Genomic DNA, 114,796 nt, shown 5'->3' with positions numbered 1-114,796 from the left:
TTCGGTCCCCTCAACATTCTTAAAAACCAATGCATGAGGATGGCGGCGGCGAGCAATCCGCTGCTTCCAAGGTTCATTGCGTACAATCTCCAAAAGCCGTTACCGCGGCCGTCCTGCGCGAGGTTTATCGACGCTCAAACCCTGAAGCTCTGGCAGTCATTTCGAGCGTGATCTTATGGGGCGTGCGCTGGTATGTCGCCTACCCGGTCAGTTACCGGCAGCTCGAGGAGATGATGGAAGGGCGCGGGGTCGAGGCCGACCATTCGACGCTCAACCGCTGGGTCGTCAAATACGCGCCCGAGCTGGAGCGTCGGTTCCGTTCCCGCAAGCGGCCGGTCGGCGACAGTTGGCGGCTGGATGAGACCTATGTGAAGATCAAAGGCTCCTGGAGATATCTCTATCGGGCCGTCGACAAGGCTGGCGCCGCGGTGACTTCCTGCTGACGGCCAACCGGGACCACAAAGCGGCGTTGCGGTTCCTGCGGCGCGCGATTGGTCAGAACGGCGCGCCGAAGAAGATCACGATCAACAAGAGCGGCGCAAACACCGCGGCGATCGAGAGCTACAACGCGGAGCACGAGGCGGACATTGAAATCCGCGAAGGAAATATTTGAACAACATCGTCGAACAGGACCACCGAGCGATCAAGCGCGTGGCGCGGCCGGCGCTCGGGTTCAAATCCTTTCGCTCGGCCGCAGCGACGCTCGCTAGGGTCGAACTCATGCACATGATCCGAAAGGGGAAGTTGCAAACGACTGGCAAATTGTGCCCAGCAAAGCAGTTCTACCCACTCGCGGCGTAAGCCTCGAGAGGCCTGCTGTCGCACGTCTCGCCGTCACGCAAATTTGCGACAGAACCAGCATTTTTCGTGAAGTTTCTGTTTCACAAGCAATTCCAGCGCACGATAGCGACGACCGCCCGCGAGCACTTCGAATTCACCGGTTTCGGACGCCTTCGGCGTCGAGGACGGCGCGAACGTGGAGGCTTTGGATCAGCCCGCGCCGAGCGATCGAGAGCCTCTCTCTCGACCAATTCCTCGTCAGTGCGCCAAGCGCAGCCCTCTAACTCTACACGTAGAAAGGAGAATCACACCGGGTTAGATGCTCAACTACCGACCACTCCGGAGGGTGAAAGCCCCTCCCTGCCACACCATGCAGTGTGGGGCGGGAAGCGAACGGGTGAGGCCGACCGGGGGTTTCGGGATCGGGTGCGTTCTCGCCGAGCGTCCGACTGTGGTCGCGACCCACCACGCCCCGCATCCGGATGCGGTGGCGGCGCGCTTCTCGATCGACCCGCTTACGCCTTGCTTCGTGAGCCACCTCTCGGACGTCATCGAAGCGCGTCAACCGACGCTTTGGATCCACGGCCACACCCACGACTCCTTCGACTACCAGGGCGGGGCGACGCGCGTCGTCTGCAATCTCAAGGGGCCATGGGCCCATAAGGCCGGCGCGACGGCTAGAGAACGTGGACTTCGGGATGAAGATTGTGGAGCTTTGAAACCGTGAATGCACAGCTCGACCATCAATCGTGGCCACCACGCCTTCGGCGTGGCGGCCACCTAATCAACCCTCCGGTCACGCCATAGTCAGGTCAGAATTTTGTGAAGCTGAGGAGATCACTGGCGTCGAAGCGGTAATTGACGCCGGCTCGAACGACGTGAAAGCTGATGTCCCGCTTGCCGCCGGGGCCGCCCGCAGCGCCGCCCGAGACGTCGTTGAAGAGATACTCAGCCTTCGCCGACCAATTGCGTGCAAAGGTCCATTCGGCGCCGCCGCCCACTGTCCAGCCCGTCGCGACGCCGCCGCCGGCGCCCGCATAGGCGAAGCCGCCCGTGCCATAGAGCAGCAAGGTCGGACTAAGCGCCAGAACCCCGACGCGCGCCCGCAAAGTGCCGAACCAGGGAACAGAACGTGCGCCTTGCGCTCCCGGAAACGGGAGAAGGGGCGCAGCGCCGGCAGCGAATGCAGTCGGGTCGAACAGAGCCGGACGTCGGCCGGAGAGGGAAAGGCTGGTTCCCTGAAAATCGGTTTCGAGACCGACCACGAACAGTGGCGTCAACTGATAATTGTAACCGATCTGCGCGCCGCCGACGACGCCGCCCGCGCCGCGTTCCGGCCATCCGCCGCCGAGGTTCAGGCCGAGGTAAAGCCCGTTCCACAGAGCGGCGGGCGGGGGCGGCGGCGTGTAAACGGGCTTGCGCGAAGGAAGATCGGCGGCCCGCGTCGGTTCGAGGAGCGCGATCAGGGCGAGGATGGAGAGCGTGGGTTTTTTCATTTCCGTAAAATCCTGCTTTCGGTTTTCAGTTGGCCCCTGCCGCCACTGGACGGCAGTGGCCCGGCAGGGGATGCCCGCCGGGCACGGATCGGCGGCTCGAGAGGGCAAGAAGCCGGCCGACCGGGCGACCGCTCACTCGCGCGGCCGTTCGTTCCGACCCGGCTGCCGGGTCGGCCGTCACTTCGAAGAGGCGTCGATAGGGCGGCGCCGCTTCGTGTGAAATTTACCCACGTAATATGCGTGGGTAAATTTCACACGTCAATAGCTCGCGCGGGAATTTCGTCGCCATTCGCGGAATGTTGTCGCAGAAAAGAGTTGGTTACGCGCGCTCAGCGCCTCGGACGGCCGCCGGGACCAGGCATTCCAGGCCCCGGGAAGCCGCCAGGAGGCGCTCCGCCGGCTCCGAACGGGAACGGATCTCCAAAGCCGCCAGAGGGCACATTTCCGAAATTGGGTGGGGCCTCAGCGCCGGACCGCGACCCGCCACCGTCGCCCGCGGGCGCCGGCGCGGTTTCCTCGACGCTTTTCATCCGCTGGCGGAAATCCTTACCCGAACCCTTCTCGCCGAGGCTTTCCGAGGCGCGGAAGGTCTCGATGGACCATCCGCCGTTCCGGTCCATGGCGACGCCGATCACGGCGCGGATGACGCCATAGAAGGAGGGGTCGCGCCGCGCCGTCAGCATCGGCCCGGCGGCGGCGGCGACCATATCGCCGTCCCGTTCGACATAGGTTTCGACGAGCGCCTGTCGCACCCCACGCGGCAGCCACTCGTCAGGCGCAACATGGGAAACCTCGAAGGCTCCGGCGGCGACTGCGCCGCGCAGCGCGACCCGTTGTCCGGCCAGCGACCGCGCCGCGCCGGCGAGCGGTTGCGCCCCGATCGCCAGCCGTCCGTCCGCGTCACGCGTCACCGTGCCAACGATTTGCGCTACCGCGGCATCGACGGGCTCGACAAGGCTTGCGACGATCGTCTGATCCGGCAGGCGCAGTCCGCTGACTGCGACATGCTGTCCGACAGCCAGTCCGCCGGCGGCGACGCCACGCCCGAGTTCGACCTTCTGCCCCAGGATGCGCAGGCTGCGACCGGAGATCGATTCGATCGACCCCACCACCTCGTGCAGGATGCGGATGCGCGTCGTCGTGAAGCCCGCTTCATTGCGCTGCGCGACGAGCGACACGACATGGCCGACGCGCATGCGCGAAACATCGACCGGCTGTCCGTCTATCGTCACCTCCGCCGTGGGCGCGTAGGAAATCTTCAGCCCGTTGACGAGAATGCTGCCGAAGCCGCGGATCGTGCCGACGACGCCGGTGCCCCCCAATCCATTGTCGGGGTCGGGAAGCACGGAAATGTAGCCGGTGCCCCCGAGGCCGTTGTCCTTCGGCTTCTCTCCGGCGCGCCCGGGCGCCGCGCCGTTGGCGAGACAGGCGAAGAGAGAAGCGATCAGCCGGCGCCGGTCGAGCCGTAGAAATCCTGTCACGACGGCTCTCCCGGCTGGTTTTCCGGCGCGCCGTCGCCGCGCGGCTCCCGTTCGCGGTAGACATAGACGCCGAAGTTCCAGCGCCACTCGCCGCCGGCGTCGCCCCGGTGAAGCGTCTGCGCCTCGCGGTTGGCCGCGAGCAACGCCTCCATCGCCACTTTGCGGGACAGCGCCTCGAGCTGGCGCGCCACATCCTCGGACAGGCCCTCGTAATGGACAGCGCGCTCGAGGAAGGGCGCCGGGTTCGAGGTCACGTTCTCTACAGCCGCGGCGATATGGTCGTGCAGATTGCGGCCGAAGTAATGGAGCTGTCGATCGTCGCCGCGGTTCGGCGCGATCGCCGCCTCGGTGAGGACCACGCGGCCCTTGGCGTCGAGGACTACGATCTTGCGATCAAGCCACTCGTCGAGCACGGCTCGCGGGCGAAGATCCTTGGTGACCTCCTCGACCAGCGACTCGAAGGTGGGCCCGGAGCCCGCGCGCCGCAGCGGCGCCGGCGCGCCGTTCCTGTCCGTGAAGCGGCGGTCGGCCAGCCACAGAGCGACGATCTGGGTCGTGCGGGACAGCGAGGCCGGCGTCATGCGGACCGGAGCCCCCGCTTCACGCAGACGCCGGACCTCCTTGCGGTGGATTCCCGTCAAGAGGCTGATGCGGCTGTCGGTCTGCTCCTTGTCCGGCAAGGCGAAATCATGGACGGCGACATTGACGTAAAGCTCCCGCAGCAGGTCGCAGAGTGCTGGAAAGGTCGTGCCGCAGCGGATGAACAGCCGCACGAGCGGGCGCAGCAGGCGCGCGATCGGCTGCTGAAGCTTCTGCGCGTCTGGGAGCGCGTCGTCGCGGCTTTCGGTCATGAACCTTGGTAACCCGAGTCAAAGTGGGACACAATCCCACGACTCCTTGACGTGGGAAATTTTTACACGCATAATCCCGGGCGTGTGATGTTTTCCCACTTCGGAGTTTCGAGATGTCCCTCACGCTCCTGCCCCTGTCGGCCCCCACGCGCCGAAAGGCGTATGCCGCACCCGATATGCTGAGGCGTCTCGGTGTGGTCGTCACAATCGGCGCGAGTGCTTTCGCGTCGTCGAGCCCCCGGATCAGCGCCCAGCCGCGCCCTTCAATCCAACAATCGTGCGATGCGCCGGTGACGACGACATCGGTCGCGTTCTGCTCGCTGCGCTGAGCCCCAGGCGAAGAGAGACGGAGTCGATAATGGTTGACTACATCCGCACCGCCTTTTTCGACGAGGATCGCGCAGATCGGGGTTCTTCGGGATCCTCGCCATGCGACGGCAATCGGCGCATCGATGCATGGCTTTCGGCCTGGATCCAGGCCGAGAACCAACATCTCATATGCGACCGCGCCATGAACACTCTCGATCCGGTCACTGCGACCCTCTACTTCCGCGCGCGGGAACTCTACTGGACCGTGACGCGCGCGCTCGGCCTCGGCCATCTTCACGACGGCTCGCGCGTCCGCACTTGCCGGTCTCGCCCGCACCTTCCTGCCAATTCCTCCCCGGCGCACGGCTGCTCCCGATCCGCCGCAGGGCGGCTGTTCATCGACGTGACGCCGACACATCGCTTTGGAGGGCAGACGGGCATTCAACGCGTCGTGCGCGAGGTCGCGCGGCGCGCCCCGAGAAGCGGTTTTGCGATGCCTGTGATCATCGAAAGCGGCAAGCTTCTCTCGTGGTACGATAGTCCGGACTGGTCGAGCCCGCTGTCGTTCGCGCCGGGGGACCGACTCCTATTGCTCGACGCCTGCTGGGGCCTGACCGGGGAATACGAGTCGATCATCCACAGCCTGCGGGCGGCAGGTGGAAGCCTCGTCACCGTCGTGCACGATCTCATCCCGCTCACGCATCCGCTGGCTGTTTCGCCGCGCATGCACGCGGAGTTTCAGGAATGGTTCGACGCGATCGTGATGGAAAGCGACGGCGTCGTCTGCGTCTCGCGCAGCGCGGCTTCGGATTTCATCGAGTACGTCGAAAAACGCGCCCCTTTCGGGCGCCCCGATCTTCCTGTCGGCTGGTGGCGCCTCGGCGCCGATTTCGAAGACGAGGATCGGCGGCCCGTTTCCGCGATGGCGCAAGCCATTTTTACGGATACGACACCCTGTTTCCTTAGCGTCGGAACGCTCGAGCCGCGAAAGGCCTACCCGATCGCGCTGAACGCTTTCGAGCAACTGTGGCGCATGGGGGTCGACGTCCGATATCTCATCGTCGGCCGACCCGGCTGGCAGAGCGACGCGCTCGCTCACGACATCACGCGACACCCGGAGTTCGGTCGACGTCTGTTCTGGCTCGACCGCGCGAGCGACACGGATCTGCGATTCTGCTATCGCCACGCCCACGCGCTCGTCTTCCCTTCGGTCATCGAAGGCTTCGGCCTGCCCCTCGTCGAAGCCAACCGGCACGGCCTGCCCGTCATCGCCTCCGATCTACCGGTGTTTCGCGAAATTGGCGGCGGCCATGTCGACTTCGTGCCGCTGCTCGATCCACGCGCGCTTGCGGAGAAGATAATGGAGCTTTGCAGCCGGACTGCTGAACGAAAGATCGTCGTCGCGCCGTCATGGGATCAGTCGGTCGACAGTCTCATTCGGCTGATTCACGAAGGCGCCTACCAGGCCGGCGCGCGCATCGCCGCGAGGCAAGCCGCGATCCAGGGAGGCTGAGCGCCGAGCCATGACATCAACAATCGTCGCGACCATCCTGTCGCTCTTCGAGCCGGACTTGATTTCGACAGCGTCGAATTCGCTCATGGCGATCGACGTGGCGGGATTCATGATCGTTCTGGGAGTCCTGCTGTTCGGAAAGATCTGACGGCACACCGATTGATCATCGCGTATCGCGATGAGCTCCGGCGTAATAAAATTCGCGAGCCAAACTTGCTGGACACCGCGTTACGGCGCCACCTAACAGCAAGCTACTATGGTTGGTGCTTCCGCGCACAGCGCACCACCACGAATGCTAGTGAGACAACGGCAAGATATGCCAGCGAAGCGTGACGGCGCGCGATCGGCTGCGGCGCGACAGCGCGGTGACGGTCGCGTTCCCGCAATATCCGTCCGAGGGGGGCTGTTCCAGGGATTGATCGCGCCCGGCAGACATTCCTCGACGGTGAAGCTGCCGGCGTCAGGCCGGGTCGGCTCTACGACGGAAGTCAGATTTCGATAGTTGGCGGTGGCCACCCCCTCAGGTCGTGCTGAGAGAAAATCAGCATGGCGACAATAAGCGAGCCCAATGTGGCCAACCCCCCGCCAGTTCATGGGATTTTCACCTGTCCATTGACCATCGGCCATCTTTTGTGGACGTGTTGCCAAGGACGATCAAATGCGACGATGTACCAGTTCTACGCTGGCTGATGACAAATCAATCTGCTGGGCATTACCAACCTGGTGGAAGAAGGGACCCTTAAGATGAAAGAAGGAATGCCAACCCGAAAATCTCTCTTTGGGGAAGCGTTCAAGCTGGGAATAACATACCTGTTCCTGACGGCGTTATTATATGGCGTATCGGCATTTTTTTCGGGATCGAGACAGAGCGAAAATGGTTTTGAAGGCTTCGTTGGGCACTCCGGTATTGTCGTTCTTGTGTCCGGAGTTCTGTCATTTTCAATGATGTCGATTGCAGTCTGGCATTTTCGCGGAGCAACGATGATTTATAACATCATCACCTGCTTCTTGATATCTGCGCTCGTTTCTATCACAGATTTTTTCCTCACTCGCGAATTATGCCGGATTCTCTTCACTGAGGACAATTTGGATTTTTCCATTTCCAATAATATTAACGACTTGTTCATCTGCTGGGCAGCGTTCTTTGGCTGGTCCAGCGTGTTCCTGACGCTTCTGTACAGCTTCGATGTTAGGGATCGCGAGCGCCGATTAGCTGTGGTTCGGGAAGACGCCCTTTCCGCACAAATGAGGGCGCTGCGCTATCAGGTAAACCCGCATTTCCTCTTCAATACGCTCAACTCGATCGGGGGACTGATTGAAGAAGGCTCCGCGACACGCGCCGAGCGGATGGTGCTGTCGCTGTCGACGTTCCTGCGCACAACGCTGACGCTGGACCCGTTCCACGATGTCCGATTGTCCGAGGAACTGAGATTGCAGGAGGAGTATCTGGAGATAGAGCATGAGCGTTTCTCGGATCGGATGACCTTCCATATCGATAGGCCGGATGATGTGCGTCACGCTCTGGTGCCCAGTCTGATCCTCCAGCCTCTGATTGAAAACGCAATCAAGCATGGCGTTGGCGCGATGTCGGGCGAGGTCAGTATTTCGCTTTCCGCCCGTCGTGAGACGAACCGGTTGCTGGTGATCGTCGAGAACGACATGCCGATGGAAACGGTTAGGCCAAAGCCCGCCGGCACGGGGCTTGGGCTGAAGAATGTGGCCGAACGCCTTCGAGCGCGGTTTCGGGATGACGGGCGATTTTCGGCCGGTCTTGCCGCACCGGGCATCTATCGGGCAACGCTCGATATGCCGTGGAGGACGGAATGACCGAACTGTCGGTTCTTGTTGTCACTGCTGACCCGCTGCCCGGCGCCGGCTGAAACGACTGTTGAACAAGCTCGTCTGGGTAAACCATGTCGACGAGGCCGGCGATATCATGAAGGCCCGCGCCCTCGTAGAGGAGCGCGTACCGCACATTCGCAGGATCGCCACGCCGATGGCGTGGTCGGTCTTGGGCGCATCGCCATTCGATTTCCTACGGCGTGGATCGAGCCGCTCCGATGCACCGGTACACATTCGATGTACAGGAAAGATCGGGCTCTTGGTAAGCATTTGCTGCACGGCGACGGACGGAGGAGACCATCTTGGCGACACTGGTAAGCAGTGTGTTGCGATTTGCATGGCGCACATCATTACTGCTTGGCGCGACATGGCTCGAATTAACGCCTCGCCCCGCGCAGGCCCAGGTCTATCCCTGCCCGGCAGGACCTAGCCCGGGCGAGAGGATGGTCGGATTGAGACAGGAAGGACAAGGGGTCAGTTCCGTACCGATGTGCGCGGCTGATGCGCAACCGGACAGCGATTACCGCTCTGCCGACGGGCGCGGCTTGGTGATCCCCCCTGCGCCATGGCCTGAGAATCTCACTCCTGGATGGGGTATGGTCGTGACTTTTACCAACCGGAAGGGCAAGGAAGCCGGAAAGAACAGCAAGGATGCCTATGTCGCCGTGGTTAACCAACCGACGAGCGACGACGCCTTCACCGCCGCGGCAAGGGAATGTCTGGCGAGAGTGATGCCAGGGCATGAATCCGAATGCCCCCACAGAGGCGATGGTAGTTCCGCTACGACGCTCGCCTATGTCACCGTCTATCGGTGGCCGTCGGGAGAGCATACCTATCAGATTAACAAAGGGCGGAACATTCCTCGGTCGACCTGCGAGAGCGCCCAACAGCAGGCCAATTACCTCAAGATCGCTAGATTGAGCGGAATCGAATGCCCCATCGAGATCGTTGAGGAGCTGATTAACGGAACTCCGAAGGAATGGTGATAACTCGGCGGCCTCGCATCTAAAAGCCGGCCGAAAGCTTCTGAGGGTCACGCCCCGATCCAGCCCATAATTACATCGTCATCCCCATCATCTGAGGAAGGCGCGGCCGGCGCTCGTGACCGCGCAGGTCCCGTCATCTTTGGCGTCGAATGATCCCGGAGCGGGGGGCTACGTCATGAAAACATGGATCGGACTCTCTGTTATCGGCTTTGTGCTGGTTATAGGCATCCTATTCCTGCGTTCCGACATGAGAGGCTGGACGCCGGGGACCTGGACCGACCCAGAGACGGTCGTTGAACCGGTAGATGGAAACGACCCTCCCTTTACGGTCGCCGATTGCCTGCTGGGTACGATTGACCCCTATCAGACGCCACGCGGCCATGATTACGGCGACATAGCGACCATCAGAGTCCTCACCTGCCGTAGCCGATCGAGCGCGGTGAAGATCATGTTTGTCTATCTGCTCCTGACCTTGAGCTATCCAGCTTATCGCTGGGCCACGCGCCGAAAGAACAGATGAAATACGGGACCAAGCGCTGGCGGAAGTCTCCTCCTCCATGAGGAACCAGTACATCCCAGACGATTGCGTGAAGCATCGGTTTGCAATCAAGCTAAGCGCATGAGACTGTCTGCATTCATTTTGGTGACCGGGATAACGGCACAAATTGCGCCGGCAGGCGCAGAGGAAAATCTCTGGGGCGCCATAGCCCTCGGCGGCAATGGTTTCGGCGCGAGCCGTGGACGTCCGGACGAAAACGCCGCGATCTCGGGGGCTCTCCGCCAGTGCGAGGAAAGCGGTGGTGCGGGCGAATGCAAGATCCGGCTGACCTACCGCAACCGGTGCGCCGCCTACGCCTCCGGTGACAATCGGGAAGTCGCTATCGCTTATGCCGACACGATGGAGAAGGCGAGCAAGCTCGCGCAGCGCAGTTGCTCGGAAGCGACCAAGAACTGCCGTATCCAGTATGCGGCCTGCAGCGTTCCCTCCTCCTTCAACTGACAAGTTATCGGCAACCGAATTCGGATCGACGACATAATCCGGAATAATTTGCAAGGCGGGGCGCATGATGGACGGTTCCAACCTCGAGGACTGAAATTCAGCATCTCCGGGCGCAACGCCTTATTTGTCCTTCACACGGTTTCTTGCACATCGGCCGTGAGCGATGCTGGTAAAACTCGGCCTGAAGAGGCCGCCAGGATGGATTTCTCGCGCTCTGCTTCGGGCGTCAAAATGGTCGATAATCCCTGAAAATCGCCGCTCACCGGATTTCCGCAGTCTCGCTACGAGCTTGCGACAACCTCTTCGCCCTTGCTTGCGACCATCAGCGCCTGCTGTAACGAATATCCGCGACGAGTTCCCAGCAATCTTTGGTCGGGTCAAGAAGCAATCGGCCATCGACTCGCCTTCCCGGACGGTAAGGTTTGCCGTCGAGATCATACGCCGTCCCCAAACTCTCCTCGCCCACGTACGGTCCGCGGTAATGCACGCGCGTCCAGTCGACGGAAATTTGATTGCTCTGGCTCTGATTGAACTCCATCATCACATATTCATCTTTGTCGCCGGGCTTCGCCGGAACGGCCGATTTCCAAAAGAAATCGAACGTCTGGATGGGAAATTTGTCGTAACTCTCTTTCGGAATCGCGCTCTTCCTCGTCTCGCTGTTTTCGCCGCGCTCTGCATAATCGATCTGAGGCGCGGCGTATTTCTTTCGCACCGCTGCCGATCGGATCATTGCCCAGAACAGCTCTTTATAACTCCGGGACTGGCACGCGAGCGTCGCCTGTTCGAGTTCATGCTGTTCGAGTTCGGCAATTGGATTTTCGGCGCCGCCCCATGCCGGTCCGGCAGACAGGATTTGAGGCAACGCCAGAGCGACCAAAAGGCGGGCGAAGGTTGAAGAGAAGGCGGGCATTATCCACTCATGTCTGATTTTGCTTTCCTGTCGAAGCTATCGTCGGTCCGGGTCGAAGTTGAGCGTAAAAGCGAACCGGTACGTCGTGTATGTTGATGGCATGTAGCGCTGGGAATATCCACGGATAGGACGGCTTGCGCGAGGACTGGCGATGTCTCGAAGACGATGGCGACAAATCGCCACGGTCGGCTTTGTAGCCTGTTCATATTGCTTTTGGCCGTCCGCACCGGGCTTTGCCGGACTCGGCGGCCGCGATGAAGCAGCTTTGGACTATTTGACCGAATACAGCGCGCAAATCGCACCGGAGGACAAAGTGAGCAGCAAGGGCGAGGCCTTGTTCGACGCGGTCGCTATTCTCCTGCAAGACCACTTCAACGCAGGCGCCACGTTGACGATGAACAAGGAAACGAGCACGGCTATCGTCGACGGCAATCCGTCGCGGCTGGCGGACGTCTACCGCGACAAGAGCAACGGACGGTCGCGGATTCCTGTCGGAATCTTGGACGGGGCCCCGCGCGAGGGAATTGAAGCTGCGGAGACGCCGCGCCCGTTGCATGAGATTCCGCTGCAATATCGCGGAAAATGGGCCTATTCGGCGCATGATTGCACCGCAGGAGAATCGACCGCCATCCTCGCAATCGATTCCGAAGGTCTGCATCAGGCGGAAGGGGAAATGATCGCTCTCGGGGTCCTCCCTAAGGGGAGCTCGCGCCGTACGATTTTTATCAACGCTCGAAATTCGGGTGGCGAAGGAGAATGGGATTCTACGGAGGAGTTTACGCTTTCATCCGATGGCGCCGATCTCGAATGGCGGAGGGTGCGGCCCGATCCATCGCCGGTCTCGCGATTGTTCCGTTGTCGATAAAGCTGCGCATGAAGCAGCGCCACAAGTGGAAAAAACAGTTGGGAGACACAGGTGATATCGCGACGAGCGCTTTTTCTATGTCCCTTTGTCGTCGGCGTCATGCGCCTCGCGGCCGGGGACGTTAGCTGCGACAAGCGCGGCGACAAGGCATGAAGCTGCGTGGCGGATGGGGGGCTCTCACTCGCAAAGTTTCAATGTGACGCGCTCTCGACCGGCTTCCTCCATCACGAGCGTTTTCTTCTCGTCCGAGAGGCTGAGCTGATAGAAATGGCTTTCGCCTTGTCGAAGCGGGCGCAGTTCGACGAGCATCTCGGCAGCGTTCCGCTCCCTCTCGGACGAAATGACGATTTTGCGTTTCTCCGCCAAAGCGGCTTCTACGTCTCGCGGCGTCATCGTCTCCGGCGTTCGGACGTAAGCGCCAGCGACCACGAGCGGGCCGGATTTGGTGGAGATGCGATCGGCGGCGATCCAGACGAATCCGTTGGGAGTCCGGTCCGGGAGCGCGGCCCGGCGCGGCGCCTCGCCGCAGATTTCCGGACGCAGGGCCCAGGCGCCGAGGAAGCCCGGCAAGATGCGGGAAACATCCAGAGGCGCATAGGCTTTGCGCGCCCCCCAGGCGCCGGCGACCACGATGCCGCTTTCGTCCACAGTCACGCTGGACGACGCGGCGTAAGCGGGTGAGGTCGCCAAGAGGATGCCGACGAGAAATCGTTTCAACCTATTCGACATCGGGAGACCTTCCGCGTTCACGGAGTGGCGCAGGGAAGCTTGCGCATCAGGTGGAGCGAACCGGCCCGGAGGGCGCGCGTTTCGAAGACAACCGTCGGCGTCTCGACGCGGATCTGCGAAGCGTCCGTGAAGCTCTTGACCTCTTCGCGCGTCAGACGCCCCGTTTCCAAAGTGCCCGAGCCTGTCACCAGAATGGGCACGCGCTTGAACTCCTTGTCCATTTCGTCGATGAGGATGACCGTCCCCGGCGCGCCGAAGTAATACGCCTTGTTTTTCATATAGGCGGTTTCCTCCTCGCCCGAAGCGTCGGAGCCTAACGGCGCGAGTTCTACGAGGAATCTCCAAACGCTCTTTGCGGGGTCGATGCGGTCGCAGCCGAGTGCAAAATTCGGCATCAGGTCCCGCGGACCGGACTTATGTTTCGCATCGAGAAAATACAAGCGGACACCGCCGCCCCATGCGTGTTCGTCGATAACCCATTCCGATCGAGCGCTCGAGTCGATGACCTCGAGTTTTTCCCGAGGGGAGGCCGCTACCGAGAGCGACGCGAGAATCTGCAAGCCAGCGATAGCGGCGACGCACACTCGGGCGACGCGGCGCGCGGCGCGCTTTGCTTTTGGCATCTTATGATACTGGCCTTTGAGAGCGAGGGAGCGGATGAGATCGATATGCGAGCTCAGTGCGTTGCGCAGGGAAGCTTCGCATTCCTGTCGATCGTCGCCTTCAGCGCCGAGGTTCCGGATTCGAAATAGATCCTCGGCGTCTCGGCGCGGATTGCCGATGCGTTCAGGATGGCTCGGACATCATCTTGCGTCAGAGCAGCGGTTTCGAGCGCGCCGTTCCTCGGCGTAAGCGGAGTGTGCTTTATTTCCTTGTCCGCCTCGTCCAGGAGAACGAGCGTTCCCGGCGCGCCGAAGTAATATTTCATGCCTTTTTCATGGGCGATCTCGTCCCTGCTCGTGATGCCCGATCCGGGCGATGTGGCTCCCACGCGAAAGCGCCAGTAGCTCTTGGTCGGATCCTGGTCGGCGCAACCAAAGGCAAATTCAGGCGCTCCTCCGGCGAGAAAATTCAGGGAAGGCGCGCCCGCTTCCTGGCTTTGTTTCAGGTCGAACACAAAGCGAGAGCCGCCGCCCCAGTCAAAGGCCTCGATCCAATTCGCCCGAGGATCGCGTTCGACGGCTCTGAGCGGCGCCGGAGAGGCGGCCATTGCGGGAAGCGACGCGAGCATTTGAAGAGCGACGACGACTGCAAGGCGAAAGCTGGCGCCGATTGGCGTGGAAGGCGTCTTTCTGGACATTTCGCAACCTAGACGAAAGGGTAAGCGGTTAGCTTTCGCTCGAGGAGCAAAAGAGAACGGCGGGGTGATAGGTGGACTTATCGCTGTGTCGGCCGCCGAGGGGCGGCCTCGATCGGGAGCGATGCGAGACTCCGAGCCCTGCGATCGTGACGACACGGCGACGCCGCGCGCTTTGCTTCTGACATTTTACGATCCTAACTTTCGAGAGAGAGGGGGATGCCGATCGACACGCGAGCTCACCGCGCGGCGCAGGGAAGCTTCGCATTGCCGTCGATCGTCGCTTTCAGCGCCGAGGTTCCGGATTCGAAAAAAATCCGCGGCGTCTTGGCGCGGATCACGGGCGCGTTCAGGATGGCTTGGACATCGTCTTGCGTCAGAGCGGCGGTTTCGAGCGCGTCATTGCTCGGCGCAAGCGGAATGCGCCTCATCTCCTTGTCAGCCTCGCCCAGGAGAATAAGCGTCCCCGGCGCGCCGAAGTAATATTTTATGCCCTTCTCATATGCGATCTCGTCTCTGCTCGTGATGCCAGATCCGGGCGGCGTGACTCCCACTCGAAAGCGCCAGTAGCTCTTTGCTGGATCCCGGTCGGCGCAACCGAACGTAAATTCAGGACCGCCTCCCGCGAGAAACTTCAGGGAAGGCGGCCGGACATTTGTTTCGAATTCGGTTCCAGCGAGAAAATCTCGGTGCGCCGCGTCCGCCGCCAGGCTCTGTTTCAGATCAAAAACGAAGCGAGCGCCGCCGCCCCAGCTACGGTCCTCGATCCAATAATTCGACGGAGAGTCGCGATCCACGGCTCTGAATGGCCCCGTAGAGGCGGCTAACGCGGGAAGCGATGCGAGCGCGACGACGGCGATGAGGAGGGAACTGGCGCCGACGGGCATGGAAGGCGTCTTCCTTGACATTTTGTAACCTCGACGAATGAGTGGGCAGATAATGTTCGCCCGACGCGAAAAAGAACGGCTGCGGCGGAGAGATTCACCACTGTGTCAGCCGGGTTCGATCGAAAGACAGCCGCTTGCATCGCCGCCAGGAGTGAACGACGCGGACCAGCAGTCACAAGAGGAACAATCCCGCGCCGATGGGAAGGGTGACGATCGTCAGCCAGCCGCCGAGCGCCATATTGTCCAGGGTTTGTCCCACGTCCGAACCGAGGACGAGGCAGGGGTGCGGATTGCCTTCGTCGAGCGCACAACCGTTCACGTTCGCGACAAGGCCCGCGGCGAAGAGGGAGATCAATGGGAGCGAGGTGACGATAATGATCGCGACGAGCGCCAGCCCATGGCGCCAAGCCTGCCTGTCCGAATGTACGCCGGGATCGTCTGTCATGGCGGTGACCTTTCCGACATGCGCTTCAGTCATCGATGGCATAGATGCTTGCGTCGTAAACGAGTCCAATCTCCGCTCCATCCGGCGCCTGGACCCGTAGGGCGGTCCATTCCTCGCCCGCCTCCGGCCCGTTATCGATTTGCGAGGCGTTGCCAAGCTGCAGCGGACGGTATTGTCCCGCGGCCGCGGGTTCGCAACTTTGTCCGGCGAGCGAGCGCAAAAGTGTGGCGCGCAATGCTTTCGGTGTCTTTTCGTGCAGATGGGCCTTCTCGACAATAGAGACGGCGAAGGTCGCGGCTTCGTAGCTCGGGCAGCGATAGCCGCGATGATAGTCTCCGTGCGTCTTGCCGCTCAGGCGGATCGTCCCCTGGAAGGTTCCGTGACTCGGATCACCGATCCACTCTTGGAGCGATTTTTCTGAATCCCGCGCGGACGCGACGCCAAAAGCGAAAAGCAGGACGAGCAAGGCGCAAATATTTCTCATAATTTTTTGGAATCCCAGCCTCTCGGATAAGGCATGGAGCCATCCGATCCTCTCGGAATCAACCCCGCCGAAGCACCGGTACGATGCGCGCGTTGCCGCTGACAGAGACGCGGCAAATAATGCGCTATGGCGCTTCGGGGCAACGAGCACCCTCGTCAATCAGAAAGGGGCAGGACATGCGCATCGGCGGCGAGAGTGTCATTCAGCAAGGCGACGACTGCCTTGCGCGAGGGGACGTTCAACTGTCTCAACAGTTGCGAGACATGGTTGCGTACCGTGAAATGCGACAACTTCAAGCGCCGGCCGATCTCCTTATTCGACAGGTCATGCATCAAGAGCCGCAGTATGTCGCGTTGTCGTTCTGTCAGCGAGGAAAGCCTGTGCAGGAGGGAAAAGTCGCGCGCGCCGGCTGCTTCGCGCTGCGCATACAACACGCTGCCCTCCGGCAGCATATGACGCACTCGAGCAAGAATATCATCCGCATCATTCGTCCGCACCGCGAATAACACGACGCTCGCGGTCGCACTGTGCTCGATCATCGAGCGGACTCCTGAACGCCCACTGACCCGAAGGTTTGGCGCGATGTCCGAAATGTCGTATGTGTCCATGCTGAGACTTCCGCGTGGTCCCTTGCCCAACTCCGTAGCATCGCTCGAGCGAGGGTTCATTCGACTTCCGGCGACGAGCGCGAGCGCGGCGACGAGCGGCGGCAAGAATCTGCGAATGGCGACTGTGGGGGGACGAACGGCATGCCGAAGACGGCTTTGCGGGTGTCCTAGAACGCCGACACGAGTCGATGAATGGGAAGACCCTGCAGGTCGAAGAGGGAATGAAGGGTGATGAAACGATCGTCTAACGCATGCGCAATCCGTCAGGCCACCTTTCGCTTCGGCCTGATCTATTGGGTGGGCGTATTCATTTTCTCCAGCATATTATGGGGTATCGTTGGCACGGACCCGATCGAATCCGCCATTGGCAAGCTTTTGCACTATGCCTTGTGCTCGGTCATCACCGCCGGCATTTCGGCGCTATTGTTCCGCTTGCACGAGAGGCTGGTCGAGACGCGCTCCTCGGAGAATGCGCTCCCGTTGCTCGTCGCCGCTTCCTTCATCCTCTCTCTGGCGGCGGCGCCGGCCTGGGCCGCGCTTGGCTATGCGGTCTACACTCTCTGCGTCTGGCCGCAGCCCGCTGTCTTCGACTGGAAAGATTTCGGCTATGACACTGCATATGGCGCGGCGTTGTTTTTCGGATGGTCCTGTCTGTTCATTACTCTCGTTTTCGGTTTCGAGCTCCATGACCGTGAACTTAGGCTCGCCGCCGTTCGTGAGGAGGCCCTGACCGCACAGATGCGCGCGCTGCGGTATCAAGTAAATCCGCATTTTCTCTTCAACACTCTGAACTCGATCGCCGGCCTGATCGAGGAAGGATCGGCCACCCGCGCCGAGCGCATGGTCCTGTCGCTCTCGACATTCCTGCGCACGACCCTGTCGCTCGATCCCATGCATGACGTGTCCCTGGCGGATGAGCTGGCTCTGCAGGAGGAATATCTCCAGATCGAGCGCGAGCGCTTTTCCGACCGAATGGCGTTCAGCATCGACATGCCCGAGGACGTGCGCAGCGCCCTTGTGCCGAGCCTGATCCTCCAGCCGCTGATCGAGAACGCCATCAAGCACGGCGTCGGCGCCACTGTCGGCAAGGTCGAGATCGCGCTGCGCGCGCGCCGTGAGGCAAACCGGCTTTGGGTCACGGTCGAGAACGACATGCCCATCGAGGATGACGGCAAGAAGCCTGCCGGCATGGGAGTCGGATTGCGCAACGTCGCGGAACGCCTGCACGCCCGCTTTCAGGGCGACAGCTCGTTTTCATCCGGCCCGGTCGCGCCCGGCCGCTACCGGGCATTCATCGAGCTCCCGTGGCGGCTCGCATGAGCGAACTCACGATTCTCGTTGTCGACGATGAGCCGCTCGCGCGCCGCAGGCTCTTGCGTCTGCTCGCGAAGATGGAATGGGTCGGGCGGATCGACGAAGCCGCCGACGCCAGGGAGGCTTGTCGCGCGGCGGAACAATCCCGGCCCGACATTCTTCTGCTCGACATTCAAATGCCGGGCGGTAGCGGCTTCGACGTTCTCGAAAGCCTCGGACCGGAGCCGCCGGTGGTCGTTTTCGTCACCGCATTCGACCATCACGCCCTGCGCGCCTTCGAGGCCAACGCCGTCGATTACGTCACCAAGCCGATCGAGCCAGGGCGCTTCGCTCGCGCCCTGGAGCGCGCGCGGATCGCCGCGGGCGCGCGTTTTCAGACGGACCGAGTCGCCGAATTGCAGGAAACGATCGCTTCCCTGAAGCGCGCTTTGACCGAACAGCCGCAAAAGCCGACCGAGTTCTGGGTGAAGGCGCGAGGCGAATATTTGCGCGTCACGCTGGCCAATGTGATCCGCTTTCAGGCGGAACGCGACTATGTGCGCATCCATGTTCCTGGCGCGGACTATCTCTTTCAGGAGAGCCTGTCCTCGCTCGAACGCCGTCTCGACGGCGAAGAGTTCCTGCGTATCCATCGCGGAGCGATTGTGCGCCGCAGCGCCATCACGCGTATCAAGCAGGCGCCTTTCGCGGCGCTGATCGCGGTTCTGAACGACGGCTCGGAAGTGCGCGTGGGGCGGACCTATGCGCCGTCGATCCGCGCAAAGCTGATACGCACGTAGGCAAAGGCTCCCTGTGCGCAATCCCGCTCAGCGTTCGAGGGAAACACCGTTTTGCACCATCCAGTCGAGGACCTCCAGCCGCGCTTGCCGAGCTTCGGCGTTGAGCAGACGCTCCGGCGTCATAAGGAGGTAGGTCTGGAAAGTCTTGCCCTGCCGGTTGCGCGCCCCGGCTGGGGCTCCTTGTTGCAACAATCTCAGAACGCGCGCCGCGTCGTTGATTTGCGCCGCGAGATGCAGAATGGTATTGCCCATGTTGTCGGCACGGTTCAAACGCGCTCCGGCTGCGAGTAACATTTCGAACTGCCGCTCCCGCTCCCCCATCATGGCCGCCATCAAAGGCGTCCTGCCGGTCTGACCATTGCGAGCGTCGACGTCGACATGGCGCGCGAGGAGGAGACGCAAATATTCCAAATCATTCGCCATGGCAGCGAAGTGGATCGCCGTATCGCCGTCGACGCCGGGCTGCGCAGGATCGGCGCCGACATTCAGCAGCACTTGGAAGGCGAAGTGGCTTTTGTTGAGCATAGCCCATTGCAACAGCGTGACGTTCTTGTCGCCTCTCGCCTTCACATTGGCGCCAGCCGCCACGAGCGCGGCGGCGCGCTTGCTGTCCCGCTGCATGGCGGCGTCGAGCAGTGCTTCGACCTTGGGGTCGGAAAAAATCTCTGCAGCGTCGGGCGCGGCGACGCTCGCCCTCGGATAAGAGAATGAAGATGCGATCAGAGCGCCGATAAGGAAGCTCCGCCGCGACAGAGTCGTCTGCGTCATGGCGCGGACTTCCTCCAGGGCTCGAAGGTGCTCAATGTGTAGCCCGTTTCTCCACTGGTGTGGAGCGTCGCGCCTTTGCATTCCCGGAGCCGGGTCTCGAAGCTGTGGCTCGTTTCGATCTGTCCGAGATCGGTCCGAACGCGCCCATGGTGATACCAGACGGTCGCCTGATAACGGACGTTGTCGGTCCCCTTCCACTCTATGCCCGATGTTTCCAACGACGTCTCTTGGCTGGAGCCGTCGGCGTCGACGGTCTTTTCGACGATGCGTCTCTTGTCCTCGGCATATTGGCGCTCGAGCGCTTCGACACATGCGCGATGCGACGCGAGCGCTTGTGAAGATGGCCGAACAGGCAGCCTGCCGCTCGCATGGGCCGGCCACGACGCAAGAAAGATCTTGAGGCCCAAAGCAGTCGCCAGCGCTCCAGAACTCGTCAATGCCATAGACGCTGCTCCAACGACATGCGATCGGCTTCGACCTTCAACGCGTCTCGCCATAATAGGGGGACTCTCCGCCTCGCGAATCATTCGTGTGCTCTTTTAGATTTGCGCAGACGCAAACGGCGTCGACGCAATTATTGGGAAGCTCCTTGTGAACAAAGGAGCAGTCCGGCCTCGAATGAACCGTTTCCCTCTTGGTGGCGTTCTCATAGGCGTAAACGGCAGCCTTAGTGTCCAGGACTTCCATGAGCCTCAATCCGCTGTTTTGGCAGATCAGCCGCTCGATCGGCTTTTTCTGCCTTTGACAGTCGAGGCAGGACGGCACGTCGCCGTAAAACTCCGACAACTCGCCGATCGCGCGCTTAACCTTGTCGACGTCCAAGTTCGGGCAATCGACCGCAAGGGCGCGCCCCGCGACGCCACCGAAAGACAAGATCAACAGGGACAGCAACAAAGCTGTTCGCATATCATCCTCTTTTGCGGTTGTTGTTCCACGCCGCGACGAAGTCATCGAAGTGGCTCCACGCGGTTGACGCAGGACCTCTTGGTCATATCGCTCCCGGGCGTGAACAGAGAGAAGGAAAAGAACGTCTCTCCTGGGCTGTTTTTGCCGCCATCCTCGTTGCGCCCAGCGCGGACAAAGACCGGCGTCGGCGCGGCTGGAAGATCAATCCGGAAAAAGGCGGTGTGCTCGTCATCTGGCAGATCGCCATAGCCGTCCGTTTTGCAATTATCGGCGAGCGTGGTCACTGTCCCGACGCTCAACTGCCTCTGGAGAATTTCCTGATAATTGCCGCTCGGATAGAACTTCTGAAGCTCTATCGCGTGAACGCCCTTGGCGCTGTGGAAAATGACGTCGATCGAAGCGTCGCCTTCGTTTCCCTTTTTATGCGTAGCGTTCGCGCCGATTCCAACCGGAAGATCGACCTCGCCAAATCCATTCAGGCGCAGTCGTCCGCGCAAATGGTATGTCACGCTGAGATCTTTTTCGGAATCTTCGGGATAGGCGAAACCTTGCCACTCGATGTTCGAAAGCGCGGCGATGTCCTTGTCCCGCTTCCCCTGTGCGAAGGCGATGAGCAGCGTCTCGAGCGGGTTGCTCGCGTCGCGTGCGTCTACCGAAGCGCCAAGCGCCATTGCGAGAACGAAGGAAAGCGCAAAACGATATGTGCGGCAGGTGAGAGCCATGGCGTCCATCGGTTGTGAGAAATTGACTCCGAGAAGTGGGGATATTCCAGCGAGGTTATTTTTCGGACGGAAAAAGCATGAAGCGCTTGCCTTTCAGGCGGTCGGCTTTGTCCGGCCCGAGACCGCGTAAGCTGTACGGTTCTACTTCGAAGGAGGACAAGGCATAGCGGTCGGTATTGTGCAGGAAACGCCACGATCCTTTCTCCCCGGAGTCTTCACTGGCGCCCCAACGCTCGTCGCTCGTTATTTCAAGGCTATTCGAATTGATTTTCCCATTCGAAAGTCTGGTCACGACCTCGTATCCGATCGCGCTAGGCTTCTCCGCCAACTCGGATCCGATGTCGTCGGCCCAGCGAAGTTCATATACAGGCTTTGCGAAGTGCATCAGCCGGTAGCCGGAGAAAGTCCGCCACAGAAGAAACACGCGGGTCCGAGCGGCGGAATACTCACAATGGAGATCATAAATGATCGTGGCGACATTACCGCTCCGCGACGCCACGATTATCCGGTCATCCTTGATAAGGTGTGCGTTATCGGTATCGTCGCATCCAGCATCGGTGTGCGAAATTAGAAATTTACGCGCGTCTCGCAGCGTCGGAGCATCCGGCGGCAATTCTGCGCTGCAGGCCGAGGTTTGCGCGAAGAGGGCCAAGGCGCAAAGACGCACGGCGAACCGGGTGCAGATTTTGTGCGTCATGCAGGTTTTGACCATCTCGCCTGCGCTTTTTCGAAATCACTGCAACGAGGCAGGCGAGAACGCGCATGTTCATTCTTGCTCTCGGCAAGGGGCGGTCGCTGGAGAGCGCTTCGCTCGTGATTCATTTGCCACGCTTGTTGACGCAGTTGCTCAACCACTTTCGCGCCGTCGAGCCGCTGTGCCACTTGCCGTGGATGACTTCCTGTCCGTGCAGTTCCACCGCATAATCCTGCATTTCTTCAATCGACCCGAGCAGCGCCTGTGTGGAGGGGACGGCGAATATGATCATTCCAATCTTTGCGGACCAAGGCAAACTCGCATGAAAAGCGAGAACCCTCTGGATTTCCCCGGACTGGGTAAGACTGACCGTCTCGGTGCGTATGTCCGTGGTCGGTGGGATCGCCCCGCCGAAATAGGCGAGGAGCGTGCCTTTGGCTTCGCCCACCCAATCCATGATCAAGACGCCGCCATTCAACTGGAGGAACGATGCGGTGCATATCTGGCGTGAATCTTTCGGCTGCGAGTGTGAGAATTTCCACACGCCCTGCTTCAATTCGCGCAAAACAGGATCGTTCTTCAAGAGACGCTCTTCGTTTTCCTGCGCGACTTGTTTTTCCCATTGGAGAAGGGCGCGGAATTCAGCGGCATTGAAGGGAGGAGGGCCGGAATCGCCGCGACTGCTCGGCCCGGCGCCGTCACCGCCGCCATCGTCGACATCGTACATGTGGAGGCAACCCGTCCAACCGGCATTTTCTTGTCCGGGGACCATAGCGCCGCCCGGGATGAATCCTGGCGGGCAGGCGCCTTCGGCGGACGCGCGGTCGCCGCCATGGAACGCAAACGCGAAGAGGGAAAATAGGACGCCACGCAAAAATCGGAATTGTCTTGTCATTTTCGTGCCTGGTCCCTACGCCTCGCGCCATGAGGCGCCTTCCGAAGGCTCTTCGTTGTTCGGCAAAACCCCCGACCGCATCCGCCTGTCGCGGACCGGACTGCCGCGCCAAGCTAAGGGAGATGACCAAGCTGGCCAAGGCTTACGATGTACCGGTGCTTGCGAGCGGCGTCATTGTGGTATTCTCATGGGCGTGTCCGAACCGACGCCATGACCCAGCGCCACCGCACGGGTTCGTTAGGCGTTCGCCGAGGGTCATGGGCGCCTTCCTTTCAGCGCTCCTGGCGGCGCAAGGTCGATAGGATCTCGCGTATCGCGCCGACGATCGCCTCCGGCTTCTCGAGCGGAATAGCGTGACCACTGTCGACCCACACCTGGCGGGCGCCGGGATTGAGGCGGAGAATGTCAATTCGCTTTGTATTGCCGTCACGAGCGAGTTCGGAGGTTTCGGTCATCGGCGTGCTCGCGCTCAGGACCGTCACCGGCCTGCCGGTGAACGGCGGCAGGGCGAGGAGCGCCGCGCCGGTCGCCGGCAGGGCGTCTAGCTCTGCTTGCGCGACTTCTGGAGACGCCAGGTCGATGACAAGCTTGACCCATCCCGGCCATTTTTCGCGCGCGCCAGCGCCGCTCAACTGCTCGGGATGAGTCGAATCGACCGAGGCCGGCCACTTCGTTGGGATGACGGCGCGCGTAGAGTTGGACGTAAAGACCGCCGATGGAATGGCCGACCAGCACATAGGGCGGCGCGATCCCCTTGGCCCGAAGGGTCGCGCGGAGTTCCTCCACGACCGTGACGCCGTCGCGCGGCGTCGTCGCCGGCGCACTGGCGCCGATGCCAGGACGATTGTAGGCAAAGACGGTGGTTTCCGTCGCGATGTCCGGCAGAACCTTAGACCACTACTCCAATCGCCCGCCGAGTCCGTTTTCGAACACCACGGCCGGCAAGCCCTTTCCTGCGACGATGTGCTCGACCCTTCGCGCGGCAAGGACCGACGTTGCGACGCCGTCCATCGAGGCGCAGCCGCCGACAGCGAGGATCGTGACGAGAAGCGTCGCGACGATGCGGCTAGAGCGTCGAATGCGCAGCATGGCGCCCCGCATTGCTTTCTCCCGCATGCGCCGAGCCTCGACCCTCATCCTCAATCGTGCCGCGACATCGACGCCAGAACATGACGATATGCAGGGATCATCGACTGTCGATCCGATGCCCGACCAGCTTTGATTTCATTTTCGATAAGGCCTTCGAAAAACGCAACGAAGTCGTGCTTTCCCATATCGGAGGAGACAGTTCCATCGAAATCCCCGCCGGCGAACTGAATCTGAAACAGATCATCGAGCGTGATTTCCCCTTGCTCGAACTTGCTCTTGCCCCACGCCACATATTCAGCCTTTGTTATGTTCGCGAATTCCGGCTGACCAGATCTCCCCGCCGGTGATGCATTGATCTTGGCGTGCGTTACTTGCGCTTCTGCAACGTACGCCTCGAAAGAGCCAGCGAGCTGTGGCTTCTTGACAACTCTCGGCGCGGCCGACTCAGGCGGATGTGCGCCAAACGCGGGCGCGGCAATTTTCATCGCTCGTTCCTTATTGGGAAAGGCTTGGGAGACGTTGTTTTTTAAGGTCTGGCTTCAGCCTACTTCAGTAACGCTTATTTCGACGCTCGCGCCTAGATGCTCCAGAGCACCAGTACGCTATTGATCTCGGGCTAGAAGTTGCTCTCGCAGTAGGTAAGGGAACTATTGCGGTCTGCACGGCGCACGCCAGCATCTGGTTGAAATGGCCTACCGGCACGACTTCGCGAAGGTGGTTGGAAATTAGTTGAGAAGCCTCAGGGTTGCGAAATCGGCACCGTCAACTTAACGACTGTCGGTCGCACTACGAGCGAGAGGTGCGGCTCAGAGATCATGCAGCTCCGACGCCGGCTGCCGTGATTTCGCGCCAGACGGCGATCGCCTCCGCGCGATGAGAGCGGCGCGTGGCGGCTGTCTGATGTGCGGGGTGGGGAAGGTGAAAAAGATTGGCGAGCTGATCGTGGATGGATAAGAACCGTTGCGCCTGCCGAGCGGATTTGAACCGCTTCATAATCCGCTCTCGCCGTCGCGTCGGTTGATGCGAATTTTCCGCCCGGTTGTTCAACCCTTTGTGCGAGCGATGCTCGACATTCAAGCGCATATCCTTTTTCGCCGCGCCGTCGGAAGCGAGCTTGTCCGTGATGATGACGCGCGGCGTGCGAGCGGTTTTCTTCAGCAGCTTGCGCATCAGGCGTCTCGCGGCTTTCCTGTCGCGACGACGTTGCGCGAGAACATCGAGAACAAAGCCGTCCTGGTCGACGGCGCGCCATAGCCAGTGCTTTGTTCCAGCGATGGAGACGAGGACTTCGTCCATATGCCATTTATCACCGCGTTGTGACGCACGGCGCCGCATCGCGCCTGCGAAATCACGTCCGAACTTTCCAGCCCAGCGCCGTATTGTTTCGCAGGTCACGTCGACGCCGCGTGCGGCAAGCATTTCTTCGACCATACGCAGGCTCAAGGGGAAGCGAAAGTAGAGCCAGATGGCCTGCGCGATCACTTCACGCGGAAAGCGATGACGACGATAATGAGAGGGGGACAGGGCGCTGGTCATGATAACTGTTCCTACCCTGCCGCCCTCAAACCCAAGTTAATGTGACGGTGCCGTTTTACAGCTTGATTTACGACCGCTTCATGGGTCGTGGATTCTTCGATTATTTTCTGCGCCTCTTGTCGTTCCACTATGGGACCAAAGAGGAAGCGACACGTAAGGCCGCGCGAGATATCTTCCACCGGGCGTTCCCCGACGCTGACCGTGTCTTCCCAGCGCACACGACCTATTATTTCTCCGACGTCCCGCCTCCCGGGGATCTTGAGGATACGGGGCAAGCGCCAACATGGCGATAGCATTGCGAGGGGACGATGAAGGCTCCGCTCCGGTCACTCGTCGCGGCGCGCGGCCTCCGCGATTTCGGCGACGGTTTCTTCGCAGTGTTGCTGCCCGTGTACTTGACGGCGCTGGGCTATTCCTCGTCCCAGATTGGCGTGCTCGCCGGGACGGCCCTGTTCGGCTCTGCGCTGCTCACTCTAGCAATCGGCGTCCTGGGCGCCCGTTATGAACATCGCAACCTGCTGATATTCACCGCCGGGCTGATGACCTTAACCGGCGTCGCCTTTTCATTAACGCCTTGTCCTGCTCCTTGTCGCCTTCTTGGGTTCGGTAAACTCCTCGGCGAGCACGGCAAGTTTCTTCGTGCCTGTCGAGCACGCCGTTCTCGCACGCGAAGCAGGGGATGCCGACCGAACGCAAGCTTTCGCGCGTTACAGTCTCGTTGGCGGGTTGGCTGGCGCCGCGGGCGCACTGGCGGCTGCAACGCCCCATCTGCTGATGCGCATGGGATGGTCGCAGTTGGAGGGGCTCCGGGCGATGTTCGTTTCCTGTGCCGTGCTCGGCCTGGCAGGCGGCTTGCTTTACAGCCGCCTTCCATTATCTCCGTCCACGCCCCGAGCTGATCATGCCCCCGTTCTCGGCCCATCGCGCAAAATCGTCTACAAGCTGGCTGCGCTTTTCAGCCTCGACGCCTTTGCCGGAGGCTTCTTGGTCCAGTCGCTGTTCGCGCTCTGGCTCTTTCACAAGGGGCTTTCGCTCTCGGCGTCGAGCGCCTTCTTCTTCGTGTCGGGCATATTGTCTTCGCTCTCCTATCCCGTGGCGTCGCGCATCTCCAAGCGTTTCGGCTTGGTGAACACAATGGTCTTTACGCATATCCCGGCTAGCCTATGCCTTATCGCCGCGGCTCTGTCTCAATCTCTCGGAGTCACGATGGCACCGTCACATTAACTTGGGTTTGAGGGCGGCAGGGTAGGAACAGTTATCATGACCAGCGCCCTGTCCCCCTCTCATTATCGTCGTCATCGCTTTCCGCGTGAAGTGATCGCGCAGGCCATCTGGCTCTACTTTCGCTTCCCCTTGAGCCTGCGTATGGTCGAAGAAATGCTTGCCGCACGCGGCGTCGACGTGACCTGCGAAACAATACGGCGCTGGGCTGGAAAGTTCGGACGTGATTTCGCAGGCGCGATGCGGCGCCGTGCGTCACAACGCGGTAATAAATGGCATATGGACGAAGTCCTCGTCTCCATCGCTGGAACAAAGCACTGGCTATGGCGCGCCGTCGACCAGGACGGCTTTGTTCTCGATGTTCTCGCGCAACGTCGTCGCGACAGGAAAGCCGCGAGACGCCTGATGCGCAAGCTGCTGAAGAAAACCGCTCGCACGCCGCGCGTCATCATCACGGACAAGCTCGCTTCCGACGGCGCGGCGAAAAAGGATATGCGCTTGAATGTCGAGCATCGCTCGCACAAAGGGTTGAACAACCGGGCGGAAAATTCGCATCAACCGACGCGACGGCGAGAGCGGATTATGAAGCGGTTCAAATCCGCTCGGCAGGCGCAACGGTTCTTATCCATCCACGATCAGCTCGCCAATCTTTTTCACCTTCCCCACCCCGCACATCAGACAGCCGCCACGCGCCGCTCTCATCGCGCGGAGGCGATCGCCGTCTGGCGCGAAATCACGGCAGCCGGCGTCGGAGCTGCATGATCTCTGAGCCGCACCTCTCGCTCGTAGTGCGACCGACAGTCGTTAAGTTGACGGTGCCGTAGGAGAAGCCCGCGCTCGTGCACGACCTTCGACCAGCATTCGATGACCGGCGCTATAATCTCATCGACGACAAAAGACGCGGGGTCGGCTTGATAATGGTCGATCAGCTGCACCAGCAAAGGCGCCTGTCCGGGGTCGCGCCGATCTCCCGCATAGAGCGCGAAGCAGGGTATGAGGAAACGTCCGCCGATCGGCGGGTAGGCCGTTGCTTCCCGTAAGAGATAGCCCCACGCTTCTTCTCCGGCGCCAAAAATGACCCCCATGACCTCAGGCAGATAGGCAAACTTCGGTGAGTTTATGAATGCAAGCTCGCGCGTCGCGGCGACCGCGTTATGGATGTCCTTGCGCCGGAGCTTTCGTTTGAAGCGGGAGATGTAGAAAGGATAGTGGAGCTTGATGAAGTAGGCCGGAACGTTCTCCTCATCGAGAACCAGCACCGTCCGAGTCGAAGCGGTGGGGGCGACGTGAATTCGAGGAGCCTGCGGCAGTGCGCGAATGTCGATGAGCCCAGGAACCTCATCGCTTCCCCAAGTCTCAGGGTGGATCGGGAAAAGGACGCCTTCCTCTGTGAGATAGCGCCTCGAAAGGCTTAAAGGACAACCAGCCTCATAGACCGAGGCGCGTTCGGGAGGAACGAACACGGCGGCGAGATCGAATGAGGCCTGCTCGCTTTCAAGACGATAGCAGGCCGCGGCTTCGGTTCGCGAGGCGAGGACGCTGTAGGTCTTCGCCCCTTCATCGACATATCTCTCCATGTAGAGGAGAGATCGCTCGCGCTTGACGTCGTCGAGCTTCACGGCGAACCTCTATTCTACGCGTCAGCTCCTCGGCGCCACATGCATGGTGTCGAGCCCCGCTCTCAAGGCATGAGCCAATTTCACAGCGTCGTCGTTGGCCCAGAAATGAACGAAGAAGAGCCTCGGCTCGTCGTCGAGCATATGGTTATGAAGCGCTGTCACCTCAATGGCGTTGGATTGCAGTGCTTTCAGGAGCGGTTCAACTTCCCTACCTTCCGCCACGAAATCCCCGCTGATCGCCGCTTTGCCGTCTCCGGTCGGTTCGAAGTTGATGGCGATAGCTGTCCCCATAGCTGGGGCGACCGCCATGCCGCCTGCCTTGATGCTGTCGGCCCTGGGGATGCTGAACTGATAGATGCCGCTGTTGTTTTTCCCTTGGGCGCCGAGCGCCTCATCCACTTGCGCCGTGTCGAACCCGAGCTTCGGAGGTTCGCCCGCAGGGCTGGCTGATGGCTCGAAGGGAGTCTTGGTCGCCGCGAGCGCCTCGCGAACGATCCCGGCCAGTTTGGCGGGATCGCCATTCGCGTCGATATGCATGTAGTAGGTGGCGGGGCTCGCGCGCAGCAGGTGGTTATGCACGCCCGTCACTTTGACGTCGTTCGCCAGCAAGGCGCGCATGACCGGCGTCACCTCGGTTTCGGTGAGCACGAGGTCGCCCATCATCATGGTCGTACGGCCCGTGGGTTCGAATGCGATCCATCCGCCAAGCGCAAGGCCGGGTTTGACGACGACGCCATCGAGCGTGACGTGGAGATCGCTGCGCGGCAGGCCGTATTTATGCACCGTGCCGACGACCGCGGCCTTTTTGCCGATTGCAGAGTCGACTTGCGACCAATCCATTTCCGCTGAGAAAGCCGACGCGGGGATGAGTAGGCCGAGCGCCGCGACTGCCGTGAGCGCCTCTTTCATGGGTTTCTCCTTTTCGTTGATTGCCTAGATTGCCCCCGCGAGATACAGCCCCATCCCGCCTAAGCAGCAGGACGCGAGGGTTTGGAGCATTCCGATGCGAAACCGGAAGATCGCTATCGCGGCGCCAACCGAGAGAGCGAAGCTCCATGAATCCACGCTCCCCAGCACGGGCGCCTCAAACGACAGCCCGTAGCCATTCAGGGCGACGGTCCTGCGAAAGACCGTGTGGATCGCGAACCAGATGGCGAGGTTGAGGATAACACCCACCACGGCCGCTGTGATCGCGGCCAAAGCGCCCGAAAGCGCCTTGTTGGCGCGAACTCTTTCGATGTAGGACGCGCCAAGGAATATCCAGAGGAAACAAGGAGCAAACGTCACCCAAGTGGCGAGCAAGCCGCCGAGTGCGCCGGCGAGCAATGGAGGTAAATCGCCCGGCGCGCGAAACGCCGCCATGAAGCCAACGAACTGCAACACCATTATGAGCGGTCCGGGCGTCGTTTCCGCCATGCCAAGCCCGTTGAGCATCTCCGCAGGCGTCAGCCAGCGATAGCTTTCGACAGCCTGCTGGGCGACGTAGGCGAGGACTGCGTAAGCGCCGCCAAAAGTCACCACAGCCATTTTGCTGAAGAACACTGCGATTTGCGAAAAGACGCTTTTAGCGCCGCTGACGAATACGATCGCCGCGACAGGAACGAGCCAAAGCGCCAGCCAAATTGCGCTTATGCGCAGCGCGCGCTTCTTGGATGGCATCGCGTGAGAGGGCGTGGCGTCGCCCAGAAGGCTTTCGCCATCCTCATGCGCCGAGCCATGCCCAGCGGCAACGAAAGCAGGATTTCCACGCGCCGCTTCGATATAGCCGATCAGCGCGGCGGCGAGGATGATGAGCGGGAACGGCACGGCAAAGAAGAAAATGCCAACGAATGAAGCGGCGGCCAGAAGTCGCATCTGCAAGGTTTTGAGGCCGCGCCTGCCGATCCGAATAACCGCTTCGGCGACGACGGCGAGCACCGCAGCCTTCAACCCGAAGAACAGCCCCGCAACAATCCCGACATTCCCCCAAAGCGCGTAGACGATGCTGAGCGCCATGATCGAGACGACGCCAGGAAGAATGAAAAACCCGCCGGCGATCAGCCCGCCGAGGGTCCGGTGCATGAGCCAGCCGATGTAGGTGGCGAGCTGCTGACCCTCGGGACCAGGCAACAGCATGCAATAGTTGAGCGCGTGCAGGAAGCGGCTTTCCGCCACCCATTTCTTTTCCTCGACGATGATCCGGTGCATCACCGCAATCTGGCCCGCAGGTCCGCCGAAGCTCAGCAAAGCGACGCGCGCCCAAACGCGGAAGGCTTCACCTAGCGAAACGCCATGTTGGCTCGCAACGGTTTGGATATGCAGATTCACGGAGCTCTCCCTGACTTGGTCGCCGGCCAAGTGTGGGGTTCATCGGTCGCGTCTCTGCACCAACGATAAAAAGCGTCGTAAAGGGCCATACCGGCTTCGAGCTGCTCGAGATCATCCGCGTACATGCGGGAGAGGCCAAGCGACGCCGCCAGCAGCCCTGCCGCCTCTGGGGCGAGACCAAGACGGGCCGTATCCGCGCCGCGCACGATGACGGCTAACCTTTGCAGCGGCTCTATCGCCAAGCCCCATTCCTCGATCATGGTGTCGAACGTGCAACGCTCGCCCCTATGACTCCAAAACACGCCCTCCATATCGAAGGCCGCGCCCCCGAAACGCTCCGCTACTGCCGTCACCTCGGCCGGCGCGACAAACAGAAAGACGGCGTTAGGGTCGACGAAACGGCGGATAAGCCAAGGGCAGGCAATGCGATCGACTTTCGGACGCGAGCGCGTAACCCAGATCGTTCGCCCGAGAGCGTCCCGCTGAGGCAGCTTAGCCGCTTGGATGAGCGGGCCGTTGGCCTTGGCCCACGCCTCATGCCCGCCAGTCAGGATATCGGCGGACGTGGCGCCGGCCTGGCGTAGCCAGGCGGCGACGCCTTCGCTGGCGTGCCGGCCCGTTCGATCAATGACGATGACTGCTTGCCCCGCGAATTCGGCGGCCCAGTCTGCGACGGATTCCCCATGGCGACGTAACGCGCCCGGAAGGAAGCGGGGGTCGGTCCTGAAGTCCTGATCCCCGCGCACGTCGATGAGCGCGGGACAATGTGCGACTCCGATGAGACGCGCGAGCTTGTCGGGGGAGATCGAGTTGATTGACGACATAGTGCGCCCTTGGTGGAAAACCGGACGCGATTCTTGGGCATGTCGCCTCGTGGGGAGATCGCTTCCCCATGCGGCGACAATTTGCCGTCCCGCTGCTAGAAGTCAAGTCCCTATCGTAATTCAACATCTTCGGCGCGTCACCGCGACGGCTCTGGCGTCGACCTCCTGCAAGAATGCTGGGCATCGATTTTGCGGCCAAGATGATTGCCCGCGAGTTCGAAGAGCCGAGGCTCTATGTTCTCCACGCAAAGAAGCCCGATCGCACCAAGCAAATTGATCTGCGCCTGATTGTACTGGACCAACGCCGTTGCGTTTCTGAGGCGCGCTTGGTCGGCTGCGTATTGGGCCTGAAGCACGTCGATCAAAAGGCCTGTGCCAGCCAGGAGATTTTGCTGCGTCAGTCGCAGCGCCTCTTCGGCCGCCTTTACCTGCTGCCGAGCGATAGGCACGGACTTCTTGGCAAGCATGCTCGCTTGATGGGCCATCAGAGCATGAAGCGGACATCGAAATCCAGCGTAACAAATATCTCAATAATATCGTCGAACAGGACCATCGAGCGGTGAAGCGAGCGACGCGGCCGATGTTGGGCTTCAAACATTTCGATCGGCTGCTGCGACACTCTCGGGGATCGAGCTCATGCATATGATCCGAAAGGACCAGTTGCAGACCAGGGGCAAATTGCGTCCTGCGCAGCAGTTCTATGCCCTCGCGGCGTGAGCCACGTCACTCTCACACGCTCACCGCGTCCATAAACAAAGTTTGCGACAAAGCCTCCAACTTTGCTCAACCTACGTCCCAATGGCGCCGCTGGCGAGTATCAGAAATGGGAGGGCATCTCACCGTTCGTCACGTCAAGCGTCCTCTGGGCGCTCTATAGCTTTCTGCGGTCGCCGGACGATTACTGGGAGACGATCTTGACGGCGATTGCCGTCAGCGGCGACGTTGACGCCACAGCCGCCATGGCGGGCGCGATCGCCGGTGCTCGGCTCGGGCCGGCAGCAATTCCAGCGCAACTCACGCCTCACATCCACGATCGAGCAACTTGGAAGGCCTCCGATACGGCGTGGGCGATGATTTGCGGCGGGAAGCGGTGGCGCTTGTAGCTCACCGGCGGTTGAGTCACGCCGGTCGTGTCGGGCCAAAAACGCTACCCAGTCGTTAACGTAACAACGCCCCTCGCTCTAGCTCCCTTAACGATTCCACCAGCCGCCGCCGAGCGCCATGAAGAGCGCCGCAGTGTCGGACAATCTTGTCGCCTCTGCCTGGACACGAGAGAGCGAGGCCAGCAGAAACGTGCGCTGGGCGTTGAGCACAGCGATCTGCGAAACCTGACCATATCTGAGCTGCATGCGAACGATGTCGAGGCTTCGTTTTGCGGCGTCTTCTGCCTTGCGCGCGGTCGAGACGGCCTTTGCGTCGGATTGCAGCGAGCGCAATGCGTCTGCGACATTCTGGAATGCGTTGATGACCGTGCTGCGATATTGCGCGTCGGTTTGCTCCAACGCGGCCTCTGCGGCCTTCTGCTTGTTGAGCAGCGTCATGCCGTCGAAGATCGGCTGCGAGAGATTCGCCGCCGCCGTGTAGAGACCCGTGCCGGGGGCAAACAATTGTGCAACCTTGAAGGCGCTCGCCCCCACATTCGCGGAGAGAGTGATGTTCGGCAGGCGGTTGGCGGCGGCGACGCCAACCGCCGCCGAGGCAGCATGGAGGTTCGCCTCAGCCGCCATGATGTCGGGGCGCTGCGCGACGAGCTGTGACGGCAGGCTCACGGGAACAGTTGATGGCAGCGTGAAACGTGCGAGCTCGAATGTCTCGCCGGCCCCCTCGAACGACAGGCGGCCGGCAAGTGCGGTCAGAAGGTTTCGCTGGATGGCGAGCTGCTTCTCAAGCGGCGGGAGCGTCTGCTCGGCCTGCGCGAGCGCCGCCTCCTGGGCGATCACGTCCGCCTTTGCGATCGACCCGAAGGTATATTGCCGGTTCAGGATTTCAAGCGTTTCATGCAGAATCGTGATGATCGTGCGTGTCGCCTCGATCTGACCCCGGATTGCTGCTTCCTGAATGGCCGCCACGACGACGTTGGTCGTCAGCGCGAGATGGGCGGCCTCCAGCTGCCAGTTCTGCTGCGCGGTCTGCGCCACGAGGGACTCGACGGCGCGCGCGTTTCCACCCCAGACGTCGGGCGTGAAGCTGACGGTCAGTTGCTTCAGGAACAGGCCGTAGTTTGCGTTCGGCGTACTCTGCGGAATGTTGGGCACGGCCGCGCCAGTTGCGAGATTTGCCGGCGTTGGAAAGGACTGATTGAAGACCGTCTGATTGATGGAGTCTAGAGAGCGGTTATTCGACTGGAGATTGTTGCTGTCATTGGCGTTGAGAAACACCTGCGGGAAGAAGCCGCCTTTTTGCGCCTCGGCATTGTAATAAGCGACGCGCACGGCCGCCTCGGCGGCCTGTAGCGAGGGATTGTTTTGTAGCGACTCCTTCACCAGCGCGTCGAGCGGCTTGGAGCGAAAGAGCGTCCACCATTGTGCGGGGATGTCCTGGCCCTGCGCGAAACGTTGCCCCTCGCCGGGTGACGCCGCGCGCTCGGGCGTGAAGCCGGGCGCTGCCGGCGCTGGTGGCGGCGCGAAGTCCGGGCCGACCGCGCAGGAGGATAGAGCGAGGCAAGCTGAGGCGAGCAGGCTCGCTCGGCGCACAGTCGCCGAAAATCGACGTGATCTGACGCAGTCGCGTGTCATTTCACGCGCTTTCCCGCGCGGCGGCGGCGGAAACTCGCGTCTCCATGAAACGCTCAATCACGAAATAAAGCGTCGGGAGAATGAAGAGCGTCAGCAGCGTTGCGACCAAGAGACCGCCAACGATGACCGTGCCGAGGCCGCGCTGGACGTCGCTGCCGACGCCCGTCGCAAGCGCCGCCGGGAGCATGCCGACGGCGGGGACGGTTGATGTGAGCAGCACCGATCTGAACCGATCGACTGCACCGTCGAGGACGCCGTCGCGCAGCGCTGAAAGCTCGTCACCAGTGACGTCATCGTTCGCCGTGGCGCCGATGCGGCGCGTCCGGACGGAGGAGACATGGACGGCTGTGAGGCGGTTGAGATGCGACACCATGATGACGCCGTTTTGCACGGCAACGCCAAAGAGGGCAAGAAAGCCGACACCCGTGGCCACATTCAGCGTTTCGCCCGTTTCGTGCAGGGCCAGCAGGCCGCCGAGCGCTGCGAGCGGGACGATGCCGAGAATGAGCGCCGCATTGCGGAGCTTTCCAAAGGCGAAATAGAGGATGAGCAACATGAGCACGAGCACGATGCCGACGATCGTCGTCAGGCGAGACTGAGCCCTTTGCGCATTCTCGAACTTGCCGCTCCAGACAACGCTGACGGAAGCGGGATCGTGGCGAACGACTTCGACCATCTTCTTCTGCGCCTCCGCCAGATAGGACGAGAGGTCACGATCGGCATAGTCGACACGCACTGTGAGAACGCGACGCGTCTTCTCATGAGAAATCGCGCTCTCGCCGTTCTGCAAGGAAATCTTCGCGATCTGCGACAGCGGGATTTGCGCGTTGCTCGTTGTCTTGACGAAAAGTTCGCTTAGCGACTCGGGGCTGTTGCGCGACTGCGGCGGGTAGCGCACCGTCACGTCGTAGGTGCGGTCGTTGACGTATATTTGGCCGATGGAAGCGCCGCCCACGCCGACCTGGATCAGGTTTGAGACGTCGGAGACGTTGATGCCATAACGGGCGGCGGCGGCGCGGTCTATGAGAAAGGCGATCTGCGGAATCGGTGGCTCCTGCACGATCGACGACTGCGTCGTTCCGGGAACCTGTCGCAACACCTCGACAATCCCGTTGGCGATGCGGCGCGTCTCCTTCAGATCCTCGCCGAAGACTTTGACGACGAGCGCGCTGTGCGCGCCGCTCACCAGTTCGTTGACATTGTCGATGATCGGCTGGCTGACGCTTATCTCCATGCCCGGCAGTTCGGCGAGCCGTTGGGTCAGGCGCCGGACAAGTTTTTCCTTCGTTTCTCCCGCCGGCCACTGGTCGTAAGGCTTCAACCCGATCGGCGCCTCGATGTGGCTCATGGTCCAGGGATCGGTGCGGTCGTCGTTGCGGCCGATCTGCGTGATCGAATAGGACACCTCGGGAAACTCGAGAACGGCGCGGCGCAAGTCACTCGCCATTTCATTCGCCTTCTCGAAGGAGATGCCGCTCGGCAATTGCACCTGCAACCAGAGCGAACCCTCGTCGAGATTGGGCAGAAAGTCGCGGCCGATGGTCGCTCCGGCCACGACGAAACCGCCGATGGCGACGGCCGTGGCCATATAGACCGCGCGCGGCGTCTCCAGACAAAAATGCAGCGCCTTACGGTAGCTCTCCTCCATTCGCGCTAGCACGACGTTGTGAAAGGGCTTCGAGGGCCTGCGCAGGGCGAGATAGCCGAGGCTCGGAACCAGCATCAGCGTGTAGAGAAGCGCGCCGAACAGCGCATAGACGATCGTATAGGCCACAGGCGAAAAGAGCCGCGCCTCGACGCGCTCTAGGCCGAGAAGCGGCACGTAAGACACGATGATGATGATCGTGGCGAAGAAGATGGGCTTGATGATCTGCCCGACGACGAATTGCACGTCGACAACTTCAAGTTCGCGGCCGGGATTGTGTTCCCGCAGCCGCAGGATGGCTTCCGTCACGATGATGGCGCCGTCGACGATGATGCCGAAATCGATAGAGCCGAGCGACAGCAGATTGGCCGGAAGCCGCGTGAAATTCATGAAGATGAAGGCGATCAAAAGCGAGACGGGGATCGTCAGGGCAACGACGATTGCGCTACGTGGGCTGCCGAGGAAGGCGATCAACACGACGATGACGAGGACAACGCCCTCGACCACCGTGTGCCCAACCTTTGAAACCGTGGCCTCCACAAGCTCGTTGCGGTCCATGTAGGGAATGATCGCGACGCCTTGCGCCGCGAGTTGCGCGTTAAGCTCGTCCACACGGGCGTGGAGCGCTTTCAGCACCTGGGAGGCGTTTTCGCCCTTCAGCATTTGCACGACGCCCTGGATCGCGTCGGGGTTGTGGTCCTTCCCGAGCATCCCCTCGCGTTCCTGGTGGCTGTAGCGCGGAACGCCCACGTCGCGCGTCAGAACGGGAACGCCGCCATGCTCAGCGATGACGATGTTGCCGAGATCCTCCTTGTTGCGAATGAGGCCGATGCTGCGGATGACATAGGACTGCTCGCCGCGGGTAATGCGGCTGCCGCCGGCGCTGGCGCTATTCGCAACAATGGCGCTGGTGATGTCGCCAAGACCAAGGCCGTAGCGCTCTAACCCGACCGGATCAATTTCGAGCTGGAACTGGCGGGTGAGGCCGCCGAAATTGGCGACGCTCGCGACACCCGGCACCTGATTGAGCGCGGGCACGACCATCCAGCGCTGAATTTCGGACAGTTCTTCGAGATTCTTGACGTCCGACTCGAGCGTGTAACGCAGGATTTCGCCGGTGGGTCCGGTTAATGGCCCAAGGACGGGCTGGATATTGGACGGAAGCGAGACCTGGGCGATGCGTTCCAGAACGCGCTGGCGCGCCCAGTAATCCTCGACGCCGTCCTTGAACACCATCGTGACGAGCGACAGGGCGAAGGTGCTGGTCGAGCGGATGGTGAAGAGGCCCGGCGTGCTCGCCAGCGCGCGCTCCAGCGGAATGGTGATCTGCTGCTCGACTTCCTCCGCCGCAAGACCTGTGGCCTTGGATGAGACGATGACCGTGACGTCACCGATCTCCGGATAGGCTTCGACGTTCAGCCGCGTCCAGGAATAGAGTCCGTAGCCGCAGACGATGATCGTGACGAGCATGACGATCAGGCGGCGCCGGAGGGAGATTTCGACGATACGCTCAATCATTGAGAAGAATGCCGCCACGCACGACGATGCGTTGTCCCGCCTCGAGCCCGCGAACGATCGTCGCGCCCTCGTAATCGGACTCGGTCACGACCGGCTTGCGCTGGAAGGTCCAGGGGGCGGTCTCGACGAAAACGCTCGTCGTGTCGTTGACCATGAACAGCGCAGACGACGGCACGAGAACCTGCTGCGTCGCCGGCGCAAAAAAGCGCACCGTCGCAAACATGTTCAGCTTGAAGATGGCATAGGGGTTTTCGAAGGAGATGCGCACCTTGTTGCGCCGCGTGTCGGCTTCAAGGAGCTGGCTGATGATCTGCACCCGGCCGGAGTACACCTCTCCCGGATAGGCGAGAAGCGAAACCTCCACCCGCTCGTCCTTCTGAACGAACGAGAGATCCTTTTCCTGGACGCTTGCCGTCACCCAGACCTTCGCGAGGTTCGAGACCGTCATCATCGACTCGGTCGCGTTGTCGATGAAGTCGCCGGGCGCGGTTTCGAGCGCCGTGATCGTGCCGTCGATGGGCGCGGTAAGGACGATCTTTCGTTGCCCGGAGACTTGGCCGCTGTCGCCGATCACCTCGAGCCGCGCCTCGGCGCGTTTGAGCTCCGTCGTGGCCTGGCGGTAATCGTTCTGGGCCTGTTCCAGTTCACGCAGCGCGAGGCCGCCCGCCTTGTTCAGGCCGACCGCCCTTTCCATGGCGCTTTTCGTGAGCTTGACCGTCGCCCGCGCTTTTTCCGCATCAGCAACTGCTTGCGCGAGGTCGCCGGAGTCGATCGTGGCGAGCGGCTGACCCTTCTTGACGTTGTCGCCAAGCTCGACGTTGAGCTCGCCCACGCGCCCGGTCACCGGCGCGAGAATCCTCACAGTCCGGGCAGGGTCGGCTTCCACCGTCCCGGTGACCACGCGGCTGCGGCTTATTGTCTTGAGTTCGACGGGAGCGACGGCGATCCGCCCCCTGAGAGGCGAGCCCTCCAGCACAAAGATCGCGCCTCCTCGGCGCACCGTCGGCGCGTGGCTGTCCCGCGCGCTGGGACCGGCTGGCGTCCCGCCACCAGAGAGCGCTCTGGCGCCAAAGAAAGCCGACGCGAGGGCGAGCACAATCCCCGCCGGCAGCAGAAGCCTGCCACGTGGCGATAACTTGAGTTTTTCAGGAAGCGCAATCAATAGCTTTGTCTTGCCGCCAGATATTGTTTCGAGCATCGGGCGCCTGCGCTCGCCTTCGTCAACTGAACCGGTTTCGATCAATCCATTATCCATGACGAGATCATGACATTCCAGTCAGATTTGTTTCTCGATTATGACGCGTCGAAGGCGGCCTCCTGCGATTCGAGTTCACTCTGCATTCCCGGGCTAAGCGCCGAACTCCTACCCAACCTGGCGGCTTAGGAAAAACAGCGATGTCACATTAACTGGGCGCGGGCGCGTTGAAACCGATTGGCCTGATTTCAGGCGGCTGTCGTCACGGATTTCCACTCTGCCATCGCCCCGAGGCGATGCAGATGGATGGCGAAGGCAGAACGGCGGAAAGGTCGGGACGGGACGAAGAGGTCGCGGAGCGCGGAGAAGACGTCGACGAAACGCAATCCGCGCCACGATCGAAACCCCTGCATTGCTCGCTCCCGCTTTCGCAACGGGACATGAGAATTTTCGGCGCGGTTGTTCAGACCCTTGTGCGATCGATGTTCGACGCTCGGCATGATCTTCCGGCGCGCTGCGGCGTAGGAGCCGAGCTTGTCGGTGACCATGCGGCGAGGGCGGGAGCCCTGTTTATGGAGAAGGCGCTCCAGCAATCGCCCGGCGGCTTTGGTGTCGCGGCGAGACTGGACGATTTCGTCGAGGACGTAGCCGTTCTGATCGACGGCGCGCCAGAGATAGCGCTTCTCACCGTTGATCGAGACGACCACCTCATCGAGATACCAGACGTCGCGCCGACCCGGCTTTTTGCGCTTCAGGCGGGGGGCATAATCGGGTCCGAATTTCATGGCCCCGCGGCGGATGGTTTCGTAGGAGAGAACGATCCCGCGTTCGAGCAGCATCTCCTCGACAAGACGTAGGCTGAGCGGGAACCGGAGTAGAGCCAGACGGCGTGGGCGATGATTTGCGGCGGGAAGCGCTACCCAGTCGTTAACGTGACAACCCCCGCGAATGATCTCGGCATAGCCGGCCCTGTCGCCGCTGAAGCCCAGCAGCTCCCCGGCGCGTTCGACATCGTCATGGTCGCCCGTGAACCGCGGCGCCCCGAACAAGCGAAACAGCGCGTGCAGGCACCCGGCGGGGCTGAGCGCCGCCCCTGGGGCGGCGAGCAGCAGCGCGTCGCGCAAAGCGGCGTCATCCTCGCGCAGACACGCCGCTGGCGCGTAATGCGCCGCCGCGGCGAGGGCCTGGCGCGCGCGCAAGACGCCCAGGAACGGCGGCGCCTCCCCCTGCCCGCTCGTGACGACGGCGTCGAGCGCGCGGAGAGGCGCGCGCGCCCATTTCGGAAAGGCGTTTGCCGGCAAAGCCTTCGCGACGCCTGGCGCCTCGGCGGCGGCGGATGCCGGGATCCATTTTGGTCTGAGAATACGCTCTTAGGAAAATCAATCACTTAATCAGGGCCATCATCCTTGGGAATATCCATTTAATTCGAAAATATCGCTGGCCGAAGCCAGCTAACTTGAGAATTTGCGTTTCGTACCTTTTTTAAACTCGTAGGCCACAACACCGCTCCGAATCCTGCTGGCAACTGGCGCGTGCGCCGCGAGCAGCCATGAAACGTGCGAATATTAAAGCCCGATATTCTCGCGTATCATGGCTTTTCCGATTTAGATCGGATATTCTCAAGCCAAGTTGGCTCCCAACAATGGGGAACAATGTTGCCGCCACGCTAATGCGGCCCGGATTCTATCCGGCCGGCGGCGGCGAGATCTTGACCGAGATCCGCGCCCCGGGGGGAGAAGCGTCCGCTCGCGCTGAGGGAGCGCGGGGCCCTCATCGAGCGTAAGGGCGAGGCCATCGTCGCCAATCTCACCTACTCAATTGCTTGTCGAGAGACTGCGAGGCTGCGCGCGCTCTTGAACTGGCCGCAGGATAGTATTCAGCCGATGACGGAACGCCGCGCGAAGGGGCCTGAGAATATCCTCGTCGCCACGCTCCGCTACGAGCATGTGACGGAAGCCTGCGTCGCCTTCGGCCGCCTCGGCGCGAGCGCTGAGACCGTTGCGGAGGAATGCGCGGCTGAGGTCACGACTTACATCTCGGGCGCGCATCCGATCAACGCGCGTCTCGGCGATCAACTGCTGCTTCCCATGGCGCTTGGCGCGCGGGCGATTTCATCACATGCGAGCCGTCGTCGCATATGCGGACGAATATAGCGGTCATTCGGGCATTTCTAGGAGAGAGAAATGCGCTCACAGAACTGGGGACGACGAGTGGCTGGCGCAGATTCGATAGGGGCGCGAAAGCACCGATCCGTTTCACGGCAACGAACGAATTAACCTTTCGTCTCACGCTTGGCGCCGTATCGAATTCTGGCGCTTCTGGATCGTCGCCCCAGCGCGCCGCGTCGATGCTCTCGTCGACTCAGAGCACGCGAGCGCACCCGCCTCCCCTCCCGACGTCGCCCTTACACTGGCTCAGATGCGAAGACGGAATGAGAAACCCGCCTGCCAATTCTTCTTGATCTGCGGACCGTTGAGATTTTGATAGACTGGCAGTCCGGCTTCGAAAGCGATCGATGCCGCGTCGTATCCCACGAGTTTGCCATTCAACACGCCGCCGCCGAACAGCTCCACGCGCTGACCGCCATAGAAGGCCGGGTTGGTCGGCACGGCGCGGCCCGTAATTTCGGGGTCGAAACCCGAAATCTGGGATTGGGTGGCGCCGTTTACGCGGAACGTGGTCATGACGCTCGGGATCAGCGTGTAACCCACCCAGCCGTTGAATTCATGCAGATCGCCAAAGCGCCAATTTTGGGAATTTCTGGCAAGCGGCAAGCGTGCGCGATAGGACAGGCCCCAGGACCATTTGTCGATATTGCCTGCGTAAACGACGCCCGGCATAATATCGAACGTGCCGCTGCCCGGCTGCATGCCGTAGAAGGCGCGAATGTTCGGCACGGTTCCGTCGGCCTGCAAGAGATCGAAGCGCGCGGTGTTGAAGCTGAAGGGATAGGCGAAACCGAGATTGACCTGCACGCGATGCACCGGGTCCTGGTAGACTTTGTAGATCGCGCTGGTTGTGAAATCTGAAAATCCAAACGTATCGGGGTAACTTCTGCCGAGCGGCGTGATCCCGGAAGGGCCCTTGAAGGTCAGGGCTTCGAGCCGCTTCTCGGCTATCGACGCGGTGATGACGACGGCGAGATCGTCGGTGAGACCATAGGAGATCACGCCCGTCTGGGTAGCCAGCGCAATGTTCTGAGGGACGAGGCGCAGCTTTTTCGACGGATCGACCCACCAGGGGGTGTTGGCGACGATATATTGCGAGCTAACGGTCTGCGTGCCGATCAGTTGGCCGGAGAGATTCGCCCAAATCGGCGCGATCGCCAGGACGAACCTGCCTTTCGCCGGCATATCGGCGCCGAACACGCCCATCGGCGCCGGAGGTCGCGGCGCTGAAGTGGCGGGTGCTGCGGTCGCACTTTTCTGCTCGATGCTTTTGCGCGGTTCTGCCGCCAAGGCGTTTGTTGCGCAAAGTGATGCTGCGGAGAGGGCGAGCAGTAGGCTCCGCAGTCGCCAAACGGCTTTTGCGGGCGCTTCTACACGAACAGTCATTCCAACCTCGTATCCATGTTTTCCGAAAGACGACGCTCGGCAGCCCGCTCACGCTGGCCAAACGTTGAAGGGCCGAACACGGATCACTCTGCATTTACTCTATAAGTTTTATCAAGATTACCGCAGCGACAGCGGACTAGCTTCATTCTGATGAAATATCAATAGTCTGTGGTCATGGGCAAATCGTTATTAGACGGTTTCGTATAGAAATAATTCCAAGCTTAAGTCTCTTGCGTCGCGATCGTTGCACGAATGCAACGCTCGTCGGCAGCGTGTTTGCGCAAGCGCTCACCCTCCGGTAGCAAAGCGGCGGCGATCTTTTTCGCCTCCATCGCCGGCGCTGAGGTCTTCTTGATCGCGGCCTTCACAATCGCGCCGTCCATCAGAAGATCGAACTGCTGCGTGAGCAACTCGACGTCCTCGACACCCGCCGCTGCGACGAGCGCGCGCAACTGCTCTAACACGTGGCTCTTGTGATTGCGTATGATCTCAGCGAGCTTCTCGTCCGTATTACGGCTCTCCATCGCCGCGTTCATGAGCGCGCAACCAAGATAATCGTCGCGCCGAAACCACTCTTCCATAATGTCGAAGAAAGCGAGCAGCTTCTCGCGCGGAGCGCCCCGCGTCTCCGCAAGTCTCGTAAAGAACCAAGCGCGCCAGACGCTTGCTTCATGGGCGAGCGCCGCGTGGATCAACGCGTCCTTCGAGCCGTAGCGATTGTACAGCGTCATGCGCGCAACGCCCGAGGCGTCGATGATCTCGTCGACGCTTGTCGCGGCGATTCCCTTTCGGCAGCAGAGCCCAATTGCAGCCTCGAGCAGCCGCTTGTTCGCCTTCGCTTTCGCGACTGGCGCGGACTTCCCGCCTGATCGAGCGCGGACATCGCGCTTTGCCGCTGTGGGCGACACCCGGCTCGTGAGTTTGCGCGAAGATCGTCTGTTTTCCATTTTTTCTAGACCATCCGTTCTAACTTGGTGCAAGTCGTGTGCCTCATGCCATTTAATTTCAGCCTATTGCATCACATTTCGATGCAACAAACAATAGAATTGATATTCTTTATAAATTTTGTAGTCTATCTGCGAAAGGAGCCGCTCGTGATCCCTCTTCCGCTCATCGACGTCAGACGCGTCACCCACCGCTATGGCTACCATCGCGCGCCGGTCCTTGCCGACCTCAGCCTGCGGGTGGCGCAAGGCGAACGGCTTGCCGTCATTGGCCGCAGCGGCTGCGGAAAGTCCACACTGCTGCAGATCATGGCGGGCCTCGCGCATCCAACGAGCGGAGAGATTCGGCTCGCCGAGCGGCGCTACGCCACGCGGCCCATCCGCCGCACGCTGATGTTCCAGCGCCCTCTCCTCTTTCCCTGGCTCGACGTCACGGGCAACGTCGCTCTTGCGCTACGCTTCGATGGAAGAGCCCGCGAGGCGCCGGGCCGCGTCGAGGCGTTGCTCACGCAGGTGGGCCTTGCAGAACACGCGAACACGAATGTGCGCGAACTCTCGGGCGGACAGCAGCAGCGCGTGGCGCTCGCGCGCTCGCTCGCGATCGACCCCGATGTTCTTCTGCTCGATGAGCCTTTTTCCGCTCTCGATCCGTTGACGCGCAGCGATCTGCGCCGCCAGTTGCGCGAGACGCAAGTCGCATTCGGCTTCGCCATGACTCTCGTCACGCACGACGTCGACGACGTTCTCGATCTGGCCACGCGCGTCGTGGCGATGTCGGCGGATCCCGGGCGCATCGTCGCCGAATTCGACATCCCACCCGACATGGACGCCGAAGCGCGCGCCACCCTCCGTGCGCAGCTTATCAACGCGTTGGAACCCGCCACCTTTCCCTTAGCGCTCAGCGCCTGACGAGAGACGAAAAACGATATGTGCCAATCCTGCGATCAGTATGATCTCAACTACGCTGCCGGAGCTGGCGTGTCGCGCCGTCATGTGCTCGATCGCCTCGCCATGGGCGGTCTTGCGGCGCTACTGGCGGGCCTGCCAAAAACAACGCGTGCGGCCGAAAGCGACGACGACACGCTGCGCATCGGCTATCTGCCGATCACGGACGCGACGCCGCTGCTTGTCGCCCACGCCAAGGGCTATTTCGAAGAGGAAGGACTCAAGGTCGCCAAGCCGGAGCTCATTCGCGGCTGGGCGCCTCTTATCGAAGGTTTCACCGCGGGACGCTTCAACCTCGTGCATCTTCTCAAGCCGACCGCGCTCTGGCTGCGCTACGGCAGCCATGTGCCCGTGAAGGTTGTGGCCTGGGCGCACACAAACGGCTCAGCGCTTGTCGTGCAGGGCGACGGCGGGGTGCAGAGCTTTACAGATCTCGCCGGTAAGCAGCTCGCTGTGCCGTTCTGGTATTCAATGCACAATATCGTGCTGCAATATGCCCTACGCAAAAGCGGCCTCACGCCTGTCATAAAGCCCCAGAGCGCGGTGCTCGGCCCCAAGGAAGTCAATCTTCAAATCTTGCAGCCGCCGGACATGCCGCCAGCGCTCGCCGCCAAGAAGATCGACGGCTATATTGTCGCCGAGCCTTTCGACGCGTTGGGCGAGCTCAACGCTGGTGGGCGCGTGCTGCGCTTTACCGGCGACATTTGGAAAAATCACCCTTGTTGCGTCGTCGCCATGTTGCAGCCGCTGATAGAGAAGCGGCCGGAATGGGCGCAGAAGACCGTTAACGCCATCGTGCGAGCGGAAATCTACGCCTCGCAGAACAAGGAAGAGGTGGCCCAGCTCCTCTCCCGCGACGGCGCCGGCTATCTGCCGCCGCCGGCGAAAGTCGTAAGGCGCGCCGTGACCGCCTATGCGCAAGAGCCTGCCTACAAGGAGGTTATCCGACATCGCGATTGGGGCAACGGTCGGATCGATTTCCAGCCCTGGCCATATCCTTCTGCGACGCGCCTGATCGTCCAGCAGCTAAAGGAAGCAAAAATCGAAGGCGAACGAGCCTTCCTGGATAAACTCGACCCGGATTTCGTCGCCAAGGACCTCGTCGATTACGCCCTCGTCAAAAAGGCGCTGGAGCGTTACCCGGATTGGAAGCGCGACCGGAGTGTCTCGAGCGGCGACCCCTTCAGCCGGCAGGAGGTTCTCGCGCTATGAGCGCCGTAGCCGTGAGCTTCCTCGAAAGGCCGCGCGACTTGCGGCGCCGGCGCGCCATCGGCGCGCGTTTAGCGCGAGTGCTCGTCGAACTGAGCGGACTCGCGCTTCTTTTGGGCCTGTGGGCGTTCGGAGGTTGGCTGATCGCGCGCAATCCATCGACCGCCGCTTTCGCCGGCTTCGCGCCGGCGCCCGCCCTGAGCCGTCTTTACGACATGCTGCGCGACGGCTCCGCGATGGCCGCCGCGGTTCCGAGCCTTGGACGCATTGCGTTCGGCCTCCTGATCGCCTTTGCGGCAGGATCGCCGGTCGGCGTGCTCGTGGGCAGCAGCGCGCTCTTTCGCAGGGCGACGCATCTCCCTTTCCAGCTTTTGCGCATGGTAAGCCCGCTCGCCTGGATGCCGATCGCCATTCTCGCCTTTTCGACTTGGAACGCGGCAATCGTATTCCTCATCTTCGCGGCCTCAGTCTGGCCGATCATTTTCTCGACCGCGCATGGCCTGCGCAAGCTCGACCCCGATTGGTTCCGCCTCGCGCATAATCTTGGCGCGGGCAGATGGCAAATCCTACGCGCCGTCATCGTTCCGGCGGTGGCGCAGGATGTGCTCACCGGTCTGCGACTCGCGCTCGGCGTCGCCTGGATCGTGCTTGTTCCCGCCGAATATCTTGGCGTGACGAGTGGGCTTGGCTACGCGATCAACGATGCGCGCGACACCCTTGAATACGATCGCCTCGCGGCGACGGTCGTCCTGATCGGCCTCATTGGCTTCTTGCTTGACGCGCTCCTGCTTGCCGCCATCGCCCGCGTCTCCTGGACCAACCACGACTGACACGAACAAAAGGATCGCTTTCTACATGAGCAACGACGCCCCCGTTCTCACTTCCTGCCTGGCGCCGATCAGCAAGGATGGGCTCGACGCCCTCATCGCGGCCGGCAAGACCAATCCCGCGGCCATCAAGACGGTCAAATGCCGCACTGTCGCCGAAGGCCGTTTCCGCCATCTGAATTTCATTCGAGATCTCCCGCCGCACATCGTCGACGAACCGCCCACCCTTCTGGGCGACGACACTGCCCCCAACCCCTCGGAAGCGTTGCTCGCCGCGCTCGGCTCTTGTCTCGCCGTGGGCATTCACGCCAACGCCGTCGCCAATGGCGTCGTGGTGCGCTCCCTTGCGCTCGATCTTGAAGCCGACATCAACATCACTTCGGTGTGGGGAACGGGCGACACTACGCCCAAGCCCGTCGGCTTCGACGCAATCCGCGTAGCAGTTTCCTTTGACGCAGACGCTCCAAAGGAAACGCTCGACGCCCTGATAGCTCACGCACAGAAATGGTCGCCGGTCGCAAACACCATCTCCAAGCCTGTAGCCCTCTCGGTCACGCGAACGGAAAAGGCCGAGTCATGAGTCTCGCTGAACTATCGACGTCTCCTATAGGCGTGTCGAACCAAAGCAGCATGCTCGGGCGCGTGAAGGCAATCGTCCAATCCGACTTGCGCCCCCTTGCCGCGCGGATTGACGAGGACGGCCTTTATCCAGCGCATGTCCTCAAGAATCTCGGATTGGCCGGCGCTTTCGCCCAGCATCATGACGGTTTCGGCGAAGACCATGCGATTAATCTCCAAGCCGCTATCCGTGCGATGAGCTCAGTCGCGGAGGCCTGTCTCTCGACCGCCTTCTGCGTCTGGTGTCAGGATGCTTTTGGCTGGTATCTGCAAAACTCAGAGAACCTCGGCTTGCGCGCACGCTTGCAGGCAGACGCTGCGTCGGGCGCCGCTCTCGGCGGGACTGGGCTCTCAAACCCGATGAAGGCGCTTTCGGGTGTAGAGCCGCTAAGGCTCAAAGGGCGTCGGGTCGATGGCGGCTATCGCGTGGACGGTGTTTTGCCTTGGGTGTCGAATTTGGAAGACGGCCATTATTTTGGCTTCTGTTTCGAAGCGGGCGCCACGGTTGTTACGGCGATCGCCCGTCTTGGTTTCGATGGCGTCGAAAGCCGTAAAGGGGCGCAATTCATTGCGCTGGAAGGGACCGCAACGCGGGCCGTTGGCTTCAAGAACGCTTTAATTCCCGATGAAATGGTATTGTCTGACTCATTGACCCGGTTCGCCAAGCGGATCAAGCCAGGCTTTCTCCTGCTGCAAACGGGCATGACCATTGGGCTCGTCCGCAACTGCGCCGATTTGATGCGCGCCCTGCCCTCGCGTGTACGGGCCGTGAACGCCTATTTGCCGATTGGCCCGGCATCGCTGGACGAGTTCGTCGATGCGATGGAGCACGAGATCATGACGCTCGCTGAAACGCCTTCGGAGCAGGCCCCCGAATATCTACGGCGAGTTCTCGAGGCGCGGCTCGAAGGCTCCCGTCTTGCTCTCGATGCAACTCAGGCGCTGATGCTGCATGCCGGCTCCAGCGCCTATCTACGCGGCTCGATCTACAGTCGGCGACTTCGAGAGTCCTACTTCATCGCGATCGTGACGCCGGCCACAAAACATCTGCTGAAGGATATCTCTGAAAGAAACTTTTCTTTACAACACACGCTCATGCAGCCTTGACTTGTCCTTGACATGGGCAGCGGCGCCTTGCCGGCGACCGTCACGAGCGGCGCCGTGTAGGTCCCCGTTCCTTAGGTGATAGCGCCGCAGTCGGCGCTATAGGCCTTCTTGTCGTCAGGATTCGTCGTCTCGACGTCCGTCCGCTTCGTCGCGCCAACGTCAATCGGCGGCAGGGCCTGGATCTGCGCGAGAATGATCGACGCCGCCTTTTCGTCCGGCCCCTCGAAGCGATAGGACAGACCGGTTCCCTCGAGAAGCCTATCGAGCCCTTCACGCATCGAGAAAGCTCCAGAAAGCCCCGTCGTGCGTAGCATCCGCATAACACGCGCATCTAGTCATAATTGGCGATTTGGCGCGAGCGACAAGGAGACGTCTTCTCCGCGCTCCGCAACCTGTTCGTTCCAGCCCGTCCCTCTCGCCACTCCGCCATTGCCATCCATCTGCATCGCCTCAGGGCGATGCTGAGTGGAGATCCATGGCGTTACCTGGCTGAAATCGAGACCGATAGGCTTCGCTACGCCTTGAACGAGTTAATGTGACATCACCCTCGAGCCTTACGAAGCGATTAGCATCTCTCATCTGCCCACGTAGCGCACTCTGAAGATGACGCCGTTCCCGTCTTCGCTGACGAGGAGTGATCCGTCGGGCGCGACCGTTGCATCGACGGGTCGCCCCCATACCCTTGTGTCATCCACGACAAATCCCGTCAGGAAATCCTGGTATTCGCCTGTCGGTTCGCCATCTTTGAACTTCAAACGAACGACCTTGTAGCCCGTGCGTTTGGCGCGATTCCAGGAACCATGGAGCGTCACGAACGCGTCGCCTTTATAGTCGGCCGGGAATTGCGCGCCATCGTAAAAGGCGAGGCCGAGCGGGGCGGAATGAGGCTGCAGGAGAATGTCCGGTATCGTGACCTTGTCTGCGAGATCCGGCCTTGCGCCGAGATGACGCGGATCGGGATTGCCGCCGATGTAATACCACGGCCATCCATAAAAGGCGCCCGGCTTCACGCGCGTCGCATAATCGGGCGGCAAGTCGTCGCCGAGCATGTCGCGCTCATTGACGACGCACCAGAGATCCTCGGACTTCGGCCGCAAGCGTAAGCCGGAACAGTTGCGGATGCCCGTCGCATAGATTCGCTTGTTTGCGCCATCGGGATCAAAAGCGAGCACGGCGGCGCGATCGAGTTCGGGCCCCGAGCTTGCGCCAACGCCATTCTTGGCCTCGAGTTCGGCGACTTCCGCGACGGAAGGACGAACATGGCCATCCGCGACATTGCTCTTGGACCCAACCGCGACGAAGAGCGTCTTTCCATCGGGCGAGAAGGCAATGTCGCGGGTCCAGTGGCCGCTTTCCGCCGGCAGCGGACCGGCGACGATTTCGGCGGGGCCGGCCGCTTTGAGGTCCCCTTGCTTGTAAGGGAAGCGCACGACCTTCGAGACCGTTCCAACATAGACATATTGTGGGTTGGGGCCGGGCGGATAGAAGGCGACACCGTAGGGCCGCTCGAGCTCGGCGGCGAAAATCTCGCTTTGCGCGGGCTTGATATCTTCGTCCTTCATTCGAAACACGCGCACGCGTCCGGCGTTGCTCTCCGTCACGAACAAATCGCCGTTGGGCGCAAATTTAAGAACGCGCGGTCCGTTCAGCCCAGAAGCGAAAACTTCAGCCTCGAAACCCACGAGCGTTTTGAGCGCAGCGCCCTCGGGCCGCGGAACGACCTGGGAGCGCTCCGCTTTGGGCTCGCTCGCGAGCGGGCGCGGTAAATCTTGCGGGCCAATCCGCCGCCATGCGCCAGGCGCATCCGCGCGCCAGTCGCTGAAGGCGGCGGCGCCGATAAGTCGCTGATCCGTTTCCGAGCGGAGAGCCGTTACCGATAGCGCGGCGCCGCCGACCGCAGCGACGCCGATGATCGCGAGCCATCTCCTACGCATTCCTATTCGCCTTACCCAATCTATTTATCTATTCATCGACTATGATATTAATCCGCCGAACTGAGGCATTCAAGACGGGCTTACCACACATAGTCCGTATTTTCTCGCATATTCCGCTTTCCTCACGGATTACGGCCCAGCGGCCTCAGATTTATTTCTGTATTTTTATAGTGTGTTATAGTCCTATAATCATTGATGGCGGGCTTCCAGCATGAGCGCGGAACTCGCGGCGACCGAAAAAGCACAGGAAATTTTGGGTTCTGTCGTAAATTTTGCGTAAGCCTCGAGAGGCAGGGCAGCGGGCCTCTCGCGGCTTACGCCGCGAGAGCATAGAACTGCTTTGCTGGGCGCAATTTGCCCGTCGTTTGCAACTGCCCTTTTCGGATCATGTGCATGAGCTCGACGCCGGCGAGCGTTGCTGCGGCCGAGCGAAAGGATTTGAACCCCAGCGCCGGCCGCACCACCCGCTTGATCGCTCGGCGGTCCTGTTCGACGATGTTGTTCAGATATTTCCTTCGCCTGATCTCGATGTCCGCCTCGTTCTCTGCATTGTAGCTCTCGATCGCAGCGGTGCTGGCGCCACTCTTGTCGATCGTGATCATCTTCGGCGCGCCGTTCTGCCGATCGCTCGGCGCAGGAACCGCAACGCCGCTTTGCGATCCCGCTTTGCCGTCAGCAGGAAGTCCACCGTCGCCTTGTGATCGCCTTGAGCCTCCTGATAGTGGCTTGCGCAACGACGCGCGGCGGACGAAACCCGCTACCGGTCTTAGGGCTTTCAGCCAAGAACGGACGGCTTTTCCAAGTGTCTGCTCGACACCGACCTTGATCGCGCCGCCGACCGGCGGGCCGCCTCCTATTCCGCCCCGCCCAGGGGCCCGGCGTCTACGGCAGGCCATGGCGCTATTGGTGACGATCGGGGCGGCGCCGACGACTACGTGCGTCGGGACGGATGAATTTTACTTGGTCGACACCGTTGCTAATCTCTACCAATTAGGTATGATTATGACGGCCCGCGGAGGGGCGGGCGCGTCAAAAGGATTGTTACATGGCTAAAATCAACAAGCTTCTCGTCGGCGAGTCCCTCGTGGGCGAAGGGAACGAAGTTGCTCACATCGATCTGCTGATTGGACCGCGCGGCTCCGCGGCGGAGCTCGCCTTCGCCAATGCGCTCGTCAACAACAAGGATGGCTTCACGACACTGCTCGCCGTGATCGCACCCAATCTCCTCGCGAAGCCAAACACCATTCTTTTTAACAAGGTCACCATCAAGGGCGCAAAGCAGGCGGTGCAGCTCTTTGGTCCGGCGCAGCATGGCGTCGCCAAGGCCGTCGCCGACTCTGTCGCCGAAGGCGTCATTCCTCTCGAAGAGGCGGACGACCTTTTCATCTCGGTGGGCGTGTTCATCCATTGGGAAGCAAATGACGACAAGAAGATCCAGGACTACAACTACCAGGCCACGAAAGAGGCCATCGCGCGCGCGGTCGCCGGCGAGCCGAAGGCTTCCGAAGTCGTCGCGAAGCGCAACGAAGCGAAGCATCCGTTCGCGGCCAACTGATCCAGCGAACGCAAACCGCTGGGGAGACGGCCTTGCCGTCCTCCCGGGGAAAGCTGCGGGTGCGACCGCGTTTCCCGCACCCGCAGCCAACTCGCCCAAGTAGAGGTCTTGATGTCGCTTCTAACCAAGTTTCTCAGCATTTTCGCGCCCAAAACGACGCAGCAAAGCGCCGGGCTTTCGAAGCTTGGCGTCGGCGAGGCCCTCGTTGGCGACGGCAATGAGGTCGCGCATATCATCTCCTGATCGGCCCGCGCGGCAGCGCCGCCGAAAAGGCCTTCGCCAATGCGCTCGTCAACAATAAGCCCGGCTTCACCACCTTGCTCGCGGTCATTGCGCCGAACCTTCTCGTCAAGCCCTACACAATCCTGTTTAACAAGGTGACCATCAAGAATGCCCGTCAGGCGATCCAGCTGTTCGGACCGGCGCAGCACGGCGTCGCCAAGGCTGTCGCGGACTCGGTCGCCGAGGGAATCATCCCGGTCGAGCAGGCGGAAGACCTCTTCATCTCTGTCGGAGTCTTCATTCACTGGGACGCCGCCGACGACAGGAAAATCCAGGACTTCAACTATCGCGCCACGAAGGAGGCCATCGCGCGGGCGCTCGCGGGCGATCCGTCGGCGAAATCTGTCCTCTCGGCCCGCGTCACCGCCAAGCATCCCTTCGCGCCGGGCTGAGTCGGCGACATCCAGCGGAAAGGCGGCAGGTCTTGCTCGTCACATTGCTCAACCACTCTGCGCTCGTGATCCTTGTGCTGCTCAGCGTGGCCGAGGCCGCCGCCGGGCGGCTCGATCTGTCGAAAGCCGACAGAGACGAAACGACGCTCGATCTCGCTTCGATCGCCTTTCCACTGGCGAGCCGGCCGGCGGTTTTCGCGCTGGTCCTAGGCGGCGCCGCGGCGCTGGTCCCGGAATGGCGGGACAGGTTCAGCCACTTGAGCTGGGTGGCCTGGATCCCCGTTTATCTGATCGGGGAGGACATGGTTCAATATTGGTGGCATCGGCTGGGCCACACCAAATACACTTGGCTTTGGCACCGCGCCCATCATTCGGCGCCCTATATGGGTGCACGCATGACCTTCCGGAACGGCTTCCTCTATTCCTTCCTCATGCCGAACATCTGGACGAACGCCTTCTTCGTCTCTCTCGGCGCCGGACCCTTCGCCGTCGCCTACGGGCTGGTGAAGCTCCTCGTGGTCACGGCCGCGCACAGCGAATTGCGCTGGGATCAATATCTGTATCGGTCGCCTCGTCTGTCGCCCATCGCCTGGATCGTGGAGCGGACAATCTCCACCCCGGCGACGCATTTCGCCCATCACGCGCTCAGCGAGGCGGACGGCGTCGGTCATTACCGCGGCAACTTCGGAAACCTACTCTTCTTCTGGGACGTCTTGTTTGGAACGGCGCTGATCACCCGTCGCTATCCGCCGGCGTCCGGTGTCGAGAACGACCTTGAATACGGAAGGGAGCGCTGGTGGGTGCAGCTCTTCGTGCCGATGTTCCAATCGCGCCGGCGGCAATCCGACTACAACAGCGCCTCTTACTGGTTCAGCCGCACACCGTCTCGCGCCCCGGTCGAGCAGAGTCGCGCATGAGGGCAATCTTTCGAAAGGACTCAACATGAGCGCCCACTGGGCCTATCAAATCCGTTTCAGGCTCGACGAGCAGCAGCCCGACCGCGCGCGCCATCGTCCGGATGATCCCGCCTTCAGGCCAATCGCAGAAGCTCTCGCCCGTCATAGCGCGACGGCCATCAGCACCTACGACGCCTTCGTCAATTACGTCACGCAGGCGGAACGGAGCAGCGTTGATGCTTTCCCGCTCTACAAATGGACGAAGGCCACGATCGAGGATCCGTCGAAAAAGGCCAAGCATTCCCTGTCCTTCGCAGTCTATGTCAATGGCGACGAGGTATACGACAAGGCCCGCGCCGACGCACTCGAGGCGGATCTTGCGCCGCTGGTCGCACAAGGGCTGATTGTTTCGCTTTCGAAACACGACACCAATCCGGACAACAATCCCCAGGCGCCTTCGCATCTGCGTTGACCCGACCGTAGACTATTTTCAAGCGTGCCCGCGTCCAGCGGTCGAACCAATTGGCACAAAAAAATGATAGCCCGACACCCGTTGAGATCGAGACGACAAGCCGCTTGCACCACCCCATCACATGATGGATGTCACTTCTCAAATGAAACTTGGGGAGACGGCTGTCGACGCCGATTGGTTGCAACTTCACCCATCATATTTTCCCGCCTGTTGCAACATGAGCCGACCAAGGCTTGCCCAAATTCATCTGCTTTAAAGTGAGCTCTGATGGAATATTTATCCTCTTGTCTCTTGATCACCGCCGTTCTGGTTTTACTCGCGACAGGAATACAGGCGTTCGAGGTTCGCTTTCGCACGGCAACTTCAATAGGACTCGCCATTGCCGCATGCGCCGTTTTCACGCTCGGCCTCCTCGCCCACTTCGCTCCTGACCATGGCTGCAAGCTGTGGAGGGACCTCGGATACCCAGTGAAAATGGCGGACCGATGTATCGCGTCCGAAAGAGCTGTATCTGACCAGACCGATGCATCCAACCGCATGGTCAGCCGGGCAAATCTCAAAATTGCACCCCCAGAGGGCGATTCGTTTCTTTTGAGACGGTTCGGCTTCGCCACTGCCGTATATGATATCGCCGCACATACAGTTTATCTGCCGAACGGCCAGCGCTTGGAGGCGCATTCAGGGCTCGGCGCGCGACTTGATGACCCTCGCTTTGTTCACGAACCTATGCGCGGCGCAACGCCGCCTAGCACCTACGAAATTACGCTGAGGGAACAGCCCTTTCATGGCGTCCGGGCCCTACGTCTCGTTCCTGTTGGCGACGCAAATACCTTCGGTCGCACCGGCCTGCTCGCCCATACTTATATGCTCGGGCCCAAAGGCGACTCGAACGGTTGCGTGGTTTTCAAGGATTACGCAGCCTTTTTGCGTGCCTTTGAATCAGGCGAGATTAAGCGTCTTCTTGTCGTCGCACATCTGGACTGAATGGCGCTGCTGGGGCCCGGGGGAGTTCAGGACGACTGAGATAGGGATATGATTTTGTGGTTTCTCTATGCGGTTCAAGCCTCGAGAGGCCCGCTGTCGCGCGTCTCGCACTCACGCAAAATTTGCGACAGACCCCGAGAACTTGCTTAATGATTTCGAACTATCGAACTCGTGCGCGAGAAGTCCCATGATCACATCATCGCGCCATTCGTCGCCGACGCGCGCCGCTTCGCGTTCCCGTCCTTCCTCTACAAAGCCGCATGCGCGGTAACAGGCGATAGCTCGCGCGTTGTAGGAAACGACGCGCACGCTGATGCGATGCAAGGCGAGCGCGTCAAAGGCGTAGCGAAGGAGGATAAGTATTGCCTGTCTGCCGAGACCGCGCCCAAGCTTGTGTGGGTCATAGAGCCCGATCGCCAATTGCGCGCGACGATCCTGCTTGTTCATTTTGTCGAGCCTGATTTCGCCGAGCCAGCTCCCTTCGTGTTCGATCGCCCAGGCGTGGGGATGCTTTGCCAAATCATCGACCCAGCGGCGGACGCCGGCCTCTGTCAGCGCCGGGATGTCAGTCGGGTCCACTCCAAACATTCGCATGATTGCGGGGTCGTTTCCGAGCTCGAAACGCTCCCGCGCATCACCTGCACGAAATTCTCGCAATAGCATATCCGGGCCACGAAGCGTCGGAATGCTTTGCAGGCTCATCCTGGCCTCCGAGTTGGGCTCGGTTTACTTTGAAGGATCGCGTCGAAGTCCTGCACCTTTCCGCCCGACTTCGCGGCGAAGGATTCCGCGTCGGCTTTCGAGAAAAACGCATCGAGCCGCCCTGATGACGCGGCGACATACCAGGCGCGGTTGGCAAATATCTTGATGCCGTTGCTGCGGTCCTGCGCATAGGCGGCGCGGATTTTCTTGCCTTGCGTTTCGAACTGGGTCAGAGCGGCGAACGCCGCGTCCGGCGATGCATAGCGGTGGACTTTGGACTCGCCCTCCAACCAGAGCTCTGCGGAAAGGCTCACTTCGGTCATCAGCTCACTCGTCGTCGAGGCGTAGTGCGCAAGCTCAGTGTCGTAGTCGAGTCCAGACGCCTTGAAAGCGGCGCGGAGAAATCTATCGTCGATGAATGTTTCGAGATCGAGGCCGGTGTCGGCGCGCTTCAACAGCTTGAGCGTTTCGATCGAGGTCGCGAGATCCTGTCGATACTCCTTCTTCCACGTCAGGTCGCGTGTCTGAAGTCCGAGTGGGCCATGAAAGAGATAGACGACAGGGGCGTCGATGCCGGTGGCCTTGGCGATCAACTCGCTGTATTTTTCCGGCTCGCCGGCCAACAGCCTGTTCGCGTCGATGACGGCGCGGAGATAGGCGACGACAAGCTCTGGATATTTCTCGGCGTAATCAGAGTCCACGAGAGCGCCGTGGAAAGTCGGAACGCCCGCCTGGGCGCCATCGAAGATCTTGCGGGCAAAGCCGCGCGCAGGAAAAAGTTCCGCGAAAGGCACGAAGTCGGCGTGCGCGTCGATCTGCCCGCTTTGCAGCGCCGAACCTGCGACCTCGGGAGCCTGCGCGATGATCTTCACGTCGCGCCCCGGATCCCAGCCGAGATCAGCGACAGCGCGCAGCAGCATGCCATGCGCTGTCGAAGCAAAGGGCACGGAGATCGTCTTGCCCTTCAACTCAGCGAGCGATTGCGCCGGCGAAGCGATCGGCACGACGACGCCATTGCCGCTTCCGCGGATGCTGCCGGACAGCACCGTGATGAACCGGCTGCTTTTGCCGGCCTTCTTGAAGGCGACGCCGTTCAGCGCGCCGGGGAAGTCGGCCATCACGCCGACATCGAGCTTGCCCGCGACCATTTCATTCGTGATCGGCGCGCCGCTCGAGAAATTCTTCCACTGAATGTCGTATGTCGCGTCCTTATACTTGCCGTCATGCGGGAGATGGCGCCGCAGAAGATCGAGTTCGCGAATCAGTAGTCCGCCCGCGGCGCAATTGATCGTCGTATCCTGCGTTCCGATCGCGATGCGAATTGTTTCCGCAGCCGCGCCCATCGGCGTCGCAAGGATCCATGAAAGAATGCCGCAGATTCGAAGCAGTCGCATTTCAATTTCACCCGTGCTTTCGAGGCGACGCGATCACTGGCTTTCTTCCCGCCATGGTGTGAGCGCGCAGCCGATCCGTCTGACGATGGCGCTGCTCAGGAAACCGAGAACGCCGATGATCGCCATGCCCGCGACGATATCTGGGTAATTCTGGAGGGTGTAGGATTCCCAGGTGAAATAGCCGACGCCGAACTGGCCCGAAATCATCTCTGCGGTCACGAGGCAGAACCAACTCGTTCCCATGCCGATCGCGAGGCCGGTGAATATGCTCGGCAAGGCGCCTGGCAGCACCACTTCGACGACGACAGTGACGCCGCCGGCGCCCAGTGAGCGCGCGGATGCGATGAGCCGGGCGTCAATGTCCCGCACGCCATGAATCGTGTTGAGCAAGATTGGGAACAGCGCGCCCATGAAGGTGATGAAAACCATCGACGCTTCGGACGACGGGAACATCAGGATCGCAAGAGGTATCCAGGCGACCGCGGGAATCGGCCGCAGGAGTTCGAGAGGCGTCAGCAGCGCGTCCTCAAAAAAGGGCCTGCGCGCAACGAGGCCGCCGAGAGCGATTCCAAATAAAGAGGCGAGAGCATAGCCTGCGAGAACGCGCGCGAGGCTGGCCTCGACATGCGACAGCAGCCTTCCCGAATGCGAAAGCTCGAGGAGCGAGTCGAACACCTGCGTCGGAGCGGGCGTGAAGGCGAAGGTGAGGAAGGAGAAGTGCGCCTTCGACAGGGAGGCATATTGCCAGGCCGCGAGAAGCGCCACGAGAGAAAAAATTCTCACGCTCCAGCGCCACGCCGGGGTGATATTCGTTTTCGAACCAGCGGGACGAAGCTCATCGGCTCGGATTCCCCTGCGTATGACTTGCATGACGGTCACGCAGCGGACTCCGACAGGTCGAAGATCCGACGACCCTCGCGACGAATCAGCTCGAGGCACTGCAACTTCGCCGCATTGAAGGGGCCGCTCGCGGAGATGTCCGGGGGGCGGGGACTCGGCAAGTCGATGGGCAAATCGAGTATGACGCGCCCCGGCGCGGCGCTGAAGACAATCACTCTGTCCGCCAGATAGATCGCTTCGTCCACATCATGGGTGACAAAGAATATAGTGGCGCCGACGTCTCGCCAGAGATCGAGCAGCAACTCCTGCATGAGCGCGCGCGCCTGCGCGTCGAGCGCGCCGAATGGCTCGTCCATCAACAAGACCGAGGGCCGGTTGATCAATGCACGCGCGATCGCGACGCGTTGCTGCATGCCGCCCGAGAGCGTGTGGGGATAGCGGTCGGCGAAACCGGATAGCCCGACGCGATCGATCCACTCGTACGCCGCCCGTCGCGCTTCGGCGCTTCCGATCCCTCGCATGCGCAGACCAAAGGCGATGTTCGCCACGGCCGTCTTCCATGGAAACAGCGAATAGTGCTGGAAGACGACGCCACGGTCGGCGCCCGGCCCGCGGATCGGCGCGCCATCGACAAGAACCTCACCGGAGGTTGGGGGAAGAAAGCCGGCGATGGCATTCAAGGCGGTGGATTTGCCACAGCCCGAAGGGCCGAGAAAGCAGATGAATTGCCCCGGCTCCGCCGCGATCCCGAAATCTCGCAACGCCGCCGCGCCACGATAAGCGACCGTGAGATTGCGCAGTTCGACGTGTCCGGCGCGGACTGCCGATGGACTCGATGAAATCATACCTGTAATATAGACTAACATGCCTTAGAGTAGCAACAAGATCGCGTCCGCCGGCTTGGCTGATGCGCCAGCGGGAGTGCAGCGTGACGGCCAACGACGACGCCGAGACCATTTTCGAAGCCGATGTTCTGGTGATCGGCGGAGGGACTGCGGGGCCCCTCGCAGCCTACAAGGCCAAGACTGCGAACCCTGCGCTGAAAGTCGTTTTGCTCGAAAAAGCCAATGTGAAGCGGTCAGGGGCGATCGCCGTCGGCATGGACGGATTGAACAACGCCGTCGTGCCGGGCTTCGCCACGCCCGAGCAATATGTACGGGAAATCACCATCGCCAATGACGGAATCGTCTATCAGAAGGCGCTGCTTGCCTACGCTGAGCGCTCCTTCGACATGATCCGTGAACTCGACCAATGGGGGGTGAAATTCCTCAAGGACGAGAATGGCGACTACGACATCAAAAAGGTTCATCATCTTGGAACCTACGTGCTGCCGATGCCGGAGGGCGCGTCGATCAAGAAGGTCCTGTACCGGCAATTGCGCAAGGCGCAGGTGCTGATCTCGAACCGCTACATGGCGACGCGCCTGCTCACCGGCGCCGACGGCCGCATTGCAGGGGCCATCGCGATCAACAGCCGGAGCGCTGAAATTCTCGTCATTCGCGCCAAGGCGGTCATTCTCGCGGCCGGCGCAGCCGGGCGTCTAGGCCTTCCAGCCTCTGGCTATCTGTGGGGAACGTACGAGAACCCCGCCAATTCGGGCGACGGTTACGCAATGGCGTTTCATGCGGGCGCGGAGCTCACCAATCTCGAATGCTTCCAGATCAATCCGTTGATCAAGGACTATAACGGTCCGGCCTGCGCCTATGTCGGTGGGCCCTTTGGCGCCTATACGGCGAACGCCAGCGGCGCGCGCTTCATCGAATGCGACTATTGGTCGGGGCAGATGATGCTGGAGTTCTATCGCGAACTCCAGGGCGGTGGAGGTCCCGTCTTTCTCAAGTTCGATCACCTTGCGCCGGAGACCATCGCGGAGGTCGAGAACATCTTGCACAAGGTGGAAAGGCCCTCGCGCGGGCTGTTTCACAAGGGTCGGAAAACCAATTACCGCAAAGACATGGTCGAGATGCATATTTCGGAAATCGGCTTTTGCTCCGGACACAGCGCGTCGGGCGTCTGGGTCGACGAGTTTGCCCGCACGACCGTCCCGGGCCTCTATGCGGCGGGCGACATGGCGAGCGTGCCGCACAATTACATGCTCGGCGCCTTCGTCAACGGCGCGATCGCCGGTGAGCATTCCGCGAGCTTTGCAGATGAGGTCGATCTTGCGGACTATGGCGCCGCACAGGTGGAGGCCGAGCGGGAACGAACGCGCGCGCCATTGCGCAACGAGACCGGACTGCCGCCCAATCAGGTGGAATACAAGATCCGGCGCTTCGTCAACGATTATCTGCAGCCGCCAAAAGTGACGCGCAAATATGAAATTGCGCAGAAGCGCTTCGCTGAACTTCGCGCCGACCTACCGCGCCTCGCCGCGCGCGATGCGCACGAGCTGATGCGCGCGCTCGAGGTCCATTCGATTCTGGACTGCGCGGAAATGGCCGCAGCCGCTTCACTCTACCGCACCGAGAGTCGTTGGGGCCTCTACCACCATCGCCTCGACCATCCTGAGACAGACGACGAGAGCTGGTTTTGTCATACCCAGCTCTACAAGAATGAGCGCGGCGGCATCTCCTGCCGCAAGCGGCCGGTCGACCCCTACGTGGTGCCAGTCGAGACGACAGAGCGCGACGCCTATCATCGTCTTCGCATTCCCGCTCACAGTTGAGGCGCCGATGTCCTTCGCGGAGAACCCTTCCGAGTTTCCGGTCAACATCGATGCGGAGAAGTGCATTGCAGACAAGGGCTGCACGGTTTGCATCGACGTCTGCCCGCTCGATGTGCTGTGGATCAATCCGGAGACCGGCAAAGCGCATATGCGTTACGACGAGTGCTGGTATTGCCTGCCATGCGAACTCGACTGCCCGACCAAGGCGGTGAGCGTTTCGATCCCCTATCTGCTGCGGTGATTGTCATGGCGCGGGACAGCATTTTCGAGGATCAGAGCCTCGATATCGAAGACATCGAGGCGCGTTTCAAAAGTTCGGACGCGGATGAGCGCCGCATGGCGATGCTCGAACTTGCCGAAAGCGCCGAGGCGAATGGAGAAGCGCTTCTCATCCGCGCCCTGAGCGATCCCGATCCCGGCGTGCGCCTCGCGGCGGCGGCGGGGTTGGAGCAGTTCGACGGCCCTGCCGTCGCGCAGGCGCTCGCAAACGCTCTGCTCGACGCGGACTCGTCCGTCGCGGCTGCCGCCGGCGCCAGCCTGTGCGAATTGCGCGCGCCCGAGGCGGCCACGCCGCTGCTCGCGCTTATCGGCCATCCACGCGCGGACGTGCGCGCCGCCGTCTGGCGCGGGCTGCGCGATCTGCGCGTCGGAGCGACCTTTCCCGTGGCGATCGACGCGCTTGCCGATTCCGACCCGCATGTGCGGCGCGAGGCGATCGGCGCGCTCGCCTACCTCAAGCGCGCCGACGCGCTGCCGGCTTTGCTCGGGGCGGCGACAGACCCTGATGTCGATGTGAGGCGCGCGGCGCTGTCGGCGCTCGCCTTCGCGCCCGCCGATGCGGTGATCGACGCGCTCTTCTCGGGTCTTGCCGATGGGCATTGGCAAGTGCGCGAGGCCGCGGCGGTTCTTGCTGGGAAGCTCCGCGCGGCGGGGGCCGAGCGCGCGCTGATCGACGCCCTATCGGACGACGCTTGGCAAGTCGCGCTCAAGGCCGCAAGCGCCCTGGGGCGGCTTTCAACAGCGGACGCCATCCCCGCGCTCGGCGGGTTGCTGTCGCATCCCGTCAGCAATCTGCGCAAGGAAGCAGCCGCGGCGCTCGGCGAAATTCGCCGGCCGGAGGCGCTGCCCTATCTTGCCGGCGCGGTCGACGACCCCGATCCAGACGTGCGCAAGATCGCGCGCTGGTCGATACACCTCATCAAAAGTGATACTTTTCAAGGCGGTTGATCGGGCTTGCCGCGAACTTTCATAATCGATCCGGGTTTTGCTTGCTCTCTGAACATTTGGCATACTGCCAATACCGTGCAGGGCTCGTCCGAAAACCAATGATCTCGGCAGGCTTTCAGTTCCGCCTTCTCACAATCGACGATTACGACAGCCTCGTCGAGGCGTTGTTATGGCAAGAGGGCGTCGGCATGAGCGGCTCCGATAGCGTCGACGGTGTCGCGAGATTTCTTGCTCGCAATCCCGGCATGAGTTTTGTTGCGGATGCAGAGGGAATGCTTGCGGGCTGCGTGCTCGGCGGCCACGACGGAAGGCGCGGCTATCTGTATCATGTATCGGTGAGCCCTCAATTCCGGCGTCGGGGCGTCGCGCGCGGCCTCGTTGCTCGGACGGTCGCCGCCATCGCAGCAGAAGGGATCGAGAAGATTCACATCGACGTTTTCGCGGACAACGGCGCCGGGCTAGCGTTTTGGCGAGCCATCGGCTGGCATGACCGCGACGAACTCAAGCGGTTTTCGTTCACCCCTCCGAGTGGGGCGTAATTCGTAGGCGCTGCCGGCGTGACACGCACTAGGTAGCGGAGCGTCACGTCTCATGATGATCAGCAACAGCCGATTCACGATCTCGATCATTTGCGCTGGACCGATCATTCCGACGACACATGGATCATCGAAGGGGTGTATGCCTTGCTTTGCGGAAGTCGAGCTGACGCGCGCGACCGGTACAGTCCTGATCGACTAAATGAGTTCGACGCTCTCGCTCGTCGCTCCTGTACAGCGGCGATGAGCTTGCCGACGCCGTTCAAAAACGGCGATTACAGCTTGCTCAACGAATCGAGATGCGGCGTCGGAAATGGCTGTAGCTTCTCGAAGGCGCGCGCTAGGCGAAGCACTGTGAGGTCGCCATATTGCGGGCCGACGACATGGAGGCCGACCGGCAGCCCGTTATTGTCGAAGCCCGCGGGAATCGATGCGCCGGGCTGCTGCGTGATGTTGAAGGGGAAAGCGAAAGGCGTCTGCGGCGGCGTCCCGAGGCGCGGGACGGGCTGCGACTGCACGGGCGTGACCAAAAGATCGTATTTCTCGTGGAAACGTCGCATGAGGATCGCGAGATCGGTGCGGCGCTCATTCGCCTCGACGACTTCCGCAAGCGTATAACGTTCGAGCTTTTCAACGCGCGCGCGGATGCCCGGATCGATCAAATCCAGCCCCGCCACGCCGATCTCGCTGCGCAGCCTGATCGCGCGCTCGGAATTGATGGCGTCGATGATCGGCGACGGATCTCTGAAACCGGGATCGGTCTCTTCCACGATGGCGCCGAGCTCCGATAGGCGCGCGACCGCGCGATCGACGACGGCGGCGAGGCCGGGATCGACTTTCACATAGCCGAGCGTCCGGCTGTAGGCGATGCGCAGACCTTTCACGCCGCTGTCGAGATTCTCTCTCCAATCGCAAATGTCGCTCGGCAGGCTTTGCCAGTCGCGCACGTCCGGCTGCGCAATGACATTGAGGAGCAGTGCGGCGTCCGTCACCGTCCGCGTGAGGGGGCCGATATGGAACAACGAGCCATTGTGCGGATAGCCCGCGACGCGGCCGAATGTCGGCTTGAAGCCGAATACGCCATTGACGGCTGCCGGATTACGGATCGAGCCGCCGCCGTCAGTGCCGACTTGCAACGGCCCGAGCCCCAATGCCGCTGCGACCGCCGCGCCGCCGCTGCTGCCGCCGCTCACATATTGGCGGTCCCAGGCGTTCGGCGTCACGCCGCCGAGCTTCGTTTCGGTGAGGCCCTTGAGGCCGAATTCAGCGGTCTGGGTTTTCCCGAGAATGACCGCGCCCGCTTCTCGTAGACGCGCCGCCGGCGGGGAGTCGGCCTGCTGGATGATGTCGGGAGTCGCAAGGCTGCCCTTGCGCGTCGGGAAACCTTGCACGTTGAGCAGGTCTTTGAAGCCCACCGGCACGCCGTCGAGCAAACCTTTCGGCGCGCCGCGCGCCCAGCGCGCTTCCGAGACCTTTGCTTGCGCGAGCGCAGCATCGGCGCCGACGGCGCGATAGGCGTTGAAATGTGGCTGGAGTTCTCCGATGCGCTTCAGCGTCGCCATAGTCGCCTCCACTGGGGAAAGCGTTTTTGTGCGATACGCCTCGATCAGCTCATAGGCGGTCAGTTGTGTGAGATCCTGCGACATGGCTGCCTCCCTGGCCTTGGACGATTTTTGTATGCCGCTTTTATTGCTTTCCGCGACGCCATCTCGGCGTGTAAGCCAAGTTCAACCTTCAGGAACCAAAGTGCAAAAAGAAGTATTGAGGGAGGCAAGGTGTTCGTGATGGGTCACTGCTCGGCCGAGCTGATGATCGGCCGAGCTGACGACGAGAAACCCTGTCGGCGATTTCATCGCCCACGGGAAGGCGCGCAGCCTATTTCAGCCGCGGCTGCACGCGTTGCAGACCCGCGAGCGCATATTGTTCATCCTTGTCGGCGCCACGCGCGCCGCCAACGCCGATCGCGCCGATAACCTCGTCATTGACCTTGATGAGAACAGCGCCCGCGCGCGCGAGATAGTTCGGGTTCGCGGCGATCTGATCGGCGAGCGTTTTGTTGTTCTTGACCTGCTCGGCCAGCTCGCCGGAGGTCTTCTTGAAGGCGAGCGCCGCCTGCGCCTTGAAGTTGCTGTTGTGCACCGCGCGGGGTCCGACGCCGTCAGAAACGAGGACCGCCTTCAGCACTCCGGAGGAATCGATGACGCTCACCGCCACTTTTTGATCGGCAGCCTTTCCGGCGTCGATCGCCGCTTGCGCCGCCTCGATCGCGAGCTCGAGCGAAGGACCGCGCGCGGGGGGCGGCGGCGGACTTTGCGAAGGTGCGGCTGCGCCCTGTGCCGGTCCCGACGTGGCCGATTGAGCGAGCGCCGGCGCGGTCGCGAGGACATAAACGGCAAATGCGCAGAGCAGGTTCGATCGCATTCTTTTATTCCCTTCCAGCAGTCTATAAGACTACTATTATGGTATAAATATAACGTCAAGCTCAAACCGCGGCGATGCAACTGCTGCGATCCAACGCTAGAGCGCGTCTCCGGATACGGAGCGGATGCTTGCCTTTGTGAATCTTGCTTTGTCCTCGCGCAGCGCCGCTGCCGTCCTTTTTCCTTGTCTATTTCCTACTTACCGCGTAGATAAATGAGCTAGGTTCGCGCCTCGTTGGGCGCAGCCGTCTGATGCGGACGGGTTCATGAAGAAGCGCGACAAGCCGGAGTTCACGGCGGGCGGCGGCCTCATCGATCGACATTGGTTTCTTGCCGCCGCCGGAGGCTTCGGCGTCGTCGGCCGCGCACGTGGCGAAACGCTTGTCGTCGAGCCTTGGATTACCGAGCCGGGCGCTTCTCGCGGCTTACGCCCGAGAGCGTAGAACTGCCTTTGCTGGGCGCAATTTGCCCGTCGTTTGCAACTGCCCTTTTCGGATCATGTGCATGAGCTCGACGCCGGCGAGCGTTGCTGCGGCCGAGCGAAAGGATTTGAACCCCAGCACCCGCCACACAACCCGCTTGATTGCTCGGTGGTCCTGTTCGACGATGTTGTTGAGATATTTTCCTCCGCTGGATCTCGATGCCCGACTCGTTCTCTGCATTGTAGCTCTCGATTGGAGCGTGTGGCGCCGCTCTTGTCGATCGTGACATTCTTCGGCGCGCCGTTTTGGCCGATCGCTCGGCGAGAAAATCTCCATAAAAATACAAAGCATCAAGACCATTGGGCGCAATGGAAACCGCCTGTTCGAGCGTTCACAATTCGCCGCGCAACGTCACCATGAAGTTCCGAGGATCGCCCGGCGTGTTGTAAGTGTTGGCGCCGCCGACGCGCATGTAATATTTCTGGTCGGTTATGTTGTTGAGATTGAACTGCAGCGTCAGATGGTCGTTGATCTTGTACGACGTCATTGCATTGATGACGGCAAACGCCGGCCCATGTCGGGCCTCGTTCAATGTATTGATCGCGCCGGACAGGCCGCTCTCCGCTACGACGCCTGCGCCGATCGTCAGCCCTTTCCACTCCCCCTCGAAATCATATTTGCCCCAGATCTTGAACATATGGGTCGGATACCACGAACTGATCGGCCGCCCCGGACTGTTTTTGTCTACGATGAGCTTCGTTTGCAGATAGGTGTAGCCACCGACGACGTCGAGCCCTGGCAACGGACTTTGGATGATTGGCAGTTCGATATCCGCAAGAGGCTTCCCGGAGAATTCTACTTCGACGCCAGTGGATTCCGCCTTGCCGGCTTGAAGATAGTAGCCCGGGTTGGCGGGATCTGCATAAGGACGATTCCGGTCGTTGATCTCGAACCACGCGGCCGAGGCGTTGAGCTTCTTGTTCAGGAACTCGCCTTTGACGCCGGCTTCGAACTGCCCGCCGACCTGCGGATCGAGCGTGATTCCGTCAGCTTTCTGGTTCGTCTGCGGAATGAAAATATCCGAGTAGCTGCCATAGATATTGATTTCATCGGTCACCCGGAAAATGCCGGCGAGATAGGGAGAGAAGCGGTGGTTGGATTTCGCGCCATATGACCAATTGGCAGACGCGCTTGGGAAAACATTGCGGTTCTTGGCAAAGAAATTCGTCAATCGACCACCGAAGACGAAAGTCAGTGGATCGATTGGCGTCAAGCGAAGTTGGCTATAGGCTCCATGCTGCAAAGTTTGATTCTGGCCGCCCGTCGTAAAGGGATTGAGATTCGGACCGATTGCATTCGGCCAAAGGACTGGGATGTTGTTCACATAGACGCGCGGGGCGCCCTTATATTCATAGGTGAACCGATCATAGTTATAGCCGATCGTCAACGTGTTCTTGATCATCGCCCAAGGCAGCGTGCCGGACAGATAGGAGTCGAGACCCGTACGATGATAATAATACATGTAATGGCGGCGCGCATATTGCGCCGTCCAATTGGAAGGATTGACGCCGCTGTTCGGATAGGCGTCCGCGAACTCGTAGCCTATGTCGCGTCGATTAAAATTCACCTTTGCGACCCAGTCTTCACCGAACCGATGCTCCAAGCGGATATTTTTGTCCTCCGTGTCCCATTTGGCTTGAGTCCAATCCGGATAGGGATTCCAGGATCTGGGCACATTCAGGAAATAGGGGCTCGTCCCGCCGAAATAAGAAAGCGCAGCGACTGGTTGCCCGCTATAGGCGGGGTCACTGGTGCGCTGGCGTGTGTAGGCGACGTTCAGCAGTGTATTGGGGGTGATGTCATATTCGAGCGAGCCATAGCCCAGCCATTTGTCTTCAGGTTGCGACGGCGTGAAGAAGAAGTGCTTGTCCTGGTGGAGCACCAGCGCACGATAGCGAAAGGTCCGCTCTTCGTTTATCGGACCGGTCACATCGATCAACCCGCGATAATTGTCCCACGAACCGGCGGTGAATTCCGTTCGGAGCTTGAATTCGTCCTGCGGCCGTTTTCTCACAATATTGACGATGCCGCCCGGATTTCCCGCTCCAGATAGCAGACCAGCCGGACCTTTCAACACTTCGATGCGATCGTAGACAGCGAGATCCAGTTGCTGATAGCCGGCAAGACCATCGTAGGTCGGGACGCCGTCATAAGCGACGCCGAGGGTGTAGCCGCGTGAGGCCGGCCATCCTTGCGTGACGTCGTTAGCAATGGTCGAGACTCCGGGCACCCAGAACATCGCGTCCTGCACGGTGGTGAGCTGCATGTCATTCATCTGTCCCCTCGTCATCACCGAGACAGACTGCGGTATCTCCTTTCTGGGCAGCGGCACCTTGCCGGCGACCGTCACGAGCGGCGTCGTGTAGGTCCCCGTTCCTTCGGTGATAGCGCCGCGGTCGGCGCTATATGCCTTCTTGTCGTCCGGATTTGTCGCCTCGACGTCGGTCCGCTTCGTCGCGCCCACGTCAATCGGCGGGAGCGCCTGGAACCCCGCGTCGCTGCGCGCGCCCCTATCGTTCTGCGCGAGAATGATCGACACCGCCTTTTCGTCCGGCCCCCCGAAGCGATAGGACAGACCGGTTCCCTCGAGCAGCCTGTCGAGCCCTTCGCGCATCGAGAAAGATCCAGAAAGCCCCGTCGTGCGGAGCATCCGTGTCACGCGCGCATCGTAGAGCAGATGCAGCCCGTTTTTCACGGCGAAGGCGTTCAAAGCCGTCGCCACCGATCCTGCGGGAATGTCGTAGACCATCACGACGCCGCTGCGCTCTTGCGGCGAGAGGGACGCCTCCGCAGGTGTTCCTCCCAACGCGAAGGCGCCGAATGTCATTGCCGCAATTGTCGAACCCAACGCCGCACCCTCGTAACACAGACCTTTTTTCGTCATCGCCGCTTTCCACCGAATGTGCCCCGGCCGTCTCCGCCCGTGACCAACTCGACGCTCTCATGACGATTTCGGAATGTGGGTTGATAAAAAAGATTCGGGCAGCTCTTGGCCCGGTGCGTCACTCGGTTAGGAAAATCAGGTAATCGGTGAAATGTATGGCGCGCAGGCCGAGGAAAAATTCGATCTCGCGCAACGTCGTGAGCGGCTCGGCGGTCGAGAAGACGCCGCTCACCCGCCGCGCGCAGGTCGAGGCGCGCAGGCAAAACACATATCCATGGCGATAGCGGCCGAGCATCGCGAGCGCCTCACCGAGCGAACGGTCCTCGACGACGAGCGCGCTGCGCCGCCAAGCTGCGACATTCTCGGCGGCGACGCTCACGGGCGTCCGCGCCGGCGTATTCGCTTCGTATGAGGTCTCCTGTCTCATCTCGACGATCAGCCGCTCGCCGCCGCTCGCGACCGCCACCGCATGTTCGCTCACAGCGACGCGCGCGCCATTTTTCTGGAGCGCAACGTCGAAGGCGGTGCCGAGCGCCGTGACCGTGCCGCCCGCCGCCTCCACGACAAAGGGACGCGAGGCGATGGGCGCGACCTCGAACCAGGCCTCTCCCGAGAGCAGCGTCACGCGCCGCAATCCCGTCTCGACGCGCACGGCGATCGCCGAATCGGAATCGAGCTCGACACGCGAGCCATCGGTGAGCGTCACCGTCCTGCGTTCCCCGACGCCGGTCGAATAATCAGCCGGATGACGGTTCGCGAATTCGGCGAGCCAACCGAAAAAAGCGAGAGAAGCCGCGAGTGCAACGCTGGCCGCAGCCCACCAGGTCCGTCGCACGCCGTGTGCCTGACGGCGGCGGGCGCGCCGCAGCCCCTGCGCCTCCGAGAACATTTCAGTAATGTCCGCATAGGCCTGAGCATGGGCGGGATCGGCTGCGAGCCAAGCCTCAAAGGCAATACGGCGCTCGCCGTCTATGTCGCCGGCCTTTTCCTGCAACCACCATTCGATCGCAGCGTCATGGCCGTCGTCACGATCGGGGGCGTCGTCGTCCATTCTCTTCATCATGCCGACGTCGTCCCCTGCTCTCGGACAATCTCCGCCCATCGCCCGATACGACGCGCGGACGCGAAAAAAGGAAGGTCGAACCATAAATCTGTCATCTGATCGCCGCCCAGCAACGCTGCATGGCTATCCTCATATGTTGCCGCACCATGCGCTCCGTGACGCCCAGCCGCCTCGCAATCTCCGGGAGCGGCATATCCTCGAAGGCGCAGAGTTCGAAGACCTCGCGGCAGCGTGGCGGCAGGGCCTCAATCGCCGAGGCGAGACGCTGCGCCCGCCGGTCACGATCGACGATCTCGTCCTGGGGCGCGTCCCAGCTCGGCGGCTCGCCGAGGATTCGGTCGAAGCTCAGATATTTTGCTTCCGTCCTGCGGCGGCGCCCGTAGTCGCGAGTCAGATTTGCCGCGATCCTCTGCAGAAAGGCCGGCGGATCCGCGACGTCGTCGAACCGATCGTGGCGCAGCGCACGCACGAAAGTCTCCTGCAACAAGTCGTGAGCGGCCTCGGAGCCGACGCGACGCACCAGATAGGCCGTTAGCGCGCGTCTGTTACGCACGAACAACTCGTGAATAAGATGGGATTTCTTTTCCGACATACACCGCCGCCTGCAGCGGTCATCGACATCTGCTCGAGGCGGATATCGAGACCAGCAAAGAGATCAATAGAGTCGAGAGCTCAAGGCGGTCGGCGGTGGCGCACGGGACGAAAAGACGCGCGACCCGCCGGTCCCCTCCGGCGGCGGCAGGCGGTTGCGGAAGAAAACCGGCTCGCCGGAGGAGCGCGGATAGAGGAAGGCGATCACATAATGAAGAAACGCAACCGGATCGGCGTCGGCCGCGTCATGCTGCGGGCAAATCCGGCACAAGACGCAATGGCCATGGCCGTCGGCATGGTCCCGCGGGGCGCGATCGCCGGAAGGCGCGATGCAATCCTGTCCCGCTGCCGCGACGGCGACATCCGCCGAGCCGAAGCGCGAAGCATGCGCCTCCACCACAACGGTAAGGAAGAGCTGCAGGAGCAGCAGCCAAGCCGCGGCGCCCGCGGCGAGCGCGCTCCTCAGCCGGCCGTGATGCGCCCAAAACGAAGCCATGCCGCCAGTGGAAACAGGCACGAGCTCGACCGTCAAGGGGGCATCGCAGAATCCGAGGGCCTGTTGCGAGATTTTTCGGCTTACACTGGCCTTAGGGAGCGGCGCTTCATGAAGCGCTCGCAGGAGCCGGAATATGCCCTCGAACGTGGCCGCGAAGTTGGGGCGCTGTTAGGAAGACGATTTAAAAGGGCGGCATTCCGAGGCATTTCAGCCGACGGAATCTGCGCTATCCATCTAGTTGCCGTGACCTCGAAAGGACGGGTCCAAAGGCGGTAGCCTGAGGCTGCGGTTGGCGGTCCGATACTCCACCCTCGAAGCTGGCGTCGGAGTGATAACGCCATCAAAGAGCGGGAGGCGCTTTCTCAAGCCCCGACGTCGGATTCATCGAATTCTGGCGTCTCCGGCTCTTCGTCCTCGTCAGCCCCTCCATCCACCCCCAACGCGTCGTCGAGCGCCGCGTCGACGCCCTCATCTGACTCCGACCGGATTAGCCCGCCCCGTTCCAGCGCTTCGAGGTCCGGCAGATCACGCAGGCTGTCGAGCGCGAAGATTTCGAGGAAGCGCTTGGTCGTCACCCAGGCGATCGGCGCACCGGGCGCCGGGGCGCGCGGGCCGGCGTCGATGACGCCGCAGCTCTTCAGCCGGCCGATGACGTCGCGGCTGATCTCGCGCCCGGCAAAGCGGGAAAGCTCCGCCCTCGTGACCGGCTGCAGATAGGCGATGGCCGAGAGCGCGATCATCTCGAGCTTGGTGAATTCCGGCGCCCCGGCGTCTTTGGAGCCCTCGATCGCGCGCAACGCGGCGGCGTGGCGCGGCCGCGTGCGGAACTGCCAGCCGCCGGCGACGCGGACGATCTCGTAAGGGCGCGCGCGCAGTTCGGCGTCGATGTCGGCGAGAAGATCGTCGAGCCGGCAGGCGGCGCCGACGAGCTGCGCCAGCGTCTCGCGCGGGACGGGCGCCGGGGCGGCGAAGATCGCCGCCTCGACGCGGCCCATCCATTCGCGCCAGCGTAACGCCTCGGGGAATTCTGCGAGCTCCTGGTCGAGTTCCGTGGGCGGGCTGCGGCGGCGGCTCATGGGCGCCCGCCCGCCGGACGCGACGCGCGAAGCGCTCCGTACGAGCGCCGATTGGCGCGGGTGCATCGTGGTTTGCTCATCACAGTCCGTAGATCCTGAAAGTTTCGCGCCCGGTCAGCTCGCGCGCGCCGCCCAGTTCAACGAGCCGGTCGAAAAGCCGCCGCGCGGCGCGATCGGACATGCCGGTCGCCCGGGCCGCGGCGGCGGGGGTGACGCCGTCGTCGGCGAGCAGCAGCGCGACGACGCGGCCGGCGGGCTTGGCGCGCAGTTTCGGCAGGACGGCGACCAGCATCGACGCGCGGCGCTGGAGATCGACGGCGGCCAAATGCGCATCCGCGGCGGCCAGCGCATAGGCGCGCAGCGCCGCGCTCGGCCACGCCGCGTCGCCCGGACGCAGGCGCCGCCCCGTCGCATCGCGCATCCCACCGACCCGCAGGGCGAGCAAGGCGAGCGGGCGCTCCCAGCCGAGACGTTTCGCCAGCACGAGGTCTGCCCCCCAGAGCGCGAGCAGCTCTGCGGCTTCGGCCCGCGCGCCGTTCGCGCCTGCCCGGCGCGCGATCGCCTGCGCCGCGGCGACCGATCGCCCGAGCGGCTCGCCAGCGCCGGCGACATGGGCGCAAACGATCTCGGCATACTCTGCCATGTCGCCATTCAGGCCCAGCAGCTCCCCGGCGCACTCGACGTCGCCATGATCTCCCCCGAACCGCGGGGCCCCGAACAGGCGAAACAGCGCGTGCAGGCGGCCGGCGGGGCTAAGCGCCGCGTCCGGGGCCGCGAGCAGCAGCGCGTCGCGCAAAGCGGCGTCATCCTCGCGCAGACGCGCCGCCGGCGCGCAATGCGCCGCCGCGGCGAGGGCCTGGCGCGCGCGCAAGACGCCCAGGAACGGCGGCGCCTCCCGCTGCCCGCTCGTGACGACGGCGTGGAGCGCGGCGAGACTGGCGCCGGCGAGGACGGCGGCCTCGACGTCGGACATGCTGTCGAGCGTGGGGAGGGAAGCGCGCGCCCATTTCGGAAAGGCGTTTGCCGGCAAAGCGTCGCGCCCCGCGTCGTCTGCATCGGCGGCGTTTTTTTGGCGGGGACGGTGAGCGAGCGGCGCGAGGGCGATCATGAGGGCATAAAAGATTCGGATCGTCGTGAGTCTATCCAACTGCGGCGCTTACGCAAGCGAATTCAAATAAAAAGCGCCGCTATTGTCTTCTCCTATCTAGGTCCGATAATGTGCGCTTATCGGACACGAATCGAGAGGCGCGGATTTCTGGGCGGTAAGCCCGCTTTTCGGCCTCCCAAAGCCCGCCCCGGCGTCGGATTTTTCCGCCCGAAAAGACGCCCAGCGCCCCAAAAGGGCGCTAAAACGAGGACGACATGGCCGACATCGACGACAATCAGGACGCCGGCGACCACGGCGGCGCGCCGCTCGCCGAGCGGGCCCCCTCGCCGCATCTCGCCGCGCTTTCGGAAAAAGCCCGCGATTACGCCCGCGCCGCCCGGGCGGAGAACACCCAGCGCGCCTATGACGCCGATTGGCGGTCGTTCGCCTCCTGGCTGCGACGCCAGGGGCTCGCCCCCCTGCCCCCGGCCCCGCAAACCGTCGGGCTCTATCTCGCCGCCTGCATGGAAGCGGCCCCCGGCCGCAATCCGCTGAGCGTCGCGTCGCTCGAGCGCCGGCTGTCCGGCATCTGCTGGCGCTATCGCCAGCTCGGCGCGCCGCTCGACGCCTCGGATCGGCATATTGCGACAGTGCTCGCCGGCATTCGCCGGACCCACGGCCGCCCGCCGGTCCAAAAGCAAGCGATCTTCGCCGACGAGCTGCTCGCCATGCTCGCCGTCCTCGACAACGATCTACGCGGACTGCGCGACAAGGCCATTCTCGCCATCGGCTTCGCCGGCGGCCTGCGCCGCTCGGAAATCGTCGGGCTCGATTGCGGCCCCGGCCAGACCGAAGACGGGACCGGCTGGATCGAGGTTTTTCGTCCCGCGAACAGCAGCGCCGGGGAATCGCCAGAGACGCGCGCTTCAGACGCGTCCGGCGAGGGCGGCCTGCTGCTCACCATCAACGGCAAGACCGGCTGGCGCGAGGTCGAAATCGGCCGTGGCTCCTCTCCCCTCACCTGCCCCGTCGCCATGCTGGAGACCTGGCTGAGGCTCGGGCGGATCAGTCACGGGCCGGTGTTTCGTCCCGTCGCCCGCAAAAATGGCGGCGTCTCGCCGGAGCGCCTGACCGATAAACATGTCGCGCGGCTCGTGCAGAAAACCGCCCTCGCCGCTGGCCTGCGCGGCGATCTCCCTGAGGGCGAGCGCCGCCTGGCTTTTTCCGGCCATTCCTTGCGCGCCGGCCTCGCAAGCTCGGCGCGGATCGAGGAAGCCCATGTGCAAAAACACCTCGGCCACGCCTCCCCGGAAATGACCCGCCGCTACCAACGCAAGCGCGACCGCTTCAAGGTCAATCTCACCAAAGCCTCGGGGTTGTGAATCCTCTGGCGAGCGCCTCACTCATTCGAGGCTTAAATCGCTGGCGTCACATGGGCCGTAGCCATCGTGAAGCCAGCAACGGCGCGCGATACGCACTCGCTCCAAGATTGAGCAAGCCGCAGGCCTTCCTTCGCCGAAAGGTTCTCGCCGCCAGCACCATGCACGCTTCCGGCCGGACAACCGGCGACGCGCTCACGAGCGCAAGTTTCAAACACATTCTCCAACGCTGCGATAATGGTCCGCTGGTCCTCGGATGCCGAGCGCAACCTCGACCGCTCGGGCAATCGTCAAAGCGCCAAGTGGCCTCGGAATGTCACCCTGCCCTTTTTCGCTCCCGCGCTGTTTTCCCAGCCTTTCCGCGCAGCAGCGCCATCAGCACTGGCCCGAGGGAGAATTCCCCTGCCCGCGCCTTGGCCGTCAAAACCCGCAAATAGCCGCCTGCAGATTTGATTTCATCGCCCCGCTGAAGGATCGCGGCGATAACGATCGCAGCGTCATGCTCGCCCAAAACATCGAGCGCCTGCGACCAGGCGTCTGGCGAAACGCCTAAGGCCGACCGCACGATGGCGGACGCGTCCACCAAGTCGCGCCAACAAGAAATCTCACCGCCCTTGGCGTAATCGACGATGTCCGGGCAGGCTTGCAGCACCATTCCGAGCGGGTAAGCGCGCGGCGCGACGGCGGCACGGGCTTCGAGTTTAGGATCGGGTAGCTTTCCTCCCAAATCTCCTGCCCTATCGCCTTCCGTGTCTTCGACGATTGGCCCGAGCGGTTCGACCCTGCCTTCTCGAAGGCGAGGTTCAAGATCAGAAATGTTTGTGGTTTGATTCTGTATGTGACGCTCAGTCTGAGACTCATTGCCGCTTGTTTTTTGGCGTTTCACATGGGTTTCCAGATCGTTGGTGATTTCCCCCGCAAGCTCCGCCAGTTCCGTAGCCAAAGCCTCCAACCCTGCCCGCGTCATCTTGCGCGCCAAGCGGCCGGAAAGCGCTCGATAATCGCCGTGGCGGGCGTCCCAATCGCCGGGAACGCCCTCCGCAATGCCGGTCTCGATCATCTTGACGATGTCGCGCCGAGTGAGCGTGATTTTTTCGCGCAACAGGGCCATGGCGCGGTTCTCCGCGCGCACCTCGTCGGCGAGATTTTCGATTTCGTTGGCGCGTGCAATCAACGGCGTCAGGTCGAAACCAAAAGACTCCTCTATCGCGCCGCCTTCCCCGCGTCTCGCGAACCGTTTACCGTTCGGCGAGTCGCGCCGGATGATCAGGCCGGCCTCTACGAGCGAGGCAAGATGCCGCCGCAGAGTCGCCGGCGCCATGCCGTGGGCGCGGATCGAAAGTTCTTTGTTAGATGGGAAAACGACGACGCCAGGCGCGAGGGGATCAATCCCCTCCTTCGCAGCGGCCTTCGTCCCGCCCTTGGACAGAGTCAGCGCGGTTTCCTGGTGGAAGCTCAGCAGGGCATGAAGCACCGACAGCGCGCGATCAGTGACGCCGAGCGGGCTCTTAGCTTCTGTGAGGGAGCGAAACAGCCGCCATTTATGGACAGCCGTCTCCGATGCGTCGGGTTGGGCGACAAAATCCCGTGTCGCCGCTTGCGCCGCCACCATGGCAAGCGACAACGATCGCCGCCCAAAGGGCGTCGTTGAATATGTGCGCATGCTCTTTTGCCTCGTTCAGGCAAAAGAAATCAGCTCGCCGAAACGGCGCCGACACTTGACAGCGATTCGCGGAAGTGGGATTCTCTAGGTGCTACGCTATGAGAAGGGCTTCCGGGCGGTGACGTTTCGGGGGCCTTTTTCTTTTGCTGGTTCCTTTTCTTTCCTGATATTCCTACGCAACGATCCGCTACTCACGACTTGTGCGGAATTCCTCATAGAGATCGCTCAGGCGCCTGGCGACGTAAGCCCCGAAATCGGGCTCTATTTTCTCGTCGAAGCGCAATATGGTCGCCTTGGGATCGCGACTGATGCGCGCCAGAGGCGCGCCATCGGGGCGTTTCCATATCTCGTCGCGCGTCGTCTTGGACGCCTTTTCCATCGCCGCCGCGAACGCCTTCAGAAATCGGGCGTCGGAGTCCGCCGGCAAATTTGCGTCGGAGAGAACCGCCTCGACACGCGCGAGCGTTTTTCGCCCGCGCAAAAGCTCGGCTAGTTGGAGCCATCGTCGCCGTCCGGCTTTCGGCGCCGGTCCGATCGCTCGAACGACTGCATCGGGCAGGGCCCGCGCGGCTGTGATCAGCTTCGAAAGCTCGGTTTTGTCGGTGGAGAGCGCCGCCATAATCACGCTGCGGTCGTGCCCGCTGTCCTCGAGGGATCGAGCAAAAACGGCGCGCTCGATAAAAGAGAGATCGCGCCGCGCGGAATTCTCGATGCCTTGCGCAATAACGAGCTGCCGGTCATCGAGATTGCGCACGACGGCTTTGATCTTGATCCCGAGGTCTTGCGCGGCCTTCAATCGCCTATGCCCATAGGCCGCCTGATATCCGCCGCTGCGCGTTGGATGGGGCCTCACGAGAATAGGGACTTCCTGACCGTGGGCCCGAAGCGATTCCTTGAGCGTCTGAAACTCGGGATCGTCGAGACCGGAAAATCTGTCTTTGACAAAAGAAACGTCGACGGATTGGGGGTCCAATTCGACCACCGCCGAGCCGGTGGCGAGCGCCTCCTGGAGCGTCCGGGATTCTTCCGCCATCCGATCAAGCGTCAAGCTCATCGTTCGCACCGGCCCCGCAAGGACCCTGTCGTTGCTTTGCGGGGCAGGGCGGTCGGATGAGTTGGCCGCGGCCAACTTGTCCTCAAGGAGCGAGGTCAAAATGTTCCGTCGGCTCATGGAATCCGCCCCCAGGTTTTGAGAATGAGCCCGAGAATTTCGCTATTGACCGCTTCCAGAGACTCGATGGCGCGGTCGTAAGTCGCACGCCCGATCGATCCGCGCTCGAGCTCGTATAGCGATTGCTTGGTAAGCCCCGCATCCGCAATGGCCGTCGATTTCCACGCCGAGGCGGCGAGAACCTCCTCGCCGAAAAGGCTCCGAAGCAGCGCTACGACCTGCGACTGCGGCCCGTCATGCGGCTCGTGTCGCGTGATGACGTAGCGAATAAAGTCGTGACGGAGATCGCCGGCCGCTTTTCGAACCACCGCCATCAAATCGGACGCCATCAGCAAAAACTGCGACATGGACGCGACGTCGACCATTTGCGGATGAACCGTAATCAGAAGCGCTGTCGCCGCACAAAGCGCGCCGAGCGTCAGATAGCCGAGCTGGGGCGGGCAATCGACGACAACGATATCGTAGTCGGCTTCGACTTCAGCGAGAGCATTCCCGACGCGCTCGAAGAACATGCCGCCGGGCAGCCGCGTCCCAAGGGCCAAGGCGCGCGGCGTTTCGTGCTCGAACTCCATGAGCTCGAGATTGCCGGGAATGAGGTCCAGTCCGTCGAAATAGGTCTTGCGAACGCAATCTCTGACCGAACGTCGGGCCCCGTCATATCGGATGGCGCCATAAAGCGTGTCCCCTTCGGCAAGGTCGAATTCCGGCTGCAATCCGAGCAGGGCGGACAGGGAGGCCTGAGGATCGAGATCGACGGCAAGCACCCGGAAGCCCGACATCGCCAAATATTGCGCAAGATACAGACACGTCGTCGTTTTTGCCGACCCGCCCTTGAAATTGACGCAGGCGATGGTCTGCATTTTCTCGCCCGGCCGGCGATGCGGCAACACGGACAGCGCATCGCGCGGTTTGACCCTGGCTATATGCGTGCGCAGCTCGTTAATCTGTGCGAGCGTGTAAGAGCGCCGTCCCGAAGCGCTTATTTCAGGCGCGGGGCCGATCCCGTCGAGGGAGAGCTGTCGAAGATATCCGTCTGACACGTGCAAAAGTTTCGCAGCTTCCCCCGATGAGAAGGATCGGAGCGACTTGTGACTGTCGGGGGGAAAAAGTCGTGTGCCAAGGGCCTGAAGCTGTTCGGACAAAAGGCGCGCATGCGCGGAGATCCGCGCATCGGAAGTTGCCGTCGCCTCGTTTATCTGCGCACCCACGATTTTTTCCTGCGATACGATTTGAAAGCGCAAATTCGCCTTGGCCCGTATCAGGACCACGATTCGGCGCCTGTGCGCAACGAATTTTAGGTAAACGAGACGTTAACGCCGAATTTCGGGAACTAGATGACGGAGTTGGCCGCGGCCAACCCAGGACCGAAGACGTCGTCGGATCATTTCGAGCCGCCGCTTAGACAATATTGTCTCACAAGACATTTCTGGCCAAAGTGACAAAATCGGTCGAGCATTCTACGTATGCGCAAGGCGGGCGCTCCGATGGGAAAACCGCTCAAGCCGGAAGGGGAGAAAGCACGTCGACAGAGCCCTTGCCGGGGCCCCGAGCGCCAGAGACGGGGTGTCCCAGCAGGGCAGGGGAGTTGGGCTCGCAGAACGGAACCGCTCTAAGTCTCTCCGGCTCCGGTAAGCGCTCGGCGCAATTGCTGACAAAGGCGCGCGCCAGACCCCGCCGCCGATGGCCATGTTGTGATATCAGCGTCGACAGTCCCTGACACAACGCCATTTGCGCTCATCGTAGCGCCAGCGACGCGATCAGCAGACAAGCCAGCAGCAGACAGAGTCCTTGCCAGAACGCGAGAGGATTGCGCTCGTAAAGGGATTGTTTGCGCAACGGCGCAGGCCCGCTCCGCGCCGCGCCATTCTCGATCTCGAAACCGAACTCCAGGACGTCGCCGAAGCGGTCGCGCGGATCGACTGCAATAGCTTTTCGAACCGCTAAATCGAGCCAAGCGGGAAGATCGGGCCTTTTTGCGCAAAGCGGCTGCGGCCGCCCGAAACGCGGCTTACTAAAGGGTTCGACTTCGCCATAGGGATAGGCGCCAGTGAACATGCGGTAGATCGTGACGCCGGTCGCATAGAGATCGGAGCTTTCGTCGCCCACCGCGCCTTGAAACAGCTCTGGCGCCATGTAGCTCGGCGTGCCGGGAATCTCCTGGCTCGTGAAATCATCCAGGCGCGGGGCGCGGCACACGCCGAGGTCGACGAGCTTCAGCCCGCCTTCCCGCAGGAGTATCACGTTATCTGGCTTCACATCGCGATGGATGACGCCAGAGCGATGCAACGTCGCGACGGCCCGGGAAAGGCGCGTCGCAATCAATTGGCCCTCCGCCAGCCCGACGCTCGGCTTCCGCCGCAGGCGCTGCTCTAGCGTCTCGCCTTCGTAGAACGGCATCGCCGAATAAAGGCGGGTCTGCCGCCCCGGCGGCAGTTCGACGATTTCGCCGATAAAGGGGCTCCTCACCCGCGCAGCCACCCACGCCTCATTGACGAAGGCGAGCCTGTAGGTTTCGTCCTCGGCAACGCGGGCGTGAGGAAATTTCAGCGCCAGAGACCTGCCAGTTTGCAGGTCTGTCGCCCGCATCAACAGGCTGTAACGTCCCTCGGAAAGAACCGATTCCAAGCGGAACCCGTCCAATGTTTCGCCGACCGCAGGCCACTCTCGAATAGGGAGAGCCTCGATAGCGCGCGATAAGGCGCGCTCATCCGCCGGAGGCAAATCGACGACGTCCAGAACAAGGGCGGTCGCATTGTCGCTGCTTCCGGCGCGGAGCGCTGCTTCGACGATGGTCTCCGCAGTTTCTTGCGGCGAACGCCGCTCCCCAAGCATCCCGCGTAGAGCGCGATTGCGCAGCGACCCATGGACCCCGTCGGAGCAAATCAGGAAGCGATCATGCAAGGCGAGACTGATAGACGCCTGATCGAAGAGCAGCGCCTCCTCGAATCCCATCGCACGGCGCAGGGTGGCGAAATCGCCGCCCCCGACGATGTGATCTTGCGTCAGCAGCTCCAGACCGCCTGCGTTCAGTCGATAAACGCGCGTATCGCCGACGTGAACCACAAAAGCGGCGCGGCGCGAGAGAATAGCGGCGCTGAAAGTCGTCGCCATCCCTTGAAGCGTCGGATCGACGCGTCCCTGCGCGGCGATCCAGGCGTTGGCGGCTTCGAGGGATCGGGCTGCGGCGCGAATGACCCCGATCGTTTCTGGCTGAGCATAATAACCTTCCATAAAGGCGCGAACCGCGGTTTCAGCCGCCGCGCGTCCGCCCTTGTGGCCGCCGACGCCGTCAGCGACGGCGGCGACCACTCCCTGCAATGCGCCGGCGCCGCTAGGGCCGAAACAAATCCCCACGTAATCCTGATTGTCTGGCCGCCGGCCTTTCTCACTGGCGAAGCCCGCTTCGACGCGAAGATCGTGATCGTAGCGGGTCAGCACGAGTCGCCTCGAAATCAGCTAGATTCTCGCCCCAGACACCGCGCCCCACGTGGTGCGCCACCGGGTCTTCACGATAAACAAGCCGATGAGGCCGAGCAGCGCAAGAAGGCCGAAGAAAACAAAGCCGCCGCTGAAGCCGCCTGTGGCGCCTTTCGAAAAAGCCAGGGTTTTGGCGAGGAAAAAGCCGCCCAGGCCCCCCGCCGCGCCGACGAGACCCGTCATGGCGCCGATCTCCCGGCGGAACCTTTGCGGCAGCAACTGGAACACCGCGCCATTCCCCATGCCAAGGCAGAGCACGCCGATAGAGAACAAGCCGACCGCCGCGAAGGCGACCGGCGGAAGCTGCGTCAGATTCCAGCCCGCCGCGCCAGCCGCCGGGGCCGGCCCGGCAGGTAGAAGCGCGATCGCGAAGTAGCACAGCGAGACGGCCGCAAAGAGAAAAGACAACGTCTTCACGCCGCCGATCCGATCGGCGATGTAGCCGCCAACGGGTCGGAAACCCGAGCCAAAGGCGACGATGATGGAGACCATCAGTCCGGCGGCGACGCCGGACGCGTGGTACTGCGCCGTGAAGTAAAGCGGCAGCGCAGAGGCGAGCCCGACAAAGCCGCCGAAAGTGATGAAGTAGAAGAACATGAACCATAGGCTGTCGGAGTCGCGCAATATCTTGCCGTAATCGGACAGGCTGATCGTCGCCTTCGCGCCCGGCGCGTCCTTCGCGGCGATTGCGTAAATCGCAAAGACGGCGAGCATCAAGGCGAAAAGCACACCGTAAACCGTTCGCCAGCCATATGTCTCGGCGATCCACGGCGCGAACAACGCGTCCAGCACAACGCCCATATTTCCGGCGCCTGCGATGCCCATCACCAAGCCTTGGTATTGCGGCGGATACCAGCGCCCCGCCTGGGGCAGGGCGACGGCGAAAGACGCCCCGGCGATGCCGAGCACAATCCCGAAGAGCGCGATCGCTGAAGGACCGGTTAGTCCGAGGACGCTGACGAGCGCAACAGCGAACATCACGATCGCTTGGGCGACGATCCCCGCCTTTTTCGAACCGATGCTATCGGCAATAAGCCCGAGCGGCACGCGGAAAAAGGCGCCGCCAAGAACCGGAATCGCCACGAGCGACAACTTGTCCTCGACAGGGATCTGCATGCCTTTGGTGATGTAGATCATCAGCGGACCGAGAGAGACCCAGGCCATGAAGCTGATGTCGAAATAAAGGAAAGCGGCAAGCAGCGTGGGCCAATGGCCAGCTTTTCTGAAGTCGTCGAGTTTCATGCGTGCTCCTCTTGGGGTGAATCCTGGGCCGGCGCCGGCGCGCGCTGGGCGTGGCTGGCTTTTTCATTGATGAGGCGCTGAATCTCGGGGCGGCATGAGCCACACCCCGTCCCGGCGCGCGTCGCGCGCCCGATGGCTTCGACCGTTCGCGCGCGGCCGTCGATCGCCACCTCTATCTCTTTCGCGCCGACCCCGTGGCAGATGCAGACCGTGCGGCCGCAATCGGCGTGCGACAGCGGCCGGGCGGCAAGAAGCGACATCAAGTCTTTTGGATCATGCGAGGCGAATTTCTCGCACAAAAACGCACGCGCCGCTTCGACGGGTTCTCGCGACATGATAAACAAGCCCAGCGCCCGACCATGTTGATGGGCAAGGAAACGAAACGCCCCTCGTCCGAAATCCTCGACGCAGGCGAGTGCTGCGCTGTCCGCGGTGACGCCAAAGAGTTCGCGGGCGTATCTTTCGAAGTCTTCCGGTTCGCTTAGGCCCGCGAGCTCCATACGCCAGCCAAAACCCGTTCGCGCCAGCGCCCAGTAGCCGGCGTCGACATCGCTTGGTTTGTTGCGCGTCAGCGCGAAGCCGAACCAGGCAGCCGGCCAAGGCTCGATGCCAACGAACGCGCCTTTCGAATTTGGCTGGCCGGAAATCGGATCCGTATTCGCGCCGACAAGCGCGTCGATGCGGCCGCAGCTCGAATTCTGCTGCGTCCAGTGGATCGGCGCAAAAAGCGACCCTCTCCTTTGGCGATCGGTGACAAGCGCGCGAAGAATCACCGAGCCATGCGCATTAGAAAGACGCGCCAGACTCGCCGGCAGAATATCGAGGGCTCGGGCGTCCGCCGGGTGAATTTCGACAAAGGGCTCGACGATGTGCCGCGATAGGCTTGGCGCGACGCCCGTCCGGGTCATGGTGTGCCACTGATCCCGGATACGGCCAGTGTTGAGAGTGAACAACCCCGCATTGCGCTTCTTGGGCGGATGAAACGGCGTGACGATAAAGCGCGCGCGGCCGTCCGGCGTGAAGAAGCCGCCGTTGGCGAAGAACCTTTCCGATCGTCTGCTCAGGAATGAGCCCTTGCGCCGCGGCCATTGGAAAGGGGAAAGGCTGTCATAATCGCGTTGCGAAATGTCGTCGTAGTCCGAGATATCGAAATCCCGTGATCCATTATTCAGATGACCCGAAAGACCGGCGTATTCCCGAAAAATGTCATGGGGCCCGCCGTAGTCGAAACCCCTTGAATAACCCATAAGCTTCGCAACACGGCAAATGCTCCACCAATCGGGCATGGTATCGCCGGGAGCCTGACGCAACGGCCTTTGACGCGAGATGCGCCGTTCCGAATTCGTGACCGTTCCGTCCTTCTCTCCCCAGGCGCGCGCCGGAAGCAGGACATGCGCAAATTCGGATGTATCCGTGCGCTCTACGACGTCCGAAACAACGACAAAGGGGCATGAGGCCAGCGCAGCCTTCACACTGTCGGCGTCGGGCAAGCTATCGGCTGGATTTGTCCCAATAATCCACAGCGCCTTGATCGTCCTGTCGGAGACGGCCTTGAAGAGATCAACGGCTTTGAGGCCGGGCTTGGTTGCGATAGTGGGCGAACGCCAATAGCGCCGCACGATATCCTGGTGCCGCGGATCATGAAGCTCCATATGGCAGGCGAGCTGATTGGCGAGCCCGCCAACCTCGCGCCCACCCATGGCGTTTGGTTGCCCCGTCACCGAAAAAGGCCCCGCGCCGGGCTTTCCGATACGCCCCGTCGCGAGATGGCAGTTCAGGATCGCATTGACCTTGTCGGTTCCGCAAATCGACTGATTTACTCCTTGTGAGTAGACCGTCACGACGCGCTCATTCTCAGCGTAAAGCTCGTAGAAGCGCTGCAGTGACGCCTCTTCAATCCCTGTTGCTTTCGCCACGGAAGCGACGTCCCATGAATCCGCGATGGCGAGCGCATCGTCGAACCCGTGGGTGTGAAGGGCCACGTAAGATGCGTCGCATTTCCCGCTGCGATCGAGATGACGGAGCAAGCCAAGAAAAAGCGCGACGTCGGAGCCGGGCGCAATTGAAAGCTGGAGGTCGGAAATTTCGCTCGTCGCCGTGCGCCGGGGATCGACGTTGACGACTCGCATCTCGGGCCGTGCGGCCTTTGCGTTTTCGAGGCGGTGAAATAGCACCGGATGGCACCAGGCGAGGTTCGATCCGACTAGAACAACGAGGTCCGAAAGTTCGAGATCCTCATAAACATTCGGGACAATGTCTGCGCCGAAGGCGCGCTTGTGCCCGGCGACGGTCGACGCCATGCAGAGACGAGAATTAGTGTCGATATTTGCGGAGCCGATGTAACCTTTCATCAGCTTATTGGCGACGTAGTAATCTTCTGTGAGCATCTGTCCGGAGACATAGAAGGCGACGGAACTGGGGCCGTAGGTCTGTATCGCCTCCCGAAAGCGGCCGGCGACCATTGCAAGCGCCTCGCTCCAACTCGCGCGTTTGTCGAAAATTCGCGGATGAAGCAAACGCTCGTTTAGCGTCAACGTCTCGGCGAGGGTCGCGCCCTTGATGCAAAGCCGGCCGAAATTCGCCGGATGCTTTTCATCTCCGGAAATATGGACTCCGCCGGAGGCGGAAACGGTCGCCTTGACGCCGCATCCGGTTCCGCAATAGGGGCAAGTCGTGCGAATGATTTTAGAAGACGCGCTCATTGTCGCTCCTTCATGGCGTAACGGCGACGGTCATTTCGAGATAGACGCGCCCCTTTTCGATCTTGACTGGAAAACTGCGCGCACAGCCGTGATCGGCTCCGGTGGCGGATCCGCTGTCGAGATCGATGATCCAGTTGTGGAGAGGGCAGGCGACCTTTCGGCCATGAATGATGCCCTCGCTCAAAGGGCCGCCCTTGTGGGGGCATCGATTCTCGAGGGCGAAGACCTCGTCTCCGGCGGTGCGGAAGACCGCTATGTTTCGTCGCGGCGTTTTGACGACACGCGCGCCGCGTTGAGGGATTTGCTCGAGTGGCCCAATGTCGAACCAGTTTGGCGAAAGATGAGTCATCGCGCGTCCTCACTCCGCCGCAAGTTGCGCAATGGGCGCAACGATCGCCAAGGGTGCGAATTCCTGCGCGTTGAAGCCCGCCGCGCGTTCCGCCCAAGGATCCTTGCGCACGGCGCGCTGTGAAACGAGGAAGCGTTCATAAAGCGCTTTGCGCGCTACATGATCTTCCGTGATTATATGACGCACGCGCTCCAGGCCGGTTTTCTCGACCCATTTGTAAAGCCGGTCGAGATAGGCGGCCTCTTCTCGATAGAGCTGCAAGATCGCGGCGACATATTCGAGCGTTTCCTCTTCGGTCTCGACATGCCCAAGAAGGTCCGTTGCGCGCACATGCAGCCCGGCCGCCCCTGCAATATGAATATCGAACCCCGAATCCACGCAGATGACGCCAATGTCCTTCACCGTCGCCTCGGCGCAATTGCGCGGACAGCCAGATACGGCGAGTTTTACTTTGGCGGGCGTCCAGGAGCCGCACAACAGCCGCTCGAGCTTAACGCCGAGTCCCGTGGAATCCTGCGTGCCGAACCGGCACCATTCCTTGCCGACGCAGGTCTTCACCGTACGCAATCCCTTGGCGTAGGCATGGCCCGAGACGAGCCCGGCGCGATTGAGTTCCGCCCACACGGCAGGCAAATCTTCTTTTTTGACCCCGAGCAAATCGATACGCTGCCCGCCTGTGACTTTGACGGTCGGGATACTGAAGCGATCCGCAACATCTGCGATGGCGCGCAATTCATTCGGAGTCGTCAGCCCGCCCCACATGCGCGGGACGACAGAGAAGGTGCCATCCTTTTGGATGTTTGCGTGCACGCGCTCATTGACGAAGCGCGATTGTGCATCGTCGCGGTAAGCCAGCGGGAATGCGCAAAGCAGATAGTAATTCAACGCTGGTCGGCAGGAAGGGCAACCGCAGGAGGTCTTCCAGCCGAGTTCTTGCATAACAGCCGGCAGAGAGGAGAGGCTTCTGGAGACAATAAAGCCGCGCACTTCCTCATGCGTGAGGTCCGTGCACCTACACATGGGCTTACGCGTCGCGCCTTTGTATGTGTCTCCAAGCGCGCCGACGATCAACGCTTCCACTTTGGATGTGCATTGACCGCAGGAGGCGGACGCCTTCGTCTGCGCCCGCACCTCGTCGAGAGACGTCAGGCCCTGTTCCGTGATCGTCGAAACGATCGCTGCTTTACATACGCCGTTGCAGCCGCAGATCTCCGCATCATCCGGCAACACTGCAACGGCCGCCGTAGGGTCCAGCGGCGATCCTCCCTGATACGCCTGCCCAAAGATGAGCGTATCGCGCATCGCGGCGATGTCCGTCTCTTTTTTCAGGAGGTCGAATAACCACGGTCCGTCTTCGGTCTCGCCGTAAAGCACTGCGCCCTTGAGGCGATTATCCCGAAGCACGATGCGCTTGTAGACGCCGCGCGATGGATCGCGCAAAATGATCTCGTCATCGTCGTCTCCCAGCGTAAAATCGCCGGCGGAGAAAAGATCAATGCCCGATACTTTCAGTTTCGTAGAAACGACCGAACCCTGGTAGCGCGCCGCGCTATCGCCGCACAGCCGCGCCGCCACAACTTTGGCCATTTCGAAAAGAGGCGCCACAAGGCCGTAGCATTGGCCGCGATGCTCGACGCATTCGCCGACTGCATAAATATCAGGATCGCTGGTGAGCATTTCGTCATCGACCCTGACGCCGCGCTCGACCACGAGACCTGCCTCTTTGGCGAGACGCGCATTGGGTCGAATCCCCACCGCCATCACGACCATGTCACAGCGAATGTCTCTGCCTCCGTCCAGCTTGACGGCTTCGACCTTCGAGCTGCCGAGGATCGCCTGAGTGTTCGTTCCGGTCAGAACCTCGATGCCGCGCCTCTCGATGGCTTTCTGCAACAGATAGCCCGCGGAGGGATCCAGTTGCCGCTCCATCAACGTTGGCATCAAGTGAACGACGGTCACCGCCATCCCCTTTGACTTGAGCCCAGCCGCCGCCTCCAATCCCAACAACCCACCGCCGATGACAACCGCATGGCCGCCTTTTTCAGCCTGTCCCAGCATGGCGTCGACGTCGTCGAGGTCACGGAAGGTGACAACGCCGGGCAGATCGACGCCATGAACGGGGATGGCGATTGGCGCGGAACCGGTCGCGATGAGCAGTTTGTCGTAATGCTCGTTCCGGCCTGACGCCGTCGTCACGCGCTTTGCGTTTCGATCGATGGAGACGACCGTCTCGCCCTTATGCAGCGCAACCCCATGGCGGGCATACCAGCTCTCGCCATGAATAATGATGTCCTCATAGGCCTTCTCACCGGCGAGAACCGGCGACAACATGATGCGGTTGTAATTGACGCGCGGCTCCGAGCCGTAAACGCTCACATCGAATGCTCCCGATCGGCGCTCAAAAAGCTCTTCGAGCACGCGGCCGGCCGCCATTCCGTTGCCGACGACAACGAGCTTGGGTCTATTCGCTTGATGCGTGGTGACAGGCATATTCTCGACTTCTGTTGAGCGTCCTCGCGGTCCGTTCACACAGTCGATCGTCTTGTTTCTATGAAGCTTGGCAAGACGACCGCGTCGCCTTGGAATCTTTTGCAGGATTCCACGGCGGCGTCTGTGACCGAGCCCATCGTTGGGCGCGGTTCCGGCGGACCGGAGGTCGTCGTTGACCGAAAACTCTCTTGCAGGAAGCGGGCCAAATACGCGCAACTTCCTCGATGCGCGTCCATCTCGCGAGAAATCGCGGGCTCCCAGGCGAATGCGCCAACTTGCAAGCTTGTCGATTATTGTCTTTGGCGCTTACTTCAGGGGCGCCGCTAGCTCAAAACATAATTTGATTGCCTAGAGACTGGGCGCTCAAATTTTCGAGCCGATATCAAAGCCGTTCAAATAAGAATCGAGATCACGCTCGTCGAGATCAGGCCCCGCAAACGCGCCGACGACGTCGGGAAGCGATGGGGACGAGACCTCCCGAACGCCAATAGCTGCGTCGTAAAGATCGGGGCGATAGACTGCTTTCGCAATCTCCACGAGCCCGGTAGAAAAGCGAGCCTGGCCCCAGCGGAGCATTTGCGCATAAATCCAAACGGCATGGCGAGGATCGGGCCGGCAGGCGTTATTTTTTCCAAATATGAGATAATCTTCACATGCGCGCGCGCCGCCCCGCGAGTCGAGGTTTATTTGCCCCGCGAGCGTGCCTCGGATCGCGTGGTGACCAACGCCAATGCAATCCGGACGCGCCAACACGCTTACGACGTCGTCGCGGTTCGTCGGATCATCGACATACGTCGCCGCCCGAGAGATCGCGCGCGCCAAAGCGGCCGCGACGTCTGGATCATCCGCCGCAGCGGCCTCGCGCATGGCCAAGACCTTCTCCGGCGCGCGGGAGAAGATTTCGCAACCAAAGTGAAGAATGATTCCGACGTCGGCGTCGACGGCCAAGGAGCTCCAGGGTGCGCCGACACAGAAGCCGTCGATCTGCCCTCTCGTTAAGCTTTCGACCATATAGGGCGGCGGAAGCACGACTAGTCGTACGTCCTCGTCCGGGTCGATTCCGCCTTCGGCCAGCCAATAGCGAAGTTCATAGTTGTGCATCGAGAAGGGAAACGTCATCCCGAATGTCAGAGGCTCGTCGCCATGCTCCGCGCGTTTTTGAACGATCTTTCCGAGCGCCTTGGCGCTTACCGCGGGATCTGAAAGCCTGTCATCAGAAGCTTCTTGCAGCTCGAGAAATAGCTTGCGCGACAAAGTGATTGCGTTGCCGTTCATGGCGAGGCTGATGGGAGAGACGAGCGGCGCCTTTACATGTCCAAGGCCGAGGTTCGAAGCCACGGCCATTGGCGCGAGGAGATGAGCGGCGTCGAACAAGCCTATGGCCAATTTGTCACGAATGTTGGACCATGACGCCTCCCGAACCAACTGGACGTCCAGACCTTCCTCCGCCGTAAATCCTTTGTCGACCGCTATGAGCAAAGTCGCCGCATCGACGAGCGGGATGAAGCCAATCCGCACAATTTTCATTTCAGCAGCTCTCTCGCCATAATGATCGATCTGGCGATGTCGCCAATCTTCTTATTTTCCCGCATCGCGGCGCTGCGCATCAGCCGATAAGCCTGGTCCTCGGAGATGTTCTTCGACTTCATCAATATGCCCTTCGCGCGGTCGACGTCTTTCCGCTGCTCGAGATCGTCTTTCGCACGCTCGAGCTCGCTTTGAAGCTTGGAAAAGGCGTTGAACCGCGAGACGCAAAGGTCGAGTATGGATTTGATGCGCTCTTTCTTCAATCCGTCGACGATATAGGCGGACACGCCCGCATCCACGGATCTTTGTATCGAAACGGCGTCGCTCTGGTCGACAAACATGGCGATGGGCCTGCGCACGGCGCGACTCACCTGAAACATCTGCTCCAGCGTGTCTCGAGACGGGTTTTCGAGGTCGATCAGAATCACATCCGGATCGATGGCGTAGATTCGCGCGAGAAGATTGTTCATCTCGCCTATCCGCTGGACCTGCCCAAGCCCCGCCTCTCGCAGGCCCTCTTCAAGGATGACTGCGCGGATCGGGTTTTCGTCGACGATAACGATTTTCACGGCCCTGTATCCGCAGGAATTGGGTTTGCGCCCACTTACATTAAGCGCGATGGCTGGAGAAGCGCCAGCAGGCGCCTTTGGCTTCGCCAGTTTCTGCTGCGGCGCGAGGCCCTAGATCTTGAAGCGCAGCGCCAGCCCCGCTTGCCACGCTTTCGATAGCTGAGGGCCGTTTAGATTCTGATAGACCGGCAACCCGGCTTCGATTGCAAGAAGGACATTTTCATATCCCACCAATTTGCCGCTGATCGTCGCGCCGCCAAAGAGCTCCACGCGCTGGCCGCCATAGAATTTCGGATTCGCCGCCTGCGCCTTTCCAGCGATGTTCCAGTCGAAGCCTCGGATTGGGCCTTCGAGGCTGCCTGTCACGCGAAAAGTCGTCGTCACGCCGGGGATCCAGCTATATCCGCCCCACCCGGTAAATTCGTGGAGATCGCCCCACCGATAGCCTTCCGGATTTGCGGCGAGCGGAAAACGCCCGCGATAAGACAGGCCCCAGGACCAATTATTCAGTTGGCCGGCGTAAACGACGCCGGGCATTGCGTCGAATGTCCCCGTCCCGATCTGCATTGCATAAAAGGCGCGCGTCGTTGCGTAGGTTCCGTTCGGTTGCAACAAGGTAAATGTGTTGTGGTTGCTCCCGGTCGGGAACGACATGCCGACATTGACCTGCACGCGATTGATGGGATCTTCATAAACGCGCCAGATCGCTGACGCCGTTGTATCCGATATGCTGTCGGTTCCCGTGTAGCTCATGCCGAGAGGCGTAATCCCGCTCAGTCCCTTGAAGGTGAGAAAACTGAGATTTTTTTCAGTCATGCCCGTCGCGACAACGATCGAGAGAACTTTCGTCACGCCATAGGCCAATTGGACGGTCTGAACCGCTTGAAGAGCGCTTTGCGGCACGCCGCGCAATTTTTGCCGCGGGTCGAAAAACCAAGGCGTCGTCGCGACAATCTCCTGCGAGGAGACAGGGCGCGCGCCTTCGAGCGACGTTGACCGTCCGAGGAACTGCGGGACGATCGACAAAATCAGCTTACCGGCTGGCGGCATGTCGGCGCCGAAGACCCCAAGCGGCGCGGGCGCCAAGGGCTGGGGCGGCAAGGGTTGCGGCGGCGGGGTCACCTCGCTTTTTGGCGCGCCATCCGCCCAGGCGCCAGACGCGGCGAGGCAGAGCATAAAAATGGCGCCGCCGATTCTGCTCATCGTTCTCTCACTCATATCTCCCCCTCGCTCCTTCAGCTCGACGCGCGCGAAAGAGCGGCTCGCTGAAAACAAAAAAACGCCGCTGCCCAGAACCGCCGCACGGTTGCGGCAAGTTCTGGAGCAGCGGCGTTGCTGCGTGACCCATCATTGGGAGCTGGCGCCAAAGTCGGCGCATCTGGCGTGGGAGAATGCAAAGGGCGCGCCAAATGAAGACAGGGACGCGTTATCCCATGGCGCTAACTGATTGCGGGGCAACGCTGATCTTGCCCAGTTTAAGGCTGAATATTTTGGAGGCGGCCATGTCTGCAAACTAAGCAAACAGCACACCGGTCGCACTAATATGAGGCGGATTGAACAGTGCAGAACCTCTGTGCCCGCGGAGCGTCGGCCGAAGCGCGGCGCCGACCGAGGAAGGTCGCAGCTCTTCACGCGCCCGACCAAGCGTCGCTGTCGGAACTCGATGAACTGGGAATTGTTGAGATATGTGCTGCGTTCGGAGGACGCAGGGGTTCGCTGCGGGAGGCCCACATGTTCCGTCACGCGCTTTCCTCGATTGCGCCGATCGCGTTTGTTGTAGCGACGTCCTGCGCGACGGCCGATCCTTTACCGCCCGATGCGACCTATCGGCCGTTGCCGACCCAGCCTTTCGACGCAGTGAGGGCCGAGGACGAAGCGCAAAAGCCGGGCGTTATGCAGCGGCAGCAATCGCTGATGCAAGAGCGCTACGACCTGTCGGACCGCGCTCAGCCGGGCGCGATGATGTCCGGCGGGCGCAAGCCGGTGCAGGGCGCCGTTCGCGTCAGATTGCCGCAAGGCGTCTCCTGGGACAGCCTCGCGTCGATGACCCCCGACGACATCCGCAAGAAAGGTTTATTGCCCGCGGGCTTCATGCCGCTTCCGCACGTCAAGCAGGCGACGGGCGGCCAGGTCATTCCAAAGCAACAGATCGACGAGATCAATCGGCAAGAGGGGCGCGACCTGAAGCGATTCGACGTGGATTTCGATCTGCCCGCGCATTTTACGCCGGAGTTTCCCCCGCCGATTTTTTTGACCACCCACCCCGAACTCGGCGACGTATCTCGCGGACAGCTCCTGACCATCAAGAACCATTATTCCATGATGGTCGGGTTCCTCACGCCGGTGCAGCTCGAAGGATTGCGCCTCCTGCTGACGCCATTCCCGCAGGAGGAATTCAACCAAACGGAAGATCGCAAGGTCGCCGAGCAATCGCTCGGCATCAGTTGCCTCGATTGCCATTCGAATTTTCACACCAACGCCGCTTTTCACCTCACCCCCGACGTTCGGCCCCAGGCTTCGCGGTTCCGCCTCGATACGGTCAGTCTTCGCGGCATGTTCAATCAGCAAATCCACGGGTCCAAGCGCTCGCTGCGGTCCGTAGAGGATTTCACCGAATTCGAGCAGCGCACCGCCTATTTCAATGGCGATCATGTCAGCGCGCAGCGTAAGGGCGTCCACCTTCCCAACCGGCCCGATCAAGTCGCGATGATGGCGCAAATGCAGAACATCATCGATTTCCCGCCGGCTCCGAAACTCGACCCGACAGGCAGGCTCGATCCCGCAAAGGCGACGCAGCAGGAGCTTTCGGGCGAGAAACTCTTCCTCGGCAAAGGGCGTTGCGCCGAGTGTCACATCCCTCAGACGTCTTTCCTCGACAACAATATGCATGATCTGAAGCTCGAACGGTTCTACGAGATCGGGCAGACGATCAACGGGCTGGTGGCGCTGCCCGACGGGCCGATCAAGACCTTCACCTTGCGGGGGATAAAGGATACGCCGCCCTATCTGCACGACGGCCGTCTGCTGACGCTCGCCGATACGGTTGAATTCTTCAACCTCGTGTTGGGCGTGAAGCTCACGCAGGAAGAGAAGGACGCTCTCGTCGCCTATATGCTGACGCTGTAGCGATAGAGACGCGAGAATTCCGAAAGGGCCTCAGCATGCGCATATGCTATTTACCGCTCATTCTCGTCGCTTTGGCTTGGCCGGCTCTCGCGCAAGCGCCAGACAGGCGGACAGGCGCAGGAAATCCCGCCTTGGCGCCGCCGCCCAGCGCGAAAGGAAGCGCAATAGCGACGCGTGAAGCCAGCACGTTCAACGACGCGGACAGGCTTTTCCTGCGCGCGGCGGCGACGAACCGCATGGCCGGAGCTGAAGTCGCGCAGCTCGGCGGACAAAAACGCGCGGACGCCGCGGTCGCGCAATTCAGCGAGCGTATGACGAAAGATCACGCAGCGTTGGGCGAGCGGCTCGCCGCCATTGCGAGGGACGCCGGCGTGTCTGCGCCTGCGGCTCTCGACAAGGAGCGCGCCGCTATGCTGGACGAGTTGCGGAGCGCGAGCGGTCCTGACTTCGACAGGCGCTTCTGGACGTATCAGCTCGCCGAACATCAAAAGGCTGCGCAGCTTTTGTCCTATGAGATCGGGTCCGGTCTGAACCCGGCGCTCAAGGGCCTCGCTTCAGAGGTCTTGCCGACCGTTATGCAGCATCTGCGTCAGATCCAGACATATGCGGCGGCGGTGGGAACGGGCTCGCAATAGCGCTGATCAGGTCTCGCCGTCTCGCTTTGCCCGCGCGTCTTCCGTCTCTTCTTCCACTTTGAAGGGCGTGATGAGCTTCAGCGTCACGAAGGTCAAGGTCGCGATGGCGACCGCAACGTCATAGCTTCCGAGCGCGACGGCGACTCCGACCGCGCCTGTCGCCCAAAGGCTTGCCGCCGTCGCCGTCCCATGAACCGAGGCGCCAGTCTTGAGGATCGCGCCGCCGCCGATGAAGCCGATGCCGGTGACGACTCCTTCGACGATGCGCGCAACCCCTTCGGGCGAATTCACGAGGATCGACTCCGCAGCCTGAATGAAGCCACAAGACGCGATCGCCACGAGCGGGAAGGTTCTCAGCCCAGCGCTGCGGTCTTCCTTTTCCCGATCCCATCCGATCGGCAGGGCGAGGACATAAGCTGCGCCGAGCGCGGCGAGATGCGGAAGGATCTGGAAGCGGTCCACTGCTGCATTCCTCGCGTCGCGCTCAGGTCGCATTCGCCGGGCGCCAAGCCTTTTCTTCGAAGAGCCTGTGCACGACGTCCCAGTCGAGATGGAGGCGGCCGCCCGCCGCTTCGAAATTCTCGCCCCAGTCCATGAGCATCGTCAGGCAGGCGTGGTCGATATAAGTGAGTCCGCTCAGATGAATATGCGCGTCATAGCCCGCCGGAATCTTCTCGAAAACGCCGGCGAACCTCGGCAGACGGATGAAGGTCGCGGCGCCGTCGAGAAACACATGCGCGACGCCTGAAGCTTCGTCCTTTTCGACTCGAATGTCGAGATGAGAGAAAGTGTAGACGAGCCTCGCCAGCGATACGCCGATGCCGAGCAATATGCCTGTTAGAAGATCGAATCCAACGACGCCCGCGAAAGTGACGCCGAAGACGAGCGCCTCGATGCGATCCTGTCTCCAGAGATCCGTAGCGAAGTCCACCTTCACGAGCTTCACGCCGGTGTAAACGAGAATGGCGCAAGGGCGGCGATTGGAATCATGCTGAGCAGTTGCGGCAGCAGCAGCACGAAGAGCAGCATCCAGGCCCCATGGAGGAACGCCGAAAGGCGCGTACGCCCGCCCGCCATGATGTTGGCGGACGTGCGCACGATAACGCCGGTCAGCGGCAAGACGTTCAAGAAGCCGCACAGAATATTGCCTGTCCCCTGCGCGACGAGCTCACGGCTGTAACGCGTGCGCTCGGCATGGCGCTGGAGTGAATCTGCCGCCGTGGCGGTGAGCAGCGATTCGGCGCTGGCGACGAAGGCGAGCGACAGACCGGCGAGCCAGACGCCAATGTCGCGCAAGGCGTCGAGATCGGCGAGGCTCGGCGCACGCGCCGCGTCGAGCAGGCTCTCCGGCACGGGCACGCGCCTCATGTCGAGATCGAATATGGCCGCAGCCGCGGTGGCGGCGACGACGCCGAGCAGCGCCGCCGGCACGAGCCTCAGCGCTTTCGGCGCGAGAACAGACCATAAGGCGACGATCGTGATCGTCAGAAGGCCGATCATCGCGGCGGGTCGATGCTCAGCTACGGTAATCCCTTTGAACACCGCTTCGGGGATGAACCACAGATTGATCACGCCGCCGAATTCCTGGCCCGTGCCCGGCGGCGCGTCGTCGACCATGACGTGAAATTGCGAGGCGAAAATCAGCACGCCGATGCCCGCGAGCATCCCTTGAATGAGCGCCGGGGACACGGCGCGAAACACGGGACCCAGCCGGAAAAGCCCGGCAAGAACCTGGATCGATCCGCCGATCGCAACAATGATCCCGAGCGCTTCGAAGCCGAATTTCTGAATGAATGCTGCGACCATAACGGTCAAGCCCGCGGCGGGGCCGCTCACTTGCAAGGGGCTGCCGGACAGCGGTCCAACAACCAGGCCGCCGACGATCGCCGTCACCAGACCCACCGGCGCAGCCTTTTCCATGGGCACGCCGGAGGCAATTGCGATGCCCATTGAAAGCGGCAGCGCCACCAGAAAGACGACGATGGAGGCGAAAAGGTCGTGTCCGAATGTTCGCGCAAGCGGCGCCTTCAGTGACTCCATCGGCGTCTTCTCCTCGAATGTTTCTGAGGAGAAATAATGGGAGCGCCTCGTTCTACCAGCCCAGCGGCGCCGAAAGCGCGGGCCGCTTGCTTGAATTCACTCCGGAGGCCGTCATCTTTTTAGGAGTCCCGGTAAGGAGAAGGCGATGCAGCGGCTTGTCGAGGGTCTCCATCATTTCCAGAGTGAAATCTTTGGCTCGCAGCGCGCGCTGTTCGAGCGCCTGGCGCTTGGCCAGAGGCCCGAAACAATGTTCATCACCTGTGCGGATTCGCGCATTGATCCCAATCTTCTCACCCAGACAGCGCCAGGCGAGCTCTTTATCATGCGCAACGCCGGCAATTTCGTGCCGCCCTATAATCCTCACAGCGGCGAGGCGGCGACGATCGAGTTCGCAGTAGCGGCGATCGGCGTGCGAGACATCGTCGTCTGCGGCCATTCCCATTGCGGCGCCGTGGAGGCGATCCTCGATCCGCCGCCGCCTGCGCGATTCCCCGCGCTCACGAATTGGCTTGCCAACGCCGAGTCGACGCCGCGTATCCTGCGGGACAAATATCCAGAAGCCGATCCGACGCGCCTGCTCAACGTCGCCGTTCAGGAAAACGTGCTGATGCAGCTCGAGAATCTGCGCACACATCCGGTCGTCGCCTCCGGCCTTGCGCAGGGTAATCTTAATCTGCACGGCTGGGTCTACAAGATCGAGACGGGCGAGGTCTTCGGCTACGATCCGCAAGCCCGTCAGTTCGGGCCGCTCACCTTGCACCGAGACGGGGAGGGCGCCGCGCCGCCCGCCGCGCGCAGCGTCTAGCGCGCTTTCCGCCCGCATGGAATCACCGGCAGACAAGGGCAGGGGAGAGAGGATCGTTAGAATGAAGGCGGGTCTTCTCGCGGCTGTCCTTTTCGCTCTCTGGGCGGCTCCGGCGTTCGCCGTCGAGAAAAGGCATCATTATGGTCACTTGCCGATCCATGTGCGTGGGACGCTGCAGGGCTGGCAGACGCATGAAGATGTTTTCTACGCTCGCTCGGGTCAGCGCGTTCTGATCAAAATCCATTCGGCGCGCATGAAATGGCTCGTCATTTCCGTGACGTCGCTTTCCACCCATACGCCAATCTTCAGATCGGGCGAGACACAGGGCGCGAGTCGGGAAGTCACGCTTCCCCGCGACGGGGCCTATACGCTGAAGGTCACAATTCGCCCCGACGGGGCGCGGCTTGGCCGACGCGTCGACTTCAGAATAGACATCACCGCAGCCTCGCGCCTCGCCTATGGTCTCGGGAAACCCGATCGATCGCTCGAACGCCCACTGAGCCTACGTTACTTTGGTCGGGGCGGGTAGAGTGTCCAGGACTGGAACTCTTCGTTCGAGCGCGTCTTCTCTGCGAAAGCTCGATTATCCGGTCGCGGGCTATAGCAAGGCCGAGATCAAAGGGCAGTCCATCGTAGTCCTGTCTATGCCGCGCTCCTGAGAGCGGCGCCCGCCTTTATCTCGGCGACGAGCCTCAAGAATACGCAGCCATTGGCCCGGCAATGCGCAGCGCGTCGACGACCGTGCCGCCAACAAGGTGCTCTTCGATAATCTTATCGAGGTTCTCTGGAGTGCATCGCCCGTACCAGACGCCCTCTGGATAGACGACCGCAACAGGCCCGCTAGAACAAATTCGGAGGCAGTCCGCTTTGGTGCGCTGGACGCCGCCAGCCTCGCTCAGGCCGAGCTCCTTCAGCCTTTTCTTGAGATGGTCCCAGGACCGGGCGGCCAGTTCGTCGCTGCAACAGGCCTGCTGGCTGCATTTCACGCAGAGGAAAATGTGACGGCGCGTCGCGTCGAGACCTAATTTGGCGGCTTTTTTTCTTGCTTCGGCGAACATGCTTGGCTTTCGGCTGTTATGGCGATCAGGCGCCTTCTCGGTTTTGCATATGCAATCGACCAACCTTGGAGTGGCTATTACATATGCCCTCATGAGCGCAATAGCCCTTTGTCTAGCGCGCTTCCGCTCGAATGGAGTCATGCGAGCGATTAGGCCTGGCGTCCCGGGGCCCGACGCTTTGAGGCAGTCACTGCTGAGCCATGAAGATGACAGAGACACAGCCGGTCCGTCCACTCGAAGACCAGATCGATCGCGACCTTGCTGGGCGTATGACCTATGCGGATTATTTGAAGCTCGATACCTTATTGAGCGCTCAGTACCCGCTCGGCGCCGAGCACGACGAAATGCTCTTCATCATTCAGCATCAGGTGGCGGAGCTATGGTTCAAGCTCATCTTGCATGAGCTGCGCGCCGCCCGCAGCGCCATCATGCGCGACACGCTCGACCCCTGCGAGAAAATTCTTTCTCGCGTGAAGTGCATCGAGCGGCAGCTCTTCGATCAATGGTCGGTGCTCGAAACGCTGACGCCAAGCGATTACGCCAAATTCCGCCCCATGCTCGGGCCGGCGTCGGGCCTGCAATCTTACCAGTATCGCACAGTCGAATTTATCCTCGGCAACAAGCAGAAGGATGTTCTCCAGCTTTTTGCGCATGACCCAAAAATCTGCGAGGAGCTTCGCCGAGAGCTCGAAAGCCCAAGCCTTTACGACGAATTTCAGCGCTATCTGGCGCGACATGGCCACGCGGTGCCTCAATCCTGTCTTAGCCGGGACTGGAGCGCCCCCTATGTGCGCAATCCGGCCCTCGTGCCGGTGTTCGAGCGCATCTATGCGGAGCCTTCCGCCCATTGGCCGGTCTACGCCTTATGCGAAAAGCTTATCGACATAGACGAGCTGTTCCAGCTCTGGCGTTTCCGGCACGTCAAAACGGTTGAACGCATCATCGGCTTCAAGAAAGGAACCGGAGGCTCGTCAGGCGTCGCCTTCCTGCGACGGATCGTCGACTATGTCTTCTTCCCCGAGTTGCTCGACGTTCGCACACGGATCGGATCGGCGTGATGGATGACATCACGACTGCCGTGGCCGCTCTCGGGCCGGGACCTCTACAGGACACATTGCTGCGGCGCTGCGTCGATCCGCTATTTTCCCGTGTGCTCGGAACGAATCCGGGCACAATTTATCTCGCGAACCATTCTCTCGGGCGTCCGCTCGACAGGATGCAGGCGGACCTCGAGCGCTATACGGCTGCCTGGTATGACAATCTCGGCGGCGCCTGGGAAGAATGGCTCGCAGAGGTAGGCGCTTTTCGGGCCAATGTGGGCGCCTTGATCAATGCGCCGAAACCGGGATGCATTGTCCCGAAAACGAGCGCCGGCCAGGGGCTGCGGGCGGTGCTGAACTGTTTCGACAGGCCGATCCGCGTGCTGACGACGCGCAGCGAATTCGATTCGATTGACTTCTTGTTGAAAAGCTTCGCCGGGCGCGGGCGCGTCGAACTGCAATGGATCGCGCCGCGCGCGAACCGGCTGTACGGGGAAGAGGACTTCATCGACGGGCTGGGGCAAAAGCCCGATCTCGTCGTTTTTTCTCTCGTTTTTTACGACACCGGGCAGTGGTTGCAGGATGCGGCGGCGATCGTGCATGCGGCGCGAGAGCAGGGGGCCTGCGTTCTCCTCGACCTCTACCACGCCGCCGGCGCTCTGCCGGTCGATGTTCAAAGCCTCGACGTTGATTTCGCTATCGGCGGTTCCTACAAATATTTGCGTGGCGGGCCGGGCGCCGCTTGGCTCTACGTGCATCCGCGACGGCTCGCGACGATGCGCACCTTGGACACGGGCTGGTTCGCGCGCCCAGAGCCTTTCAACTTCACCCGGGCGGAGGAAGCGCGCGTAGCGGCCGGCGGCGACGGTTGGCTCGAGTCCACACCGGCCATCGCGCCCTTTTATCAGGCGCACGCCGGTCTCGAATTCACACGCGCGATCGGCGTCGAGCGGCTGCGCGCCCATTCGCTCGCGCAATGCGCGCGGCTCCAAGACCTGCTTGCCGCAAATGGGGTCAAAACTCTATCTCCCGGCGCGCCGCGCGGCGCCTTCCTCGCGATCCGCACGCCGCAAGCCAGAGACTGCGTGCGCAGGCTCGAGGAGGCGGGCGTCGTCTGCGATGCGCGCGGCGACATTTTGCGGGTCTGTCCGGATGTTCTGACCAAGCCTCAGGAAATCGAAGACGCGGCGCGGCTTATCAGCCTCGCGCTTTCAGCCGGCTCGAAATGACGCTGGTCTAAGAATGGCGTCTTCGGATCATTTCCAGGAGAGCTGATCTTTTGGCAGGCGGCCGCTTGGATCGTAGACAGAAACTTTGTGAGGGAGATGCTCGCCCCATTTCCACAAAACAAGGTTTTGGTCAGGCTCGCTGGCTCCCGGTGCGAAGCTCGGGACAAGGATGCCCGCAGCGCCGGCATTTATGAGCCGCTGAGCGACCCGCCAAGAAGCCGGCTCCCGCCCCTGCGAAATGTCAGAGAACCAGGCGCAGGCCATATCGTCCAGAGAGACGCCAGCAGTTTTGCGGTTATCTTCGGTTCGAAGATCGACAACATCTTCGCAATCGACGTCGTATGAGCAGAGCACGCAGGGTTCGATCTTGTGCGCGAAGCCTTGGTTGATCTCCTTGACGGCTGTCATGATCGTGAGTGCGAGATAGAGCGCCGGCGCGCCTTTCGGGTTGAAGCGCGCCCCGCGTATCGCGGCGCCTGCCCCCGAGAGCGGAGCAAAAGACCAACGCGGATCATGCGCCCTGTAGCAGGTCGCCTGAAATCTCAAGCAAAGCCGCCTTGCGCGATATGATCGAGGTAATCGCGTAGCGCGCCGGCTTGCCCGTCCTTCACCAGAGACTCTGCCGTGCGCCCGCCGAAAGCGGCGATCGGCTGGGCGCGATACCAAGCCATCGCCTGCTCCTTGCCGCCTGCCCAATCCGAGACGCGCGACACGATCTCGAGCATTTCCTTGAGGCGGGACTGGGTCTTGGGCGCCTCCAACCGGGCGAGCTTGTAGAACGCCTCCCGGCTCAATCCGACGGTTTCGGCGATTTGTCCCTTCGACATGCCGAATGTCGTCGCGACTTTATCCACGGTGACCAAGCCCCGGTGATTCATAAGGTCCGCAACCAAGGGCGCGGGCTCCAGCCCGGCTGGAAAATCGGCCGCGGCCTTTGCCCGTGATTTGCGGCGGACGGACGCTGTTGTCTTGGTTGTTGTTGCGCGGGATTTGGGAGTGACCATTGGAAGCTATTTTGCCTGATTTAGAGGGCGTATTATAGGGCATAAAGAGGTCGACGCAATTGGGGCACAGGGTTTTTCGGCGCGACGAAAGCTTTCGGCCCGCCCGGTAGGAGCGCCGCATGTCGCCGAACATAGAGCGAAAATCGCGCCAAGAGGGCAAGCTGAGCAGTAAAGGCGAGACGCTCAATCCCTGGGCCAACTGATTTCGCCATATCGCCGTTGAAGCCCCTCTGCCGCGAAAGGTACCCACAGATTTTTTCGCCTGCGGAGACGCCTGACGGTCCAAGTGGCTCATCGATGAATTGCTGTTGCGTATAGCCGGCCGTTCGTCGGGCCGACTATTAATCCCGCTGATATATGGAAATTCCGCCCGAATTTCTGGAAAAATACCTCCTGGATTCGGTCTCGGCTTTCCCCTTTAAGCTATAGCGTGAGCGGAACTGGGCGTTTCGATCTCGCCTGGAGCGTGGCAAGATATCGCGCTAAGGCATAACCGTGTGCGGCTTCCGGATTAAAAGGCTTTTCGCATAAGGGGGGTCTATTGCGTCGGTTTTTCTGCTTGTCGATTGTCTTAGGCGTTTTGTGGAGCCAGGTCGCTTACGCCCAGGAACCGTTCCCCCGACCGCCGCCGCGCGCCGGCGTGATCGTCTCCGCCAAGGGCGGCGAAGAGCTTCGGATCCTGCGCGAAGGACATTGGCGTCCCGCCGTGGTTACGCAGGATGTCCTCGGCGGCGACACGCTGAAGACCGGCGAACTCGGCGCTTTGGGAATCACCTTTGCCGACCAGACGACAATTCGTCTCGGCCGCCAGTCGACCCTCGTCGTCAACGCCATCGCGTCGAGCCCGGAACAAGGAACGACCGAACTCACGCTTCCGGGGGGCGCGGTTTGGGCCCGGGCCTCACGCGGAGGCTCCGGCGTCAAGGTCAACACGCCGGCCGCAGCCGCGGCCATTCGCGGCACCGACTGGTCGCTCAACGTCCAGGGCGACCGCACGGCGCTCGTCGTCATGGAAGGGGAGATCGAGCTCTCCAATCCGCAGGGATCGGTGATAGTGCGCCAGGGGGAGGCGGCGAGCGCCCGCATCGGCGAGAAGCCCACGAAGACGGTCCTCGTACGCTCCGACGACCGCGAGCAGATGTTGTTCTATGTGGAGCTGCGCGATTTGTTCCGTCAGCTTTTGGCGTCGCCGCTGCAAGGTAGTCGGCGTCAGGCCGAGCTGGCCCGTCTAACCGCCATTCCCGCCGCCTCGAGAACGGCGGAGGACTGGCTGCGCATAGCCGAAACCGGCGTCAATATCGACCGACGCGAGACGCTTCAGCACGCAATCGCCGAAGCGCGGCGGCGCTTGGAAGGTCGAGAGGGCGGCGGCTCGGTCGGCGCTCTGCGAGCAAGGCTCGATCTTGTCGAGGCGATCGTCGCCGGCTCGGAGAAGCGCTACGCCGAAGCCGCGACGCTTTTCGCACGCGCGGCGCGCTCCCTGAGCGGGCCGCGGCGGGAGGAGGCCGAATGCGGATATTTCGCGGCGGCGACGCTGGCGAATCCCAAGAAGCTGTTGCCCTGGCCCAAGGCCGGCGACGCCAATCAAAGCTTCTGCGCAGCCTATGTCACCGCGTTCGGCAAAACCATCGGCGAGGCTCAGACGATCCTCGATCTGGCGACGAAGACGCATCCGCGCGACCTCAGAACGGTTCTTTTGTCATCCGAGATTGCCGTGCTTATGGATCGGCGCAGCGCGCTGCGCGCGATGGTCGAGCAACTGCGCGCGATCGACCCGACAAGCGCAGAGACGCTGTACGCCTCAGGCTCGCTCAAAGGATTGATCGATAACGACCTAGATGGCGCGGTTCGCGACCTGACCGAAGCCGCCCGTCTCGCGCCGGGTTCGAGCAGCGTCTGGAATGCGCTCGGGCTGGCGGAATATGCGCGCGACGCGAACCTCGAGGCCGAGGCCGCCTATCGTCGGGGGATAGCAGAAGATCCCTATAACCCGGTCCCCTACGCGAATCTCGCGACCGTGCTGCTGGATCAGAGCCGCGTGCGGGAGGCGGGGCAATTGATCGACAGGGCGCTCGAACTCGACCCGTCCCTCGACGCAGCCTACACGGCGAAAGGCCGTTATTACCTCCAGACCGGCGACATGACCAAGGCGCTGGAATATGTGCTGGCGGGAAGCGCGGCCAATCCCGCTTCGGCGCAAGCGCTCTTGATGACCGCCATCGTCCAATACCAGTCTGGAGACCTCCAGATCGCCGCCCAGGCCTTCGACAACGCCGACCGCCTGGACAAGAACGATCCCGTCACCTCTATCGCGCGCACCGCGATCGCCATCGACCAGCGTGACGCGGACGCGGCGATTCTCAACGCCCGCGAGGCCGTGCGCCGCTATCGTAACCGGGGCGGGTTTTTCTCCGCCCTGGCCGCCACCCGCACGGGAGGAAGCTATCTGGGCGACGCCTATCGGCTCCTGGGACTCGACGAGTGGGCGCGCTTCTACACCGATCGCGTCGCCGATCCTTTCACGGCGGTCAGTTACTTCGATTATTCGGCCGCCCGCCGAACACGGCCTTTCTTCACTTTATCCACCCTCGATGAGCTCAATGGCGCTGAGCACGCCGACGTTGCCGGGAATTTCGTTATCCAGGGACTTCTGCTCGATCCCTTGGCGGTTTCCAGCCGGCTTGGGCGCATCGACTTGCTGAGACGCCCGTTTCTCGACGTCGAGATCGGCGGGTCGTGGATCAACCGGGGCGGATCAGGCGGCTGGTGGAGCGAGGCGTCGGCGCAAGCGTTCGCCAACGACCCGGTTCCGACCGCCGTCTCTATCAGCGCCTCGCAGACTCGCGCAATGGATCGCGCCGACCGCTATCCCGGCGGCGAGAAAGCGCAGAACGCAAGTATCTTTGTTGGCATGGCGCCGAACGCCGCAGACCGGTTCCTGTTCTGGAGCGCCGCGAGCGCCGTCGAGCCGGACCTGATCTCGCCGGCGATCACTCTCGCGGACGAAGATCGCCGCAAAATTCGCGCGGGCCAAGCTGGCGCGGGCTACAGCCACACCTTCGGCTATCGAGACGTGCTGAACATGGCGGTCGTCGGAACGCGCTCCGAGCTTCGAGACCGCCGCTTTGCTATCTCCGCCCTGCTCGACCCGTTTTTCAACCTATTTCCGATGACTCTCGAGACGCAAGTGAGACGCAGGGTCGAAACCGATACGCTGACAGCCGCCGCGAGCCACTTGTTCGGCGTGGGCGACCTTACGTTGCGTAGCGGCGTTGAAGTGCAGACTGGCCGCTCGCGCGCCGCCGAGAACGATTTCCTGAGGCTGACCATTCCTGCCTTCGACACTCAGGCGACCCAATTGGTGAACAATGCGGCCAGCGTCAATTTCACCGCCGGCCGGATCTATTCGTTCGCCACCTGGCAGCCGATCGACAATTTTCAGGCGGAGGCTGGCCTCGAAGCCGTCCGACTGGATACGAGCAACACATCGGTCGAAACAAGGGTCAATCCACGCGTTGGCGTCGGCTTCGCGCCCATTGACGGCCAGTGGTTGCGGGCGGCCTGGCGACGCGACACAGAACTGCCGAGCAGCTTCTCGCTGGCGCCGGTCGCGACGCTTGGTCTCGTCCCGAACAGTATCCCGCTCCTGCTCGCCGGGCGCAAGGAGACGGCGGCGCTCCGTTACGACGCCGAATGGACATCACAGATTTTCACTTCGGTGGAATACCAGCGCCAGCGCGCCTCTGGGCTTAGGGTAGGGGTTCCCGACACGCTCGAGACCTTCGACCTCGCCAAAGCGCGCCTCGATACTCTGAGCGCGAGCGCCAACCTCTGGCTCACGCATGGCGTCGGCGTGTTCGGCGCAGTCGGTCTCGCCCGGTCGCGGACAACCGACGCCAACGGCGACGCCGTGGACGTTCCTTACATCCCCAAGCGCTTCGGGCGGGCTGGTCTGACCTTCGTCCACCCGAGCCGCCTTCGTTTCAGCGTCGTCCAGAACTACATTGGCCGACGCTTCGACGCGCCGGGAGGAGTCGAGCTCAAGCCGTTGTGGACCACCGATCTGAGCGCGAGCTTCGAAACGCAGGACCGCCGTTTCCTCTTCGGCTTCTCGGTGCTCAACCTGTTCGACAGGCGATATGATCAATGGGCGGCGCGCGCTCAGAGCGAGGCTGTTGCCGGCGAACGGCGCACCCTCGCCGCAAGCGTGAGGGTCCGCTTCTGATGCTCGGCGGAGCGCGTCTGTCGGGAGCCCGCGCCCGCATGGGCGACATGTTTTCACGCGTCATGAACGCATGGGCCCGCGCGCATCCATCGCGCCGTGGATTGCTGCTGGCCATTTTAATCGCCGTTCTCCTCTCGGCGCTGCATGCGCGCGCCGACATGCAGTTCGCCGAGGCGCGGGCGTACGACCTGCTTTCGACTCTCTGGCCGGCGAGGCCGCCGGCGCCAGGCGCAGTCATTGTCGCGATCGACGAACCCTCCTTCGCCGAGGTCGGAGCGCGCTGGCCTTGGCCGCGCGCGCTCCATGCGCGCCTCGTGAAACAGCTACGCGCGGCGGGCGCACGCGTCGTGGCGCTAGACGTCCTTTTCGCGGAACCGGCCGATCCGGAGGACGATGTGGTGTTGGCGCAGGCGCTCGGCCCGGACAATGTGCTTGCCGCCGTTCAAGACGTCATCCACATGGATCAGGGCACGCAGGTCTCTCGCGTGAACCCTCTTCCGATGCTGCTGGCTGGCGGCGCCAGATCCGGCGACACTTCTGTGAACCTCGACGGGGACGGCGTGATGCGGCGGGCGCCGCCCATCGAGGAAAGCTTCGTCGAAGCCGTCCTGAGCGCGCGCGGCGGGACGACGAAGAAAAGCCCACCCGGCGCTTTGCTACAGTTCTTCGGCGGCGCCAGAACTTATCCGACCGTCTCCTATTATCAGGCGCTCGATCCGAAACGCTTCCTCCCCGCCGGGTTTTTCAAAGACCGCACGGTGCTCGTTGGCCTCAGCCTCAAGGCGGCGCCCGCGACGGACAGCAGCGCGACGGACGCGTTCCAGACGCCCTTCACGATCCATGACGCCACGATGACCGCGGGCATCGAGCTGCACGCGACGATTCTCGACAATCTGAGTTACCGCCTGTGGACGACGCCGGTGAGCCAGAGCGTGTTGAGTCTCGCTGTGTTTTTCTCGGCGTGGATCGGCGCAGGCTTTCGCACGGGGCAGACGGCCCTTCGTCAGGCGGCCGAGCCAGCTCTGATGGTTATCGCTGTGATTATTGGAAGCTATCTGCTGCTCCGCTATGAGCGCTTATGGCTTGCCCCGGTCGCTCCGGCCCTGGCCGTCGTGGGCGCTTACGGGGCGCGCGTAGGCTTCGATTATGCGCGCGAGCGGCGTCTGCGCGCGCAGATCTCTAACGCCTTCGCGCGCTATGTCGCGCCGGCGCTCGTCGAAGAGTTGATGAAAGACCCGAAAGCGCTCCAGCTCGGCGGAGAGCGGCGCGAGATTACCGTTTTGTTTTGCGACGTGCGCGGTTTCACAGGCCTGTCCGAGCGTCTGAAAGATGATCCGATCAAGCTCATGACGATCATCAACCGACTGCTGGACGCGCTCTCCGCCGAAGTGCTGGCGACGCGCGGCACCATCGACAAATACATGGGCGATTGCGTGATGGCGTTCTGGAACGCCCCGGTCCCTGTCGCTGACCACCCCCACGCCGCCGTCGCCACAGCCGTTCGGATGGGAGAGACGGTCGCACGCCTCAATACACAGCTTGCGGCCGAAGACCCGACCCATGTGCCCCTCGCCGTCGGGGTAGGGGTCAGCACGGGGGTATGCGTGGTGGGCAACATCGGGTCGCGCTGGCGCTACGACTACTCTGTGCTTGGCGACACAGTGAATCTGGCCTCGCGACTAGAGGGCCTGACGAAAGAGTTCGGCGTCGGCGTCATCGTCGGACCGGAAACCGCGGAGAGGGTCTCGGATCGGTATGATGTGCAGAAGCTCGCGCATATCGCCGTGAGAGGCAGAAGCGAAAAGCTTCCCGTTTTCGCCGTCTCGGAAAGGCGCGAAACATCTGCGACGATATTAGAGCAGACACCCTGAAACGCAATGACGCAGAGTCGTGCTTCAGCGCCAGCGCCACGCTCTGCGAGTCATATTAGCTAGAGTCTCTGTCGAACCCGAATGGTTCTTCGAGGCGGAGTCCCGCCAGCGCGTCTCATGTGCATTAGCACACAGGTTAACGCCCGAGGGAAGGCCTAACTGGCTCCGCTAGTTGATCGCGCAACTGCGTCACAACTCGAGGATGCTGAAATGAGTAGTTTGACAGACGTTGATTTCGAGCACACTGGACCCGGGTGCTCTGCTGGCGTGCTTCTGAGGCGCTTTTGGCAACCCGTATTTGTTTCCGAAGAACTCAAAGTCGCGCATCCCGTGCCGCTGAAAATCCTGGGTGAGGAGCTCACGCTTTATCGCGGCGAAGATAATGTCGCGCACATCGTCGAGGGGCGCTGTCCGCATAGAGGGCTCGTGCTCTCGGTCGGCAAAGTCGAGGGCGACAGCATTCGTTGCCGCTATCACGGCTGGCAGTTCGACGCTTCCGGCCAGTGCGTCGAGCAGCCTTTCGAGCCGAAGTGTTTCTCGTCGAAAGTGCGTTTGCGCAGCTATCCGGTCGAGGAATATTTTGGTTTGATCTGGGCGTATCTGGGTCCCGATCCTGCGCCGCCGCTGCCGCGCTGGCCCGGGTTGGAGCGCTACGGCTATTTCCATGTCGTGGAACAGCGCAAATGGAATTATTTTCACGACCTGGAGAATACGGTCGACGACGTTCACCAGCGTTGGGTCCATGCCGAGGGCATCTATCAGGACGCGGGCAACGCGGGTGAAATCCCGGCCTCCGCAGCGCGCGCGACCGATTATGGTCTGATGCAATATACGTCATTCCCGAGCGGCTACCTGCGCAAGCTGGCGCTGTTCATGCCCAACATGCTGTATTTCAATTCGGGCGCCGGGGTGTTGCGGGGATTCAAGAGCTTCCTGTGGAACGTCCCGATCGACGACGTCAGCCACAAGATGTTTTTCATCTTCATCGCAACACATCTGTCCCCCGAGGAGGGACGCAACGTCGCCGAGGGCGTGCGCGCCGGCCTCCGATACGTCGAAACGCTACCCACCGTCGAAAATGTCGTCGATTCCGTGTTGTCCGGGCGCATGCGCTGGGAAGACGTCGACTCTCGTCCCGACCTCGTGCTCATCGAAGATGGCATTGTTCTCAAGGGGCAGGGCGTCATCCCCGACCGTTCGAAGAACCGCCTGGGCAGCTCCGACGCGGCGATCATCCTGCTGAGAAAGCTCTATGCGCGCGAGATTGCCCGCATCGAGAGAGGGGAGCCGCCCGCCGTGTTTTCCGTACCCGACGAGAGCATCCTGTCGCAGATCGACGAATTTCAACCCGAGCCGGCGTAAGCGGACATTCGAGATACGAGGAGGCCTCTCATGGTTACGGTCAAAGAAATATTGGAAAGAGCCAATGCAATCGTTTTTTCGAACAAGGAGCGGGCGAGCGCGGCCAATGTCCGGTACAAATTTGTGCTCAATGACGACGCCGTCTGCACATTCGTGCTCGATCTGACGGAGGCGCCCGGCGTTTTTGAAGGCGACGGAGCGGCCGACTGTACCTTCCGCATGGGCGCCGCCGATTTTATCCGGCTGGCCGATGGCGAGGTCGACAGTCGGGAACTGTTTTTCTCCGGCAAGCTGAAAGTCGACGGCGACATGGGGCTGGCGCTCAAACTCAAGAAGCTGATGGCGCCGGCTTAAAGTCCCACGCCGGGCAAGCGTTTCGTGGTCGTCGGAAACGACGACCCGAGCGCGGCAAAGCGAAAATCAACAGAGCACGTTCTCGCCGTGACAGCCGGCGAGGCGAACGATCGATCGCGCCATTTTGGGATACAGCAAATGATTAGCTCAATTAACCCGACAAATCACAAAGATCTGGTGACGGACCGTCTGCGGCGCCATGTTGCGGCCAACCCCAGCCGGTTGGCCCTGGCCTTCCTCGACGACGATCTCGAAGTCCGCGACTGCTGGACCTACGCGGAACTCGACCGCCGAGCGCGATCGATGGCCGCCTTTCTTCAGGAACGTGGCGCCGAGGGGGCCAGAGTGATTCTGGCCTATCCGACTTGCCTCGACTTCCTCGCTGCATTTTATGGTTGCCTCTACGCCGGGGCTGTGGCCGTGCCAGCGGCCCTGCCGCTCGCGCATGGCAAGGATAGGCGGCTCGAGCTCATCGCGGTCGACAGCGGCGCGAAGCTCGTCCTCACGATCGACAAATACGCCGACATGATCGAGCGTCGTTTCGTAGAGGCAGGCGACTCCGCCTCCGTGTCGGTGGTGGCGACGGACAGACTTCCGGATCGAAGCGACGCATTCCGGGAGATCGCCCGCGGCGCGGGAGACCTGGCGTTTCTTCAATATACGTCCGGCTCCACGCGCGCGCCTGCCGGCGTGATGATAAGTCACGGCAATTTGGCAAGCAATCTGCGGGCGCTGCAAGACGGGCTCGGATCGTCGCCCGACTCCGTCGGCGTTAGCTGGCTGCCGCTGTTCCACGATATGGGGCTCGTGGCGGGGGCGCTCGAGCCCACCTGGGCCGGAGGCTCGGTTTATTTGATGGCCTCAGCGAGCTTCGTTCAGAATCCAATGCGGTGGATGCGCGCATTTACGCGTTTTCGCGGCACCATGGGCGGCGGCCCCAACTTTGGCTATCAAGCATGCGTCGACGCCGCGCGCACGCAGGGCGTCGACGGACTCGACCTCTCGTCGTGGGATCTGGCGTGGAACGGCGCCGAGCCCGTGCGCGCATCCACGGTGGCCGACTTCATCGCCACATTCGCTCCCGCGGGCTTCCGGCCGGAACGCCTCTCGCCGGCTTTCGGCCTTGCCGAGGCTACTCTTCTTGTTTCGGGCAAGCGCGACCTTGTTCCGCCGATCGTGCGCACGGTCGACGAGACGGCCTTGCGCAAAGGCAGCGTGATCCTGTGTGACGAAAAGACTGCGCAGGCAAAGCGCCTGGTCAGCTCCGGCGTGCCTGCGCTCGATACAGAGATTCGGATTGTGAACCCGGAAACGCTGACCGATGTCCAGGCGTCGACCGTGGGCGAAATCTGGCTGCGCGGCGGCAGCATCGGCCAGGGCTACTGGGGCAAGCCGGCGGAATCGGCCGCTGTCTTCGGCGCCCGCACCGCCGCAGGCGAGGGTCCATTCCTGCGCACGGGCGACCTTGGTTTCATACACGAAGGCGAACTCTACGTAACCGGCCGGCGTAAGGACGTCATCATCATTCGGGGCGTAAATCATTACCCGCAGGACATCGAGCTGACGGTGGAATCCAGCCACCCCGCGCTTCGCGCGGGGGCCTGCGCGGTATTTGGCGTCGAGGACGGCGACGCCGTGCATGTCGTTGCGGTGCAGGAATTGAGCCGCGGCGCTTGGCGCAGCGTGGATCCTGCCGAGGTTTTCGACGCAGTCCGGCGTAACGTGGCGCGCGAACATCAATTGGCGCTCGATCGCGTCGTGCTGCTCCGGCCTTTCGGCTTGCCGATGACCTCCAGCGGCAAAGTTCAGCGCGCGCAATGTCGCGCCGCCTTGGAGGATGGCGCCTTGTCCGTGGTGCACGAGTGGCGCTCGACCTTGCAGGTCCCGGTCATGGACCTGACCGGCGAGCCCCTCACCCAGCCGGGCGTGCTGGAGCGACGGCTGGCGGAATGGCTGGAGCGCGAATGCGGCGTGGAAGGCGTCACCTGGAAAACGCCGCTCATGGAGCTCGGAATCGATTCTCTCAAAGGCGTCATGTTGAGCAACGCTTTGTCAGCCGCGTTCAAACATTCGTTCCCCGTGACGCTGATGATCGAATACCCGACGGTCGAAGCGCTCGCGAGGCTTATCCGCGAAGAGGCGCTCGGCGTCGGCTCCGAGAAGCGCATCGTCCCGCCACCGATGGCTTGGGAGGAGTCGACGATCAAACAGGAGATCGACCTTCTAGACGAAGCAGCCCTCGACGCTCTGCTGGAAGACAGCATAGACGCGGCGCTGAAGATCGATCGACGATAGCGACGCCGTTATAAAAAACTCCCCGCTCACGATCGAACCGCGCGCGAACGCGTCCACGATCGAAGCGGGGCTTTCAACAGATCTTGCTCAGCGGCGCGCAGGCGCCTCGAGCTGACTTTCACTGACATTGCGAGCTTTCGACAATGAATCGTTCAATTTCTAGCGCTCCCGGCTGGCTCTGGCCGTTGCCCGGCCCCGCAGACGCGCCTGTGGCGCTCATCTGTTTCCCTTCGGCCGGCGGCGGCGCGGTCGGATATCGATCTTTGATCGAACCATTGCGCGCCTGCGCGGATGTGTACATCGCATCGCTGCCCGGCCGCGAGTTTCGCCTCCGCGAGGAGCCCGCGCGTCATTTAGAGGCTCTCGTCTCGCCGCTGGCGGCGGCGGTCGCAGAGCTGGCCAACCGTCGCCTCGTCGTCTTTGGGCATAGCTTCGGCGCCCTGCTTGCCTACGAGGTCCTGCATCGCTTGTATGACGACGGTTGCATCGCGGCTGACGCGGCGCATCTCGTCGTGTCCGGCCGGATCGCCCCGCACCTCGTGTCCCGAACGCCCAGGCTGTCGCATCTCCCCACTCGCGACATCGTGTTCAAGATCGCCGAATTACATCGCAATATTCCCGCCATGTTGCTCGAGGAGCCCGACTATGTCGCGATGATCGGCCGCGCCTTGCAAGCGGATCTGCGGATCAACGAACAGTACCGATGGCGGGAACGGCGTCCATTGCCCTGTCCTATCACCGCAGTAGGCGGAATATCCGATCCTGTCGCATCGCGCGCTGAAATGAACGCGTGGGGGAGGCATAGCCGCATAGGGTTCAAATCGAGGTTCGTCGAGGGCGACCACTTTTATTTCCGGACGCCCGCTGGCCAGCAACTGCTGATCGAGCTCCTCGAGCAAAGCTGCTCGTCTTTCACGGCCGCGCGAGGCGCGGCCAGTGCAATTGCTTAATGACGCGAGGATAAAAATGAGCGATCTCGACTTTAGAAAAAAAGCAGTTGTCGCGCTGGAGACTCTTCGGCGACGGGTTTCGGAACTCGAAGCCGGCACGGGCGATCCGATCGCGATCATCGGATATGAAGGGCGATTTCCTGGGGGCGAAGACGCCGACTCTTTCTGGGCCTTGCTGCGCGAGGAACGCGATGCGATCTCCACGATCCCTCCGGACCGCTGGGACGCCGACGCCTTTTACTCGCCAGACTCCGACGCGGCCGGGAAAACCATCACGCGTCGGGCGGGTTTGTTGGACGCAGTGGATGAATTCGACGCGCAGTTCTTCGGGATCGCGCCGCGTGAAGCGATCAGCATGGACCCGCAACATCGTCTGATGCTCGAAACGAGCTGGCGCGCGATCGAGCACGCGGGAATCGCCGCAACCGAACTCGAAGGTTCGCGCACAGGCGTCTGGATGGGGCTGAGCACGCACGAATATCTCGGTCTTCTGGCCACGCATACGGCGCCCGAGACCCTGGACGCTTATTTCGCCACGGGCACGTCGCCGGCAGTGGGCGCCGGACGCATCAGCTATCGGCTCGGGCTCGAAGGGCCTGCTGTTACGGTCGATACGGCGTGCAGCTCCTCTCTCGTCGCGATTCACCAGGCATGCCAGGCTTTGCGGCTGCGCGAATGCGATCTCGCCCTCGCGGGGGGCGTGAATGTGATCCTCACGCCGGCAGTCATGGTCAGCATGTCCCGCGCTCGGATGCTTGCGCCCGATGGCCGCTGCAAGACGTTCGACGCCGCTGCGGACGGCTATGTGCGCGGGGAAGGCTGCGGCGTTTTGGTTTTGAAACGCCTTTCGGACGCGGTTCGCGACGGCGACAATATCCGGGCGGTTTTGCGCGGCAGCGCCGTCAACCAGGACGGCGCGTCGGGCGGACTCACCGTGCCCAACGGCCGCGCGCAACAGCGGGTGATTCAGGACGCGTTGAAGCAGGCCGGTCTTGCGCCGGCGGAGATCGATTATCTCGAAGCGCACGGAACGGGAACGTCGCTCGGCGACCCAATCGAGGTGCAGGCGGCCGCTGCGGCGCTGGGAGCCGACAGAACAGCCGACCGGCCGCTGCTGATCGGTTCGGCGAAAACGAACATTGGTCACCTCGAGGCGGCGGCCGGGATCGCGGGCGTCATCAAGGTCGTGCTCGCATTGGAGCACGGCCTATTGCCGAAGCACCTGCATTTCCAAACGCCATCGCCGCACATTCCCTGGCGACGGCTGCCGCTGGAAGTGGTTTCGGAGGCGCGCCCCTGGCCCCGCGGCGAGCGTGTGCGCCGGGCGGGGGTGAGCTCCTTCGGCTTTTCCGGCACGAACGCGCATGTGGTGATCGAGGAGGCGCCGGCCGCTTCTCCTGCGGCGGCGTCCCGGGACGGCTCGTCGGCGCCGGCGGAGCGTCCATGGCATCTCTTGACGTTTTCGGCGCGCACGGCTCCGGCGCTGAAGTCGCTGGCGCTGGACTATGCGCGGCGCGTCGAGCTGCTGCCCTCGGCGTCGGCGCTGGCGGACGTCTCCTACACCGCGGGGGTCGGGCGCAGCCATCTCGAGCGCCGGGCCGCGATCGTCGCGGCGGACCCCGCCGGCGCAGCGCAACAGCTCGCCGCTTTCGCCGAGGAACATTCGTCACCGGGCGTTCATAGCGGCGTTTCGGCGGACCCGCCGAAAACCGCGTGGCTGTTCACGGGTCAGGGCAGTCAGCGCGTGGGCATGGGCCGCGAGCTTTACGAGACGCAGCCTGTGTTCCGTCGAACGCTCGATGAATGCGCGGCGGCTGTGGAGGACATGCTGGAGCGCCCATTGCTCGATGTGATGTTTGCGAGCGACGGGGCAGTCAACCACACGTCTTATGCGCAGCCGGCCTTGTTCGCCGTGGAGATGGGCCTCGCGCGCCTGTGGGAGAGCTGGGGCGTCTCGCCGGATGTGGTGCTGGGCCACAGCGTCGGACAATATGCGGCCGCCTGTGTCGCCGGGACTTTCACGCTCGAGCAGGGCGCGCAATTGCTGGCCGAGCGCGGCCGGCTGTTCGGCGCGCTGCCGGCCGGCGGGTCGATGGCGGCTGTGTTCGCGCAGGCGGAAGCGATCGAGGCGCGCCTGGCCGCATACCCGCGCCTTTCGCTTGCGGCCTATAACGGCGCACATGTGGTCGTCAGCGGCCCGCAGCAAGACGTTCGCGCGCTTGTCGAGCTGTTTCGGCAGGAGGGGCTTCGCGCGGAGGAGCTCGAGACCTCGCATGCCTTCCATTCGGAGCTGTTGGAGCCGGCGCTGGACGCGTTCGAGGCCTATGCGGCGCAGATACCGTATGGCGCGCTGACGCGGACGCTGGTGTGCAACAGGACGGGCAAAGTTTTGGGCGGGCAGACACGACTGGATGCGCAATATTGGCGGCGACACGCGCGCGAGCCGGTTCAATTCGCGCAGAGCGTGCAGACTTTGGGGGGGCTCGGGTGCCGCGTGCTGCTGGAGATTGGGCCGCAACCCGTCCTGGCGGGGATGGCGCTCAGGGCATGGCCCGAGGGCTCTCAAGTTCCGCAGGCTGTCGCGTCGCTGCGCCGCGACACGCCTGACGCGCGGCAGATTAAAGAAGCGCTCGGGCAGATGTATGTCGCGGGCGCGCGGATCGACTTCAAGGCTGTCGACGAACCGTGGGAGCGCAACAAGGTCGATCTGCCGAAATATTCGTTCAAGCGGAAAAAATTCTGGTTCACGCCGGCGCGCCGGTTCGCGGAGGCGGCTATCGCGCCGAGCGACAACATCCCCGAAACAGCATCGGCCGAACCAGATCGCCGCGACGCAGACGCCTGGCTCGCCCACGCGCCGCAAGGAGAACGCCTCGGGATCGTCGTCGAAAGGTTGCGGGCCGAGATCGGGCGCGCGCTGCACATGAGCGTCGAGGACGTCGACGCCCACACGGCCTTCGCCACAATGGGCATGGACTCGCTTACGGCGATGGAGCTGCGCAGCCGCATGCAAGCGGCGCTCGGCGCCGCCCCGCCAGTCGCGCTTTTCGTCGAGAGCCCGGACGTCGCAACGCTCGCCGCCCGCCTGCTGGCTTGGTGGGAGGAGTCGCAGCGGGACGAGTCGAAGCGGCAGCCGCCGATGGCGCGCATTCCTCGAGACGACTCTCCGCTGGTTCTCTCCTCCAGCCAAGAGCAGCTTTGGTTTCTTCATGAGCTGGCGCCGTCCTCCTGCGCCTATAACGTCGCAGCCGCCGTCCGCATCCGCGGCCCGTTGGATGCGGCGGTCATGGAGCGCAGCCTGAACACGCTCGTGGCGCGCCACGAGGCGCTACGCACCGCCTTTGGCGTCGAACGCGGCCAAGCGCGCTCGAAAATTGTACCCACGGTGAATGTTCCGCTGCCGATCGACGACGTCCGCGACGAGGCGGAAGTTTCCGAATGGGAGCGACGCGAGGCGGGCGCGCCCTTCGACCTCGCTTGCGCGCCTCTCTTCCGCGCGCGGTTGCTGCGCTTCGACGCGGCCCGCCACGTTCTGCTGGTGACAATGCACCACATCATCACGGATGGCTGGTCATTCGGCGTGTTGCTGCGGGAATTGTCGGCCATATACGGCGCCTATCAGCGCGGCGAGCCCTCGCCGCTCGCGGAACTGCCAATCCAATACGCCGATTATGCCGCATGGCAGCGCCAATGGCTCAGCGGCGACAGGCTGGAGGAATTGCTCGCCTATTGGAAATCGGAGCTGGCGGGAATTTCTCCGTTGTCCTTGCCGACCGACCGGCCCCCGCCGCGCACGTCGACCTTCCGCGGGCGTCGAATACGCTTCGAGCTCGGCGCCGACCGCGCGCGCGCGTTGCGCAAGCTGGCCCAATCCGAGCGCGTTACGCTGTTCACGCCATTGCTCGCAGCGCTATCGGCGGTGCTCCAGCGCCATACGGGTCAGGACGATTTCGTCGTCGGCGCCATGAGCGCAAACCGAGGGCGGCTGGAAATCGAAAGTCTGATCGGCCTCTTCGTCAATGCCGTGCCCCTGCGAGTCCTTCTCGACGGAGACCCGGAGATTCGCGACCTGCTCGCCCGTCTGGCCGCGCGCTTACAGAGCGCGATGGCGCATGAAGCGCCATTTGATCTCGTCACCAATGCGGTCGAGCGCGAACGCGGCGGAGCTAGAAGCCCATTATTCCGCGTGCAATTGCTTCTCCAGGCGGCGATAAACCCGCCTGCTTTGCCGGGCCTCGAGATCGAGGTCGAGGAGATCGACACGCAAACCGCCAAGCGTGATCTCACATTCACGCTCTTCGACGATGCGACAATGGCCGGCCACGTCGAATATTCGACCGACCTGTTCGACGCGCCCAGGATCGAGCGCCTGCTGCGCCATTTCCTCAATGCGCTCGACGCGATTGTCGAGAACCCCACGCGCCGCCTGTCGGCCCTCCCGCTGCTCACGCCGGAGGAGCTTGCCGCCGGGCGAGCGGCGGCGCCGCTGGCGCTTGCCGGCCCGCTGACGGTCGCGGAACTATTCGAGTCCGTCGCCGTCCAGCGCGGCGAAGCCGTCGCCTGCGAAGATGGCGAGCGCCGCCTCACTTACGCCGAGCTGGAAGCAGCCGCTCGCCGGCTGGCGCGCTGGCTGCGTAGCCAAGGAATTGGCGCCGGGGCGGCCGTGGCGGTACGGACGGGACGAAAGGTCGATATGATCGTCGGCATGCTCGGCGTCATGAAGGCCGGCGCAATCTATGTTCCCCTAGATGAATCCTATCCGAAAGATCGTATCGCGCACATGCTCGCCGAAGCGAAT

104 protein-coding genes and 10 pseudogenes (1 of these 114 running past the window's edge) are annotated in these 114,796 nt (G+C 61.9%); 46 read left to right on the top strand and 68 right to left on the bottom strand.

The window, feature by feature from the left end; all coding sequences use genetic code 11:
- Positions 1-29 precede the first annotated feature (29 nt).
- Positions 30-801 (top strand): annotated as a pseudogene (locus QMG84_RS18585) (IS6 family transposase).
- 72 nt (positions 802-873) lie between these two features.
- Here QMG84_RS18585 and QMG84_RS21620 read toward each other — a convergent pair.
- Positions 874-1,012: pseudogene (locus tag QMG84_RS21620) on the bottom strand (ParB N-terminal domain-containing protein); the annotation flags it as partial.
- Positions 1,013-1,177: 165 nt separating this feature from the next.
- On the opposite strand from QMG84_RS21620, the gene QMG84_RS18580 reads away from it, so the two are divergent.
- Positions 1,178-1,507, top strand: coding sequence for a metallophosphoesterase family protein (locus tag QMG84_RS18580; protein WP_281932113.1), 330 nt, complete (start codon positions 1,178-1,180; stop codon positions 1,505-1,507).
- An 85-nt stretch (positions 1,508-1,592) separates the two neighbouring features.
- Here the strand turns inward: QMG84_RS18580 and QMG84_RS18575 are convergent, their stop codons facing one another.
- From QMG84_RS18575 to QMG84_RS18565, 3 genes are all read right to left on the bottom strand, one after another.
- Positions 1,593-2,276 (bottom strand): outer membrane protein, encoded by a 684-nt coding sequence (locus QMG84_RS18575; protein WP_281932112.1) that lies wholly within the window; start codon positions 2,274-2,276, stop codon positions 1,593-1,595.
- Between the two features lie 329 nt (positions 2,277-2,605).
- Positions 2,606-3,757: a DUF5666 domain-containing protein gene (locus QMG84_RS18570; protein ID WP_202073263.1), complete on the bottom strand. Its 1,152-nt coding sequence runs from the start codon at positions 3,755-3,757 to the stop codon at positions 2,606-2,608.
- Positions 3,754-4,608, bottom strand: a complete 855-nt coding sequence (locus QMG84_RS18565) for a DUF6502 family protein (protein ID WP_202073264.1) — start codon at positions 4,606-4,608, stop codon at positions 3,754-3,756. Before QMG84_RS18565 ends, QMG84_RS18570 begins: the two co-directional genes overlap by 4 nt.
- A gap of 358 nt (positions 4,609-4,966) precedes the next feature.
- Here QMG84_RS18565 and QMG84_RS18560 point away from each other — a divergent pair, with 358 nt between their 5' ends.
- From QMG84_RS18560 to QMG84_RS18535, 6 genes are all read left to right on the top strand, one after another.
- Positions 4,967-6,430 (top strand): glycosyltransferase family 4 protein, encoded by a 1,464-nt coding sequence (locus QMG84_RS18560; RefSeq protein WP_281932109.1) that lies wholly within the window; start codon positions 4,967-4,969, stop codon positions 6,428-6,430.
- 10 nt (positions 6,431-6,440) lie between these two features.
- Entirely contained in the window at positions 6,441-6,578 is a 138-nt protein-coding gene (locus QMG84_RS18555; RefSeq protein ID WP_202073266.1) for a hypothetical protein, read from the top strand.
- Positions 6,579-7,174: 596 nt separating this feature from the next.
- Positions 7,175-8,257, top strand: a complete 1,083-nt coding sequence (locus QMG84_RS18550; RefSeq protein WP_281932106.1) for a sensor histidine kinase — start codon at positions 7,175-7,177, stop codon at positions 8,255-8,257.
- Positions 8,258-8,574: 317 nt separating this feature from the next.
- Positions 8,575-9,258: a hypothetical protein gene (locus tag QMG84_RS18545; protein WP_281932105.1), complete on the top strand. Its 684-nt coding sequence runs from the start codon at positions 8,575-8,577 to the stop codon at positions 9,256-9,258.
- A gap of 175 nt (positions 9,259-9,433) precedes the next feature.
- On the top strand, positions 9,434-9,778 hold the full coding sequence (locus QMG84_RS18540; protein WP_281932104.1) for a hypothetical protein: 345 nt from the start codon (positions 9,434-9,436) through the stop codon (positions 9,776-9,778).
- A gap of 99 nt (positions 9,779-9,877) precedes the next feature.
- On the top strand, positions 9,878-10,258 hold the full coding sequence (locus tag QMG84_RS18535; protein ID WP_281932102.1) for a DUF4189 domain-containing protein: 381 nt from the start codon (positions 9,878-9,880) through the stop codon (positions 10,256-10,258).
- 131 nt (positions 10,259-10,389) lie between these two features.
- Here QMG84_RS18535 and QMG84_RS18530 read toward each other — a convergent pair whose 3' ends face one another.
- On the bottom strand, positions 10,390-10,521 hold the full coding sequence (locus tag QMG84_RS18530) for a hypothetical protein (protein ID WP_281932101.1): 132 nt from the start codon (positions 10,519-10,521) through the stop codon (positions 10,390-10,392).
- A 59-nt stretch (positions 10,522-10,580) separates the two neighbouring features.
- A complete protein-coding gene (locus QMG84_RS18525; RefSeq protein ID WP_281932099.1) occupies positions 10,581-11,171 on the bottom strand; it encodes a hypothetical protein in 591 nt (196 codons plus the stop codon).
- A gap of 313 nt (positions 11,172-11,484) precedes the next feature.
- Between QMG84_RS18525 and QMG84_RS18520 the strand changes: the two genes are divergently transcribed.
- Complete coding sequence (locus QMG84_RS18520; RefSeq protein ID WP_281932098.1) at positions 11,485-12,036, top strand: hypothetical protein; 552 nt, start codon at positions 11,485-11,487, stop codon at positions 12,034-12,036.
- Positions 12,037-12,213: 177 nt separating this feature from the next.
- Here QMG84_RS18520 and QMG84_RS18515 read toward each other — a convergent pair whose 3' ends face one another.
- From QMG84_RS18515 to QMG84_RS21575, 7 genes are all read right to left on the bottom strand, one after another.
- Complete coding sequence (locus QMG84_RS18515) at positions 12,214-12,765, bottom strand: hypothetical protein (protein WP_281932480.1); 552 nt, start codon at positions 12,763-12,765, stop codon at positions 12,214-12,216.
- Positions 12,766-12,782: 17 nt separating this feature from the next.
- Entirely contained in the window at positions 12,783-13,160 is a 378-nt protein-coding gene (locus QMG84_RS18510) for a hypothetical protein (protein ID WP_281932478.1), read from the bottom strand.
- Positions 13,161-13,441: 281 nt separating this feature from the next.
- On the bottom strand, positions 13,442-14,221 hold the full coding sequence (locus QMG84_RS18505; RefSeq protein ID WP_281932476.1) for a hypothetical protein: 780 nt from the start codon (positions 14,219-14,221) through the stop codon (positions 13,442-13,444).
- Positions 14,222-14,301: 80 nt separating this feature from the next.
- A complete protein-coding gene (locus QMG84_RS18500) occupies positions 14,302-14,949 on the bottom strand; it encodes a hypothetical protein (RefSeq protein ID WP_281932474.1) in 648 nt (215 codons plus the stop codon).
- A 172-nt stretch (positions 14,950-15,121) separates the two neighbouring features.
- Entirely contained in the window at positions 15,122-15,394 is a 273-nt protein-coding gene (locus QMG84_RS18495; protein ID WP_281932473.1) for a hypothetical protein, read from the bottom strand.
- 25 nt (positions 15,395-15,419) lie between these two features.
- Complete coding sequence (locus tag QMG84_RS18490) at positions 15,420-16,028, bottom strand: hypothetical protein (RefSeq protein WP_281932471.1); 609 nt, start codon at positions 16,026-16,028, stop codon at positions 15,420-15,422.
- Between the two features lie 5 nt (positions 16,029-16,033).
- Complete coding sequence (locus QMG84_RS21575; protein ID WP_434085996.1) at positions 16,034-16,417, bottom strand: LuxR C-terminal-related transcriptional regulator; 384 nt, start codon at positions 16,415-16,417, stop codon at positions 16,034-16,036.
- 300 nt (positions 16,418-16,717) lie between these two features.
- Between QMG84_RS21575 and QMG84_RS18480 the strand changes: the two genes are divergently transcribed.
- Both QMG84_RS18480 and QMG84_RS18475 read left to right on the top strand, forming a co-directional pair.
- Complete coding sequence (locus tag QMG84_RS18480) at positions 16,718-17,806, top strand: sensor histidine kinase (RefSeq protein ID WP_281932470.1); 1,089 nt, start codon at positions 16,718-16,720, stop codon at positions 17,804-17,806.
- Positions 17,803-18,579, top strand: a complete 777-nt coding sequence (locus tag QMG84_RS18475) for a LytR/AlgR family response regulator transcription factor (RefSeq protein WP_281932468.1) — start codon at positions 17,803-17,805, stop codon at positions 18,577-18,579. Before QMG84_RS18480 ends, QMG84_RS18475 begins: the two co-directional genes overlap by 4 nt.
- A gap of 27 nt (positions 18,580-18,606) precedes the next feature.
- Here QMG84_RS18475 and QMG84_RS18470 read toward each other — a convergent pair whose 3' ends face one another.
- The 10 genes from QMG84_RS18470 to QMG84_RS18425 form a co-directional block, all read right to left on the bottom strand.
- Positions 18,607-19,347: an ankyrin repeat domain-containing protein gene (locus QMG84_RS18470; RefSeq protein WP_281932466.1), complete on the bottom strand. Its 741-nt coding sequence runs from the start codon at positions 19,345-19,347 to the stop codon at positions 18,607-18,609.
- Positions 19,344-19,790, bottom strand: a complete 447-nt coding sequence (locus QMG84_RS18465; RefSeq protein WP_281932464.1) for a hypothetical protein — start codon at positions 19,788-19,790, stop codon at positions 19,344-19,346. Before QMG84_RS18465 ends, QMG84_RS18470 begins: the two co-directional genes overlap by 4 nt.
- Positions 19,791-19,827: 37 nt before the next feature.
- Complete coding sequence (locus tag QMG84_RS18460) at positions 19,828-20,253, bottom strand: hypothetical protein (protein ID WP_281932462.1); 426 nt, start codon at positions 20,251-20,253, stop codon at positions 19,828-19,830.
- Positions 20,254-20,294: 41 nt separating this feature from the next.
- Positions 20,295-20,975: a hypothetical protein gene (locus QMG84_RS18455; RefSeq protein ID WP_281932460.1), complete on the bottom strand. Its 681-nt coding sequence runs from the start codon at positions 20,973-20,975 to the stop codon at positions 20,295-20,297.
- 55 nt (positions 20,976-21,030) lie between these two features.
- Entirely contained in the window at positions 21,031-21,672 is a 642-nt protein-coding gene (locus tag QMG84_RS18450; RefSeq protein ID WP_281932458.1) for a hypothetical protein, read from the bottom strand.
- Positions 21,673-21,793: 121 nt separating this feature from the next.
- Entirely contained in the window at positions 21,794-22,564 is a 771-nt protein-coding gene (locus tag QMG84_RS18445) for a hypothetical protein (protein WP_281932456.1), read from the bottom strand.
- A gap of 426 nt (positions 22,565-22,990) precedes the next feature.
- On the bottom strand, positions 22,991-23,440 hold the full coding sequence (locus QMG84_RS18440) for an alpha/beta fold hydrolase (protein ID WP_286672160.1): 450 nt from the start codon (positions 23,438-23,440) through the stop codon (positions 22,991-22,993).
- A 21-nt stretch (positions 23,441-23,461) separates the two neighbouring features.
- The gene (locus QMG84_RS18435; RefSeq protein WP_281932454.1) at positions 23,462-23,680 is read right to left on the bottom strand and encodes a hypothetical protein; all 219 of its coding nucleotides are present in this window, start codon (positions 23,678-23,680) and stop codon (positions 23,462-23,464) included.
- Between the two features lie 23 nt (positions 23,681-23,703).
- Entirely contained in the window at positions 23,704-24,138 is a 435-nt protein-coding gene (locus tag QMG84_RS18430) for a hypothetical protein (protein WP_281932452.1), read from the bottom strand.
- 328 nt (positions 24,139-24,466) lie between these two features.
- A complete protein-coding gene (locus QMG84_RS18425) occupies positions 24,467-25,189 on the bottom strand; it encodes an IS6 family transposase (protein ID WP_281932450.1) in 723 nt (240 codons plus the stop codon).
- Between the two features lie 639 nt (positions 25,190-25,828).
- Between QMG84_RS18425 and QMG84_RS18420 the strand changes: the two genes are divergently transcribed.
- Both QMG84_RS18420 and QMG84_RS18415 read left to right on the top strand, forming a co-directional pair.
- Complete coding sequence (locus QMG84_RS18420; protein WP_281932448.1) at positions 25,829-26,413, top strand: MFS transporter; 585 nt, start codon at positions 25,829-25,831, stop codon at positions 26,411-26,413.
- A gap of 36 nt (positions 26,414-26,449) precedes the next feature.
- Positions 26,450-27,172, top strand: a complete 723-nt coding sequence (locus tag QMG84_RS18415) for an IS6 family transposase (RefSeq protein ID WP_281932446.1) — start codon at positions 26,450-26,452, stop codon at positions 27,170-27,172.
- Here the strand turns inward: QMG84_RS18415 and QMG84_RS18410 are convergent.
- From QMG84_RS18410 to QMG84_RS21465, 5 genes are all read right to left on the bottom strand, one after another.
- The gene (locus tag QMG84_RS18410) at positions 27,109-28,029 is read right to left on the bottom strand and encodes an IucA/IucC family protein (protein WP_281932444.1); all 921 of its coding nucleotides are present in this window, start codon (positions 28,027-28,029) and stop codon (positions 27,109-27,111) included. The genes QMG84_RS18415 and QMG84_RS18410 overlap by 64 nt on opposite strands.
- 21 nt (positions 28,030-28,050) lie before the next feature.
- The gene (locus QMG84_RS18405; RefSeq protein WP_281932442.1) at positions 28,051-28,938 is read right to left on the bottom strand and encodes a DUF1259 domain-containing protein; all 888 of its coding nucleotides are present in this window, start codon (positions 28,936-28,938) and stop codon (positions 28,051-28,053) included.
- Between the two features lie 24 nt (positions 28,939-28,962).
- Positions 28,963-30,336: a chromate efflux transporter gene (gene chrA, locus QMG84_RS18400; RefSeq protein ID WP_281932440.1), complete on the bottom strand. Its 1,374-nt coding sequence runs from the start codon at positions 30,334-30,336 to the stop codon at positions 28,963-28,965.
- Positions 30,333-31,160 (bottom strand): chromate resistance protein ChrB domain-containing protein, encoded by an 828-nt coding sequence (locus QMG84_RS18395; protein ID WP_281932438.1) that lies wholly within the window; start codon positions 31,158-31,160, stop codon positions 30,333-30,335. Before QMG84_RS18395 ends, chrA begins: the two co-directional genes overlap by 4 nt.
- Before the next feature lie 137 nt (positions 31,161-31,297).
- A complete protein-coding gene (locus tag QMG84_RS21465; protein ID WP_350356526.1) occupies positions 31,298-31,627 on the bottom strand; it encodes a TolC family protein in 330 nt (109 codons plus the stop codon).
- A 35-nt stretch (positions 31,628-31,662) separates the two neighbouring features.
- Between QMG84_RS21465 and QMG84_RS18385 the strand changes: the two are divergent.
- Positions 31,663-31,877: pseudogene (locus QMG84_RS18385) on the top strand (DDE-type integrase/transposase/recombinase); the annotation flags it as partial.
- 62 nt (positions 31,878-31,939) lie between these two features.
- Positions 31,940-32,263 carry an ADP-ribosylglycohydrolase family protein gene (locus QMG84_RS18380; RefSeq protein ID WP_281932434.1) on the top strand — a complete coding sequence of 108 codons (324 nt, stop codon included), beginning with the start codon at positions 31,940-31,942 and terminating at the stop codon, positions 32,261-32,263.
- A gap of 87 nt (positions 32,264-32,350) precedes the next feature.
- Here QMG84_RS18380 and QMG84_RS18375 read toward each other — a convergent pair whose 3' ends face one another.
- From QMG84_RS18375 to QMG84_RS18355, 5 genes and pseudogenes are all read right to left on the bottom strand, one after another.
- The gene (locus QMG84_RS18375) at positions 32,351-33,895 is read right to left on the bottom strand and encodes an efflux transporter outer membrane subunit (RefSeq protein WP_281932432.1); all 1,545 of its coding nucleotides are present in this window, start codon (positions 33,893-33,895) and stop codon (positions 32,351-32,353) included.
- Position 33,896: 1 nt separating this feature from the next.
- Entirely contained in the window at positions 33,897-37,058 is a 3,162-nt protein-coding gene (locus QMG84_RS18370; protein ID WP_281932430.1) for an efflux RND transporter permease subunit, read from the bottom strand.
- The gene (locus QMG84_RS18365) at positions 37,051-38,313 is read right to left on the bottom strand and encodes an efflux RND transporter periplasmic adaptor subunit (protein WP_281932429.1); all 1,263 of its coding nucleotides are present in this window, start codon (positions 38,311-38,313) and stop codon (positions 37,051-37,053) included. The genes QMG84_RS18370 and QMG84_RS18365 overlap by 8 nt, the downstream gene beginning before the upstream one ends.
- 188 nt (positions 38,314-38,501) lie before the next feature.
- Positions 38,502-39,154 (bottom strand): annotated as a pseudogene (locus QMG84_RS18360) (IS6 family transposase).
- Between the two features lie 109 nt (positions 39,155-39,263).
- A pseudogene (locus tag QMG84_RS18355) lies at positions 39,264-39,554 on the bottom strand (DUF1403 family protein); the annotation flags it as partial.
- Between the two features lie 450 nt (positions 39,555-40,004).
- On the opposite strand from QMG84_RS18355, the gene QMG84_RS18350 reads away from it, so the two are divergent.
- Complete coding sequence (locus QMG84_RS18350) at positions 40,005-40,406, top strand: hypothetical protein (RefSeq protein ID WP_350356528.1); 402 nt, start codon at positions 40,005-40,007, stop codon at positions 40,404-40,406.
- A gap of 261 nt (positions 40,407-40,667) precedes the next feature.
- On the opposite strand, the gene QMG84_RS18345 is transcribed toward QMG84_RS18350, so the two are convergent.
- The gene (locus QMG84_RS18345; protein WP_281932427.1) at positions 40,668-41,627 is read right to left on the bottom strand and encodes an alpha-amylase; all 960 of its coding nucleotides are present in this window, start codon (positions 41,625-41,627) and stop codon (positions 40,668-40,670) included.
- A gap of 401 nt (positions 41,628-42,028) precedes the next feature.
- On the bottom strand, positions 42,029-42,715 hold the full coding sequence (locus tag QMG84_RS18340) for a TetR/AcrR family transcriptional regulator (RefSeq protein WP_281932425.1): 687 nt from the start codon (positions 42,713-42,715) through the stop codon (positions 42,029-42,031).
- A 186-nt stretch (positions 42,716-42,901) separates the two neighbouring features.
- Between QMG84_RS18340 and QMG84_RS18335 the strand changes: the two genes are divergently transcribed.
- Genes QMG84_RS18335 through QMG84_RS18315 form a run of 5 tightly spaced genes read left to right on the top strand, consistent with a single transcriptional unit; the run spans position 42,902 to position 47,457 of the window.
- Complete coding sequence (locus QMG84_RS18335) at positions 42,902-43,660, top strand: ABC transporter ATP-binding protein (protein ID WP_281932422.1); 759 nt, start codon at positions 42,902-42,904, stop codon at positions 43,658-43,660.
- 18 nt (positions 43,661-43,678) lie between these two features.
- Entirely contained in the window at positions 43,679-44,908 is a 1,230-nt protein-coding gene (locus QMG84_RS18330) for an ABC transporter substrate-binding protein (RefSeq protein WP_281932420.1), read from the top strand.
- Complete coding sequence (locus QMG84_RS18325) at positions 44,905-45,735, top strand: ABC transporter permease (RefSeq protein ID WP_281932418.1); 831 nt, start codon at positions 44,905-44,907, stop codon at positions 45,733-45,735. Before QMG84_RS18330 ends, QMG84_RS18325 begins: the two co-directional genes overlap by 4 nt.
- Positions 45,736-45,760: 25 nt before the next feature.
- A complete protein-coding gene (locus QMG84_RS18320) occupies positions 45,761-46,312 on the top strand; it encodes an OsmC family protein (RefSeq protein ID WP_281932417.1) in 552 nt (183 codons plus the stop codon).
- Entirely contained in the window at positions 46,309-47,457 is a 1,149-nt protein-coding gene (locus QMG84_RS18315) for an acyl-CoA dehydrogenase family protein (RefSeq protein ID WP_281932415.1), read from the top strand. The genes QMG84_RS18320 and QMG84_RS18315 overlap by 4 nt, the downstream gene beginning before the upstream one ends.
- A 71-nt stretch (positions 47,458-47,528) precedes the next feature.
- Here the strand turns inward: QMG84_RS18315 and QMG84_RS18310 are convergent, their stop codons facing one another.
- The 3 genes and pseudogenes from QMG84_RS18310 to QMG84_RS18300 form a co-directional block, all read right to left on the bottom strand.
- The gene (locus QMG84_RS18310) at positions 47,529-47,735 is read right to left on the bottom strand and encodes an STN domain-containing protein (protein ID WP_281932414.1); all 207 of its coding nucleotides are present in this window, start codon (positions 47,733-47,735) and stop codon (positions 47,529-47,531) included.
- A gap of 297 nt (positions 47,736-48,032) precedes the next feature.
- Positions 48,033-49,391, bottom strand: a complete 1,359-nt coding sequence (locus QMG84_RS18305) for a PQQ-dependent sugar dehydrogenase (RefSeq protein ID WP_281932412.1) — start codon at positions 49,389-49,391, stop codon at positions 48,033-48,035.
- Between the two features lie 314 nt (positions 49,392-49,705).
- Positions 49,706-50,082, bottom strand: a pseudogene (locus QMG84_RS18300) (DDE-type integrase/transposase/recombinase); the annotation flags it as partial.
- 354 nt (positions 50,083-50,436) lie between these two features.
- Between QMG84_RS18300 and fae (QMG84_RS18295) the strand changes: the two are divergent.
- From fae (QMG84_RS18295) to QMG84_RS18275, 5 genes and pseudogenes are all read left to right on the top strand, one after another.
- Complete coding sequence (gene fae, locus QMG84_RS18295) at positions 50,437-50,946, top strand: formaldehyde-activating enzyme (protein ID WP_202073297.1); 510 nt, start codon at positions 50,437-50,439, stop codon at positions 50,944-50,946.
- A 108-nt stretch (positions 50,947-51,054) separates the two neighbouring features.
- A pseudogene (gene fae, locus QMG84_RS18290) lies at positions 51,055-51,620 on the top strand (formaldehyde-activating enzyme).
- Positions 51,621-51,652: 32 nt separating this feature from the next.
- Positions 51,653-52,537, top strand: a complete 885-nt coding sequence (locus tag QMG84_RS18285; RefSeq protein WP_281932410.1) for a sterol desaturase family protein — start codon at positions 51,653-51,655, stop codon at positions 52,535-52,537.
- A gap of 25 nt (positions 52,538-52,562) precedes the next feature.
- Positions 52,563-52,988 (top strand): hypothetical protein, encoded by a 426-nt coding sequence (locus tag QMG84_RS18280; RefSeq protein ID WP_281932408.1) that lies wholly within the window; start codon positions 52,563-52,565, stop codon positions 52,986-52,988.
- Between the two features lie 606 nt (positions 52,989-53,594).
- Positions 53,595-53,972, top strand: a pseudogene (locus QMG84_RS18275) (DUF2778 domain-containing protein); the annotation flags it as partial.
- A gap of 111 nt (positions 53,973-54,083) precedes the next feature.
- Here the strand turns inward: QMG84_RS18275 and QMG84_RS18270 are convergent.
- From QMG84_RS18270 to QMG84_RS18255, 4 genes are all read right to left on the bottom strand, one after another.
- On the bottom strand, positions 54,084-54,635 hold the full coding sequence (locus QMG84_RS18270; protein ID WP_281932492.1) for a GNAT family N-acetyltransferase: 552 nt from the start codon (positions 54,633-54,635) through the stop codon (positions 54,084-54,086).
- 35 nt (positions 54,636-54,670) lie between these two features.
- Complete coding sequence (locus QMG84_RS18265; protein ID WP_281932407.1) at positions 54,671-56,068, bottom strand: ABC transporter substrate-binding protein; 1,398 nt, start codon at positions 56,066-56,068, stop codon at positions 54,671-54,673.
- Positions 56,069-56,101: 33 nt separating this feature from the next.
- Positions 56,102-56,851, bottom strand: a complete 750-nt coding sequence (locus QMG84_RS18260) for an ABC transporter permease (protein WP_350356525.1) — start codon at positions 56,849-56,851, stop codon at positions 56,102-56,104.
- Positions 56,852-56,943: 92 nt separating this feature from the next.
- On the bottom strand, positions 56,944-57,753 hold the full coding sequence (locus QMG84_RS18255; protein WP_281932405.1) for an ABC transporter ATP-binding protein: 810 nt from the start codon (positions 57,751-57,753) through the stop codon (positions 56,944-56,946).
- A gap of 83 nt (positions 57,754-57,836) precedes the next feature.
- Here QMG84_RS18255 and QMG84_RS18250 point away from each other — a divergent pair, with 83 nt between their 5' ends.
- From QMG84_RS18250 to QMG84_RS18235, 4 genes are read left to right on the top strand one after another with little or no spacing between them, the layout of a single operon-like run.
- Entirely contained in the window at positions 57,837-59,573 is a 1,737-nt protein-coding gene (locus QMG84_RS18250; RefSeq protein ID WP_281932404.1) for a fumarate reductase/succinate dehydrogenase flavoprotein subunit, read from the top strand.
- Positions 59,574-59,580: 7 nt separating this feature from the next.
- Positions 59,581-59,814, top strand: coding sequence for a 4Fe-4S dicluster domain-containing protein (locus QMG84_RS18245; RefSeq protein WP_202073307.1), 234 nt, complete (start codon positions 59,581-59,583; stop codon positions 59,812-59,814).
- Between the two features lie 5 nt (positions 59,815-59,819).
- Positions 59,820-60,800: a HEAT repeat domain-containing protein gene (locus tag QMG84_RS18240; protein WP_281932401.1), complete on the top strand. Its 981-nt coding sequence runs from the start codon at positions 59,820-59,822 to the stop codon at positions 60,798-60,800.
- Entirely contained in the window at positions 60,797-61,339 is a 543-nt protein-coding gene (locus tag QMG84_RS18235) for a GNAT family N-acetyltransferase (protein ID WP_281932400.1), read from the top strand. The genes QMG84_RS18240 and QMG84_RS18235 overlap by 4 nt, the downstream gene beginning before the upstream one ends.
- Before the next feature lie 272 nt (positions 61,340-61,611).
- Here the strand turns inward: QMG84_RS18235 and QMG84_RS18230 are convergent, their stop codons facing one another.
- Entirely contained in the window at positions 61,612-62,982 is a 1,371-nt protein-coding gene (locus QMG84_RS18230; RefSeq protein ID WP_281932399.1) for an amidase, read from the bottom strand.
- Between the two features lie 229 nt (positions 62,983-63,211).
- The gene (locus QMG84_RS18225) at positions 63,212-63,757 is read right to left on the bottom strand and encodes a GlcG/HbpS family heme-binding protein (protein WP_281932398.1); all 546 of its coding nucleotides are present in this window, start codon (positions 63,755-63,757) and stop codon (positions 63,212-63,214) included.
- Between the two features lie 265 nt (positions 63,758-64,022).
- On the opposite strand from QMG84_RS18225, the gene QMG84_RS18220 reads away from it, so the two are divergent.
- Positions 64,023-64,199, top strand: coding sequence for a hypothetical protein (locus QMG84_RS18220; protein ID WP_281932396.1), 177 nt, complete (start codon positions 64,023-64,025; stop codon positions 64,197-64,199).
- On the opposite strand, the pseudogene QMG84_RS18215 reads toward QMG84_RS18220, so the two are convergent.
- From QMG84_RS18215 to QMG84_RS18185, 7 genes and pseudogenes are all read right to left on the bottom strand, one after another.
- Positions 64,182-64,379, bottom strand: a pseudogene (locus tag QMG84_RS18215) (DDE-type integrase/transposase/recombinase); the annotation flags it as partial. The gene QMG84_RS18220 and the pseudogene QMG84_RS18215 sit on opposite strands and share 18 nt — an antisense overlap.
- A 190-nt stretch (positions 64,380-64,569) precedes the next feature.
- Positions 64,570-67,122, bottom strand: coding sequence for a TonB-dependent siderophore receptor (locus QMG84_RS18210; RefSeq protein ID WP_281932395.1), 2,553 nt, complete (start codon positions 67,120-67,122; stop codon positions 64,570-64,572).
- 118 nt (positions 67,123-67,240) lie between these two features.
- Positions 67,241-68,185, bottom strand: a complete 945-nt coding sequence (locus QMG84_RS18205; RefSeq protein WP_281932394.1) for a FecR family protein — start codon at positions 68,183-68,185, stop codon at positions 67,241-67,243.
- 91 nt (positions 68,186-68,276) lie between these two features.
- Positions 68,277-68,777 (bottom strand): RNA polymerase sigma factor, encoded by a 501-nt coding sequence (locus QMG84_RS18200; protein ID WP_202073314.1) that lies wholly within the window; start codon positions 68,775-68,777, stop codon positions 68,277-68,279.
- 63 nt (positions 68,778-68,840) lie between these two features.
- Entirely contained in the window at positions 68,841-69,308 is a 468-nt protein-coding gene (locus tag QMG84_RS18195) for a hypothetical protein (protein ID WP_281932393.1), read from the bottom strand.
- A gap of 326 nt (positions 69,309-69,634) precedes the next feature.
- Positions 69,635-70,348 (bottom strand): SMC-Scp complex subunit ScpB, encoded by a 714-nt coding sequence (gene scpB / locus QMG84_RS18190; RefSeq protein WP_281932392.1) that lies wholly within the window; start codon positions 70,346-70,348, stop codon positions 69,635-69,637.
- Between the two features lie 79 nt (positions 70,349-70,427).
- The gene (locus QMG84_RS18185) at positions 70,428-71,495 is read right to left on the bottom strand and encodes a DUF1403 family protein (protein ID WP_281932391.1); all 1,068 of its coding nucleotides are present in this window, start codon (positions 71,493-71,495) and stop codon (positions 70,428-70,430) included.
- Positions 71,496-71,710: 215 nt separating this feature from the next.
- On the opposite strand from QMG84_RS18185, the gene QMG84_RS18180 reads away from it, so the two are divergent.
- Positions 71,711-72,817 (top strand): site-specific integrase, encoded by a 1,107-nt coding sequence (locus QMG84_RS18180; RefSeq protein WP_281932389.1) that lies wholly within the window; start codon positions 71,711-71,713, stop codon positions 72,815-72,817.
- A gap of 313 nt (positions 72,818-73,130) precedes the next feature.
- Here the strand turns inward: QMG84_RS18180 and repC are convergent, their stop codons facing one another.
- The 11 genes from repC to QMG84_RS18125 form a co-directional block, all read right to left on the bottom strand.
- The gene (gene repC / locus QMG84_RS18175; RefSeq protein WP_281932387.1) at positions 73,131-74,477 is read right to left on the bottom strand and encodes a plasmid replication protein RepC; all 1,347 of its coding nucleotides are present in this window, start codon (positions 74,475-74,477) and stop codon (positions 73,131-73,133) included.
- 187 nt (positions 74,478-74,664) lie between these two features.
- Complete coding sequence (gene repB, locus QMG84_RS18170) at positions 74,665-75,648, bottom strand: plasmid partitioning protein RepB (RefSeq protein ID WP_281932385.1); 984 nt, start codon at positions 75,646-75,648, stop codon at positions 74,665-74,667.
- Positions 75,645-76,844, bottom strand: a complete 1,200-nt coding sequence (gene repA, locus QMG84_RS18165) for a plasmid partitioning protein RepA (protein WP_434085998.1) — start codon at positions 76,842-76,844, stop codon at positions 75,645-75,647. The genes repB and repA overlap by 4 nt, the downstream gene beginning before the upstream one ends.
- A gap of 538 nt (positions 76,845-77,382) precedes the next feature.
- On the bottom strand, positions 77,383-79,086 hold the full coding sequence (locus QMG84_RS18160; protein WP_350356524.1) for a bifunctional protein-serine/threonine kinase/phosphatase: 1,704 nt from the start codon (positions 79,084-79,086) through the stop codon (positions 77,383-77,385).
- Between the two features lie 18 nt (positions 79,087-79,104).
- Positions 79,105-80,367, bottom strand: coding sequence for an MFS transporter (locus QMG84_RS18155; protein ID WP_281932381.1), 1,263 nt, complete (start codon positions 80,365-80,367; stop codon positions 79,105-79,107).
- Positions 80,364-83,069, bottom strand: a complete 2,706-nt coding sequence (locus QMG84_RS18150; protein ID WP_281932379.1) for a nitrate reductase — start codon at positions 83,067-83,069, stop codon at positions 80,364-80,366. Before QMG84_RS18150 ends, QMG84_RS18155 begins: the two co-directional genes overlap by 4 nt.
- 10 nt (positions 83,070-83,079) lie before the next feature.
- Positions 83,080-83,418 carry a nitrite reductase small subunit NirD gene (gene nirD / locus QMG84_RS18145; RefSeq protein ID WP_281932377.1) on the bottom strand — a complete coding sequence of 113 codons (339 nt, stop codon included), beginning with the start codon at positions 83,416-83,418 and terminating at the stop codon, positions 83,080-83,082.
- 9 nt (positions 83,419-83,427) lie between these two features.
- On the bottom strand, positions 83,428-85,908 hold the full coding sequence (nirB, locus tag QMG84_RS18140; protein ID WP_281932375.1) for a nitrite reductase large subunit NirB: 2,481 nt from the start codon (positions 85,906-85,908) through the stop codon (positions 83,428-83,430).
- Between the two features lie 363 nt (positions 85,909-86,271).
- Complete coding sequence (locus tag QMG84_RS18135; protein ID WP_281932373.1) at positions 86,272-87,435, bottom strand: CmpA/NrtA family ABC transporter substrate-binding protein; 1,164 nt, start codon at positions 87,433-87,435, stop codon at positions 86,272-86,274.
- Positions 87,432-88,004 carry an ANTAR domain-containing response regulator gene (locus tag QMG84_RS18130; RefSeq protein WP_281932371.1) on the bottom strand — a complete coding sequence of 191 codons (573 nt, stop codon included), beginning with the start codon at positions 88,002-88,004 and terminating at the stop codon, positions 87,432-87,434. The genes QMG84_RS18135 and QMG84_RS18130 overlap by 4 nt, the downstream gene beginning before the upstream one ends.
- Positions 88,005-88,115: 111 nt before the next feature.
- Positions 88,116-89,207 (bottom strand): alpha-amylase, encoded by a 1,092-nt coding sequence (locus QMG84_RS18125; protein WP_281932369.1) that lies wholly within the window; start codon positions 89,205-89,207, stop codon positions 88,116-88,118.
- 528 nt (positions 89,208-89,735) lie between these two features.
- Here QMG84_RS18125 and QMG84_RS18120 point away from each other — a divergent pair.
- Both QMG84_RS18120 and QMG84_RS18115 read left to right on the top strand, forming a co-directional pair.
- Entirely contained in the window at positions 89,736-91,130 is a 1,395-nt protein-coding gene (locus tag QMG84_RS18120) for a cytochrome B6 (RefSeq protein ID WP_281932367.1), read from the top strand.
- Positions 91,131-91,261: 131 nt separating this feature from the next.
- On the top strand, positions 91,262-91,765 hold the full coding sequence (locus QMG84_RS18115; protein ID WP_281932365.1) for a DUF4142 domain-containing protein: 504 nt from the start codon (positions 91,262-91,264) through the stop codon (positions 91,763-91,765).
- A 6-nt stretch (positions 91,766-91,771) separates the two neighbouring features.
- Here QMG84_RS18115 and QMG84_RS18110 read toward each other — a convergent pair whose 3' ends face one another.
- Genes QMG84_RS18110 through QMG84_RS18100 form a run of 3 tightly spaced genes read right to left on the bottom strand, consistent with a single transcriptional unit; the run spans position 91,772 to position 93,805 of the window.
- Entirely contained in the window at positions 91,772-92,227 is a 456-nt protein-coding gene (locus QMG84_RS18110; protein ID WP_281932364.1) for an MgtC/SapB family protein, read from the bottom strand.
- Between the two features lie 22 nt (positions 92,228-92,249).
- On the bottom strand, positions 92,250-92,702 hold the full coding sequence (locus QMG84_RS18105; RefSeq protein WP_281932362.1) for a SulP family inorganic anion transporter: 453 nt from the start codon (positions 92,700-92,702) through the stop codon (positions 92,250-92,252).
- A gap of 5 nt (positions 92,703-92,707) precedes the next feature.
- Positions 92,708-93,805, bottom strand: coding sequence for a SulP family inorganic anion transporter (locus QMG84_RS18100; RefSeq protein WP_281932361.1), 1,098 nt, complete (start codon positions 93,803-93,805; stop codon positions 92,708-92,710).
- Positions 93,806-93,950: 145 nt separating this feature from the next.
- Between QMG84_RS18100 and QMG84_RS18095 the strand changes: the two genes are divergently transcribed.
- Positions 93,951-94,610, top strand: coding sequence for a carbonic anhydrase (locus QMG84_RS18095; protein ID WP_281932360.1), 660 nt, complete (start codon positions 93,951-93,953; stop codon positions 94,608-94,610).
- Positions 94,611-94,671: 61 nt separating this feature from the next.
- Positions 94,672-95,139, top strand: a complete 468-nt coding sequence (locus QMG84_RS18090; protein WP_281932357.1) for a hypothetical protein — start codon at positions 94,672-94,674, stop codon at positions 95,137-95,139.
- A gap of 163 nt (positions 95,140-95,302) precedes the next feature.
- Here the strand turns inward: QMG84_RS18090 and QMG84_RS18085 are convergent, their stop codons facing one another.
- Positions 95,303-95,668, bottom strand: a complete 366-nt coding sequence (locus QMG84_RS18085) for a (2Fe-2S) ferredoxin domain-containing protein (protein ID WP_281932355.1) — start codon at positions 95,666-95,668, stop codon at positions 95,303-95,305.
- A 206-nt stretch (positions 95,669-95,874) separates the two neighbouring features.
- On the opposite strand from QMG84_RS18085, the gene QMG84_RS18080 reads away from it, so the two are divergent.
- A complete protein-coding gene (locus QMG84_RS18080) occupies positions 95,875-96,726 on the top strand; it encodes a tryptophan 2,3-dioxygenase (RefSeq protein ID WP_281932353.1) in 852 nt (283 codons plus the stop codon).
- Positions 96,726-97,937, top strand: a complete 1,212-nt coding sequence (locus tag QMG84_RS18075; RefSeq protein ID WP_281932352.1) for an aminotransferase class V-fold PLP-dependent enzyme — start codon at positions 96,726-96,728, stop codon at positions 97,935-97,937. The genes QMG84_RS18080 and QMG84_RS18075 overlap by 1 nt, the downstream gene beginning before the upstream one ends.
- 27 nt (positions 97,938-97,964) lie before the next feature.
- Here QMG84_RS18075 and QMG84_RS18070 read toward each other — a convergent pair whose 3' ends face one another.
- Positions 97,965-98,483, bottom strand: coding sequence for an RES family NAD+ phosphorylase (locus tag QMG84_RS18070; RefSeq protein WP_281932351.1), 519 nt, complete (start codon positions 98,481-98,483; stop codon positions 97,965-97,967).
- The gene (locus QMG84_RS18065; protein ID WP_202073323.1) at positions 98,480-98,815 is read right to left on the bottom strand and encodes an antitoxin Xre/MbcA/ParS toxin-binding domain-containing protein; all 336 of its coding nucleotides are present in this window, start codon (positions 98,813-98,815) and stop codon (positions 98,480-98,482) included. Before QMG84_RS18065 ends, QMG84_RS18070 begins: the two co-directional genes overlap by 4 nt.
- Before the next feature lie 667 nt (positions 98,816-99,482).
- Here QMG84_RS18065 and QMG84_RS18060 point away from each other — a divergent pair.
- The 8 genes and pseudogenes from QMG84_RS18060 to QMG84_RS18025 form a co-directional block, all read left to right on the top strand.
- A complete protein-coding gene (locus tag QMG84_RS18060) occupies positions 99,483-103,166 on the top strand; it encodes a FecR domain-containing protein (protein ID WP_281932349.1) in 3,684 nt (1,227 codons plus the stop codon).
- Between the two features lie 38 nt (positions 103,167-103,204).
- Positions 103,205-105,037, top strand: coding sequence for a CHASE2 domain-containing protein (locus QMG84_RS18055; RefSeq protein ID WP_281932348.1), 1,833 nt, complete (start codon positions 103,205-103,207; stop codon positions 105,035-105,037).
- A 210-nt stretch (positions 105,038-105,247) separates the two neighbouring features.
- Positions 105,248-106,399: a Rieske 2Fe-2S domain-containing protein gene (locus QMG84_RS18050; RefSeq protein ID WP_281932347.1), complete on the top strand. Its 1,152-nt coding sequence runs from the start codon at positions 105,248-105,250 to the stop codon at positions 106,397-106,399.
- A gap of 30 nt (positions 106,400-106,429) precedes the next feature.
- Positions 106,430-106,753, top strand: a complete 324-nt coding sequence (locus QMG84_RS18045) for an SCP2 sterol-binding domain-containing protein (RefSeq protein WP_281932345.1) — start codon at positions 106,430-106,432, stop codon at positions 106,751-106,753.
- 138 nt (positions 106,754-106,891) lie between these two features.
- Entirely contained in the window at positions 106,892-109,048 is a 2,157-nt protein-coding gene (locus tag QMG84_RS18040) for an AMP-binding protein (protein WP_281932342.1), read from the top strand.
- A 263-nt stretch (positions 109,049-109,311) separates the two neighbouring features.
- On the top strand, positions 109,312-109,998 hold the full coding sequence (locus QMG84_RS18035; protein WP_281932340.1) for a thioesterase II family protein: 687 nt from the start codon (positions 109,312-109,314) through the stop codon (positions 109,996-109,998).
- A 16-nt stretch (positions 109,999-110,014) separates the two neighbouring features.
- Positions 110,015-113,029 (top strand): annotated as a pseudogene (locus QMG84_RS18030) (type I polyketide synthase); the annotation flags it as partial.
- On the top strand, positions 113,006-114,796 hold the start of the coding sequence (locus tag QMG84_RS18025; protein ID WP_434085997.1) for an amino acid adenylation domain-containing protein. Its footprint extends 2,712 nt past the window's final position; only the first 1,791 of its 4,503 coding nucleotides appear in the window; it begins with the start codon at positions 113,006-113,008; its stop codon lies off the right edge, out of view. The pseudogene QMG84_RS18030 and the gene QMG84_RS18025, both read left to right, overlap by 24 nt.

The sequence above is a fragment of the Methylocystis iwaonis genome (genome assembly GCF_027925385.1).
Taxonomy (GTDB): domain Bacteria; phylum Pseudomonadota; class Alphaproteobacteria; order Rhizobiales; family Beijerinckiaceae; genus Methylocystis; species Methylocystis iwaonis.
This window is presented reverse-complemented; position numbering and strand designations above follow the sequence as displayed.

Excerpts from the sequence above, each read along its gene's own strand:
- QMG84_RS18575 (WP_281932112.1), bottom strand. The coding sequence starts at position 2,276 with ATGAAAAAACCCACGCTCTCCATCCTCGCCCTGATCGCGCTCCTCGAA.
- QMG84_RS18565 (WP_202073264.1), bottom strand. The coding sequence starts at position 4,608 with ATGACCGAAAGCCGCGACGACGCGCTCCCAGACGCGCAGAAGCTTCAG.
- QMG84_RS18560 (WP_281932109.1), top strand. The coding sequence starts at position 4,967 with ATGGTTGACTACATCCGCACCGCCTTTTTCGACGAGGATCGCGCAGAT.
- QMG84_RS18555 (WP_202073266.1), top strand. The coding sequence starts at position 6,441 with ATGACATCAACAATCGTCGCGACCATCCTGTCGCTCTTCGAGCCGGAC.
- QMG84_RS18550 (WP_281932106.1), top strand. The coding sequence starts at position 7,175 with ATGAAAGAAGGAATGCCAACCCGAAAATCTCTCTTTGGGGAAGCGTTC.
- QMG84_RS18540 (WP_281932104.1), top strand. The coding sequence starts at position 9,434 with ATGAAAACATGGATCGGACTCTCTGTTATCGGCTTTGTGCTGGTTATA.
- QMG84_RS18535 (WP_281932102.1), top strand. The coding sequence starts at position 9,878 with ATGAGACTGTCTGCATTCATTTTGGTGACCGGGATAACGGCACAAATT.
- QMG84_RS18525 (WP_281932099.1), bottom strand. The coding sequence starts at position 11,171 with ATGCCCGCCTTCTCTTCAACCTTCGCCCGCCTTTTGGTCGCTCTGGCG.
- QMG84_RS18515 (WP_281932480.1), bottom strand. The coding sequence starts at position 12,765 with ATGTCGAATAGGTTGAAACGATTTCTCGTCGGCATCCTCTTGGCGACC.
- QMG84_RS18510 (WP_281932478.1), bottom strand. The coding sequence starts at position 13,160 with ATGCCGAATTTTGCACTCGGCTGCGACCGCATCGACCCCGCAAAGAGC.
- QMG84_RS18500 (WP_281932474.1), bottom strand. The coding sequence starts at position 14,949 with ATGCCCGTCGGCGCCAGTTCCCTCCTCATCGCCGTCGTCGCGCTCGCA.
- QMG84_RS18495 (WP_281932473.1), bottom strand. The coding sequence starts at position 15,394 with ATGACAGACGATCCCGGCGTACATTCGGACAGGCAGGCTTGGCGCCAT.
- QMG84_RS21575 (WP_434085996.1), bottom strand. The coding sequence starts at position 16,417 with ATGATCGAGCACAGTGCGACCGCGAGCGTCGTGTTATTCGCGGTGCGG.
- QMG84_RS18480 (WP_281932470.1), top strand. The coding sequence starts at position 16,718 with ATGAAACGATCGTCTAACGCATGCGCAATCCGTCAGGCCACCTTTCGC.
- QMG84_RS18475 (WP_281932468.1), top strand. The coding sequence starts at position 17,803 with ATGAGCGAACTCACGATTCTCGTTGTCGACGATGAGCCGCTCGCGCGC.
- QMG84_RS18470 (WP_281932466.1), bottom strand. The coding sequence starts at position 19,347 with ATGACGCAGACGACTCTGTCGCGGCGGAGCTTCCTTATCGGCGCTCTG.
- QMG84_RS18465 (WP_281932464.1), bottom strand. The coding sequence starts at position 19,790 with ATGGCATTGACGAGTTCTGGAGCGCTGGCGACTGCTTTGGGCCTCAAG.
- QMG84_RS18460 (WP_281932462.1), bottom strand. The coding sequence starts at position 20,253 with ATGCGAACAGCTTTGTTGCTGTCCCTGTTGATCTTGTCTTTCGGTGGC.
- QMG84_RS18455 (WP_281932460.1), bottom strand. The coding sequence starts at position 20,975 with ATGGCTCTCACCTGCCGCACATATCGTTTTGCGCTTTCCTTCGTTCTC.
- QMG84_RS18450 (WP_281932458.1), bottom strand. The coding sequence starts at position 21,672 with ATGACGCACAAAATCTGCACCCGGTTCGCCGTGCGTCTTTGCGCCTTG.
- QMG84_RS18445 (WP_281932456.1), bottom strand. The coding sequence starts at position 22,564 with ATGACAAGACAATTCCGATTTTTGCGTGGCGTCCTATTTTCCCTCTTC.
- QMG84_RS18435 (WP_281932454.1), bottom strand. The coding sequence starts at position 23,680 with ATGCGGGAGAAAGCAATGCGGGGCGCCATGCTGCGCATTCGACGCTCT.
- QMG84_RS18430 (WP_281932452.1), bottom strand. The coding sequence starts at position 24,138 with ATGAAAATTGCCGCGCCCGCGTTTGGCGCACATCCGCCTGAGTCGGCC.
- QMG84_RS18425 (WP_281932450.1), bottom strand. The coding sequence starts at position 25,189 with ATGACCAGCGCCCTGTCCCCCTCTCATTATCGTCGTCATCGCTTTCCG.
- QMG84_RS18415 (WP_281932446.1), top strand. The coding sequence starts at position 26,450 with ATGACCAGCGCCCTGTCCCCCTCTCATTATCGTCGTCATCGCTTTCCG.
- QMG84_RS18405 (WP_281932442.1), bottom strand. The coding sequence starts at position 28,938 with ATGAAAGAGGCGCTCACGGCAGTCGCGGCGCTCGGCCTACTCATCCCC.
- QMG84_RS18395 (WP_281932438.1), bottom strand. The coding sequence starts at position 31,160 with ATGTCGTCAATCAACTCGATCTCCCCCGACAAGCTCGCGCGTCTCATC.
- QMG84_RS21465 (WP_350356526.1), bottom strand. The coding sequence starts at position 31,627 with ATGCTTGCCAAGAAGTCCGTGCCTATCGCTCGGCAGCAGGTAAAGGCG.
- QMG84_RS18375 (WP_281932432.1), bottom strand. The coding sequence starts at position 33,895 with ATGACACGCGACTGCGTCAGATCACGTCGATTTTCGGCGACTGTGCGC.
- QMG84_RS18370 (WP_281932430.1), bottom strand. The coding sequence starts at position 37,058 with ATGATTGAGCGTATCGTCGAAATCTCCCTCCGGCGCCGCCTGATCGTC.
- QMG84_RS18365 (WP_281932429.1), bottom strand. The coding sequence starts at position 38,313 with ATGGATAATGGATTGATCGAAACCGGTTCAGTTGACGAAGGCGAGCGC.
- QMG84_RS18345 (WP_281932427.1), bottom strand. The coding sequence starts at position 41,627 with ATGGGCGTGTTCGGCGCCGATATGCCGGCGAAAGGCAGGTTCGTCCTG.
- QMG84_RS18330 (WP_281932420.1), top strand. The coding sequence starts at position 43,679 with ATGTGCCAATCCTGCGATCAGTATGATCTCAACTACGCTGCCGGAGCT.
- QMG84_RS18325 (WP_281932418.1), top strand. The coding sequence starts at position 44,905 with ATGAGCGCCGTAGCCGTGAGCTTCCTCGAAAGGCCGCGCGACTTGCGG.
- QMG84_RS18320 (WP_281932417.1), top strand. The coding sequence starts at position 45,761 with ATGAGCAACGACGCCCCCGTTCTCACTTCCTGCCTGGCGCCGATCAGC.
- QMG84_RS18315 (WP_281932415.1), top strand. The coding sequence starts at position 46,309 with ATGAGTCTCGCTGAACTATCGACGTCTCCTATAGGCGTGTCGAACCAA.
- QMG84_RS18310 (WP_281932414.1), bottom strand. The coding sequence starts at position 47,735 with ATGCGTGAAGGGCTCGATAGGCTTCTCGAGGGAACCGGTCTGTCCTAT.
- QMG84_RS18305 (WP_281932412.1), bottom strand. The coding sequence starts at position 49,391 with ATGCGTAGGAGATGGCTCGCGATCATCGGCGTCGCTGCGGTCGGCGGC.
- fae (WP_202073297.1), top strand. The coding sequence starts at position 50,437 with ATGGCTAAAATCAACAAGCTTCTCGTCGGCGAGTCCCTCGTGGGCGAA.
- QMG84_RS18280 (WP_281932408.1), top strand. The coding sequence starts at position 52,563 with ATGAGCGCCCACTGGGCCTATCAAATCCGTTTCAGGCTCGACGAGCAG.
- QMG84_RS18270 (WP_281932492.1), bottom strand. The coding sequence starts at position 54,635 with ATGCTATTGCGAGAATTTCGTGCAGGTGATGCGCGGGAGCGTTTCGAG.
- QMG84_RS18265 (WP_281932407.1), bottom strand. The coding sequence starts at position 56,068 with ATGCGACTGCTTCGAATCTGCGGCATTCTTTCATGGATCCTTGCGACG.
- QMG84_RS18255 (WP_281932405.1), bottom strand. The coding sequence starts at position 57,753 with ATGATTTCATCGAGTCCATCGGCAGTCCGCGCCGGACACGTCGAACTG.
- QMG84_RS18245 (WP_202073307.1), top strand. The coding sequence starts at position 59,581 with ATGTCCTTCGCGGAGAACCCTTCCGAGTTTCCGGTCAACATCGATGCG.
- QMG84_RS18240 (WP_281932401.1), top strand. The coding sequence starts at position 59,820 with ATGGCGCGGGACAGCATTTTCGAGGATCAGAGCCTCGATATCGAAGAC.
- QMG84_RS18230 (WP_281932399.1), bottom strand. The coding sequence starts at position 62,982 with ATGTCGCAGGATCTCACACAACTGACCGCCTATGAGCTGATCGAGGCG.
- QMG84_RS18225 (WP_281932398.1), bottom strand. The coding sequence starts at position 63,757 with ATGCGATCGAACCTGCTCTGCGCATTTGCCGTTTATGTCCTCGCGACC.
- QMG84_RS18220 (WP_281932396.1), top strand. The coding sequence starts at position 64,023 with ATGAAGAAGCGCGACAAGCCGGAGTTCACGGCGGGCGGCGGCCTCATC.
- QMG84_RS18210 (WP_281932395.1), bottom strand. The coding sequence starts at position 67,122 with ATGACGAAAAAAGGTCTGTGTTACGAGGGTGCGGCGTTGGGTTCGACA.
- QMG84_RS18205 (WP_281932394.1), bottom strand. The coding sequence starts at position 68,185 with ATGATGAAGAGAATGGACGACGACGCCCCCGATCGTGACGACGGCCAT.
- QMG84_RS18200 (WP_202073314.1), bottom strand. The coding sequence starts at position 68,777 with ATGTCGGAAAAGAAATCCCATCTTATTCACGAGTTGTTCGTGCGTAAC.
- scpB (WP_281932392.1), bottom strand. The coding sequence starts at position 70,348 with ATGAGCCGCCGCCGCAGCCCGCCCACGGAACTCGACCAGGAGCTCGCA.
- QMG84_RS18180 (WP_281932389.1), top strand. The coding sequence starts at position 71,711 with ATGGCCGACATCGACGACAATCAGGACGCCGGCGACCACGGCGGCGCG.
- repC (WP_281932387.1), bottom strand. The coding sequence starts at position 74,477 with ATGCGCACATATTCAACGACGCCCTTTGGGCGGCGATCGTTGTCGCTT.
- repB (WP_281932385.1), bottom strand. The coding sequence starts at position 75,648 with ATGAGCCGACGGAACATTTTGACCTCGCTCCTTGAGGACAAGTTGGCC.
- QMG84_RS18155 (WP_281932381.1), bottom strand. The coding sequence starts at position 80,367 with ATGAAACTCGACGACTTCAGAAAAGCTGGCCATTGGCCCACGCTGCTT.
- QMG84_RS18150 (WP_281932379.1), bottom strand. The coding sequence starts at position 83,069 with ATGAGCGCGTCTTCTAAAATCATTCGCACGACTTGCCCCTATTGCGGA.
- nirD (WP_281932377.1), bottom strand. The coding sequence starts at position 83,418 with ATGACTCATCTTTCGCCAAACTGGTTCGACATTGGGCCACTCGAGCAA.
- nirB (WP_281932375.1), bottom strand. The coding sequence starts at position 85,908 with ATGCCTGTCACCACGCATCAAGCGAATAGACCCAAGCTCGTTGTCGTC.
- QMG84_RS18135 (WP_281932373.1), bottom strand. The coding sequence starts at position 87,435 with ATGAAAATTGTGCGGATTGGCTTCATCCCGCTCGTCGATGCGGCGACT.
- QMG84_RS18125 (WP_281932369.1), bottom strand. The coding sequence starts at position 89,207 with ATGAGCAGAATCGGCGGCGCCATTTTTATGCTCTGCCTCGCCGCGTCT.
- QMG84_RS18120 (WP_281932367.1), top strand. The coding sequence starts at position 89,736 with ATGTTCCGTCACGCGCTTTCCTCGATTGCGCCGATCGCGTTTGTTGTA.
- QMG84_RS18100 (WP_281932361.1), bottom strand. The coding sequence starts at position 93,805 with ATGGAGTCACTGAAGGCGCCGCTTGCGCGAACATTCGGACACGACCTT.
- QMG84_RS18095 (WP_281932360.1), top strand. The coding sequence starts at position 93,951 with ATGCAGCGGCTTGTCGAGGGTCTCCATCATTTCCAGAGTGAAATCTTT.
- QMG84_RS18090 (WP_281932357.1), top strand. The coding sequence starts at position 94,672 with ATGAAGGCGGGTCTTCTCGCGGCTGTCCTTTTCGCTCTCTGGGCGGCT.
- QMG84_RS18085 (WP_281932355.1), bottom strand. The coding sequence starts at position 95,668 with ATGTTCGCCGAAGCAAGAAAAAAAGCCGCCAAATTAGGTCTCGACGCG.
- QMG84_RS18080 (WP_281932353.1), top strand. The coding sequence starts at position 95,875 with ATGACAGAGACACAGCCGGTCCGTCCACTCGAAGACCAGATCGATCGC.
- QMG84_RS18075 (WP_281932352.1), top strand. The coding sequence starts at position 96,726 with ATGGATGACATCACGACTGCCGTGGCCGCTCTCGGGCCGGGACCTCTA.
- QMG84_RS18065 (WP_202073323.1), bottom strand. The coding sequence starts at position 98,815 with ATGAATCACCGGGGCTTGGTCACCGTGGATAAAGTCGCGACGACATTC.
- QMG84_RS18055 (WP_281932348.1), top strand. The coding sequence starts at position 103,205 with ATGGGCGACATGTTTTCACGCGTCATGAACGCATGGGCCCGCGCGCAT.
- QMG84_RS18050 (WP_281932347.1), top strand. The coding sequence starts at position 105,248 with ATGAGTAGTTTGACAGACGTTGATTTCGAGCACACTGGACCCGGGTGC.
- QMG84_RS18045 (WP_281932345.1), top strand. The coding sequence starts at position 106,430 with ATGGTTACGGTCAAAGAAATATTGGAAAGAGCCAATGCAATCGTTTTT.
- QMG84_RS18040 (WP_281932342.1), top strand. The coding sequence starts at position 106,892 with ATGATTAGCTCAATTAACCCGACAAATCACAAAGATCTGGTGACGGAC.